The 90,095-nt window shown below is 43.5% G+C and carries 85 protein-coding genes and 3 pseudogenes (1 of these 88 only partly in view); 57 read left to right on the top strand and 31 right to left on the bottom strand.

What is annotated here, in order from left to right; all coding sequences use genetic code 11:
* The 3 genes and pseudogenes from ACED28_RS06120 to ACED28_RS06110 form a co-directional block, all read right to left on the bottom strand.
* On the bottom strand, positions 1-386 hold a 386-nt coding region (locus ACED28_RS06120), incomplete at its 3' end, for a LysR family transcriptional regulator (RefSeq protein ID WP_371709494.1).
* Positions 387-723: 337 nt separating this feature from the next.
* Entirely contained in the window at positions 724-2,412 is a 1,689-nt protein-coding gene (locus tag ACED28_RS06115) for an AMP-binding protein (RefSeq protein ID WP_009847504.1), read from the bottom strand.
* A 90-nt stretch (positions 2,413-2,502) separates the two neighbouring features.
* Positions 2,503-3,252, bottom strand: a pseudogene (locus ACED28_RS06110) (helix-turn-helix domain-containing protein).
* A 193-nt stretch (positions 3,253-3,445) separates the two neighbouring features.
* On the opposite strand from ACED28_RS06110, the gene ACED28_RS06105 reads away from it, so the two are divergent.
* The 17 genes and pseudogenes from ACED28_RS06105 to ACED28_RS06025 all read left to right on the top strand — a co-directional run bounded on the left by ACED28_RS06105 (position 3,446) and on the right by ACED28_RS06025 (position 19,493).
* Positions 3,446-3,616, top strand: a complete 171-nt coding sequence (locus ACED28_RS06105) for a Flp family type IVb pilin (protein WP_012604678.1) — start codon at positions 3,446-3,448, stop codon at positions 3,614-3,616.
* 173 nt (positions 3,617-3,789) lie between these two features.
* Positions 3,790-4,320, top strand: coding sequence for a prepilin peptidase (locus ACED28_RS06100; RefSeq protein WP_017096676.1), 531 nt, complete (start codon positions 3,790-3,792; stop codon positions 4,318-4,320).
* A 37-nt stretch (positions 4,321-4,357) separates the two neighbouring features.
* On the top strand, positions 4,358-5,707 hold the full coding sequence (locus ACED28_RS06095; protein ID WP_017103878.1) for an ATPase AAA: 1,350 nt from the start codon (positions 4,358-4,360) through the stop codon (positions 5,705-5,707).
* On the top strand, positions 5,700-6,449 hold the full coding sequence (gene cpaB / locus ACED28_RS06090) for a Flp pilus assembly protein CpaB (protein WP_017099533.1): 750 nt from the start codon (positions 5,700-5,702) through the stop codon (positions 6,447-6,449). The genes ACED28_RS06095 and cpaB overlap by 8 nt, the downstream gene beginning before the upstream one ends.
* An 8-nt stretch (positions 6,450-6,457) precedes the next feature.
* Complete coding sequence (locus ACED28_RS06085) at positions 6,458-7,912, top strand: type II and III secretion system protein family protein (protein ID WP_012604674.1); 1,455 nt, start codon at positions 6,458-6,460, stop codon at positions 7,910-7,912.
* Positions 7,902-8,171 (top strand): hypothetical protein, encoded by a 270-nt coding sequence (locus ACED28_RS06080; RefSeq protein WP_029223092.1) that lies wholly within the window; start codon positions 7,902-7,904, stop codon positions 8,169-8,171. The genes ACED28_RS06085 and ACED28_RS06080 overlap by 11 nt, the downstream gene beginning before the upstream one ends.
* 16 nt (positions 8,172-8,187) lie before the next feature.
* Entirely contained in the window at positions 8,188-9,456 is a 1,269-nt protein-coding gene (locus tag ACED28_RS06075) for a TadE/TadG family type IV pilus assembly protein (RefSeq protein WP_017103879.1), read from the top strand.
* A 2-nt stretch (positions 9,457-9,458) separates the two neighbouring features.
* Positions 9,459-9,882: pseudogene (locus ACED28_RS06070) on the top strand (TadE/TadG family type IV pilus assembly protein).
* Positions 9,882-10,373 (top strand): TadE/TadG family type IV pilus assembly protein, encoded by a 492-nt coding sequence (locus ACED28_RS06065; protein ID WP_029223094.1) that lies wholly within the window; start codon positions 9,882-9,884, stop codon positions 10,371-10,373. The pseudogene ACED28_RS06070 and the gene ACED28_RS06065 overlap by 1 nt, the downstream one beginning before the upstream one ends.
* Before the next feature lie 24 nt (positions 10,374-10,397).
* Complete coding sequence (locus ACED28_RS06060) at positions 10,398-11,612, top strand: AAA family ATPase (protein ID WP_017103880.1); 1,215 nt, start codon at positions 10,398-10,400, stop codon at positions 11,610-11,612.
* A gap of 33 nt (positions 11,613-11,645) precedes the next feature.
* Positions 11,646-13,097 carry a CpaF family protein gene (locus ACED28_RS06055; RefSeq protein WP_029223095.1) on the top strand — a complete coding sequence of 484 codons (1,452 nt, stop codon included), beginning with the start codon at positions 11,646-11,648 and terminating at the stop codon, positions 13,095-13,097.
* 9 nt (positions 13,098-13,106) lie between these two features.
* Positions 13,107-14,072: a type II secretion system F family protein gene (locus ACED28_RS06050; protein WP_371709493.1), complete on the top strand. Its 966-nt coding sequence runs from the start codon at positions 13,107-13,109 to the stop codon at positions 14,070-14,072.
* Positions 14,073-14,075: 3 nt separating this feature from the next.
* Positions 14,076-15,047 carry a type II secretion system F family protein gene (locus tag ACED28_RS06045; RefSeq protein ID WP_012604666.1) on the top strand — a complete coding sequence of 324 codons (972 nt, stop codon included), beginning with the start codon at positions 14,076-14,078 and terminating at the stop codon, positions 15,045-15,047.
* The gene (locus ACED28_RS06040; RefSeq protein WP_371709492.1) at positions 15,044-16,048 is read left to right on the top strand and encodes a tetratricopeptide repeat protein; all 1,005 of its coding nucleotides are present in this window, start codon (positions 15,044-15,046) and stop codon (positions 16,046-16,048) included. The genes ACED28_RS06045 and ACED28_RS06040 overlap by 4 nt, the downstream gene beginning before the upstream one ends.
* Before the next feature lie 26 nt (positions 16,049-16,074).
* Positions 16,075-17,847, top strand: a pseudogene (locus ACED28_RS06035) (hypothetical protein).
* Complete coding sequence (locus ACED28_RS06030; RefSeq protein WP_017096776.1) at positions 17,844-18,773, top strand: glycosyltransferase family 2 protein; 930 nt, start codon at positions 17,844-17,846, stop codon at positions 18,771-18,773. Before ACED28_RS06035 ends, ACED28_RS06030 begins: the two are co-directional and overlap by 4 nt.
* Positions 18,774-18,782: 9 nt before the next feature.
* On the top strand, positions 18,783-19,493 hold the full coding sequence (locus ACED28_RS06025; RefSeq protein WP_371709491.1) for a class I SAM-dependent methyltransferase: 711 nt from the start codon (positions 18,783-18,785) through the stop codon (positions 19,491-19,493).
* Positions 19,494-19,593: 100 nt separating this feature from the next.
* On the opposite strand, the gene chrA is transcribed toward ACED28_RS06025, so the two are convergent.
* Positions 19,594-20,742 (bottom strand): chromate efflux transporter, encoded by a 1,149-nt coding sequence (chrA, locus tag ACED28_RS06020; RefSeq protein ID WP_371709490.1) that lies wholly within the window; start codon positions 20,740-20,742, stop codon positions 19,594-19,596.
* Positions 20,743-20,842: 100 nt separating this feature from the next.
* Between chrA and ACED28_RS06015 the strand changes: the two genes are divergently transcribed.
* The gene (locus ACED28_RS06015) at positions 20,843-21,769 is read left to right on the top strand and encodes a LysR family transcriptional regulator (protein ID WP_371709489.1); all 927 of its coding nucleotides are present in this window, start codon (positions 20,843-20,845) and stop codon (positions 21,767-21,769) included.
* A gap of 367 nt (positions 21,770-22,136) precedes the next feature.
* Here ACED28_RS06015 and ACED28_RS06010 read toward each other — a convergent pair whose 3' ends face one another.
* Entirely contained in the window at positions 22,137-22,691 is a 555-nt protein-coding gene (locus ACED28_RS06010; RefSeq protein ID WP_009847482.1) for a gamma-glutamylcyclotransferase family protein, read from the bottom strand.
* 307 nt (positions 22,692-22,998) lie between these two features.
* Between ACED28_RS06010 and ACED28_RS06005 the strand changes: the two genes are divergently transcribed.
* Both ACED28_RS06005 and ACED28_RS06000 read left to right on the top strand, forming a co-directional pair.
* Positions 22,999-24,183 (top strand): NnrS family protein, encoded by a 1,185-nt coding sequence (locus ACED28_RS06005; RefSeq protein ID WP_029223481.1) that lies wholly within the window; start codon positions 22,999-23,001, stop codon positions 24,181-24,183.
* Positions 24,184-24,530: 347 nt separating this feature from the next.
* Complete coding sequence (locus ACED28_RS06000; protein ID WP_009847480.1) at positions 24,531-24,848, top strand: DUF3622 domain-containing protein; 318 nt, start codon at positions 24,531-24,533, stop codon at positions 24,846-24,848.
* A gap of 169 nt (positions 24,849-25,017) precedes the next feature.
* Here ACED28_RS06000 and ACED28_RS05995 read toward each other — a convergent pair whose 3' ends face one another.
* Positions 25,018-26,064 (bottom strand): succinylglutamate desuccinylase/aspartoacylase family protein, encoded by a 1,047-nt coding sequence (locus ACED28_RS05995; protein ID WP_012604657.1) that lies wholly within the window; start codon positions 26,062-26,064, stop codon positions 25,018-25,020.
* Positions 26,065-26,324: 260 nt separating this feature from the next.
* Between ACED28_RS05995 and ACED28_RS05990 the strand changes: the two genes are divergently transcribed.
* Positions 26,325-26,864, top strand: a complete 540-nt coding sequence (locus ACED28_RS05990) for a DUF3332 domain-containing protein (protein ID WP_041472888.1) — start codon at positions 26,325-26,327, stop codon at positions 26,862-26,864.
* Between the two features lie 171 nt (positions 26,865-27,035).
* Here ACED28_RS05990 and ACED28_RS05985 read toward each other — a convergent pair whose 3' ends face one another.
* Positions 27,036-28,508, bottom strand: coding sequence for an aminoacyl-histidine dipeptidase (locus ACED28_RS05985; protein ID WP_012604655.1), 1,473 nt, complete (start codon positions 28,506-28,508; stop codon positions 27,036-27,038).
* A 1,063-nt stretch (positions 28,509-29,571) separates the two neighbouring features.
* Here ACED28_RS05985 and ACED28_RS05980 point away from each other — a divergent pair.
* The 14 genes from ACED28_RS05980 (at position 29,572) to pgpA (ending at position 42,337) form a co-directional block, all read left to right on the top strand.
* Positions 29,572-30,861 carry an NCS2 family permease gene (locus ACED28_RS05980; protein ID WP_009847476.1) on the top strand — a complete coding sequence of 430 codons (1,290 nt, stop codon included), beginning with the start codon at positions 29,572-29,574 and terminating at the stop codon, positions 30,859-30,861.
* A gap of 84 nt (positions 30,862-30,945) precedes the next feature.
* Positions 30,946-31,410, top strand: a complete 465-nt coding sequence (gene tet(34), locus ACED28_RS05975; protein ID WP_009847475.1) for an oxytetracycline resistance phosphoribosyltransferase domain-containing protein Tet(34) — start codon at positions 30,946-30,948, stop codon at positions 31,408-31,410.
* An 89-nt stretch (positions 31,411-31,499) separates the two neighbouring features.
* On the top strand, positions 31,500-32,753 hold the full coding sequence (frsA, locus tag ACED28_RS05970) for an esterase FrsA (RefSeq protein WP_009847474.1): 1,254 nt from the start codon (positions 31,500-31,502) through the stop codon (positions 32,751-32,753).
* Between the two features lie 143 nt (positions 32,754-32,896).
* On the top strand, positions 32,897-33,286 hold the full coding sequence (gene crl, locus ACED28_RS05965) for a sigma factor-binding protein Crl (protein WP_371709488.1): 390 nt from the start codon (positions 32,897-32,899) through the stop codon (positions 33,284-33,286).
* Positions 33,287-33,362: 76 nt separating this feature from the next.
* Positions 33,363-34,547, top strand: a complete 1,185-nt coding sequence (gene proB / locus ACED28_RS05960; protein ID WP_012604650.1) for a glutamate 5-kinase — start codon at positions 33,363-33,365, stop codon at positions 34,545-34,547.
* 66 nt (positions 34,548-34,613) lie between these two features.
* Positions 34,614-35,864 (top strand): glutamate-5-semialdehyde dehydrogenase, encoded by a 1,251-nt coding sequence (locus tag ACED28_RS05955; RefSeq protein WP_102257772.1) that lies wholly within the window; start codon positions 34,614-34,616, stop codon positions 35,862-35,864.
* Positions 35,865-36,020: 156 nt separating this feature from the next.
* Positions 36,021-36,470, top strand: coding sequence for a transcriptional regulator NrdR (nrdR, locus tag ACED28_RS05950; RefSeq protein ID WP_017106265.1), 450 nt, complete (start codon positions 36,021-36,023; stop codon positions 36,468-36,470).
* Positions 36,471-36,480: 10 nt separating this feature from the next.
* Positions 36,481-37,596, top strand: coding sequence for a bifunctional diaminohydroxyphosphoribosylaminopyrimidine deaminase/5-amino-6-(5-phosphoribosylamino)uracil reductase RibD (gene ribD, locus ACED28_RS05945; RefSeq protein ID WP_371709487.1), 1,116 nt, complete (start codon positions 36,481-36,483; stop codon positions 37,594-37,596).
* A gap of 52 nt (positions 37,597-37,648) precedes the next feature.
* Positions 37,649-38,305 (top strand): riboflavin synthase, encoded by a 657-nt coding sequence (locus tag ACED28_RS05940; protein ID WP_102291179.1) that lies wholly within the window; start codon positions 37,649-37,651, stop codon positions 38,303-38,305.
* A 108-nt stretch (positions 38,306-38,413) separates the two neighbouring features.
* Positions 38,414-39,523 carry a bifunctional 3,4-dihydroxy-2-butanone-4-phosphate synthase/GTP cyclohydrolase II gene (gene ribBA / locus ACED28_RS05935; protein WP_017096788.1) on the top strand — a complete coding sequence of 370 codons (1,110 nt, stop codon included), beginning with the start codon at positions 38,414-38,416 and terminating at the stop codon, positions 39,521-39,523.
* 280 nt (positions 39,524-39,803) lie between these two features.
* Positions 39,804-40,274: a 6,7-dimethyl-8-ribityllumazine synthase gene (gene ribE / locus ACED28_RS05930; protein ID WP_371709486.1), complete on the top strand. Its 471-nt coding sequence runs from the start codon at positions 39,804-39,806 to the stop codon at positions 40,272-40,274.
* A complete protein-coding gene (gene nusB, locus ACED28_RS05925; RefSeq protein ID WP_004734399.1) occupies positions 40,274-40,741 on the top strand; it encodes a transcription antitermination factor NusB in 468 nt (155 codons plus the stop codon). The genes ribE and nusB overlap by 1 nt, the downstream gene beginning before the upstream one ends.
* Positions 40,742-40,856: 115 nt before the next feature.
* Positions 40,857-41,831 carry a thiamine-phosphate kinase gene (thiL, locus tag ACED28_RS05920; protein ID WP_135382988.1) on the top strand — a complete coding sequence of 325 codons (975 nt, stop codon included), beginning with the start codon at positions 40,857-40,859 and terminating at the stop codon, positions 41,829-41,831.
* Positions 41,831-42,337 (top strand): phosphatidylglycerophosphatase A, encoded by a 507-nt coding sequence (gene pgpA, locus ACED28_RS05915; protein ID WP_009847467.1) that lies wholly within the window; start codon positions 41,831-41,833, stop codon positions 42,335-42,337. Before thiL ends, pgpA begins: the two co-directional genes overlap by 1 nt.
* Before the next feature lie 119 nt (positions 42,338-42,456).
* On the opposite strand, the gene dxs is transcribed toward pgpA, so the two are convergent.
* Genes dxs through xseB form a run of 3 tightly spaced genes read right to left on the bottom strand, consistent with a single transcriptional unit; the run spans position 42,457 to position 45,509 of the window.
* Entirely contained in the window at positions 42,457-44,340 is a 1,884-nt protein-coding gene (gene dxs, locus ACED28_RS05910; protein WP_017633413.1) for a 1-deoxy-D-xylulose-5-phosphate synthase, read from the bottom strand.
* Between the two features lie 21 nt (positions 44,341-44,361).
* Positions 44,362-45,246, bottom strand: coding sequence for a (2E,6E)-farnesyl diphosphate synthase (ispA, locus tag ACED28_RS05905; RefSeq protein ID WP_009847465.1), 885 nt, complete (start codon positions 45,244-45,246; stop codon positions 44,362-44,364).
* Between the two features lie 20 nt (positions 45,247-45,266).
* Positions 45,267-45,509 carry an exodeoxyribonuclease VII small subunit gene (gene xseB, locus ACED28_RS05900; RefSeq protein ID WP_004734405.1) on the bottom strand — a complete coding sequence of 81 codons (243 nt, stop codon included), beginning with the start codon at positions 45,507-45,509 and terminating at the stop codon, positions 45,267-45,269.
* 298 nt (positions 45,510-45,807) lie between these two features.
* On the opposite strand from xseB, the gene pomA reads away from it, so the two are divergent.
* From pomA to ACED28_RS05860, 8 genes are all read left to right on the top strand, one after another.
* A complete protein-coding gene (pomA, locus tag ACED28_RS05895; protein WP_009847464.1) occupies positions 45,808-46,572 on the top strand; it encodes a flagellar motor protein PomA in 765 nt (254 codons plus the stop codon).
* 11 nt (positions 46,573-46,583) lie between these two features.
* Entirely contained in the window at positions 46,584-47,531 is a 948-nt protein-coding gene (locus ACED28_RS05890) for a flagellar motor protein MotB (protein WP_009847463.1), read from the top strand.
* A 356-nt stretch (positions 47,532-47,887) separates the two neighbouring features.
* A complete protein-coding gene (gene thiI / locus ACED28_RS05885; protein WP_009847462.1) occupies positions 47,888-49,336 on the top strand; it encodes a tRNA uracil 4-sulfurtransferase ThiI in 1,449 nt (482 codons plus the stop codon).
* A gap of 670 nt (positions 49,337-50,006) precedes the next feature.
* Entirely contained in the window at positions 50,007-50,915 is a 909-nt protein-coding gene (locus ACED28_RS05880; RefSeq protein WP_017063339.1) for a transcriptional regulator GcvA, read from the top strand.
* Positions 50,908-51,531 carry an alpha/beta fold hydrolase gene (locus tag ACED28_RS05875; protein ID WP_017069501.1) on the top strand — a complete coding sequence of 208 codons (624 nt, stop codon included), beginning with the start codon at positions 50,908-50,910 and terminating at the stop codon, positions 51,529-51,531. Before ACED28_RS05880 ends, ACED28_RS05875 begins: the two co-directional genes overlap by 8 nt.
* Entirely contained in the window at positions 51,521-51,919 is a 399-nt protein-coding gene (locus ACED28_RS05870) for a DUF423 domain-containing protein (RefSeq protein WP_017069500.1), read from the top strand. The genes ACED28_RS05875 and ACED28_RS05870 overlap by 11 nt, the downstream gene beginning before the upstream one ends.
* Positions 51,916-53,007, top strand: a complete 1,092-nt coding sequence (rlmM, locus tag ACED28_RS05865) for a 23S rRNA (cytidine(2498)-2'-O)-methyltransferase RlmM (RefSeq protein ID WP_371709485.1) — start codon at positions 51,916-51,918, stop codon at positions 53,005-53,007. The genes ACED28_RS05870 and rlmM overlap by 4 nt, the downstream gene beginning before the upstream one ends.
* A gap of 451 nt (positions 53,008-53,458) precedes the next feature.
* Positions 53,459-55,489, top strand: coding sequence for a TonB-dependent receptor (locus ACED28_RS05860; protein ID WP_009847459.1), 2,031 nt, complete (start codon positions 53,459-53,461; stop codon positions 55,487-55,489).
* Positions 55,490-55,688: 199 nt separating this feature from the next.
* On the opposite strand, the gene xni is transcribed toward ACED28_RS05860, so the two are convergent.
* The 5 genes from xni to queF form a co-directional block, all read right to left on the bottom strand.
* The gene (gene xni, locus ACED28_RS05855; RefSeq protein WP_371709484.1) at positions 55,689-56,462 is read right to left on the bottom strand and encodes a flap endonuclease Xni; all 774 of its coding nucleotides are present in this window, start codon (positions 56,460-56,462) and stop codon (positions 55,689-55,691) included.
* Between the two features lie 141 nt (positions 56,463-56,603).
* The gene (gene ppnN / locus ACED28_RS05850) at positions 56,604-57,971 is read right to left on the bottom strand and encodes a nucleotide 5'-monophosphate nucleosidase PpnN (RefSeq protein ID WP_009847457.1); all 1,368 of its coding nucleotides are present in this window, start codon (positions 57,969-57,971) and stop codon (positions 56,604-56,606) included.
* A 242-nt stretch (positions 57,972-58,213) separates the two neighbouring features.
* Positions 58,214-59,779 carry a GGDEF domain-containing protein gene (locus tag ACED28_RS05845; RefSeq protein ID WP_012604633.1) on the bottom strand — a complete coding sequence of 522 codons (1,566 nt, stop codon included), beginning with the start codon at positions 59,777-59,779 and terminating at the stop codon, positions 58,214-58,216.
* Between the two features lie 118 nt (positions 59,780-59,897).
* Positions 59,898-62,156: a lipopolysaccharide assembly protein LapB gene (locus ACED28_RS05840; RefSeq protein ID WP_269335677.1), complete on the bottom strand. Its 2,259-nt coding sequence runs from the start codon at positions 62,154-62,156 to the stop codon at positions 59,898-59,900.
* Between the two features lie 57 nt (positions 62,157-62,213).
* The gene (queF, locus tag ACED28_RS05835) at positions 62,214-63,059 is read right to left on the bottom strand and encodes an NADPH-dependent 7-cyano-7-deazaguanine reductase QueF (RefSeq protein ID WP_009847454.1); all 846 of its coding nucleotides are present in this window, start codon (positions 63,057-63,059) and stop codon (positions 62,214-62,216) included.
* Between the two features lie 131 nt (positions 63,060-63,190).
* Between queF and syd the strand changes: the two genes are divergently transcribed.
* Complete coding sequence (syd, locus tag ACED28_RS05830; protein ID WP_009847453.1) at positions 63,191-63,736, top strand: SecY-interacting protein; 546 nt, start codon at positions 63,191-63,193, stop codon at positions 63,734-63,736.
* 4 nt (positions 63,737-63,740) lie between these two features.
* Positions 63,741-64,517: a Zn-ribbon-containing protein gene (locus ACED28_RS05825; RefSeq protein ID WP_012604630.1), complete on the top strand. Its 777-nt coding sequence runs from the start codon at positions 63,741-63,743 to the stop codon at positions 64,515-64,517.
* A 117-nt stretch (positions 64,518-64,634) separates the two neighbouring features.
* On the opposite strand, the gene ACED28_RS05820 is transcribed toward ACED28_RS05825, so the two are convergent.
* The 3 genes from ACED28_RS05820 to metN all read right to left on the bottom strand — a co-directional run bounded on the left by ACED28_RS05820 (position 64,635) and on the right by metN (position 67,218).
* Positions 64,635-65,444: a MetQ/NlpA family lipoprotein gene (locus tag ACED28_RS05820; RefSeq protein WP_069591676.1), complete on the bottom strand. Its 810-nt coding sequence runs from the start codon at positions 65,442-65,444 to the stop codon at positions 64,635-64,637.
* Between the two features lie 66 nt (positions 65,445-65,510).
* Positions 65,511-66,194 carry a methionine ABC transporter permease gene (locus ACED28_RS05815; RefSeq protein ID WP_009847449.1) on the bottom strand — a complete coding sequence of 228 codons (684 nt, stop codon included), beginning with the start codon at positions 66,192-66,194 and terminating at the stop codon, positions 65,511-65,513.
* Positions 66,184-67,218: a methionine ABC transporter ATP-binding protein MetN gene (metN, locus tag ACED28_RS05810; protein WP_012604625.1), complete on the bottom strand. Its 1,035-nt coding sequence runs from the start codon at positions 67,216-67,218 to the stop codon at positions 66,184-66,186. Before metN ends, ACED28_RS05815 begins: the two co-directional genes overlap by 11 nt.
* Before the next feature lie 240 nt (positions 67,219-67,458).
* Here metN and gmhB point away from each other — a divergent pair, with 240 nt between their 5' ends.
* The 5 genes from gmhB (at position 67,459) to treC (ending at position 72,832) form a co-directional block, all read left to right on the top strand.
* Complete coding sequence (gmhB, locus tag ACED28_RS05805; protein ID WP_371709483.1) at positions 67,459-68,010, top strand: D-glycero-beta-D-manno-heptose 1,7-bisphosphate 7-phosphatase; 552 nt, start codon at positions 67,459-67,461, stop codon at positions 68,008-68,010.
* Between the two features lie 63 nt (positions 68,011-68,073).
* Complete coding sequence (locus ACED28_RS05800; RefSeq protein ID WP_012604623.1) at positions 68,074-68,415, top strand: MliC family protein; 342 nt, start codon at positions 68,074-68,076, stop codon at positions 68,413-68,415.
* Positions 68,416-68,505: 90 nt separating this feature from the next.
* Complete coding sequence (gene treR / locus ACED28_RS05795; protein ID WP_012604622.1) at positions 68,506-69,450, top strand: trehalose operon repressor TreR; 945 nt, start codon at positions 68,506-68,508, stop codon at positions 69,448-69,450.
* A gap of 149 nt (positions 69,451-69,599) precedes the next feature.
* The gene (gene treB, locus ACED28_RS05790; protein WP_371709482.1) at positions 69,600-71,024 is read left to right on the top strand and encodes a PTS trehalose transporter subunit IIBC; all 1,425 of its coding nucleotides are present in this window, start codon (positions 69,600-69,602) and stop codon (positions 71,022-71,024) included.
* Positions 71,025-71,146: 122 nt separating this feature from the next.
* Positions 71,147-72,832 carry an alpha,alpha-phosphotrehalase gene (treC, locus tag ACED28_RS05785; RefSeq protein WP_371709481.1) on the top strand — a complete coding sequence of 562 codons (1,686 nt, stop codon included), beginning with the start codon at positions 71,147-71,149 and terminating at the stop codon, positions 72,830-72,832.
* 180 nt (positions 72,833-73,012) lie between these two features.
* On the opposite strand, the gene ACED28_RS05780 is transcribed toward treC, so the two are convergent.
* Positions 73,013-73,615: a YitT family protein gene (locus tag ACED28_RS05780; RefSeq protein WP_017096802.1), complete on the bottom strand. Its 603-nt coding sequence runs from the start codon at positions 73,613-73,615 to the stop codon at positions 73,013-73,015.
* Between the two features lie 347 nt (positions 73,616-73,962).
* On the opposite strand from ACED28_RS05780, the gene glyA reads away from it, so the two are divergent.
* The gene (gene glyA, locus ACED28_RS05775) at positions 73,963-75,213 is read left to right on the top strand and encodes a serine hydroxymethyltransferase (RefSeq protein WP_017084166.1); all 1,251 of its coding nucleotides are present in this window, start codon (positions 73,963-73,965) and stop codon (positions 75,211-75,213) included.
* A 394-nt stretch (positions 75,214-75,607) separates the two neighbouring features.
* Here glyA and ACED28_RS05770 read toward each other — a convergent pair whose 3' ends face one another.
* The 6 genes from ACED28_RS05770 to tsaA all read right to left on the bottom strand — a co-directional run bounded on the left by ACED28_RS05770 (position 75,608) and on the right by tsaA (position 80,152).
* Positions 75,608-75,934 (bottom strand): hypothetical protein, encoded by a 327-nt coding sequence (locus ACED28_RS05770; RefSeq protein WP_009847438.1) that lies wholly within the window; start codon positions 75,932-75,934, stop codon positions 75,608-75,610.
* A gap of 237 nt (positions 75,935-76,171) precedes the next feature.
* Complete coding sequence (locus tag ACED28_RS05765; protein ID WP_009847437.1) at positions 76,172-76,363, bottom strand: DUF4250 domain-containing protein; 192 nt, start codon at positions 76,361-76,363, stop codon at positions 76,172-76,174.
* 1 nt (position 76,364) lies between these two features.
* Complete coding sequence (locus ACED28_RS05760) at positions 76,365-76,568, bottom strand: YaeP family protein (RefSeq protein ID WP_009847436.1); 204 nt, start codon at positions 76,566-76,568, stop codon at positions 76,365-76,367.
* Positions 76,569-76,760: 192 nt separating this feature from the next.
* The gene (locus ACED28_RS05755) at positions 76,761-77,450 is read right to left on the bottom strand and encodes a tellurite resistance TerB family protein (RefSeq protein WP_371709480.1); all 690 of its coding nucleotides are present in this window, start codon (positions 77,448-77,450) and stop codon (positions 76,761-76,763) included.
* Between the two features lie 189 nt (positions 77,451-77,639).
* On the bottom strand, positions 77,640-79,355 hold the full coding sequence (locus ACED28_RS05750) for a proline--tRNA ligase (RefSeq protein ID WP_371695422.1): 1,716 nt from the start codon (positions 79,353-79,355) through the stop codon (positions 77,640-77,642).
* Positions 79,356-79,456: 101 nt separating this feature from the next.
* Positions 79,457-80,152 (bottom strand): tRNA (N6-threonylcarbamoyladenosine(37)-N6)-methyltransferase TrmO, encoded by a 696-nt coding sequence (gene tsaA / locus ACED28_RS05745; RefSeq protein WP_371709479.1) that lies wholly within the window; start codon positions 80,150-80,152, stop codon positions 79,457-79,459.
* Between the two features lie 124 nt (positions 80,153-80,276).
* Here tsaA and ACED28_RS05740 point away from each other — a divergent pair, with 124 nt between their 5' ends.
* From ACED28_RS05740 to ACED28_RS05730, 3 genes are all read left to right on the top strand, one after another.
* On the top strand, positions 80,277-80,537 hold the full coding sequence (locus ACED28_RS05740) for a type B 50S ribosomal protein L31 (RefSeq protein WP_371709478.1): 261 nt from the start codon (positions 80,277-80,279) through the stop codon (positions 80,535-80,537).
* Between the two features lies 1 nt (position 80,538).
* On the top strand, positions 80,539-80,664 hold the full coding sequence (gene ykgO, locus ACED28_RS05735; protein ID WP_009847431.1) for a type B 50S ribosomal protein L36: 126 nt from the start codon (positions 80,539-80,541) through the stop codon (positions 80,662-80,664).
* A gap of 387 nt (positions 80,665-81,051) precedes the next feature.
* Positions 81,052-82,617, top strand: coding sequence for an AbgT family transporter (locus ACED28_RS05730; protein ID WP_371709477.1), 1,566 nt, complete (start codon positions 81,052-81,054; stop codon positions 82,615-82,617).
* A gap of 277 nt (positions 82,618-82,894) precedes the next feature.
* On the opposite strand, the gene ACED28_RS05725 is transcribed toward ACED28_RS05730, so the two are convergent.
* Positions 82,895-83,338: a YaiI/YqxD family protein gene (locus ACED28_RS05725; protein WP_009847429.1), complete on the bottom strand. Its 444-nt coding sequence runs from the start codon at positions 83,336-83,338 to the stop codon at positions 82,895-82,897.
* 38 nt (positions 83,339-83,376) lie between these two features.
* Positions 83,377-83,664, bottom strand: coding sequence for a hypothetical protein (locus ACED28_RS05720; RefSeq protein ID WP_009847428.1), 288 nt, complete (start codon positions 83,662-83,664; stop codon positions 83,377-83,379).
* Between the two features lie 768 nt (positions 83,665-84,432).
* On the opposite strand from ACED28_RS05720, the gene ACED28_RS05715 reads away from it, so the two are divergent.
* Entirely contained in the window at positions 84,433-84,951 is a 519-nt protein-coding gene (locus ACED28_RS05715) for a GNAT family N-acetyltransferase (RefSeq protein ID WP_009847427.1), read from the top strand.
* On the opposite strand, the gene ACED28_RS05710 is transcribed toward ACED28_RS05715, so the two are convergent.
* On the bottom strand, positions 84,917-85,225 hold the full coding sequence (locus tag ACED28_RS05710) for a DUF3301 domain-containing protein (RefSeq protein WP_009847426.1): 309 nt from the start codon (positions 85,223-85,225) through the stop codon (positions 84,917-84,919). The genes ACED28_RS05715 and ACED28_RS05710 overlap by 35 nt on opposite strands.
* A gap of 84 nt (positions 85,226-85,309) precedes the next feature.
* Positions 85,310-86,350, bottom strand: a complete 1,041-nt coding sequence (locus ACED28_RS05705; RefSeq protein ID WP_371709476.1) for a DUF3549 family protein — start codon at positions 86,348-86,350, stop codon at positions 85,310-85,312.
* Between the two features lie 87 nt (positions 86,351-86,437).
* On the opposite strand from ACED28_RS05705, the gene ACED28_RS05700 reads away from it, so the two are divergent.
* Together ACED28_RS05700 and truC are read left to right on the top strand one after the other, a co-directional pair.
* A complete protein-coding gene (locus ACED28_RS05700) occupies positions 86,438-86,752 on the top strand; it encodes a YqcC family protein (RefSeq protein WP_012604609.1) in 315 nt (104 codons plus the stop codon).
* On the top strand, positions 86,752-87,501 hold the full coding sequence (truC, locus tag ACED28_RS05695; protein WP_041472881.1) for a tRNA pseudouridine(65) synthase TruC: 750 nt from the start codon (positions 86,752-86,754) through the stop codon (positions 87,499-87,501). The genes ACED28_RS05700 and truC overlap by 1 nt, the downstream gene beginning before the upstream one ends.
* 144 nt (positions 87,502-87,645) lie before the next feature.
* On the opposite strand, the gene ACED28_RS05690 is transcribed toward truC, so the two are convergent.
* Positions 87,646-88,029, bottom strand: a complete 384-nt coding sequence (locus tag ACED28_RS05690; protein ID WP_012604607.1) for a DUF3461 family protein — start codon at positions 88,027-88,029, stop codon at positions 87,646-87,648.
* 218 nt (positions 88,030-88,247) lie between these two features.
* Positions 88,248-90,095, bottom strand: partial view of a bifunctional uridylyltransferase/uridylyl-removing protein GlnD gene (gene glnD / locus ACED28_RS05685; RefSeq protein ID WP_371709475.1) — the 3' portion only. Its footprint extends 774 nt past the window's final position; the window shows 1,848 of its 2,622 coding nt (coding positions 775-2,622); the start codon falls outside the window, past its right edge — the gene reads right to left on this strand; it ends in the stop codon at positions 88,248-88,250.

Genomic DNA, 90,095 nt, shown 5'->3' with positions numbered 1-90,095 from the left:
CTTTGAAAAGCGAAATGTCGCTTAGCTAAGTGTCCAGTCTGACTGGAGCAGATCAGTAGTAACCAACGTGAAGCAAATGAAGGAGGGCTTCTAACAACAAGCAGACCTTGAATGGGTTCAGACTGGATCTTGTTTAAACCTAGCAATACCTCTTGAAACCCATCAGAAACATGTTTGAAAAGTGTGCGCCCTTCATGTGTTAAGGCCATAACACGCCCCTTACGAATGAAAAGCTTACATCCAACCTGTTCTTCTAGTTGGCGAATCTTTTGGCTGACGGCTGCTTGGCTAACAAACAGTTCCTCAGCTGCCTTACTGTAGCTATGCAAGCGTGCCGCAACTTCAAAGTAACGGAGGCCTGAAAGGTGACGCAGTCTATTATCCATAACCTCAGCTTATAGTCCTTGTTAATAATGGTTGTTCGCTTATCGAACTGCTTATTTCCATAATAACGACAAATTAATAGGAAAAACAAGAGAGATAAAATGAAAGCAATGACCTGTTGGATTGGCAGATTAGTTACTTATATTTTTCAAGTTAATGATAAAAAAAGAATAGTAAGGCGGCTAAATCAAGACAAGTTATTAGCTCGGAATCTTTGAGCGATCGGATGAGAAAGGATATCGGTTTGGACTATGAACGTAATGATGCGGCTGATTACACTAAATACTTGTAACTTGAGCTTATGAAAAAGGAGCCGTAATGGCTCCCTCTCAGTTTTGATTACTCTTCCCAAACCACCAATTTATCTTTCGGCCAGTTATGACCGATTTCATGGTATTTCTGCTCAAGGATATGTCGCTTTATCTTGAGAGTAGGGGTAAGTACACCGTTGTCGATGCTCCACGGTTCCTTAATCATCAGTACCCCTTTGATCTTCTCATGCGAGGCTAACTGTTCGTTCATTTTTTCAATGACACGTTTACTTGTTCTTTCATAACGAGCCCGATCAAAATTAGGGAAGTCATGCGGTACCACGAGTAGGATAGGACCAGGTAAGCCTAAGCCGATCAAACACATCATTTCTACACGGCTGTATTCAAACAGTTTGTTTTCGATTGGCACTGGAGCCACAAACTTACCTTTCGCAGTTTTAAAGGTGTCTTTTTTACGTCCCCGGATCGTTAGGTAGCCCTCGCTGTCGATATCACCAATATCGCCAGTATGAAGCCATCCCTCAGAGTTAAAAGACTCTTGGGTGGCTATGTCATTTTTGTAATAACCAGAGAACATACCTTTGCTTCGAACCAAAATTTCTTCATCTTCTGCAATTTTGAGTTCGATGCCCGGACCAGCATTACCCACAGTACCAATTTTGTCGGCTCTAAACGGGTGATTAATCGTGCTGTAGGCGAAAGACTCAGTCATTCCCCAAGCCTCGGTAATGTGTAGGCCAACACTCTCATACCATGCGAGTAGAGCCGGTGATACCGGAGCTGAACCACATCCCAAAACGCGGGCTTGATCTAACCCTAGGCCATCAGCCAGTTTCTTCTTAATGATGTTGTTGATAAACGGAATCTTAAGTAAGAAATTCAGTTTCTTCTGCGGAAGCTTATCTTGGATTCGTTGCTGGAACAGAGTCCATAAGCGAGGAACTGAAATAAATAGAGTAGGGCGATGCATTTTCACATCATCAATAAAGGTATCTAAAGACTCCGGGAAAGCAGTGACTATACCGCCCATTACCGATGAGCCAAAGATGTAAACGCGTTCTGTAATATGGGCAAGCGGTAGATAAGAGAACAAGCGATCGCCGGGTTGGATACCAATATGATCGATCAACCGTTGAACTGACCACGTAAAGGCGCCGTATGTGAGCATCGCGCCTTTTGGTAGCCCTGATGTACCCGAAGTATAAACAAGCGACATTACTTTATCATCGTGATGCTGAGGACGCTTGGTTGAGGGTTCATGGGTATCGATGAGTTGTTCGAAAGTATGTTGGCACTTCGCTGCGCTATCGTAGGGAAGTGAGATACTCACCAAGTTTGGATTATCATCCAGTACTATTTGAGTGGCCTTAGGATCGTCGAGTTTACCCGCAATCACAATTTTACTTTCACTGTGTTCAATACAGTACTGTATGGTATCGGCACCCGCTGTTGGAAAGATTGGGACGCTGACAAAATCTCCTAACATCATGGCAAGATCGCAGATAAACCACTCTGCACAGTTTTTCGATACGAGAGCGACTCGATCGCCAGGTTGGGCTCCGAGTCCTTCTAATGCTGACGCCAGTTTCAGTGCTTTGTCGGCCACTTCTTTATAAGTAAACTCAACAAATTGGCGGTTAATAATTTGCTTTAAGTAGACTTCATCTGGGCGTTCTTCTGCCCATTTTAAAATCATGTCATTGGGTGTAGGGAGAGCTGTTGCTTGTTCTTGGCTAAACTCGTTAGGCTGAATCATTGTCTAACTCCATGTTTTTCGCTAAGTTATTTTTGTTAAAATCATGTTAAATGTACCATGATTTTTTCTTTTAGGGAGTAAAATTAGCGTTTATGTTCTTTGTTTTCCGTTATCTGTGCAGGCTCGCCTGTAACTTGCAGGCGTTACTCCAGTCCGTTTCTTAAAAATTCTCGAGAAATATGACACATCCTTGTATCCACATTGATAGGCAATGACAGCAATTTTTGATTCTGTATCTGCCTCGATTAACTTTTTGGCAAGTAGAATCCGTTTATCGCACACGAAGTCTCTAAAGCTTACTCCAAAGTGTAGATGAAACTTTTTAGAAAAATAGGTGGTTGAACAGTGACATTTCTCGGCGATCTCTGTTTCTCTGATTTCTTTGTTGATGTTGTCCATCACAAAGTTAACGACTTCGGATGTGAAGGCTTTTACAGGAAGCTGGTTGTTATTGTTTGTGTCTCTGTCGATATCGAAATGGGACTCGAACATATGCTGTGTCTTAGCCTTAAGCTCTTCGAATTGACTGGTCAGATGATTACTGTTTGTTTCTATGATGAAAAATATATTCTTATGATTTCGAACGATATTAGGTAACGGGTCAGAGCAAATAATAACAATTCTTTTGTTCAAATTTTCGCAAATAGATAAAGCCATGGTAAGTAGTTGGATTTTATCAGGGGTATTAAAAATGAAAAATACCAGTCTGACGTCTAAGTTACTGATTATAGATATGTCTTATTTGAAGTTGGCAATAGAGAAATAGTGACTTATTTTATTGATAATAACGGAGTTGAAATCACTCTCTTTATCCGATAATAACGGGGTTACTATTTTCATACAGATACCCAATGCATTTCATATTCTCTTTTATTCTAAAAGTGGCTAATTAATGAAGCTTTATATTTAGATTAGAAGTACCACAAAAAAGTGCAAGTAAATGGCAAAAAAATCCTAACCAAATATATCTCTCACCTCTAGATTTACTTTACAGGCAAACAAAGCCTGATACGTAAATCAAGGAGAGGTTCTCATGGATAAGTTTTTGAATAATTGTAAAGAATTCATGAAAGATGAAGAAGGGTTGACTGTTATCGAGTATGTAATTGGTGCAGCGTTACTGGTATTAGGCTTGACCACTATATTTACTGGTTTTGGGGCCGCCCTATCCGCTAAGCTTAATAACATCATTAACAGTATTTAATGATTACTGCCATGGTTGCTCGGAGAGTGAGACAGCAAAAGGGGTTAACGACTATTGAGTATGTCATTGGTGCTGCCTCGCTCATAATTTTTGTCGGGCTAATTTTCTCTGGAATGGCTACGACATTAGTGAGTAAATTTCAAAGTATTATATCGAGCGTATGAATTGAAATTATGATTAATGAGCCTTCTGTTTTTTGGGCATTGCTAATTGCTGTATCGGTATACGATGTTGAGAAACATCGTATACCAAACAAAATATTGATTCTTTTTTTGTTTTTCTATTTTTTATCAATGTTCAACAGCAATTACACCTTTGATAGTTTCTTAATGTCTTTATTTGGGTCGGTCGTATTCTTTTGTTTTGGATTGCTATTCTATTTTTTAAGAGCAATGTCTGCAGGGGATGTGAAGTTATTAGGTGTTGTAGGAATGTATTTGGGGTGGGGACAATTACTCGATGCATCGTACTTTATCTTGGTTTCTTCTGGAGTTGTTGGGGTTTTCTACCTGCTATACAACCTGTCCAACTCGAGCTGTTTTAGTATTAAAAGCTATTTTGAAAATAAGATAATTGTGCTTGGTGGAGCTGCACCAGTCATTGATAAAACAGCTAATTTACATACTCGGTATTCAAATAAAGTAACGATGCCTTTTGCTCCTTCTGTTGTTATAGGGTTAGCGATGTATAGCTACTTTACTTAAATCTGTTGTTGGTTAGCTTTGTGGGGAGACATAATATATGGATATTATAGGGCGTACTGCTCCAACAACCTTGAAGCCACAAATTTCAGCCCCAATCGTCCCTACATCTCTTGATATGTTGGGTGTTCCTGAAGTCGTTATTGAAAATCTCGTACTTAAGCATTTGTCAGCTTACCCAAAATCGGATGTTTTAGAGCTTTCTAATTATTTATGTGTTGTGACTCATATCGTGGAAAGTGCTTTAGCCGTTTTAAGAAAGAAGTCATTAATCGAGGTATTTCAGCCTACTTCTGATATTTCCCTCTCATCTGTGTCACATAGTCATGTTCGTTATTCACTATCAGAAAAAGGGCTTGAAGAAGCGGATCTTGCTTTCAAGCGTGATGCCTATTTAGGTCCCGCACCGGTTTCGCTTACTCAATATAGTGAGGTGGTAAAACAACAAGACTTGAGAGCTGAGTTAGTAACTCGGCCACATGTCGAGGCGGCACTGAATGATGTATATGGTGTCGACAAAATGATTTCAGTACTTGGGCCTGCAATCAATTCGGGACGTGCTTTGTTGCTGTATGGACATGCAGGAACGGGTAAAACATTTGTTGCGAGCCGTATTGTGAATGCTTTACATACCTCTGTATTTATCCCTTATGCTGTCTATGCTCTGGGTAACATTATCAAGGTGTTCTCGGCGCAACATCATAAGCCGTTGGATAGTAACGGCAGCGATCAAAGTATTTCCCTCAAAGATCAGTACGACAAGCGTTGGCTTAATTGTGAAAGACCCAATATCCAGGTTGGGGGAGAACTGACGATGGATATGCTTGAAGTCAATCACTCAGAGAATAGTCGAGTCTGGTTAGCTCCAGTTCAAATGATGGCAAACAATGGTATTTTTATCATTGATGACCTTGGTCGTCAGCCCATGCCTGTGGATGCGCTTCTTAACCGTTGGATAGTACCGATGGAGTACTCATTCGATTATTTGTCGCTGCCTAATGGTCAGCAGATAACGATGCCATTTGTATTAACGCTTGCCTTCTCTACCAATCTAAATCCCAAGAAAATAAGCGACCCTGCCTTTTTGCGTCGTTTAGGTTACAAGATTGAATTCAAGCCACTTAACCAACGAGACTATGAAGCTTTATGGATGAGCGTCGTTGCTGATAGAGAGGTAGAGCTTCAAGATGGATTCTTTGAGCGTTTGTCTCAAATGCACACGCTTCTTAAGGTGCCACTTTTCCCATGTTTACCGAAAGATCTCGTTGGTATAAGCAAAGATATTCTTTCGTTTGAACAACTCCCGCCTGTTATTACCTTCGATATTCTTTCCATGGCATGGGAAGTCTATTTTACCTCTGATGGACACGAGGAAGAAAATAATGAATAAGAGTCAAGTTTTCCTACTGTTTTTACTGTCCGTAGTATTTGGCTTAGCGGCTGTATTTTTTGCTAAGCAGTGGATGGAAGATCAAGTTCAACCAACCGTTGAAGTTGAAACTGTGGAGCGTCATCCAGTCGTGGTGGCATCGCAAGAAATTGAAGCTGGAACCATTATTGAGGAGCAGTTCTTAGCGACAAAGTTAATGGAAGTTGATTGGATTAATGAAAATAATTTTTCCGATGCTTCTGAATTGGTTGGCAAAGTGGTGGCCAATACTATTTATGCTGGAGAAGTGCTTCATAAAATGCGTTTTACTATTCCAGGAGAAGGCTCAACGCTTGCTGCATTAATACCTGAGAATAAACGTGCGGTAACAATACGAGTGGATGACGTTATTGGTGTGGCTGGTTTTCTATTACCAGGTAATAAAGTTGACATACTTAGCACCGTTTCTTACAGCAAAAACTCAGCAGCAACTCGTACCGTGTTGAAAGATATCAAGGTATTGGCAGTAGACCAAACGGCAAAAACGAATGAAAACAGTCCTATTATCGTACGAGCTGTGACATTAGAGGTTTCACCTAAAGATGCTGAAAAACTTTTAACAGCGAAGAGTAAAGGCAGTATTCAACTGACACTGAGAAACCCTCATGAAGTTGAGAAAAAGGTTGTTCGTCGATACGTACCTAAGCCGAGTGTGACGATCATTAAAGGTACTCAAGCATCTAGTGTTCGCGTCAAGGATTGAGGTGAGTTATGAAAATAATAATAACGTGTATTTTGAGCTTCGTTTGTTTCTCTACACTGAGCTTTGCTGCTCTACAAACGGGTAAAACGGTAACGGTTCCTCATCACAAATCAACACATGTGGTGTTGTCAGGGAAAGCGAGCAAAGTGTCGCTTGGTGATCCTGATGTACTTGATATTGTGATGTTGAAATCGAGCGAGCTGTTTTTAATCGGAAAAAAATTAGGTGCTACTAACCTAATGGCGTGGGACTCCCGTGGCCAGCTGATTGAATCGATCAACATCGAAGTCACTCATGATCTTAATAGCTTGAAAGCGAAGTTATATGAGTTTCTTCCTGATGAAACTATAGAGGTCCACAGTGCTCAGAATCGCTTGCTGCTGAGTGGGCAGGTGAGTAATCAGCAACAAATGAATGTAGCGATGCGAATAGCAGAAACCTACTCTTCGGGTGAAACAGCTGATGAATCGAAGGAAAGTGGTAGCGAGCAAGCTGCAGCGACAGGTGTTATCAACTTGATGTCTATTGGCGGTGCTCAACAAGTTATGTTGGAAGTGACGGTTGCCGAGGTTCAAAGAAGCTTGGTGAGAAAATTTGATGCAAACTTTCACTTCTTCCAAACGAGCGGATCGAATATTTCTTGGGGGGCGTCGTCAGTTCCTGCTGGTGTTCTAGGGGCTACGCCAATCTTTGATATTCCAACCTCTACTGATTACGGCATTTTAGGCTCGTTTATTGATAGTAATACCCTGTTTACATTCGCCCTGGATGTAGCCAAACAGAATGGTGTGGCGAAAGTATTAGCTGAGCCTAACTTAACGGCATTAAGTGGCTCCAAAGCTGAGTTTTTAGCGGGTGGTGAATTCCCTATCCCTGTGCCAGATGAAGATGGCATTACGATTGAATATAAAGAGTATGGAGTTGGATTGAAATTTATCCCAACGGTTCTGAGTGATAAAAAGATCAATCTAAACTTGGCTGTTGATGTGAGTGAAATTGCCAATAGCAGCTCGTTAACGATTGACCCAGGAACAACCAATGCGACCTACTTTATCCCACCAATTACTCGTCGAAGCGCGTCATCGACGCTTGAGCTAGCCGACGGACAAACTATTGGTATTGCTGGATTGCTCAGCGAGAATGTTAGGGATGTGAGCAACAAAATGCCGGGTATTGGTGATGTTCCCATCTTAGGGCAACTCTTTAATAGTCAAGAGTATGTATCTGGTGAAACAGAACTTGTCATTCTTGTCACCCCTCGACTTGCGAGTCCTATTGACCGAAGTAAAGTAACGTTACCAACAGACGCCTTTGTTGACCCGAATGATTTGGAATATTACTTATTAGGTCGAAGCGCTTATATCGCTGAACCGTCTGAATCGGATTCAGAGCAATCTCAAGCTTCACAGGGAATATCACCAACAGATGGTGGTAGCGAAGGCTCATTTGGACATGATTTATAAGGAGATAGATATGATTAGAATAATGATGGTCTTTCTCGTAATGGTGTTAGTTGGCTGTGCTAATGATGCTCGTTTAGGGCATTCGGTAGCACTCGTAAAAACAGAACAAACGTATAACCCTAATGCGACCCAAGAGAATTTACTCGTGGTACCGGATGGTACAGGGGAGCGGATGCAGACTGGTTACGATAGATATGTAGGCAGAGGTGAAAACGAACTGTCTGGAAGTAGTAGCCAGATCTTAGAAGAATTTAACTAAATCTGGAGGTACTCATATGTTGTATCGAGTATCAAAAAGTCCCAGAAAACAGCAAGGCTTAGTTGTCGTATTAGTTACCGCTGCGTTGCTTGTTTTCTTAGCTGTGTCAGCGTTGGCTGTAGATGTTAACCATATGTTGGTTAATAAAACACGCTTACAAAATGCTGTAGATTCAGCGGCGTTAGCTGCGGCAACCATACTGGACAATAGTAAAGACAAAGATGCGGTGGATGCTGAAATAGGCACTGCGTTAAATGCAATGGCAGCGTCAACAGGAAATCATGAGATTGATTTTACCACGGCTTCCATAAACATTGATTACTCTAACGATCCTCAGGATTTTACTGGAACAGCCACCTTCGGTGATGACGATGATGTATATGTACGCGTTAGAGTAGATTCGTTGGATATGGATGAGTTCTTTATTCAAATGTTTGGACTAGTAAAAGAGGTTTCAGCAAGTGCCGTCGCTGGGCCAAGCTCCGGGCAAGAGGTCGTCAATAACGTTGTGCCTATTGGGGTTTGCATTGGTGACGGAACTTCGGACAACGACGTCGATCCTGAAGATGGATATCATGACGAAACTGGTGAAGTTATAACCAATGTTTTTGGTTATGAGGTGGGTACAGTTCATGCTTTGAAGGTTGGGGATAACAAATTATCTGAAATGGGTAACGGTAATTATCATCTTTTAGACTTCGGGTCTGGTGGTAAGGCAGTCAAAGAGGGGTTAGGTGGTAGTTATGACCAACCCGTTAAAATTGGTGAAGATATCACGACCAAACCTGGTGGTACGGTTGGCCCAACAGGCGATGGCTTGAATACTCGTTTTGGCGATTATGGTGGTGGCTTAACGGCATCAGATTACCCTTCTGACTACGTAACTACAGAGCCTAGCGATGAGATTACGATTGACGCAAGTACAGGGGATATCGATTTTGATGGTACTTATACCTATGCGCAATATGAAGCTGATACCAACGCATGTATAGCAAGTAATGGTTCAGGGTGCGCAGCAAATGGTGTCGCTTGGCGTCGTATTTTACCGATACCTATGGTGGATTGCACAGGTAAAAGTGGTGGTGCCACTGACTTTACTGTGAATAAAATTGGTTGTTTTTTCTTGTTGCAAAAAGCACCAACTAATAACTCAGGTACACCAGCCGTCTTTGGTGAGTTCATTCACTCCTGTAGTGTGGTTGGTGGTTCAGGTAGTACAGAATCAACAACGGAAGGAACTTATAAGATTGTTTTGTATAAGGATCCTGATAGTGGGGAGTCTTGATTATGAAACCTTTAATTAAATCTAATCGTGGCTTTGCTGCTATCGAGATGGTAATCGCGACTCCTGTATTGCTGTTCTTCCTTATATTAGTGCTTGAACTGGGCAATATGATGATTCACTACAATGTGATATCTAAATCCGTTCAAAATGGCGCCCGCTATGCGGTTAGTGAAGTCTATGGAACCAAAGGTGGAACGCTGGCTCCGTCGTCAGAAATACAGAATGTGGTGGTTTATGGTCAAAACACAGCTGGAACGGCGATATTGTCGAATTTAGTTGTTTCTGACGTGACAATTAGCCCACCGAATACAGATAGCTATGTACGTGTGAGTGTGACCTACAATTATATTCCTCACTTTGATCCCGTTTTCTTCGGCGAGCTTTTCTATTCCGATTAGTGTCTCTTCGATAATGAGGGTGTTGTGATGAAACGGTACAAAGGGCGTATTAAAGGCATCGCTATTATCGAATTTACCATAGTGTCTTGGCTAGTCTTTCTCTTGGTTTTCCTTATTTTAGCGCTGGGTGCTTACATATTTTCGCTTCAAATGGTCAGTGAAGCGACCAGAAAGGCAGCAAGGTTAGCCACGGTTTGCTACGTTGCTGATAGGGACAATATCGCGGGAATGGTTGTTGCTGATCTCCCTCTTGTTGGTTTTACCGCGGCGAATTTGGAAGTTGCATATTTAGATGTGAGTGGGAATGAAATTACATCTGGTTATGATACGGATCCTGTCTTTAGTAGCATTAAATTTGTAAGGGCACGAGCGACAGGGTACGGAATTCAATTAATTGATAATTTGAGTTTTTTAGGTACGAGTGGTTACTTGGCTGCTCCCTCATTTGAAACCATCTTACCTGCAGAAAGTTTAGGTGTGGTAAGGGCGGACTCCGAAACTCGGAATCGGTGTCCATAAGTTATTTTATACAGGAGTAGCGGTATGGGGGAAGCGATCAAAATCACGCCTAATGAGAACGATATTACGCGTTTGAGAACAAACCTAAAAGTCTGGTTGATCTACAGTACTGAGGGTTTTCTCTCACATATGAGTCAAGAGCTGAAGAAATGTCGAAATGTGCATGTGACATCATTTTCTCTCGGAGCAATGAGTGAGGAGTACTTAAAAAGTGCCGATGTTCCAGAACTTATTTTTGTTGAAGCACATGGCAACTGGGCTCAAAAAATGGTCGAGCTACAGGGTTATGATCTATCACTAGAAGAACAAGATTTATCTTTAGTTGTACTCGGTGATGAAAGTGACAATGGCTCATTAAAAATCGCGCTGCGTCTAGGGGCTTCTGATTTCTTATCTCACAACGTGACGCTTTCTGATTTGCTCCCACTGCTCAAGAAAACGGCGGCCGAAAAGCTTGAGAACTCAAGCTACGGTGAGTTTATTCTGTTTTTAAACACCAAGGGGGGAATGGGGGCGACCACCTTGGCGTTGAATACCGCTATTGAGATGGCCAGTCAGCACCCCAGTGAGGTTTTGTTACTTGATATCGACCTTCAATTTGGTGTGATTCCTGATTATTTAAATATTGTTCCTACTTATAGTGTTTCGGATGCGATCAATAGTTCGAATGACCTAGATGAAATATCGTTGGGAACTTTGGTAAATAAGCACGAATCTGGCTTACATGTTCTAAGCTTTAAGCATGAGAACAATGCTGATGACTTTGAACAGGCACAGAAAATAGGCCGATTGCTTCCTATATTACGCCGTTTTTACCCTTATGTGATCATTGACCTCTCTAGAGGATTAGACCATGTGTTTGCATCCGCAATATCACCAGCAACAAAGGTGCTTCTTGTTTTGCAACAGAGCCTAGTGTCGGTCAAAAACACAAGTCGACTCATTAAGTCTCTGAAATTTGAGTATGGCTTACAAAGTGATTCTATTGAGGTCATTCTGAACCGTTATGAAAAGCGACACTCAATTAAATTAAAAGATATTGAACAGGCGGTAGGTAAGCATGACATACACCTTATGCCTAATGATTTCAAAGTTGCATTAGAGAGTGCCAACTTGGGGCAACCGCTAGTTCAGTCGAGAAAGAAAAGTTCTATTACTCGCTCTATTATCGATTTGTCACACATTCTTTCACCACCAGAGCAGGAAGAGAAAGGGTGGCTGAAAAAGCTGTTTTCATAATGGGTTGATAAAAAGTAAACGCGAGGGATTGTGATGTTCTTTAAACGAAAAAATGTAAATCCAGAGTTTGAAAAAAGAGTAGAACAGATTTCGCATGATTCAGAAGATGCCAATCCTGTTGAACGTTTATCAAGCGTTGAGGTGTCTAGCCACTCTCGCAGTGCAGAAGCTCATGTAGAAAAAGAAAAGGCGATTGATGAGGCTCGGAAAGTTCTCGAACAAGAGCTATCAATTAAACACTTTTTTCATAAGCAGCTCCTTGAAACGTTAGACTTAGGGTTGCTTTCAAGCTTGGAAAAAGAGCGAGCTAAGCTAGACCTACATGAAGCCATCGTACAATTGATGGCTGACGATGGGAGCCATGCACTCAGTGCCGAAGGGCGTAAGCGGGTGATCAAGCAGATAGAAGATGAGGTTTTTGGCCTTGGGCCGCTTGAGCCTTTATTAGCCGATCAAACGGTCTCCGATATATTAGTCAACGGCCCTAAAAGTGTTTACGTTGAGCGAAGGGGTAAACTCGAAAAAACGCCATACACTTTTCTGGATGACCGTCATCTGAGAAACATTATTGATCGCATAGTAAGTCAGGTAGGGCGTCGAATAGATGAAGCATCACCTATGGTAGATGCGCGCTTAGTTGATGGGTCACGTGTTAACGCCATTATTCCTCCTTTGGCTCTTGATGGTCCTTCCGTTTCAATCCGTCGTTTTGCCGTTGATCGTTTGACGATGGATAACTTGATTAGCTACGACTCCGTCTCGCCTCAAATGGCTAAGTTTGTCGAAGCTGCCGTGAAAGGAGAACTTAATATCTTGATTTCAGGAGGGACGGGGTCAGGGAAAACAACCACACTGAATATCTTTTCTGGTTTCATCCCTCGAGACCAACGAATCATTACTATAGAAGACTCTGCAGAGTTACAACTTCAACAGCCCCATGTTATTCGCCTAGAAACCCGCCCTGCTAACTTAGAAGGGAAAGGGGAGATTAGTCAGAGAGAGTTGGTCAAAAACACCTTACGTATGCGACCAGACCGAATTGTGGTTGGTGAGGTGCGTGGTAGCGAAGCCGTTGATATGTTGGCGGCAATGAATACTGGTCACGATGGGTCTCTTGCAACTATTCACGCCAATACCCCCCGAGATGCCTTAAGCCGTGTTGAAAACATGTTCTCTATGGCTGGTTGGAACATTTCAACCAAAAACTTAAGAGCCCAAATTGCTTCGGCTATCCACCTTGTTGTTCAAATGGAGCGACAAGAAGATGGTAAGCGCCGTATGGTGAGCATTCAAGAGATCAACGGCATGGAGGGGGAGGTGATTACCATGTCGGAAATTTTCCGTTTTCAACGTAAAGGTATTGATGAAGATGGCAATATTATCGGCTATTTCACTGCGACGGGGGTCGTACCTCAATATCATGACCAGTTAGTTAAACGTGGACTCGATCTGCCTTTCGAGCTCTTCACTGAGACTCATGGTTAAGGAGAGATTATGGATAATGTAAGTGTTTCACTCGGCCTATTATTCATCGCGGTGCTTTTTATCTCCCAAGCTTTGTTATTGCCTGCTGCGGGGAAAAAAGCTAAGCATCAAGAGCTTTCTCGACGTTTGAAAGAGACCCAACGTAATATCGATGAAGAGAGCTTATCGCTACTCAAAGAGCATTATAATAAAGACTTATCCCCATTAGATCGCAAGCTCATCGTTATCCCTTATTTTGCTGGCTTAAAACGGATGTTGGAGTTAGCCGGTATTAGAGTTTCGCTAAGTCGCTTTTTACTCATTGTTGCTCTATGCGGTGTGTCGCTCACTCTGATATCAATAATGACTCAACAAGAGTGGTTCATTAGCCTAACTGCATTCATTGCTGTCTGGGTTGTTGCTTACCTGTATGTGCAAAATCGAGTGAGTTATCGAATGGCTCGATTTGAAGAGCAGCTCCCTGAAGCGTTGGATATTATTCGACGAGCATTACAAGCTGGGCAGCCGCTAATTCAATCATTCAATGAGGTTGGTGAAGAACTCCCTGACCCTATCGGTGCCGAGTTTAAAAATACCTATAACCTACTTAACTATGGTTACGATTTACGTTTGGCTATTTTACAGATGGCTGAGCGTGTCCCCACCGTATCAATGTTAGCTTTTTCTAGTGCGGTAATGTTGCAAAAAGAAACAGGGGGTAACCTCTCCGAAAATCTTCAAAAAGTATCCGAAGTTCTCAGATCTCGCTTTAAGTTAGAAAGGAAAATAAAAACGCTTTCTGCTGAAAGTCGGCTATCAGCATGGATATTAACCTTATCCCCATTTGGTTTGTTTTTTGCTTTGAAAGTGGCGAATCCAGATTATATTGAGCCGCTTTATAATGACCCTCGCGGCGTTTCAATGGTCAGTGTTGGTATCGTACTTTTAGCGATTGGAGCCCTATGGATTAAGCGAATCATCAGCATAGAGATTTAACCTATGGAATTATTAAACATTGAAGTTTGGAAGCAAATGTTAGCGGACTTTGGAGTCAGCTCTCAGATGGTTATCTACGTAATGATTTTGCTTACCACCATTTTGTTAACATTGACTCTAGGGTTGTTTATTTTGGGAACCCGATCCCCTTTAGATAAAAAGCTCAAACAGATATCAGAAACGGGTTCACCCAATAATAGAAAGCCTTATGATTTCTCTAATACGTTGGAATCACTAAGTCCTTTTATTAGTAAAGGTAATAAAAAGGATAATGAAACCTACTCACAAAAGTTGATGCATGCAGGCTTTCATGAAAAAAATGCGTTATCGGTTTTTTATGCATTGAAAGTGTTATCGAGTTTGGTCGGTATCATCGCGGGCTTTATGGTTTATTACATCTCATTCGGTGGTAGCTACAATAATTTATTGATCATGACCTGCGTCTTTCTTGGGACTTTCACTCCCAATATTATCTTGAGCAAGTTGCAAAAAGAGCGACAGAAGAAAATTAGAAATGGTGTACCAGATGCTCTTGATCTTCTTGTAGTTTGTACGGAATCTGGTCTAGGCTTTAATGCAGCACTTGGACGAGTTGCTTCTGAGCTTTATGTTTCTCAGCCAGAGTTAGCCGATGAATTGGAGACTGTTTTTGCCAAGATACAAGCAGGTGTCACCATGCCAGATGCGCTAAGGCAGTTCATTGACCGGACGGGGCTAGTCGAATTAGAGGGGTTGGTTTCTTTGCTTTCTCATGCGTCTAGAATGGGGGGAAGCTTAGCGCAGACTCTTCGTGATTATACGGTAGATTTTCGAGATAAGCGTCAGCAAGCTGCTGAAGAAATCGCGGCCAAGATACCGACTAAAATGTTGTTCCCTATGTTGTTGTTTATTTGGCCTTGCTTTTTTATTGTCGCGTTAGGGCCTGGGATCATTATTGTTATTGATGCACTTGGTGCACCAGGAGTAAGTTTATGATACGAGTGAGTAGATATTTTCTAGCTTTATTAGTGTTCGTTATTCTTGGTTGTGCATCCTCGGATGAGCCGACAAACCAATTTGATGCAGAGTTGTATTCAGGTAAACCAATCGATACCTTAAGCAGTGATGACCCTCCACTGAGTGAGAAAGAAGCCATTATGCGTGGTGATGTAGCATTGAGGGATAACAATATCGATTTGGCCCTTTATGAATATATTCGCTCTCTATCCTTTCCTGAGAAAGAGTTTCACGATAAAACGCTTTTTACGATAGGCCAAATTCATTCATCTCGTGGTAACTATGCACTATCCGAGAAAGCTTATTTAGCAGCATTAGATTTTAACCCTGCACATACCGAAGTCCTAGAGCAATTAGGTGTTTTGTATACAAAGCAGCGTCGCAAAGAGGAAGGGCGGAGTTATTTCTTTAAAGCGATTAATGCAGATCAAGTTCGTTTAAAAAGTAGTGAAACAATTAAAAATTACCAAGCCTTAAGTCAAAGTGAAGTGGCTGGTTTGAAGGTTGATAGCATGTCTCCCGAATTAGCTTTCATGGGGATAGGTGTGCTGGAAGATGTCGATGGAAAACACCAGATAGCGCAAGAGTACTTTAAAAAATCACTGACAATAGACAAAAGTTCAGTTAAAGCTTTGTTGAATATGGGGTACTCCCACTACATGTATGGCAATTACAAGGAAGCGTATCAATACACTCGTTCGGATTTAGAGATAGAACCTAATAATGAAAAGGCTCAAAACAACCTTGCGCTTATTTACTTGGCTGCCGGGGATATCAAAAAGGCAACCAACGTTTTTATGAGACACATGGAAGCTCCTGAAGCTTTGAATAATGTCGGTTATTTTTTAATTTTGCAGGGTAAGCCTGACGAAGCCATTCCCTATCTACAACAAGCTATCGATAAAAAAGCATCTTATTATAAAGTGGCGAATGACAACTTAAATAGAGCGTTATCTGAGGTAAGAGAGATGGAGCAGTAACGACTTAAATTATTATCTTTGGGTTAATGAAAAGGATATTCATCTTGCCTAAGAGTGAAAGTTTTAATAAAGATATCATCATTATTTCTGTTGTTTGGCTGCTGTGTGCGACTGCGATATTTTTCTATAAATGGGAGAGTATCTCAACACTGGTTTTAAATGATAATGACGATTACATGCGCTTTGTTCAATTTCAAGATTAGATGAATAGTGGGCGTTGGTATCTAAAACCAATGGATAATTTCAATGCCGCTGATGGTATTGTTATCCATTGGTCCCGATTCCCCGATCTGATACTTTCTGTTATTGCGTATCCTTTATTGTTTGTTGTGGATGAAAGTACCGCTTATTCACTGTCTATTTCTATTGTACCTTTGCTTTATCTACTCCTCTATTCACTGTCATGCTTCTATTTATGTAACCACTACTTCGGAGAGCGCTATCGGTTTTTGAGCATGATGTTTGCTCTGTTTTCCCCATCGGTTATGCATTTTATTCCTGGCTCCATAGATCACCATAATATTCAGCTTATTTTGGCTATCTTGTTCCTATCTCTAACACCTATAACTGTAAGTCAAATTAATCAATTATGGCGAGTGTATGCTCAATCTATTCTATTGGCATTGTCGTTATGGACTGGGTTAGACAATATCCTTTTGTTTGCGAGTTTTTTTATCGTCTACACTGTGTATTGTTTTTTTGTTAGCAAGAGTTGGTTTGTTTATGTATCAAGGCTATATCTGTTCTGCTGTGTTTCAGTTGTTATCTCCGTTTTATTAAACAGACCTTATAATGAGTTCTTTTATTTTAAGTACGATGAAGTGTCATTTGTTATTGTGGTTTTGTTTTTTGTCGGTTGGGCTTTTATTAATAATTACAATTGGTTTAAATTTGATAGTTGGCCTTTTGGGTTGCGTTCGTTTGTGTTTGTTATATTGGGTGTTGGATATGTGACTCCAGTAGCTTTGTTATATCCAAATATTACCAGTGCTTTGTTTGTCGATTATCCACCTATACTTCAGACTTATTGGCTTGACCATGTTTCTGAAGCTAAATCAATTTTTCAGTATATAAGTGAGAATGGATTATTATCTATTGATAATTATGTGTTACTGGTCATCCCTGCTTTATTGTATCCTTTTTTTAGAGTTAATAATCATCATTGTACAATCTTGTATATTATTTTCGTATTGAATTTATTCCTTGCCATATTCTGGCAGGTTAGGGTGATAAGATTATGTTTTATTTTATCAAGCCCTTTTCAGGCTTATGTAGTTATAAGGTTGTCTGAGTTTGTAAAATATTCAATATTTAAAGTGTTGATTATATTATTAGGAGCTCCATTAGTAATGGCATTTCTAGTGATAGCGGTTGGTAATGATGACTTCGAAAGAAATGCGGTTGAAAATGACAAGAAAACTCTATTTAGAGTATTGGAAGAAAAGGGCATCGAATCAAAGGTTATTCTTACTGGGATTGAGACGGGAGCACCTGTGTTGGCACACACTAATAACCGCATAATTGCAGCCCCTTATCATAGAAATATTGTTGGTAATCAATTTCTTATAGAGGTTATGTTAGAGGGGGATATGAGTTTAGCCAAGGACGAAATCCAAGCTAAGAACATTGATTATATTGTTATAGGAAATGACGCCCACTTAATGGTTTTGAAAAAATCAGCAAGTGAAGAGGCTCTTATAAACAAATTATACAGCTCAAATGTTCCCAGCTGGTTGGAGACCATATATGACGATGTTCCTGATGGCTACCGAATCTTTAGGGTTAGGGAGAGTTTATGAATAGTATAAAAGTTGCAGTATTACTCCCATGTTTCAATGAAGCGGGTGCTATCGGAAAGACAGTTATGTCTTTTAAGCAGGCTTTACCTGATGCGTCTATTTATGTGTATGACAACAACTCAACCGACAACACGGTAAACGAGGCCTTGCAAGCTGGGGCTATTGTTCGACATGAGCCTCGCCAAGGTAAAGGGGAGGTTGTCAGGAGAATGTTCTCTGATATTGATGCTGATATCTATGTGATGGCTGATGGTGATGACACTTACGATGCGTCAATATGTCCTGCGCTGATCGAACAATTGGATAATGAAAAACTCGATATGATTATTGGAAGTCGAGAGCGAGCTTCAATGGCTTATCCCAAAGGGCATATCCTAGGAAATAAGCTGTTTTCATCGCTGATTAATTTAGCATTCAATGCTCAATTGAGTGATGTGTTTTCTGGTTATCGAATTATGAGCCATCGATTTGTCAAAACCGTACCCATTTTCAGTGATGGCTTCCAAATAGAAACAGAGCTTACCGTTCATGCGCTACATCATAATATGCCAATCAAAGAAGTTTCGACGCAATATCAATCAAGGCCTGAAGGCACAGCCAGCAAATTGAATACCTTTAGTGATGGGCTCAAAATTCTCAATTTCATTTTGTTCTTATTGAGAGATGTAAAGCCAATGTTTTTCTTTGGCGTGTTGTCTATGTTGCTTTGCTTCATTTCATTGGTTTTAGGAATCCCCGTTATCATCGACTTCATCGATACTGGGCTTGTCGAAAGGGTGCCTACTGCGATTTTGTCTAGCTCAATTGCGTTGATAGCGGTGATGTCTTTTTTCTGTGGGTTGATACTCGACAACGTATCACGAGGTAGGCGAGAGATGAGGATTCTTTCTATATTAAGAACGAGTGATAAAACGCTATCTGAATAGGAATCAAGCATGAGAACAAGCAAGGATGAAGACAAAGAGTGGATCGATTATTTGTCCCGTTTCAGTGACGAATATGATGAGCGAGTTTATAACGGCAATACAACGGGTTATGTGATGAGAGCTGGCCACATAGCATGTGAAAAGCCATTTGGTGAAAGTGAACACTTTTCGAGAGTGTTAGAAGTGGGCTCAGGAACGGGCGAACACTTATTGCATGTTAAGCACACCTTCGACGAATACATTGTTAGTGATGGCGATGCATCAGCACTCGAAGTAGCAGATAAGCAACTCAGTCGTATCAATTCTTATGACAAACTCACTTTTAACGTAACTAATGCTTGTGAGTTAGATTTTGAAAGCAATAGTTTTGATCGCGTGATCGCAACTCATATATTGGAGCACTTATACGAGCCTCACTTGGTGATCAAAGAGTGGTTGCGAGTGTTAAAACCTGGAGGCACTCTGTCTATTTTGATTCCTACCGATCCTGGGGTCGCTTGGAAAATAGGCCGTTATATGACGACAAGAAAACACGCCTTACAGAAGGGGTGGCATTACGATTACATTATGGCGAGAGAGCATGTCAATCCATGTAATAACTTAATCGCTTTCTTAAGGTATTACCTTCCTGAACACCAAAAATCATTTTGGCCGCTGAACTTTGTACCGCTTATTGATTGCAATTTGTTCTTTAACTTCCACGGGGTTAAACCACTATAGGAAGTAAAAGATGCTTTTAGTTTTTGAAAGAAGAGCGGGAAAACAAGAAGTAAGCGATCAAACCTCTCACTTCTTATTTGTCTGTCTATTAATTGATAGCTTAGATCGCCAAACCTGTAATTGCGCCAAACAACATAAACACACCCACTAACCCTACAATCGGGACCTTTACGGTTTTTAATAACCACACACCAACAATGATCAGAGCGAAGTCTATGCCGCTGCTCACTGCGCTTGTGAAGATGGGTTGATACAGGGCCGCAAGCAATAGACCAACAACTGCTGCATTCACACCGGTAAGCGCACCTGCCACCAAAGGCTTGCTTGCAATCGCCTGCCAATTCTTCAGTACAGCCAGTAGCAATAAGAAACCCGGTAAGAACACCGCAACTGTTGCGAGCAGTGCACCTGTAATCGGTGCCGATGGCATCAACACATAGCCTAGATAAGTGGCTAATGTAAACATTGGGCCCGGTACAGCTTGCGCAGCGGCATAGCCTGTTAGGAAGGTATCTTGGGACAGTTGATCACCAATACCATTTTGTAGCAGAGGAAGAACCACGTGCCCGCCACCGAATACCAAACTACCTGCTTGGTAAAATAAACCAAATACTTCAATGCCTTGAGAGTATGCACTGAACAGCGGTAGACCAATCAGTAGTGCTACAAAAATCACTAGCGGTGTTATGGATATCTTATGTGTCGAAGGCGTTGTTTTTAAGTCTTGCGAGGTTAAGAACTTACTGCCAACCATCGCTGCAAATAGGAGCACTAAGACTTGAGGCCAGATCCCAGGAATCAAAAGTAGAACAATCGCGGTGATCACACACAGTGCTGTTGCTATCTTTGATTGGCAAAAGTTTTTGTACATGCCGAAAGTGGCGTCAGCTACAACCACGACCGCGAGTAGCTTAAGTCCGTGGATGATTGAAATGAAAAGCGGTGCTTCCAACAACTGATTGCTCACTAAGGCCAATATCAACATTAGGATGACAGAAGGGGAGGTGAAGCCTACAAATGCGGCAATCGCACCGGTTAAGCCACCTTTTTTGTAACCAACCGCGAAGCCAACCTGACTTGAGCCTGGACCCGGCAGAAATTGACTGAGGGCGACAATTTGCCCGTACTCTTCGTCGGATAACCAATTCAGTTTCTCAACAAAGGCTTTACGGAAGTAGCCAATGTGTGCCGCTGGTCCACCGAAGCTAATCCAGCCAAGCCAGAAAAAGGTTTTAAAAATTGAAAGCATGATCGATTCCAGATAAATGTTTAGCGTAATTTAGGTGGAGTTGAACTATGATTCAAATTAATTGTTTTAATTATAACTATGAATAATATGGGATTGATTTGTGGCTGATTTTAACTGGAAAGGAATTGACCTTAACTTATTGATTGCACTGCAAGCTCTGTATAAAACCAACAGTGTGAGTAAGGCGGCAGAACGTTGTTATGTCAGCCAATCTGCGATGAGTCATAGCTTACAAAGACTGAGAAAGCTGTTTGATGACCCTCTGTTTGAGCGTGTCGGTAGCAAGATGGAGGCGACCGATCGAGCCATTGAACTGTCCAGTACGGTAGAAGCTCTGCTCAATACCATCCAGTTAGAGGTGTTATTGTCTAAATCGTTTGATGCCGCGACTTATAAAGGGACTTGGAAGATTGGTCTTACCGATTATGCTGAGCAGATGTTCGCGCCAGCATTGTTTGACCTCATCAAGCAATCCTCTCCTAATTCGCAAGTCGTGCTGTTCAATGTAAACCGGAGTAACTATCAGCAAGTATTTGAAGACGCCAAGCTTGATATGGCGATAGGCAGTTTTGGTGAGGTCTCAAAGCAATATCGAACCACGCATTTGTACACAGAGCAACATGTCTGTTTATTCGACAAGTCGGTTGTATCTATTGAGGGGCCGATATCGTTAGAACAGTTTGTTGCTGTCGAGCATGCTCTTGTTTCTCCTGCTGGGTCTTTAAAGACTGGCGTCGATAAACGTTTGGCTGAATTAGGCTTCAGCCGAAAAGTGGCTATATCTTCAAGCAATTTTTTAACAGTAAAACGTTTGATAAAAGGTAGGGAGTTATTGTGTATCGTCCCCAAACTGGTGGCACGCAATGATACTCAAGACCAAGATACCGTGGTAGCAGTGGAGCCACCTATCGATGTGCCTGATTTTGATATACAGCTCATCTATCGCAAGACTAAGCATTTAGATGATAAAAATAAGCTACTTAGGAAGCTTTTTACACAAGCCGTTTCATCTGTGGTTGCTGCATAGTTGCAGCAGTTGTTCGGTCATCAATTTTATGCGAATTATTTTTAGAAAAATCCGGCTTATTATAAGAACCAGACTATACTTAATTTACGGCTCAAAGTAGTCGTAAAGAATAGGCTTTTTGATTTACCTAAGTAAAAAAATTGTTTATATCTTAATGATATAGATTAAAAAACTACCAGGCTAAACGGACTTAGTTGGTCTTAAAAGCGCTAGCTCCCCCTAGCGCTTTTTCTTTTGTTCGAAGTTAGCTCTAACCCCTTAGGTGTTTACAGGTTTGAGTTGTTTAATCTCGATTTAGAACAGTTAACGGTCGAGCTCACTGACTAAGTGCAACAAGCTATGTAGACCGACAAATTATGAGTATCAACTAGCTACGAACGGTCAGTATCAAGCCATCAATCACACTGTGGTGGTGATCAGAAACCCCAGCAAGGTTGCCGTATTTCGGCTGGTGGCGATCATTTTCTAATGGATGGTGCCAACCTTGTGTATGTTCCACAAAGTGCGCCGCAAAGCTTTCAGACACCTCTAAACATCCTGCCATGACAGTATCAACATAGGTTTGAACGATAGGGCTGTTTTCGCAAGGCGCTTCGATTTCGTCTTTGATGTAAACCCAGATCGATTGATCCGCTTTAAACTCGGTTTGGCTCTCTATCTGATCGTTTCTTAACTCAATTCGGTGATAACCACGCTCACGACGATCAAATTCAGCCAACGCAACATCATCAACCTCAAGCAAAACACCATTCACTTGTCCCTCACCAAGATTGACGATCAACGGTGACAAAACATAGCTGTCGTCGATTTTACTCCAGTGACGCACTAGGCCGTGCACTATCGCAGGAATAGCTTGTCCTGTTTGACCTGTGAGTTGACGAGAAGAGGAGTTGATCAAGCTACCATAACCAAAAATATACATCGCGTTCCCTGTCTGTTCTTTTGTATTTGAGACTAGTCTTACTATATGTTTGGCTTCATCAAATGTCAGTAGTTTTTTATTTTACACACTTTCGAGTCTAAACGACTTTTTGTGGTGTGTTTAATTGACACTTTTTTGATCTCTAAATACACCTTGTTGCTTGTTTTTATTAGTTTTATATCTTTGGCGCGTTTCATGCATTGTGTTAGGTAATATTGCGGTGATGATTACTGCACCTTGAATTTGGCTATTGGTAGCAATTCAATATAAGCCACACTTGGCTTGTTATCTGAAATGAGGAATGAGTTTGTTAAATATCACAGATAAAAGTGTAGAAGATGCGATTCCAGCTTATCTTCGTTTAGGTTTTAGACCTTTCTTCTTTCTTGGCAGCCTCTATGCCGTGATTGCTATCGTCGCTTGGGTTGTCATGTTCCAAAATGGTCAGCCTGAAGTGTTAAAAGTACCCGCGCTTTGGTGGCATGTACATGAAATGCTGTTTGGTTTTTCTATGGCGATTGTGGTTGGTTTTGTTCTGACTGCGGTGCAAACGTGGACGGGAGTCAACGGAACTAAACATTATCGATTAGCAGCGCTCGTTGGTTTGTGGCTCGCACCTCGTATTCTATTTTGGACACCGGCGCCATTGTGGTTAATCTCATCGGTTGAAGCGTTGTTCTTGATCTTTGCCGCTTACGAGATTGGTTTCCGTGTCGTGAAATCGAAAGGCTGGAAGAACCTGTTTTTTGTGCCGCTGTTTATATTGGCTATCGTCGCTAACTTTGCTAGTTACGCGACGATTAAAGGCATGCCTCCATTCCCATCGTCTGCAGTATGGCACGCAATGTTATGGTGGTTTACCTTGCTATTATCCGTGATGGGTGGACGAGTTATCCCGTTCTTCACGGCCCGTCGTTTTGACTTTGAAAAAGCGCAACCACTGGTTTGGTTGGAATGGCTAGCGAACCTGCCTTTGGTTGGATTGTTTGTGCTGAGCTTCTTCCCGTTGACCTTTGCTCAAGTGGGCAATGAGTTGATGGTGTTTGCAGGTGTGACTCAGTTGGTGCGCTTTGTTCGTTGGAAGCCTTGGACAACGTTGTCTGAGCCTTTGGTGTGGTCACTGCATGCGGCTTATCTGTGTATTCCTTTGAGCTTGTTGCTAAGAGGCTTGTTAGATAATCCATTTGCAAGCCATAACATGCTGCACCTGTTTGCGATTGGCGGTTTGAGTGGACTCATTCTTGCGATGATCACACGTGTCACCATGGGACACACAGGCCGTGCTATCTATAAAGGGCCAAGTATGGCACTGGCGTTCTCGGCTATCTTTATCGCGGCATTAGTTCGTAGCTTAGGTGTCACTTTCTTCCCTGCTTACTTATTTGAGATGGTCAACATCAGCGCGGGTTTATGGACGTTGGCGTTTGGTCTGTTTATCTGGAAGTTTGGCATGATGCTGTTAACACCAAGAGTGGATGGTCATCCGGGGTAAGCGTATTGATTTTCTAACACATTTTTAAAGGGAAGCAATGAGCTTCTCTTTTTGATCGCAGCTAGTTATCGCTTTAATTTGTCTCTGTTTGAGAACCGTTCATTTCATTGTTGTCGATAAAATAGCATAGAAGTTGATGGTGAATCGGAGAATTACGAACCCATTGAAATCCGGCACACACGATTTACAGCACTGGAGTGTGATCCGCTGCAAATATTTGCAGCAATATTCATTGATTTGTGCTCTAATACCGCGCTTACCAAGGGATGGTGTTAAAAGATGCTCACTTAGATGGAGTTATCAAAGTTGACCGATCCCTTAATGATCTCCCTTAGGAAAAATAGAACATGTCTAAGAACAAAAAATTTGATATCCGCCTTACAGAAAAACGCAACGGTTGGTGTGCAGAGATTACTCGTCAAGTAACTTCTCGCAGTACAACAGTATCTAAGCGTGAGTCTGGTTTTGAAACTGAAGCTCTAGCACAAGAGTGGGCAGAGAAAGAGCTAGCATCTTTCATCGCAAACCAAGCTGAACGTAACGAGCGTAAATCAGAGCAGCGTAAAGAGCGTGACGAACTACGTCATACTAAAGAGCTTAAAGCTGAGCAAGCACGTGAAGCACGCGCAAAAGCTCGTGAAGAAGAGCAAGAAGACGCTGAGTAATTTAGCGCTTAATTAATTTACAGGTTCCTTAATTTTAAGATAAGGGACAAGTAAAAAAAGCCCCAATATAACTTTTTCTTTCTAGTCAAAAGTGTATTGGGGCTTTTTAGTTTGTGGAGTTTATTTTCGAAAATGTAGCCACTTCTTGCTAGTGACTACATGTCATTTATTAGTTGTTAAGCGCCGTTAGCCAGTCATCTTCCGCTACTTCTTCAATATAGCTCTCAACTGATTGTCCCACTTCATCGTCATCTTGTTTGAAGTAAGCAATGTGGAATACTGCGTCACCTTCGTTTACCAACGGTAGAGTTTGTTGGCCAATCACGATACCGCCTTTGGTTGTGATCACTTGGCCTTCTTGGTGACCTAACGGAGAGCTTATGTAAGCGAGAGTTTGTCCTGCTTCAACTTGTTCGCCAAGTCTCACCATGTTACGCAAAATACCGTCTGACTCAGCGCGGATCCAGCTGGTGGATTTGCTCAACACTGGCTCTGGCAACTTTTTACGGTTTGGGCGCAGCATGCCGATTTCTTTCATCACTTGATGCACGCCAAGGTAACCCGCACGAATCGCTAGGTGATCAAAACGCAACGCTTCACCACCTTCGTAAGTTAATACAGGGATACCCAATTTTTCCGCTTCGCTACGAAGTGATCCGTCACGCAGTGGTGAGTCAATGATCACTGGTGTTGCGAACGCTTTTGCGATGCGCAATGTTTCTGGGTTCGACAGGTTTGCACGGATCTGTGGCAAGTTAGTACGGTGAATCGCACCTGTGTGTAGATCCAAAATAAAATCACAGTGCTTCGCCACATTCTCAAAGAAAGTGTAAGCGATGCGTGATGTTAGCGATCCTTTCTCACTGCCAGGGAAGCAACGGTTTAGGTCACGACGGTCTGGTAGGTAACGAGATTTATGGATGAAGCCAAACACGTTAACTATAGGCACAACAATCAAGGTACCTTTCAGTTTCTTTGGATCAATCGCATTGGTCAGTTGTCGTGCAATCTCAACACCGTTTAGCTCATCGCCGTGGATAGCCGCATTTACCATCAGTGTTGGGCCTGCTTGGCGACCGTGAATAATTTCAATCGGGATCGAAAGTGGAGAGTGCGTGTAAAGCTGAGCCGCTTGCAGTTCAATCTCCATTCGCTGTCCTGGCTGAACAGTATAACCAAGTAATTCGAATGGTTGATTAGGTTTTAGTCTTGCCATTTAGGTTGTTCTCAACATGGTGATAATTCGTTAACACGGAATGTACCAATCGTTGATTTTTAGTACGAATCAATCGGTTTACGGTGACGACAAAATTTTTCTATGGAGTTGTCTATAAATAAGTTTCCAGTTTTAATTTGACTCATTATAGGGTGTTTCAAATTGTGGCTTTTCTGACAGTACACTGATATTTGTCATTTGGTTGGTTGCTATTATCCACCGCCATTTTTTGGCGGCCAAATTCAAATATCGAGATGAAAATGAAAAAAACAATTTCAAAAGTTGTAGCACTAGCGGTGGTATCTGTTGCTTTATCTGGCTGTGTTGGTAGCAATGCAGTAACGGGTTACCTAATGAAGTTCAACCTTAAAGCCGTTGATAACCGTTACGCTCGTGGTGGTTTGAACATATTGCTTGCACCGGCTTACGGTCTAACAGTTGCAGCTGATTACTTGGTATTCAACTCACTAGAGTTCTGGACGGGCAGCAACCCACTAACAGGTGCACCGCATATATTTGATACTAAGATTGATACTTACCTTGATATCAACCATCAGCTTGATAAGTCACTTACTGAAGCACCAGTAGGTCCTATTACGAGTGCTGATATGATTGAGAAAGGTCAAATGCAGCAGATCGACGAAAACACGATCCAAATGGACATCACTTACCAGTCTGGTGAGCGTGCGACATTGATCGGAGTTCGTGATGGTGAGATGGTGACATACTTCATCGACGGCGAAGTAGTGGCACAAACTTCAATTGATGAGTTAGAAAGCTACGCGGCTTCACGCGCTTAATTGTTTATTTAGTCACAAGTACATAGCTACAAAGATTGGATACAAAAACAGGTACTCATTGAGTACCTGTTTTATTTTGTGTCTATAAACGGTGTTTACTGAAAAGTGCTATTTAGTGAAGAGCCCTATTTATTGGAAACACCATTTATTGAACATACATAGCTTATCGAATTATGCTTTTTCTGGGATAGCTGCAAGCAGTGCAACCATTTGATTCCAGAATAGCTCAACCGTATCGATCTTCACTTTCTCATCAGGAGAGTGAGGGAACTTGATGGTTGGGCCGAAAGAAACCATATCCATGTTCGGGTAAGGTTCTTTGAATAGACCACATTCAAGACCAGCGTGGATAACCATGATGTTTGGTTTGTGACCGTAGATACCTTCGTACATGTCGCGGAAGATGTGCATGATTTCTGAATCTGCATCTGGCTTCCAACCTGGGTAAGCACCAGAGAACGCGATGTTAGCGCCTGCTAGTTCAGCAACAGAGTGAAGCATGCTTTCTACTTGGCTACGACCTGAATCGATAAGAGAACGGATCAGGCAAAGCACTGTGATTGAGTTCTCTTCTGTTGTGATAACACCTACGTTTAGAGATGTTTCAACAACACCTTCAATCTCGTCACTCATACGAATCACGCCGTTTGGACATGCGTTAAGTGCCGCGATAAAGCGAGCTTGGTCTGCTGACGCAAGTGCGCCCATTTCTACAGAAGCTTCTTCGTTGAAAGTCACGATGCTGTCTTCTACTTTACCTAGCTCTGTTGAAAGCAGCTCTGTGTAGTAGTTGTATAGCGAAGCCAGTTTCTCTTGGTTTTCAGCAGGAACAGCAACCGTTACGAAACCTTCACGAGGAATAGCGTTACGAAGGCTACCACCTTTGAATTCGACGATGCGAAGGTCTAGCTCTTTTGCGTGACCCGCTAGGAAACGAGCAAGCAGTTTGTTTGCGTTTGCACGACCTGTGTGGATGTCGCAACCAGAGTGACCGCCTTTTAGGCCTTTTAGCGTTAGCTTACGTGTTACGAAGTCAGCTGGAATCGCGTTACGTGCAATTTCAAATGTCATTGCGCCGTCGATACCGCCAGCACAACCCATGTACACTTCGCCTTCTTGCTCTGAATCGGTGTTAAGAAGGATATCGCCTTCTAACCAACCCGCTTCAAGACCGAAAGCACCAGTCATGCCTGCTTCTTCATCTACGGTAAGTAGAACTTCGATAGGGCCGTGTTGGATTTCGTTCGAAGCCAGAACCGCTAGGCAAGAAGCCATGCCCATGCCGTTATCAGCGCCAAGCGTTGTGCCTTTCGCTGTAACCCACTCACCATCAATGTATGGTTGGATTGGATCTTTAGCGAAGTCATGAACTGTGTCTTCGTTCTTTTGTGGAACCATATCGATGTGAGCTTGCAGCACGACACCTTTTTTGTTTTCCATACCCGCCGTTGCAGGCTTTTTGATGAATACGTTACCCGTTGGGTCACGACGTACATCTAGGCCTTGCTCTGTTGCCCAAGCAATAATGTATTGAGCAAGTTCTTCTTCATGTTTCGAAGGGTGCGGGATTGAACAAATTTTATCGAAAAACTGCCAAATAGGGGCAGGGGACAATTTACTGATCTCAGAATGGAATTCAGACACGGATGACTCCTTTTTTATTTGTAACCATATATTTAGGTTTTGTAATGGCAAAAAACTAGAACAAAAATCTAAAATATGGGTCTGTTTTGATGGCAACAGCATACCACTTGAGCGTTTTGACGAGTAGCGGTTCTAAACCTCAAATAGCTCAAATTTTGAAAGCGATCTTGTCTATCTGATCATAAATAAGCGCGTTGATGCTTATAAACGGCACAGGCAAACGTTTGTTTAATTCTATTTTGTAATTTAATTACAAAAATGAGTTTGTAAAATAACCGTAAATAGCCAAAAGTGTGACGAATAGCAAAAAATGCTTGTAATCTTTTTTCTTTAGGGTATATTAATAACCAACTTCTGAAGTGAAGAGTAAATGCTCAAAGGATGAGTCCGTTTTATCGCCTCCAAGGAACCGAGAAATCAAATTCGTTTTTTATTGATTTATTAAGGTGATAGTTATGAAAGGTTTACCATCTGCAATGTTCTGGATTAACAGCTCTGTTTACACTAGCAACTTTGCATACCCTACAAGCTTTGGTTACTAATACCACAAGCATGTAACTCGAACAGTTTTGTTCACCCCTATATATTGGAATTATTTTACAGCCCTTTTGGTTGACAGATTCTACCGCCACTCAGTTTTGAGTGGCGTTTTTTTTGCCTGCTACTTTTCCAAACCGCTTTCGCTTATCACTTTTCCTGCTGTTCTGCGTGGTTGTTTTTTAAACGCCGAAATATCAATTTGCGCCTTATTACTGATCCTGTTGAAAAATACATAACTATTGTGGGTTTGAATTCGGAATTTATTAGCTAGATTCTCAATGAAAATAACTGATGGTTTAAAAAATGGCCAAGTACTTTCATCGTATTTATCTTACTTATCTTATTGTTTTTAATCGTTACTTTATCTTTCAGTCTTCATTTTTAATCGCTCTGTTTCATACTGCATTCTGATAAAGATCGATTAGAGCCTTAATTCTATCTGGAATTTGTTATTTGATAACTTTATAATCCACAGCCAATCGATTACGCAACCGTTTACTTTTTACCCTTATAGGATTCGATAATGTTCGAAAAGCTATTCAAACTCAGTGAAAATGGCACCAATGTGCGCACTGAAATCATCGCAGGTCTAACAACCTTCCTAACAATGGCTTACATCATTTTTGTAAACCCAATGATTCTAGCTGATGCTGGTATGGACCATGGCGCTGTATTTGTAGCAACCTGTTTAGCGGCTGCTATTGGCTGTTTCATCATGGGCTTTGTTGCTAACTACCCAATTGCTCAAGCTCCAGGCATGGGTTTGAATGCATTCTTTACCTACGCTGTTGTAATGGGGATGGGTTATACGTGGCAAGTTGCTCTGGCAGCGGTTTTCGTATCAGGCGTGATCTTCATCTTCTTAAGCATCTTTAAGATCCGTGAATGGATTATCAACTCGATCCCAATGTCTCTGCGTGTTGGTATCTCTGCAGGTATCGGTCTTTTCCTAGCGTTTATTGCTCTTAGCAATGCTGGCATCGTTGTTTCTAACCCTGCAACGAAAGTTTCACTGGGTGACATTACCGCGATTGCTCCTATCCTAGGTGCGCTTGGTTTCTTCCTTACGATTGCTCTTGTTCACCGTGGCGTGAAAGGCGCAGTAATGATTGCGATTCTAGCTATCACAGCTGTTGGTATTGTTATTGGTGACGTTCAATACGGCGGCATCATGTCGACACCACCAAGTCTTGCACCTACATTCATGCAGCTTGATTTCTCTGCTGTATTTGAAATCGGTATGATTTCAGTAGTATTCGCTTTCTTGTTCGTCGATTTATTCGATACAGCGGGCACTCTGGTTGGTGTTGCAACGAAAGCAAACCTAATCAAAGAAGACGGTAAACTGCCTCGTCTGAACAAGGCACTGCTTGCTGACTCAACAGCAACATCAATTGGTGCACTGCTAGGTACATCAAATACAACCTCTTACGTTGAGAGTGTTGCGGGTGTCGCTGAAGGCGGCCGTACCGGTCTAACAGCGGTTGTTGTTGGTATCTTGTTCCTACTGGCTCTTTTCTTCTCACCGCTTGCCGGTATGATTCCAGCCTACGCAACATCAGGTGCGTTGTTCTATGTAGCAATTTTGATGATGTCTGGCCTAGTTGGTATTGATTGGCGTGATCTTACGGAAGCAGCCCCAGTCGTGGTAACATGTCTGCTTATGCCGTTGACATACTCTATCGCTGAGGGTATCTCACTAGGCTTCATCGCTTACGCTGCAATTAAGCTGCTAAGTGGTAAAGGTCGCGATGTTTCACCTGCTGTGTGGGTAATGTCGGCTATCTTTATTCTTAAATATACTTTCGCTTAATCGTCTAGATTTCTGCTTAATCGCTGAAGAGGCTATGTTTGAAATAGCCTCTAATAACATGACAAAATTATTAGGTTTTATACTATGAGCAACAAATTCGTTATCACTTGGGACAACATGCAGACTTACTGCCGTCAACTTGCTGAAAAGCAAATGCCAGCAGAGCAGTGGAAAGGCATCTGGGCAGTGAGCCGTGGTGGTTTGGTTCCTGGTGCAATCTTGGCTCGTGAGCTAGGTATTCGTCACGTAGATACGATTTGTATTTCTAGCTACGACCACGATCACCAACGTGATATGACCGTCGTTAAAGCACCTGAAGGTGACGGCGAAGGCTTCCTAATCGTTGAAGATCTTGTTGATAGTGGTGACACTGCACGCAAGCTTCGCGAAATGTACCCGAAAGCGAAACTGATCGCTGTGTGTGCAAAGCCATCTGGTGCTGACTTGCTAGACGAGTACATCGTTGATATCGCTCAAGACACATGGATTGAGCAACCTTGGGATACTAGCCTAAGCTACGTTGAGCCGGTAAATCGCAAGTCAAAATAAGCGTAAACTTAGTTTTTTGAGAAATGACCCTTTATAGGGTCATTTTTTTTTATATGATTAGTAACAACCATTTCTTATTAAGTATCCCAATGTCTGAATCAGAAGAAACGAGCTCAAACCTTTCGGAAACCTTGTTTGTAAAGCACAAGCAGGCTAAAGAGACCTCAATGCTGACACAATACATGCCAAGCTCTGAAGCGTTATTGGATGAGAAGCGTGAACAGCAAAACTCATCATGGTACCGAAACCTAAGACGTCTTCAGTGGGTATGGCAAGGCGTTAACCCCATTGAGCAAGAAGCGGTATTGGCTCGCATCGCGTCATCAGATAACTCTCGTACAACCGATGAGTGGCTTGATACGGTCATGGGTTACCGAAGTGGTAACTGGGCATACGAATGGACCAAACTGGGTATGCAGCATCAAAATCGCTCGAACGAGAAGAAGGGTGAAGAAATGGCTGAAGAGCTGTTTTCAGCATCGTTGTGCTTCAGCATAGCGGGCTACCCACATCTCAAGAACGACAATTTGGCGGCTCAGGCTCAAGTGTTGGCCAACGCAGCTTATTCTGAAGCAATTAAGCATACGAAGTTGATCGTCAAACAGATTGATATTCCATACCAAAACAAGAAGATCAAAGCGAACTTGCATCTAACCAAAACAGACAAACCACAACCGGTTGTGATTGTCAGCGCGGGTCTAGATAGCTTGCAAACCGATATGTGGCGCTTGTTTAGGGATTACTTAGCACCAAAGAACATTGCTATGTTAACGGTAGACATGCCATCAATAGGACACAGTGCACATTGGCCGTTAACAGAAGACTCATCTTGTCTTCACCAAGCAGTCTTGAATGAACTGCCTAACATCCCGTGGGTCGATCACCACAAGGTTGGCTTGTTTGGCTTCCGCTTTGGTGGCAATGCGATGGTGAGATTATCTTTCCTTGAGCAGCATAAGCTTAAAGCGTGTATCTCTTTAGGCGCACCAATTCACGATATCTTTGTTCATGCCGACAAATTGAAACAGATGCCTAAAATGCATTTAGATGTGTTGGCTTCGCGTCTTGGTAAAGGGGCCGTTGATATCAATAGTCTTTCTGGGCAATTGATGGCGTGGTCACTCAAGGTGCAAGGTTTGCTGTCAAACAGTAAAACCAGTGTGCCTATCTTGGCATTAGCGTTAGAGGGCGACCCAGTATCACCTCCAATGGATAATCAACTGGTTGCTATTTACAGTGATTACGGTAAAGCGAAGAAAATCAAAGCTAAATCAATTACACAAGGTTATGAGCAATCCCTCGAATTGGCGATAAAGTGGCTTGAGGATGAATTATTTAGATGACATTTCTCCTAAATTAGTTAAGCATGAAAAGTGTACAAAGTAAGTACTTGATACTCAGAAATAATTTATAAAATCCAACTGCGTAGTTTCTACGTATAACATTCTGAGTAACGTCATTCTTAACATTGAAATGGAGATTCAATATGTCAGAAGTGACACAACAACCTACGCATTATCGCTTGTTAAATGTTTTAAAGGCTATAGGCCCTTACTTAAGGGAGCCGCAATCAGAAGAAGGCCACTATATTTTTGATTGCTTGTCTGTGTGTGTGAACGATAAAAAATCACCAGAAGAACGTGAGTTTTGGGGCTGGTGGTTGGAGTTGGATAAGTCGGAAGAAGGATTTTCGACGAAGTACAACACGGGTAAATACAACATCGATGGTAACTGGGATCCTTTGCCATTACCTAAAAAGGCGATCGCTGAGGTCTCTCGAACTCAAGAAGCCTTTCACCAAAAGCTGGTTGATGAACTTCAAAAGAAATTTGAAATCGGCGTTCAGTTAGACGAAGAGTCTGTCGAATTCGTCTGATTTTAAAGGTTACTCTTCTATATAAAGCAAAAAGGTGCGATTTCGCACCTTTTCTGCTTGTGAATTCCCCTTTTGATTGCTAAAACATCACCTCTTATTTGTTTTATCCATAAAAGACTTCATGACAACAAATCATCAAAGCGGGACAACAACACAGCGTAAAACTGTCGTTGTTAAACTGGGTACCAGTGTCTTAACTGGTGGAACATTGGCATTAGACCGCGCTCATATGGTTGAGCTGGTTCGTCAATGTGCTGAATTAAAAAAACAAGGCCACTCTGTGGTTATGGTTTCGTCTGGCGCAATTGCAGCCGGACGGGAGCACCTTGGTTACCCCGCACTTCCCAACTCTATGGCAAGCAAACAATTGCTTGCGGCAGTTGGGCAAAGTCAGTTGATTCAAGTTTGGGAGTCTTTGTTTGCTATCTATGGCCTTAAGATTGGCCAGATGCTACTGACTCGTGCTGATCTCGATGATCGGGAGCGTTTTCTTAATGCACGTGACACGATCAATGCGCTTGTTGAGCACGATATTATTCCGGTAGTAAACGAAAACGATGCAGTAGCAACCAACGAAATTAAAGTGGGCGACAATGATAACTTGTCGGCCTTAGTGGGTATTTTGTGCGGTGCTGATAAGCTTTTGCTATTAACGGACCAAAAAGGCCTGTTTACGGCTGACCCTCGTAAAGATCCAAATGCTGAGCTCATCAAAGAAGTGAAAACTATTGATGACACACTGCGCAAGATCGCAGGCGGCAGTGGTACTACGTTAGGTACTGGCGGCATGGCGACAAAACTGCAGGCGGCTGATATTGCTCGTCGCGCTGGCATCGAAGTAATTATTGCTGCGGGCAGTGCTGAAAATGTGGTGTTTGACTCACTGAGTGACAACCCACAAGGCACACGTTTCTTACCTTTAGCGGAAGCGCTTGAAAACCGTAAACGCTGGATTCTAGCGGGCCCTGCTTCAGCTGGTGACATTGTGGTCGACGACGGCGCAGTAAACGCAGTCAACACTAAAGGCAGCAGCTTGTTGGCGAAAGGGGTTGTTCGAGTTAAAGGCGAGTTCTCTCGTGGTGAAGTTACCCAAGTCACAGACAGCAAAGGCAAAGTAATTGCGCGTGGTATCGCCAGTTATTCAAGCCAAGACCTAGCAAAAATTGCAGGCAAGCACAGTAAAGATATTGGCGATATTCTTGGATACGATTACGGGTCAGAAGTCATTCACCGTGACGACCTTGTTGTAATCCAAGAATAGCTCGTGATGATAAGGCGAATCGCCTTTTTGCATCCAAAGACAGACAGAATTTAGGGAGAGTTAAACATGGATTTAACTAACATGGGTATCGCAGCAAAAGACGCTGCTTTCCACCTAGCGACCGCATCTACGGCGCAAAAGAATAAAGCATTGGCGATTATCGCTGATGAGCTAGAAGCCAACGCAGCAACGATTTTAGAAGCGAACGCGAAAGATATCGAACTTGGCCGTGAAGCGGGTCTGACTGATGCACTGCTTGATCGTCTACTTCTTAACGAAGAGCGCTTAACCGGTATCGCTAACGATGTGCGTAACGTGATTAGCCTGAATGACCCAGTTGGCAGCGAAATTGACAGTAAGGTACTTGAAAACGGTATGTCACTCTCTCGCCGCCGCGTACCACTTGGTGTGGTGGGTGTTATCTACGAAGCGCGTCCAAACGTAACTATCGATATTGCAGCACTGTGTCTCAAAACTGGTAACGCAAGCATCCTACGTGGCGGCAAAGAGACATTCTTCTCAAACATGGAGCTGGTTAAAGTAATCCAGTCTGCATTAGAAAAAGCGGAACTTCCTGCGGCTTCTGTTCAGTATATCGAGAAACCCGATCGTGAGCTTGTCTCTCAACTGCTTAAACTGGATGACTACGTGGATATGATCATTCCTCGTGGTGGTGCTGGTCTGCACAAGATGTGTAAAGAGAATAGTACTATTCCAGTTATCATCGGTGGTTTCGGTATCAGCCATATCTTTGTTGATGAGAGCGCTGATCTTGAGAAGTCTGTTGATGTGGTTGAAAACTCGAAAGTTCAACGTCCATCAGCGTGTAATTCATTGGATACGCTGCTAGTGCATGAAGCGGTTGCTGAGGCTTTCCTTGCTAAGCTAACACAGCGTTTAGCAGGCAAAGTAACCTTGGTTGCTGACGCGAGTGCTAAATTATTGCTTACTGGTTTTGAAGACCAACGTGATGCGGTTGAAGGCGACTTTGACACAGAATGGCTAAGCTACACGCTAGGCGTAAAAGTAGTTGCGGATGTGGCAGAAGCGATTGACCACATGCGCGTACACAACGCGAGTCACTCAGATGCGATTATGACTAACAGTCTAGAGAGCTCAGAGCGCTTTATTAATTCAGTCGGTTCAGCTGCAGTCTATGTGAATGCATCAACACGATTCACCGATGGCGCACAGTTTGGTTTAGGCGCTGAAGTCGCAGTATCTACCCAGAAACTACATGCTCGCGGTCCAATGGGCTTAGAAGAGCTGACAAGCTACAAGTGGGTAGGTAAAGCGAACTATTTAGTTCGCGGTTAACGCTGGTCGTTAATTTTACTCCTCAGCTCATTTTTTAAATGGCGATCGAGTAGCAATAATCAATGAATTACCACACAAAAGGGCCTTAATTGGCCCTTTTTCTTTCCTAACGTTTGGCAATTCCGTTACACTGATATTTAATTATTTGGAGGTGATATGCATTGTCCTTTTTGTTCAGAGAACGACACTAAAGTAATCGATTCAAGACTGGTAGCCGATGGCCATCAGGTTCGTCGTCGCCGTCAATGCCTTGCATGTAGTGAACGTTTTACGACTTTCGAATCGGCAGAACTTGTGATGCCTAAAGTCATAAAGTCGAATGGAAACCGCGAACCATTTAATGAAGATAAAATGGTCGGTGGTGTACAGCGCGCCCTAGAAAAACGCCCAGTGAGTGCTGATGCCATTGAACTTGCGATCAGTACGATTAAGTCACAACTCCGTGCAACTGGTGAGCGTGAAGTACCAAGCGAGATGATTGGTAATCTTGTTATGGGTCAATTGAAAGTATTGGATAAAGTGGCGTACATCCGTTTTGCCTCTGTTTACCGCAGCTTTGAAGACATCCGAGAGTTTGGCGAAGAAATCGCTAAATTAGAGGACTAATTCCTCAATCATGTCTAATTTTACTCCCCTAGATTTTCAAATGATGTCGCGTGCTATTCAGTTAGCAAAACGCGGCATTTACACCACTGCACCCAACCCGAATGTGGGTTGTGTCATTGTACAAACCCACGGTCAGATCGTTGGCGAAGGTTTTCATGCCAAAGCTGGCGAAGCTCATGCCGAAGTACACGCTATGAGAATGGCGGGTGACAAGGCAAAAGGTGCGACCGCTTATGTCACGCTAGAACCTTGTTCGCACTATGGTCGAACCCCACCTTGTGCTGAAGGTTTGATTAAGGCTCAAGTTTCAAAAGTGATTTGTGCCATGCAGGACCCAAACCCTAAAGTCGCAGGCCGTGGTATCAAGATGCTACGCGACGCAGGTATTGAGGTTGAAGTCGGCTTGTTAGAGCAAGATGCTCTCGATTTAAATCCTGCATTTATCAAGCGTATGCAAACGGGCATGCCATTCGTTCAGTTAAAGATGGCCGCGAGCCTTGATGGCCAAACGGCATTGGAAAATGGTCAAAGCCAATGGATCACATCGCCAGAAGCGCGTCGTGATGTTCAGAACTATCGAGCAAAATCAGGCGCGGTGCTATCAACCAGCCAAACGGTGATTGAAGACAACGCGTCGCTGAATGTTCGCTGGGCCGAATTGCCAAGCAGTACCAAAACAAATTACGTTGAAGACGAGCTGCGTCAGCCGATTCGCGTGATTCTTGATCGCCAAAATCAGCTGTATCCTGAGCTCAAGTTATTCCAGACTCCAACTTCGGTATTGAGAGTTGCGGAAACCTCTGCTGATATTGAGGTCGAAACCACAGATGCAGGTCAGCTCGATTTACACGATCTAATGCGTCAATTGCCAGCGAACCATATTGATCATATTTGGGTCGAAGCGGGCGCTACCTTGGCAAAAAGCTTGATTGAAGCGCAGCTAGTGGATGAGCTAATCCTTTATTTAGCACCTAAACTAATGGGCAGTGATGGACGAGGTTTGATGGGCGCATTAGGGCTCACTTCAATGTCTGATGTGATTGACCTAGAAATTAAAGATGTTCGACAGGTTGGTGTGGATATTCGCATCGTCGCGAAACCTATTATCGCGACGAAACCACAGTAGAAATAGTCATTCCAACAGCATACGTGTCGTTGACAACAAAAAGAGTTTTAAAATGTTTACAGGAATTGTAGAAGCCGTAGGTACATTGAGTGCAATCACTCCCCGCGGAGAAGACATCACCGTAACGGTTAATGTTGGTAATCTTGATATGGCTGACGTTAAGTTAGGCGACAGTATCGCGACCAATGGTGTGTGTTTGACGGTGGTTGAGTTTAACGACCACAGCTACAGTGCAGATCTTTCGCTTGAGACCCTGAAAAAAACGGGTTTTGTCGATTACCAAGCGGGCGATAAAGTTAACCTTGAGAAAGCAATGTTACCGACCACTCGTTTCGGTGGTCATATCGTATCGGGTCACGTTGATGGCGTGGGTGAGATTGTTGAGCGTAACCAAGTTGGTCGTGCGATTGAATTTTGGGTAGAAATGCCAGCAGAGATCTCAAAGTACGTAGCTCAAAAAGGTTCAGTCACCGTTGATGGTATTAGCCTGACGGTGAATGATTTACGCAAGAATGCCTTTAAGCTGACTATCGTTCCTCATACCTCTTCAGAAACGACCATAGATCAATTCAATGTTGGTCGAAAAGTGAATCTAGAAGTCGATGTATTAGCGCGCTATATGGAGCGTTTACTGCAAGGCCAGCAGCAAGAGTCTGAGCCTGAATCTCGATTAACAATGGAATTCTTACAGCAGAATGGTTTTGCCTAACCGTTGGTATAAAGTGCACTAAACATCACTTTGTAAAAGCGAGCAATATCATCAGGTTTAAATAGTGTCGGTTCTAGGAAGCAGAACCATTTCAAAGGATATAGAACAATGCCAATTAGTACTCCTCAAGAAATTATTGAAGACATTCGCCTAGGGAAAATGGTTATCCTGATGGATGATGAAGATCGCGAAAATGAAGGCGATCTGATCATGGCAGCAGAACATGTGACGCCAGAAGCGATTAACTTCATGGCGATGTATGGCCGTGGCTTAATCTGTTTAACACTGACCAAAGAGCGTTCAAACCGCATGGGTTTAGCGCCTATGGTCCAAGACAACAACGCTCAATACACTACTAACTTTACGGTTTCGATTGAAGCGGCAGAGGGCGTAACAACCGGTATTTCTGCATCAGACCGCGCTGTTACCGTTCAAGCTGCTGTGGCAAAAGACGCAAAAGCGGCTGACTTAGTTCAACCTGGCCATATCTTCCCTCTGACTGCTCAAGAAGGTGGTGTTCTAACTCGCGCAGGCCATACTGAAGCAGGTTGTGACTTAGCTCGGTTAGCAGGCTGTGAGCCAGCGTCTGTTATCGTTGAGATCCTAAATGACGATGGCACCATGGCACGTCGCCCTGATCTTGAAGTGTTCGCAGAAAAGCATGACATCAAGCTAGGCACCATAGCTGACTTGATCGAATACCGTAACAACACAGAAACAACGATTGAGCGCGTTGCACAATGTCATTTGCCAACAGAGTTTGGTGATTTCGAGCTTGTGACTTACCGTGACACGATTGATAACCAGATCCACTATGCAATGCAAAAAGGCAGCTTAACCGAAGGTGCTCCTTTGGTGCGTGTTCACCTGCATGACACGTTTACCGATCTGCTTCATTCAGACCGTGGTACCGAGCGCAGCTGGTCGCTAGATAAAGCGATGAAGCGCATTGGCGATGAAGGCGGTGTGCTGGTTATTCTTGGCAACGAAGAGTCGTCTGATTCTTTGATTCATAAAGTGAAGACGTTCGAAGCTCAAGATAAGAATGAGCAACCAACCATGGCTAAGAAACAAGGTACTTCTCGTCGTGTTGGTGTGGGTTCTCAGATTCTACAAGACCTAGGTGTTCATGATATGCGTTTGTTGTCTTCAAGCACTAAGCGTTACCACGCATTGGGTGGTTTTGGCCTTAATGTTGTTGAATACGTTTGCGAGTAAGATGACGTATGTCCGTTTATAGCGACATAATTTACCGATGATTTCAGTGGCTCTTTTAGAGGTTAATTACGATAAAAGAGTAAAGTAGCCAAGCCCGATTCAAAACGTGTTGAATACACAAGTTTGGCTACTTGCTGCTCCAATATGGTTGGCAGCAGCGCTGCGTTATCATCTTTACATCTCCGGTGTCTGTTCTTCTAAATTAGCATTAGATATTGCTCACAGTTTTGTGCTAGAATCCGGCGATTCTCACTTGATGAAAATAGTTAAAGGAAGGCTTATGAAAGTGATCGAGGGTGGCTTCCCAGCGCCAAATGCAAAAATTGCTATCGTTATTGCTCGTTTCAACAGTTTTATTAACGAAAGTTTACTTTCTGGTGCAATCGATACTTTAAAGCGTCATGGACAAGTAAGCGAAGACAACATCACTGTTGTTCGTTGCCCTGGTGCAGTAGAACTTCCACTTGTAGCGCAACGCGTTGCAAAAACGGGTAAGTTCGATGCGATTGTATCTCTCGGTACAGTAATCCGTGGCGGTACACCTCACTTTGACTATGTTTGTAGTGAATGTAATAAAGGTTTGGCACAAGTGTCTCTGGAATTTTCTCTTCCAGTAGCGTTTGGTGTTCTTACTGTTGATACGATCGATCAAGCTATTGAACGCGCAGGAGCCAAGGCTGGTAATAAGGGTGCAGAAGCCGCACTTAGCGCACTTGAGATGATCAACGTTCTTTCTGAAATCGATTCCTAATGGGGGCCAGTGTGAAACCAGCCGCACGTCGTAACGCACGTCAATTTGCTCTACAAGCAATTTATTCTTGGCAAATTACTAAAGAAAATATTGCTACCGTTGAAGAACAGTTCTTATCTGGTGGTAAGTATGATGAAGAAGAGCATCATGCCGCAGAACCTGCTCTAGCTATGCCAGAAACAGACGTTGCATACTTCCGCGACTTACTAACTGGTGTTGCTCTTAGCCACATGGAACTTGATAGCAAGCTTCGTCCATTCGTATCTCGCCCTATGCAAGATTTGGATTTGATGGAACTAGCGCTTCTACGTTTAGCTATGTACGAGATGACTCGTCGCGAAGATGTACCATACAAAGTGGTTATCAACGAAGCTATCGAGCTTGCGAAAGTATTCGCAGCAGAAGACAGCCATAAGTTTGTTAACGGTGTGCTTGATAAAGCTGCACCGCACGTTCGTAAGAAATAAGACGTTCGTATATTGAATCTAAAGGTCAGCTTTTATGCTGGCCTTTTTTGTAACTAAATTATCGTAATACCAATAATTACGGTGATTTGTATGAAGACTAAAGATAGGGCATGTGATGTCTGGCGAATTTAACCTGATTGAAAAATATTTTGTAAATCGACAACCACAACGTAAAGACGTTCTTCTAGCTGCTGGCGATGACTGTGCTTTGGTCAAAGCGCCAAGTAATGTTCAGATTGCGATCAGTACGGACACCTTAGTGGCGGGCACTCACTTCTTAGCGGAAGCAAACCCAGCTTGGGTGGCACACAAAGCCTTGGCTTCGAACATCAGTGATCTTGCGGCTATGGGCGCGACACCTGCTTGGGTTTCGTTTGCGTTGACCATGCCAGAAGTTGATGAAGCGTGGCTTGCTCCATTTTGTGATTCTTTTTTCAAACTTGCAGACTACTTTGGTATTCAACTAATCGGTGGCGACACGACCAAAGGACCGTTGAGTTTAACGCTGACTGTACAGGGCTTTGTGCCAGAAGGCCGAGCACTACGCAGAGATGGCGCGAAAGTGGGGGACTGGATTTACGTAACGGGCAACTTAGGCGACAGCAAAGCAGGTCTAGAGGTGATATTAGACCCAGAACAGAACAAAGCTAAGCCTTATGCACTTGAGCTAGAAGAGAGGCACTACTTGAGCTCTCCACGAGTATTGGCGGGTCAGGCGCTCGTGAACCTAGCTTCATCGGCTATTGATATCTCTGATGGCGTTATTGCCGATTTAAAACACATCCTTAAGCGTTCTCAGGTCGGCGCAAGCATTGATGTGAGTGCGTTACCAATCTCCGCTGAATTACTTCAATTCTCTTCTGATACCGGTTCTGCACAGCAGTATGCATTGACCAGTGGTGAAGAGTACGAACTCTGCTTTACCGTGCCGGAAGAGAATAAAGGTTCATTGGAAAGTGCTTTGTCGCACACAGGTACAAAAGTCACCTGCATTGGCCAGATAAGACCTGTAGAATATTTTAAATTACACAATAATGGTGAACCACTAAGCTGGAACTTAACTGGTTACGATCACTTTAAGGTTAATTGATGACAAATCCACTTTCTCTTATTTCTCTTAAAAATCCTTGGCACTTATTGGCTACGGGTTTTGGCAGTGGCTTATCGCCGATTATTCCAGGCACAATGGGCACGCTTGCGTCGATTCCATTTTATCTATTGCTGGTTCAGTTACCTTTTCCTGCTTATGTCGCAGTAGTGGTTGTTAGTTGTATTATTGGTATCAAGATCTGCCAGGTGACATCTGATGATATGGGTGTGCACGACCATGGATCTATTGTATGGGATGAGTTTGCGGGCTTTTGGATCACCATGGGCCTAGTGCCTTTATTGAATATCCCTACGGATGACTGGAAATGGTTATTCACTGGCTTTGTCCTATTTCGCTTTTTCGATATGGTGAAGCCTTGGCCTATTGGCTGGCTAGATAAACGAGTACACGGCGGCTTAGGTATCATGATTGATGATATTGTGGCAGGTATTATGGCGGCTGTTGCCTTGTACGCAGTGGCACATTTCGCGGGCTGGTTAGTTTAAGTTCGCTGAAGGATTAAGATTTAGTTGCAAGCACATTAAGCTAAGTCTCTGATACTAAAAAGGTTGACCCTAGGGCCAACCTTTTTTGTTTTGTTGCTTATGCCGTTTGCTTGTGGAAGCTATTTAGCAAGGTAATCAGAGATAGACTTCTCTATGCCTTTAGCATCTAAGCCAAGCTCTTCATGCAGTTCGCCTTGAGTACCTTGAGCAATAAACTTGTCTGGTAGACCAAGGTTCAATACTGGCATCAGTAGCTTTTCTTTCATCAAGAATTCAATCACACCCGCGCCGGCACCACCTGCAATCGCGTTTTCTTCGATTGTAACCAATACATCGTGGTCAGCAGCAAGTTGTTTGATCAGAGCTTCATCGAGTGGCTTCACAAAGCGCATATCAGCAACTGTCGCATCAATAGCGTCAGCCGTTTGAAGTGCACTCTCAAGGAAAGTACCAAAGCTAAGAATAGCGACTTTCGAGCCATCCTTTGCTTTTTCGCTTTCGCGAACGATACGACCTTTACCAATCTCTAGCGCAGTAAACTCACTTTGAATCTCTGTACCCATACCATTACCACGAGGGTAACGAACGGCACTTGGACCTGTGTGCTGGTGGCCAGTGTATAGCATTTGGCGACATTCGTTTTCGTCGCTTGGTGCCATAATCACCATGTTTGGAATGCAGCGCATAAAGCTTAAGTCGAACGCACCTTGGTGTGTTTGACCATCCGCGCCGACAAGACCTGCACGGTCAATTGCGAACATAACCGGTAGATCCATGATAGCTACATCGTGGATCAGTTGATCGTAGCCACGTTGTAAGAACGTCGAGTAGATAGCCACAATTGGCTTATCACCCGCAATCGCCATACCAGTTGCTAGTGTCACTGCGTGCTGCTCAGCAATCGCTACATCGAAGTACTGTTCTGGGTATTCTTTCGAGAAACGCACCATGCCAGAACCTTCACGCATTGCTGGCGTAATTGCCATCAGCTTAGGATCTTGCGCAGCCATATCACACAGGAAGTCGCCAAAAATCTTAGAGAAAGTTGGTTTAGAGCTGGTGCTCTTAGGCAGACTTGAGTGTGCGGGATCGAATTTCGGAACGCCGTGGTAACCGATTGGATCTTTCTCTGCTGGCTCGTAGCCTTTGCCTTTCTTGGTCATGATATGCAGGAACTGAGGACCTTTTAGGTCTCTCATGTTCTTAAGCGTTTTAATCAGCTCATTCACATCGTGACCGTCAACCGGACCAATGTAGTTAAAGCCTAACTCTTCAAACATGGTGCCAGGGACAACCATGCCTTTTAGATGTTCTTCTGTACGACGAACGAGCTCTTTAATCGGCGGAACGCCCGATAGCACTTTCTTGCCACCCTCACGAATTGACGTGTAAAGACTGCCAGAAAGAACTTGAGCTAGATGGTTGTTCAGAGCACCGACGTTTTCAGAGATCGACATCTCGTTATCGTTAAGGATAACCAGCATGTCATTATGAATATCGCCCGCGTGGTTCATCGCTTCGAAGGCCATACCAGCGGTGATCGCACCATCGCCAATGACACTGACGACTTTACGATTCTTGCCTTCTTTCTTCGCACTGATCGCCATACCAAGCCCGGCGCTGATCGATGTTGAAGAGTGACCAACAGAAAGCGTGTCGTATTCGCTCTCTTGACGCCATGGGAATGGATGCAGTCCATCTTTTTGACGGATAGTCGATAAGCGGTCACGACGACCTGTAAGGATCTTGTGCGGGTAGGCTTGGTGACCAACATCCCAAACCAACTGGTCAAAAGGCGTGTTGTACACGTAGTGCAGAGCAACGGTTAGCTCTACCGTACCTAAGCCCGATGCTAAGTGGCCACTTGACTGGCTCACTGAGTTTAGAAGATAGGTGCGTAATTCATCACAAAGCTGTGTAAGCGTCTCTTTTGGAAGTAGACGCAAATCCTCTGGCTTATCAGCCAAAGCAAGAGTTGGGTACTTGGATATATCAAGAGTCATAGGTAATGCGCGCTTATTGTCTTAGTTCTTGCGCTCGATGACGTATCGGGCGAACTCTTCGAGTAACTGGGTATTGTATGGGATTGCAGCCAAAGCTTGAAGCGCTTCCTGTAGCAGAGTTTGCGCTTTTTCTTGAGCGCCCTCTAAACCTAACAAAGAAGGGTAGGTGCTTTTGTTCAATTCTTGATCAGAGCCCTGTGGTTTACCCAAAGTTTCGGTATCGCTAATGATATCTAAAATATCATCCTGAACTTGGAAGGCTAACCCGATTGCATCGGCGTACTTATCTAATTGAGGCATCACTTCGAACGCTTTTTCGCCAGCAGCTAGAGCACCTAAACGAATCGCACTCTTCATTAGAGCACCAGTCTTGTTACGGTGAACTTCTTCTAACTCCTCTAGCGTGACAGAGCGGTTTTCAGCTTCAATATCAAGTGCTTGTCCAATACACATACCTTGTGCACCAGATGCTTCTGCTAGGCGTTGAATCATTCGAACGCGATTGCTTTCCCCGTCAGCACTTAATGTGCCTTCCGCAAGTATAGTAAACGCGAGAGTTTGTAGTGCATCGCCAGTTAAAATTGCCGTTGCTTCATCGTATTTAATGTGACAAGTCTGATGGCCACGACGCAATTCGTCGTCGTCCATTGCTGGAAGGTCGTCGTGAATCAGAGAATAGGCATGAATACATTCGATTGCTGAAGCTGGAGTGTCGAGTTCTTCCGCAGTGCAACCGAGCATTTCCCCTGTAATGTAGACAAGAAACGGACGTGCGCGTTTGCCGCCTAAAAGTAACCCATAACGCATCGCGTTAATGAGATTCTGATTTTGGTGTGGCAGGCGATCAAGCCAAAGGTTAAGTTGCTCGTTATTACGTGCTTGATAAGACAATAACGTCTCGATCATAGGGGATCTCATACAATTTGTTATTCAGGTTGTGGGTTAAAGTCACTCAGTTCTGCATTTTCATCATTTTGCAGCAGGATGCTAACACGCTGTTCAGCGTCGTTTAGTTTACTTTGACCAGCACGAGCGAGGGAGATGCCTCGTTCGAACTTTTTCAGCGCATCATCTAAAGCTAGATCACCATTTTCTAGTTGATCAACCAAGCCATCAAGCTCTTCGATAGCCGCTTCAAAGCTCATATTTTCAGGTTTCTTAGTAGCCATAATAAATCTGCGTTTGGAAAGATGAACGAACGTTACCCTAGGCCGCTGAGATGGTCAAATGTAACCAAGAATTTTTGCTAGAAAGTTCGTTTTTAAGGCGCTTGAATTTACTTTGATTGAATAACCGTGGCTTTATCGAGTTTATACGCTTTGGATAAGTCCAAAGTAAGCCAATAGTTGTGATTCAAAAACGAAAAGTGTGATACTTAGACGAAGAATTAACTAAAAGATCTTATAGTCTTGCCGATAAGAATATTATCGTCGACGTAGAACTGTAAAAAAGCATGAGGAGTGCTCAGTGGATTTAGCAACCCTAATAGGTTTGATTGGTGGATTTGCCTTCGTAATTATGGCAATGATCCTAGGTGGAAGCCTCGGGATGTTCTATGACACGACATCCGTTTTGATCGTGATTGGTGGTTCAACGTTTGTTGTTCTAATGAAATTCACCATGGGACAGTTCTTTGGTGCGGCAAAAATTGCCGGTAAAGCATTTATGTTTAAAGCCGATGAGCCAGAAGATCTTATTGCTAAAGTCGTAGAGATGGCGGATGCCGCGCGTAAAGGCGGTTTCTTAGCACTTGAAGAGATGGAAATCAGCAACAGTTTCATGCAAAAGGGTATCGACCTATTGGTTGATGGCCATGATGGTGATGTAGTGCGTGCAGCACTGCAAAAAGACATCGCGTTAACCACAGAACGTCACGAACAGGGCGCTAAAGTATTTACAGCTTTTGGTGATGTTGCACCCGCAATGGGTATGATTGGTACCTTGGTTGGTTTGGTTGCCATGCTTTCGAACATGGATGATCCAAAAGCGATCGGGCCGGCGATGGCGGTTGCACTTTTAACCACTCTATATGGTGCAATTCTTTCGAACATGGTGTTCTTCCCTATCGCGGACAAACTTGCTCTACGTCGTGACCAAGAGACACTGAATCGTCGTTTGGTGATGGATGGCGTACTCGCGATTCAAGATGGTCAAAACCCACGAGTTATTGACGGTTACCTGAAGAGTTACCTTAACGAAGGTAAACGTACGATTGATGGTGAAATGGCTTAAGGGGAATAAAAATGGATGAAGAAAATCCATGTAAATGTCCCCCTCCGGGTTTGCCACAATGGATGGGAACATTTGCTGACTTGATGTCATTGTTGATGTGCTTCTTTGTACTGCTCCTCTCATTCTCTGAGATGGACGTACTGAAATTTAAACAGATCGCAGGCTCAATGAAATTCGCGTTTGGTGTACAAAACCGCTTGGAAGTAAAAGACATTCCTAAAGGTACCAGCATTATTGCGCAGGAGTTTCGTCCTGGTCGCCCAGAACCGACGCCTATTGATGTAATCATGCAGCAAACCATTGATATTACGCAGCAAACTCTAGAGTTTCATGAAGGGGAATCTGAGCGTGCTGGCGGTACGATGCGTGATCAGGGCAAGATGACGGGGGGTAAATCAGCAGAGGTTTCTGCGCACAACAACCAAAACTCAGAATCAGATCAGCAGCAACAGCAAGCTCAAGAACAGTCTCAAGAGATGGAAACCTTGATGGAGAGCATCAAGAAGGCGTTGGAGCGAGAGATCGACCAAGGCGCGATTGAGGTGGAAAACCTTGGCCAGCAAATTGTGATTCGAATTCGCGAGAAGGGTGCATTCCCATCAGGATCCGCTTTCCTACAGCCTAAGTTCCGACCTTTGGTGAGACAGGTTGCCGAGTTAGTGAAAGATGTTCCGGGCATTGTCCGAATCTCTGGGCATACTGATAATCAACGTCTTGATTCTGAGCTTTACCGTTCTAATTGGGACTTATCATCGCAGCGTGCGGTGTCTGTGGCTCAAGAGATGGAAAAGGTCCGTGGTTTCTCTCATCAACGCTTAAGAGTGCGTGGTATGGCTGATACTGAGCCAGTAGAGCCGAACGATACTGAATGGCAACGTAGCTTAAACCGTCGTGTTGAAATCAGTATTATGCAGGGCGAACCGCTTTACAGTGAAGAAGTCCCAGTAATCACTGAATAGTATTTACCAAGAATATGCATCCCAAAGCTCAATCTGTCGTAGATTGGGCTTTTTCTTTGTCTGATACACAAAAGGGTTTGTACCAAGCTAGTAAGAGAAGAGAAGAGAAGAGAAGAGAAGAGAAGAGAAGATATGGATAAATGAGCTTGGATGAAATCGAGACGATAGTTTGTCACTAAGGTGAGTTTATTAATGGCACCAAAGCACGCACTCTTTTCCTTGTTTGATTTTCTCATGTATAATTCGCGCCCTTAGATTTAATATTGATCTATTATTGCTTCAATAACTATGTGAAATGACCTTTTACGTGGTGATGAACCTATTAAAATTGTGAACCTTATTGGCGTGAAAGTACTATGAAATTTATTGTTAAGCCCCACCCGGAAATTTTTGTAAAAAGTGAATCGGTGCGTAAGCGCTTCACAAAGATTCTAGAACGTAATATTCGTACTATTCTTCAGCGTCGTACTGAGTCTGTGGCTGTCTTCAACCGCCGTGACCATATCGAAGTGACGTCTGAGAGCGACAAATACTTTAAAGAAACACTTGAAGTATTGACGCAAACTCCGGGTATTCATCACTCCCTTGAAGTTCAGCAATCAGAATTTAAAGACCTGCACAATATTTACGAGCAAGTTCTCGAGCGTAGCGGTGCTCTTATTGAAGGTAAGACTTTCTCTGTACGTGCTAAGCGTCGTGGTAAGCATGATTTTACTTCTATCGAGCTAGAACGCTACGTAGGCGGCGGTCTAAATCAAGCGGTTGAATCAGCAAAAGTAAAACTGAAAAATCCAGATATTACCGTTAAAGTTGAAGTCGAGAACGATAAGCTAAACCAAGTTATTGAACGTCATAAAGGCCTAGGTGGTTTCCCTCTTGGTACTCAAGAAGATCTGCTTAGCTTGATCTCTGGTGGCTTTGATTCTGGTGTTTCAAGCTACTTACACATCAAACGTGGTTCTAAAGTGCATTACTGCTTCTTCAATCTTGGTGGCCCTGCTCACGAGATTGGTGTTAAGCAGGTTTCTCATTATCTATGGGATAAATACGGTTCATCTGCAAAGGTGAAGTTTATCTCTATCGATTTTGAACCTGTAGTTGCAGAGATCCTTGAGAACGTTGAAGATGGCCAAATGGGCGTTGTTCTTAAGCGTATGTTCATGCGTGCTGGTGGTATGGTTGCAGAGCGTTTCGGTATCGAAGCACTAGTAACGGGTGAAGCTCTTGGTCAGGTTTCTAGCCAAACGCTAACTAACCTGCGTCATATCGACAACGTGACGGACACTTTGATCCTTCGTCCACTGATCAACTGGGACAAAGAAGATATCATCGACCTGTCTCGCAAGATTGGTACTGAAGACTTCGCTAAAGTAATGCCTGAGTATTGTGGTGTTATCTCTAAGAAGCCAACCGTGAAAGCGAAGAAAGGCAAACTAGAAGCGGAAGAAGCTAAGTTTAACTTCGAAGTGCTAGAGCAAGTGATCGAGAATGCTCGTATTATGGATATCCGTGATATCGAGAAAGAGAGCCAAGAACAGGCACCAGAAGTGGAGCAAGTTCAAGCCGTTGCTGAGCACGCTGTCGTTCTTGATATCCGTAGCCCAGACGAAGAAGATGAAAGCCCGCTAGAGATCGATGGTGTTGAAATCAAACACATCCCGTTCTTCAAGCTTTCCACTCAGTTTGGTGACCTAGACCAATCGAAAGAGTACTTGTTGTACTGTGACCGTGGTGTCATGAGTCGTCTGCAAGCGCTTTACTTGCAAGAGCAAGGCTTCCACAACGTTAAGGTTTACCGCCCATAGTGGTGTGTTGACCAAGCGTTAATAATTTTGCAAAGCCGCATACTGAAAAGTAAGCGGCTTTTTTATTGTCTATGATGAAGGATTGACAGTAGACAGAGGCATGCGTTTGGACGTGCTATCGTCATGCTCTGTTTTGAACTGTCGATTTAATGTATCAAGACGATGGAGTCTAAACACTTTGGATTGTCGAGGAAGTGTAAGTATCTTGAAGGACTCTGTTATTTTTTAGTGGTAGTCAATGGTGCTATTTGTATGTGTTCAGTTGTTTATTTGAGTGGGTGTCTGATTCTGTGATTAGCGATGAAAAATAATAAAGATTAATTAGCACAGCTATTGATAAACTTATTGTTACTTTTCTTTGCACATAAAAAAACACCGCCCATAAGGCGGTGTAAACAAATTTGACAGACAGGTCAAAATAAATACAGGAAGTACATGCCTCGTTTCAGTATAGAACTGCAACAAAACATTTGGTAGAACTCTACCCAACTCGAAAAGAACGAGTTTGCAAACACAACATCGCAGGAGCTAAACCAATTGATTCTAGAGAGAATCAAGCCGTTCAGGCTAGCTGCTGCGGGATGAAATATAGAATTTCTCTGGCCGCTAGGCAATGGACAAATTATAATGTTTCAGATAAAAAAAACTAATGCTTATTTAGAGAGTAACTATGTCTCGTCGATTACCCCCATTAAACTCGCTAAGAGTGTTTGAAGCCGCGGCTCGACACTTGAGTTTTACGCGTGCCGCAGAAGAGTTGTTTGTTACTCAAGCCGCGGTCAGTCATCAGATCAAAGCGCTTGAAGAATTCTTATCTTTGAAGCTGTTTCGTCGAAGAAACCGCTCTTTGCTGCTGACTGAAGAAGGTCAAAGCTACTTCTTGGATATCAAAGATATTTTCACATCACTGGCAGAAGCGACAGACAAAGTGCTTGAGCGAAGTGAGAAGGGCGCATTGACCATCAGTTTGCCGCCGAGTTTTGCTATTCAATGGTTGGTACCAAGGCTCGCTGACTTTAATCAGCAAGAACCTGATATTGATGTAAGAATCAAAGCCGTTGATATGGATGAAGGCTCGTTGACCGATGATGTAGACGTGGCTATTTACTATGGCCGAGGGAATTGGTCGGGGCTCAGAGCCGATAAACTTTACCAAGAATACTTAATTCCTCTTTGCTCACCTTCCGTGCTGCTAGGAGCTAAACCTTTAGAATCTCTCAGTGATTTGGCATGTCATACGCTACTGCATGATACATCTCGAAAGGATTGGAAACAGTTTGCTAAGCAAAATGGTATTGATGGGGTAAACGTTAATCATGGCCCTATCTTCAGTCACTCAACCATGGTATTGCAGGCGGCCGCTCACGGGCAAGGTATTGCTTTGGGTAATAATGTGTTGGCGCAACCTGAAATCGAAGCAGGTCGTTTGATTGCCCCTTTTGATGAAGTGTTGGTAAGTAAGAACGCCTTCTATGTAGTGTGTCATGAGAAACAAGCTGACATGGGGCGTATTGCGACTTTCCGTGATTGGATGTTGGCGAAAGCGCAAAGTGAACAAGAGGACTTACTTGATGAATAACCTCATCATTGATGGTGAAGACAACCCAATAACCTTTATCTTTGCACATGGTGCTGGCGCAGGTATGGATCATGAGTTCATGCAGTCGGTAGCAAAAGGGTTGGCGTTTAAAGGGATACGAGTGATTCGTTTTAATTTCCCTTACATGATCAAACGTGCTGAAGATGGTAAGCGTCGTCCACCTGATCGAGCCCCTAAACTGCTCGAAGCTTACCAAGATATTATCGGACAGGTAGATGCCGATAAGCTTGTGATTGGCGGTAAGTCGATGGGAGGACGTATGGCGAGCCATTTGTCTGAAGTTGATAAGGTGGCTGCAATGGCCTGTTTAGGCTTTCCTTTCCATCCGCCAGGCAAACCAGAGAAATACAAAGGTGAGCACTTGGCTGAGTTAGCAAAGCCGTGTCTTATTCTGCAGGGTGAACGTGATACCTTTGGTAAGCGAGAAGAGTTTGCTGATTTCGACCTGTCGGATTCGATTCGTGTTGAGTTTATTCCTGATGGCGATCACAGCTTTAAGCCTCGTAAGAGCTCTGGCTACACCGAACAGCAGAACATAGCGTTAACCGTTGAGAAACTATCGGCGTTTATCAAAGAGGTGCTTAATGAGAAGTAAGTATTTACTCACTTTTGCAGGTATCTCTGGCGCAATAGCCGTAATGCTAGGTGCCTTCGCCGCTCACGGGTTAAAAGCTGTCTTGCCAGAGTATCTGCTAGGCGTGTTTGAGACAGGTGTTCAGTACCAGTTTATCCATACACTAGCAATATTGGCGTGTGGTGCACTGCTGCAGATGAAACTTGGCGCTAAATCACAAAAATATTTTTTCATTGCGGCAATTTGCTTTATCATCGGCATCCTTTGTTTTAGTGGCAGCCTTTATGGCTTAGCACTGACAGGAATAAAATGGTTTGGCCCTATAACACCGTTTGGTGGTCTACTATTTATCATTGGTTGGGGAGTCTTCTCCTTCGCTGCTTTGAATATAAAAGAGGTAACTCAGTGAAACACGTACTACTTTATTGTCGCTCTGGTTTTGAAAAAGAATGTGCTGGCGAAATTCAAGACAAGGCAACACAACTGGAAGTGTTTGGTTTTCCTCGCTTAAAGAACAATACAGGCTTTGTATTGTTTGAATGTTATCAAGCAGGCGAAGCCGATAAACTGGTAAAAGAGATCGACTTCCAATCGTTGATCTTTGCTCGTCAAATGATCGCGGTAGCGGTTGAAATCAAAGATCTGCCGACTGATGATCGTATTTCTCCAATTCTTGAGGCGCTTTCTGAGAAAGAAGGTTTCCCACGTTGTGGCGATATCCGTATTGAAACACCAGACACCAATGAAGCGAAAGAGCTTTTGAAGTTCTGCCGTAAGTTTACTGTGCCAATGCGTCAAGCAATGCGCGGTAAAGGGCTGATGACAGCGAAAGACAATGTTAAGAAGCCTGTGCTTCACTTATGTTTTATCGCTCCGGGTCACTGTTTTGTTGGTTACTCTTACCCAACCAACAACTCGCAGTTCTTCATGGGTATTCCTCGTTTGAAGTTCCCATCAGATGCACCAAGTCGTTCTACATTGAAGCTAGAAGAAGCATTCCACGTATTCATCCCTCGTAATGAGTGGGACGAACGTCTGGCTCCGGGTATGTGGGGCGTAGATTTAGGCGCGTGTCCAGGTGGTTGGACTTACCAATTGGTTAAGCGCTCTATGTTTGTTCACTGTGTTGATAACGGCATGATGGCAGATAGCCTAATGGAAACGGGTCAAATTAAGCACCACATGGTGGATGGTTTTAAATTCGAACCTGACCGTAAGAACGTCACTTGGATTATCTGTGACATGGTTGAGAAGCCAGCTCGTGTTGCACACCTTATGGGTGAGTGGATCATCAAAGGCTGGGCGAAAGAAGCACTGTTCAACCTTAAACTGCCAATGAAAGGCCGTTACGATGAAGTTCTGCAGGATATCGAAAACCTAAAGCAGTTCCTGATTGATAACAAAGTGAAGTTCAAGATGCAGGCGAAGCACCTTTACCACGATCGCGAAGAGATCACGGTTCATATTCAGTCGCTTTCGAATATCTCACCGTACTAATATTTACGTTAGTGTGTCAGTGATAAAGAAAATGCTCCTTTAAGGGGCATTTTTTATATCTGAAGTTTGTTTATGAGTTTGATTATCGCTTCGTATGGGTAGTTTAGAAAGGTTGGTCTATATGCGTTTTTTAGTCATATTTAAGTGTAAATGTGACTAATTCAACTTGGTTGATAGTCGTCGAATTGTCGACTATTAGTGTCGATATGAGACAAAAAAGCCGTAAGCTATCGATACTTACGGCTACCTAGTTCAGCGATGAAACGAAGAAGGGTTTATTTAAAATTCAGCAGTAAATTACAGCAAGAACATCCTAATCAAATTGTATTTTATTATAAGTAAGTAAATGTAAGTAAAGAATGTAAATGATAACTATTACTATTAACATTGTTATTAGTGTCGTGTACCATTCGTGCACTTTTACTTAAATCTATAAAATATAAGTCGCATTATGAAACTTAAAGCATTATCAGTAGCCGTTACGGTTGCCTTAACCTCATTTACAGCATTTGCTGCCGACGAACCAGAAACCGTAGTCGTTATCGGTTCTGCCCTTGACCAATTGATTCAGACTGAAATCAACTCTGACACACTGGAAAAGAAGCAAGCATCAGACATCAAAGATGTTTTGAATACTATGCCTAGCGTTACGGTTGACGGGAACGCACGTTACTCACGCAAAGTATTTGTACGTGGTATGGAAGACAAATTTGCCGTAGTGACTATTGATGGTGCGCGACAAGAAGGTCAGCTTTTCCACCACTCTGGTGACCAAGCGATTGATCCTGCAATGCTAAAAAGAGCTGAAATTGAATTAGGTGGTAACTCTGCACTGTCAGGTTCTGGTGCTATCAATGGTTCATTTAGCTACGAAACGAAAGACCCAAGCGATCTTCTTAAGCCGGGTGAAAGCGTTGGTGCTCGAGTAAAAACAAGCTATCAAACAGCTTATGAGCGTTTTGCAACCAACGTTGCTGTGTATGCAAAAGTGAACGACAAGCTACAGTTCATGGGTATTGCGAACTATTCAGAAGATGGCGATCTGCACATTCCTGATCAAGAAGCGGTAACCTCTAAGCAGGGTGAGCTTAAGTCGGGTTTGGCTAAAGTTGTTTTCATTCCTAATGATGCCAATGAATTTAAACTGACTTTCAACCGATACAGTGATGGTGGTACGCGTCAGCTTTCTGGCGAAAAGGCGGGTGCTCTGTATGCTGACGATAAACACGACTATCATTCGCTTAATCGCGATACAGTGACGCTACAGCACGAATACGATGCGGGTAGTGATCTAGTTCATCTGAAAAGTAATGTTTACTACAACCGTCAATACATGGATCGTGATGCTCTTGAAGGTACCGCTTGGGGCAAAACACCGGCAGGTAAATGGTTCAAAGATGGCAAAATGTCTTACCCTAAGCGTGAATACAATGTAACAACCATTGGTGGTGACATTCGTAACGTTTCTTGGGTTGGTGAGCATGAGCTTACTTATGGTCTTGAGGGCTACAAAGCCAAGCAATGGATTGATGCTGGTGAAGGCGTATATCTAAGCGGTACTAAGCAAGGCCAAACTGAGAAGTACAGCATGGATGGTGGTACGGTGACGGCTTACGGTCTGTATCTGCAAGATATGTACGAATTCAGCGATTTCCGTCTGACAACAGGTCTTCGTTACGACGTTCATAAACTGGGTGGTGTGTATAAGGGCGAGTTTGACCAACTATCTCCAAAGTTCAAAGGTGAATACCAAACAACGGAAAACCTAAAACTTCGTGTAGGTTACGGTCGTCTGTTTAAAGGCGCGTCACTACCAGAAACGCTAACGATGAAAGCACCAAGCAAAGTTAAGCAGTCTGATACTAAGGCGATGACGGGTAATAACTACGAAGCTGGCTTTGATTACGAGCTAACACGTTTGCTTGCGGCTGATTACGCGATTCTAGGTTTCACGGCTTATACCTATGACCTTGATAACCAAATGCACCCAACTAAGAACAACGCAACATTATCTAATAAGTATGATGTTGAAGTTTGGGGTGTAGAGACAGTATTGAGCTATCAGTTAGATGCATTAAGTGTTTACGCTAACCACTCTTACTCTGATGGTGAGCAAAAGAGCCTGAAAAACGGCAAGACAAGTCACATGAATAAAACCGGTATTCATAACTTTAAGGCCGGTTTTAACTACAGCCTAAACAATGAATTTGTGTTTGGTTGGGATTCACGCTTTGTTCCGGGGAACGATTACGAGAACGAAAAAGGCAAAGAGATCAAACGCTCAGGCTTCGCAACGCACAACATTTGGGCGGCTTACACACCGACGTTTGCTAAAGACCTAGAGATGAACCTTGGTATCGATAACCTGCTTGATAAGAAGTACGCTGAGCATACTGGTTTTGGTATCTCTTGGGGTTCAGAAAAGTACACCAGCTATGAAGCGGGTCGTAACTTTAAAGCTTCTATCGCTTATAGCTTCTAATCTGCTCTTAGCTGAAAGTTATTCTAGAAATAGAGAGTTATCAGTATAAGTGCAATGTTTCGTCTTAAAATGAAACAACAAAAAAGCCTTAGTTCAGACTAAGGCTTTCTGCTTTCTAATGATTTATTTTCTATTTGTTGATTTATAAGCGGATTTATTTCTAACGGTTAGCTTTAATGACTGAATTTGTGACGTCAGATTAAGACACAGCTTCGTAGCGAATATCTTGCAGATTAAAACCTAAATCGATGTCTGTTTTGAGTGCAGAAACGAGCTTACATACGCGAGCCGACTCGATATGCTCATCGAATTTCTTACGATACTTTTTCGGTAAGTCTTCAGCTAGGAATGCTGTTTCGATATCAGGGTATATCGTTAATATCTCTTTGGCTGCTTTTGGCCCTATACCTGGAATTCCGGGGACTTGGCTTGAGCTGACGCCCGTTAATCCCCAGTAATCTGCCAGTTGCTCTGGCTTTACGCCAAATTCCGCTTCGATAAAGGGCTTATCTAACCAACGGTGTTGGAAATAATCACGGATTTGTAGCGTTGGAGACAACAGTTGGCAGTAGCCCTTATCTGTCGAAATGATAGTGACAGTTTCTCCGTGGTCAGCGACTTTCTTTGCCAATGTTGCAACTAGATCATCCGCTTCATCGCCGTCAGAGAGCAGTGAATCAATCCCTAATTCCCACCAAGCTTGTTGAATCGCATCGAGACCTTTCATCAATGGTTCTGGCATCGGCTTACGGTTTTGCTTATAAGCGGGAAGGACTTCCGCGCGCCAACCTCGATCTTGTAAATGATGATCAAATACCGCAATGATATGAGTGGGTTTTGATTCGTTTAGGATGCGATTAAGAGTACGAGCAGTCGTGGTGATGGTTCTTGCAATATCGGTTGGGTCCGGCTGAACAGAGTGCACGCGTCGGATGAGGTTCAAGGCATCGATAATAACAAGATGGATAGACATAAGTTTCCACTAAATAGGCAATAAATAAGGGGCTGCTAGCCCCTTATAGTAACGTATCACTTGGTGAGTTGAAACTTTGGTGACGTAAACGTCATGACTTGTTTAACTTTATACTTGTGGCTTGTTATCAGTTACTTGCCGTTATTCGCTGCTAGGCATAATTTTATAGCAAGGAACATAGTCAGTGCCGCCCGGCAGTTTCATTCGATGCTGTTCAACAAAGTCATTCAGCAGCTGGTCCATTTTTGTCATCAGCTCTTTGTCGCCATCAATCAGGAAGGGGCCATGTTTCTCTATCTCCAAAATACCTTCAGCTTTGACGTTACCTGCCACAATTCCAGAGAAGGCTTTACGTAGATTCGCCGCAAGGCTTTCTGTTTTCTGATCCATATGCAGATCAAGCGCCGCCATAGATTCATGTGTAGGGTCGAATGGCAGTTGGAACTCAGGTTCAATATGCAGTGACCAGTTGTAGCTGTAGGCATCGCCAGTCTCTTTACGGTGAGAGCGTACATCTGGCATTGCCTGTTTCATGATTTTCGCAGCGCGTGCTGGGTCATCAATCACGATCTCATAGTGTTTTTGCGCATCAGGCCCTAAGGTTTCGCCGATGAACTTGTCGATAGAACGGAAGTAAGCTTCACTCTCTTTTGAACCTGTTAAAACAATCGGCATTGGTTGGTCGACGTTATTTGGGTGCATCATGATCCCTAAGATATACAGCAGCTCCTCAGCCGTACCTGGACCACCGGGGAAAATAATGATGCCATGCGCCATACGAACGAATGCCTCAAGACGCTTCTCGATATCTGGCATGATCACCAGTTCGTTCACTATCGGGTTTGGTGGCTCAGCCGCAATGATTGATGGTTCAGTTAGCCCTAAGTAACGGTGGTCTGTATAGCGCTGTTTCGCGTGACCAATTGCAGCTCCTTTCATTGGCCCTTCCATTGCCCCCGGTCCACAACCGGTACAGATGTTTAGTTCACGTAGGCCAAGTTCATTACCCACTTCACGAGTGTATTGGTATTCAGTGGCATTAATTGAATGACCACCCCAGCACACGATCAGGTTAGGTTCGATACCTGGCGTAAGTGCACCTGCATTTCTCAAGATACCAAACACAAGGTTGGTAATATGAGTGGCATTAGTCAGGTTGAGTCTTTGGTTGTCTGCAAGATGCATGTTGACGTAGACAATGTCACGCAGCACCGAGAATAGGTGTTCTTGGATACCCTTGATGATTTCACCATCCACAAAGGCATGTTCTGGAGGGTTGCTTAGTTCGAGTTTGATCCCGCGCTCACGACGGACGACCTCAACATCAAACGATTGATATTTATCGAGCAGCTCTTTGGAGTTGTCGGTGTGGCTACCCGAGTTGAGTACCGCTAACGTACAGTTACGATAAAGCTGGTACAGATCACTAGATGCGGTTTTCTTAAGACGCTCAACTTCAAGTTGAGAGAGTAAATCCATGCTACCGGCAGGGCTGATATGAGTGATCATAGTGCCTCCTTGTTGAAAAGAACTAGGGGAGGTTGGAAGTGGCCCTTTAGTTCGAGATGAGAAGCTAACGTTGAAAGTGTTTGGTTAAAGGCGAGAGAATTAACCAGACGAAACGATTACGACAGCGTTGCTTGCCAAGAATGCTTGTTAAGCGAATGTTAATCATTAGCTTAGCAAACATTGAGGGATATGGTATGTGATAAGTATTTGAAAAAATGAAATAAATTAAATCTAGGGCTGTCTTAGTCCCAAACAAGTTGGTTGTTACCGCGCTGTTTGGCTTTGTTTAGTGTTTTATTGAGTCGCTCTAATACTTCTTCAGGTGTGTCTGACTCTTTAAACGGAGTACTTGCCGCGCACAAGGTAATTGTGATCTGTTGGTCACGGAATTTGAAAGGTAAGCGGCTGACTTGATTCTGGATGCTTTGAGTCACTTGATGGCAATATTCATCGCTTTGCTCGGGAAGTAGCAAGATGAACTCTTCACCAGAAAAGCGAGCGACAGTATCGGTAGTACCAATTTCTTTGGTGATGGCTCTTGCGATGATCTTGAGTGCTTTGTCACCAGCGGTATAGCCAAAGCTATCGTTAATTGCTTTGAAGTTATCGATATCTAGTAGCACGACTCTTAGTGAGTGTTGTGCGCGAATCCAGCGACGATATTCTAACTCTAAACGATCGGTGAAGGCGGTACGGTTGTAGATCTTAGTCAGAGGGTCAAGCAGCATACGCTGAGCCTGATCTTCTAGACGCTTGCGGTAATCTTGGGTGACTTCATAGAGCGAATCTAATTGGTTTTTTCCGTAGCTCATTCTTTCTATTAGAGCTTGTTCTTTCTGTTCTGCGTGATTCAGTCTTTCTGAAAGAGAGGCAATTTCACTGAGCAGCGGGTTTATCGAAAGTTTTAAGTTATCAATATCCGTTGCTTTATCAACAGAGCTTTGGCTCTTAGTAACAAGTTCATTCAACTCAGAATTAAGACCTTGGCGATGTTCAAAATAGCTTTGGCTCTGGTCGGAGTTTTGATCTGCTGTTTTGATACTAGAAGCGAGCGAGGAATTGAGTTGTTCGATAAATTGTTCAGACTGCTTACGCTCTAGGCTCGTGCCATCAATCACCAGTTTGAGGATCTGAAGTGCTAGCTCAAGTAGGTTTTGTGTTGAAACACCAAGTAGTAGCTTCGCTCGAATATCGGTCAGTAGATCCCCCGATTCACCCTCGAAGTCGAGTTCAGTGATCAGGTGTTGTAATTCGTTTGATAGTTCGGAAAGGAGTTCTTGTTCAGTTGATTGATCTACGTCGGCAAAATGAGTGCGTGAGTTGTTTGCCATAATCTTAATGGCACGCTCATAAATGCTGAGAAGCTTCATGGCATGGTCGACTTTTTGACTGCCATGACACTCGGAGAAGCTAAGTAAGTTTCTTAGATCGCGCTTTAGCTGTGCCGGAAGGCCAGTTATACGCTGCAGCGTTTCCCCACTGTGCTTAATACTATCATCCAGATATCCGTTCTGTTTATCCATAGCCAACGTTTTTTGCTTGAGCATCCTTTCTAATACTGCCAACTTGGGGATCATTGAGCTAATGTCTTTTTGCTTTTCGAGCTCTTCCCTAAGGGCAATGAGATTTTCATCTAAATGAGTGTTGCTGCCAACACATGCATCACTTAAAGACGTAACGATACGCTTGAGAACTTTTTGTTCTCGAATAAATTTGAACGAGGTATCTCTTTGCGTCAAGCGGACTTGATCCAACTGATATTTCAGCTGGTGGAGTTGCGCCTGAATGTCTTTTTCAAGAATGCCCATAGATGTATTAATTAGCGCCGCGTAGATCGTACTCGATCGTATAGATGAAATTCCGTGACCTTGATAATAACAAAACTAAAAATAAGGTCACGACCTACGACGTTTAACCGCTCGCAAATCAGTCATCTTTTAGCATTTTTTTGATATTGTCCTCATTCTGGTGTGAGGATTGTATCTTTATTAACCCTTGATTAATCGCATGTTTACAAGCCTCTCTTATGTTACCCGTTGCAAGGCTCGCTGCGGGGGCATTGTCGATGGCTTTAAGGTAAACCCATTGGCTACTGCGTTCTTTGAGGCTGATTTCACGTGCCAGGTTGGTCGACATTAATAGTACATCGAGGAGTTCTTGGTCGTTAATCGCGGTATAAGCGCGTGGTAAGAACGGGTAGTCAGCGATGCCCATGCGGACGGTTCGATTAATGTTTCGCTCTGGTTCGAAGTGATTAATCCAAGATTGAATCTTTCTGAACATAGCCTCAGGCGATGTATCACGGTCAGCATTTGGTTCGATGTAAAGCAAGTTCGCATCCGAGAAGTGGTAGACGCGCGCAGGACCTTCAAGCTTAGATTTAAGGAACTCGCCGAAAGCATCTTCGAGCTCTAAACCTGCTTTATAACCGTTCTGAGTGTACATATTGCGTAGGAACGGTAAATCTATCATCACAAAGCGTAAACGGTCGTTGAGTGGTTCATGAATCAACTCACCAAGTTGCCATTGTTCGAAGTTTTGGCTGGTTTGTTCTAGAGAATTTGATAGCTTCGCGTTCAGCATTCTTAGATTTGGAAGCTTTGAGCGTGAGTGTGTAAATAGGTCGGTACGCAGTGAATCCATTTCCGTGACTAAGGTTTGAATGATGTAGCCTCGGCGTAGCACAAAGAAGAACAAGACAATGCTGAACAAAAATAAGGCGAACGATATTTTCTGGAACTTATGGTGCTCAAGTTTGTATTTCTCTAATTCTTGTTCTTGACCTGCATAGTGGAGCGTTTGCTCGGCAAACTCTTTTTGTTGGCGGAATGCGTCTTCACCAACACGGTTGAGTTTTTGTTGTTCCAAAGAGACAAGGATATTGTATTGTTTGAGATTTGCTAGCGCTTGTTGTGGACGCCCTGCTTGCTCATAACCTAAAGAGAGCAAGTGGTAGGAGTGTTGCGACAGGCGCATGTTTTCTACCTGACGCGAAATCTTGAGCGCACGTGTCGCATGCTTAATTACATCTTCGCTTTCTTGTAGGTGGTATGCCAAACCTGCGGATAAGAGTGCAGCGCGGCCTTCCAATTTAGGAATGTCGGAATACTCCAGCAGTTCAAGAGCTCGTGCTAGGTATTGCTCGGCTAGAGGGTAGTTATAAAGTCGTAAGTAAGTCGCAGATAAACTTAGACGAATGTCAATGACTTGGTAGATGTCTCGGTCTGTACTCTCATGATCAAGGACATTGAAAAAGTGCACGAGGGCAAGGTTATATTTGCCTTGATTGAAGTACACATCACCCATCTTTTTTAGTACTTGCGCTAATATGGGAGAGCTTTCAAAATTATCATAAAAGTCAGCAGCTTGAGACAGGTGCTCTAGAGCTTTATCTAATACTTGACGTTCAAAGAAAAGCTGTGCCAGTAGGCGGTTTACTTTAGCCAGGCGCGAACTCAGGTTACCTTCTACTGATTTCCAGTAGCCGTACAATAACTCAGATAGTGCATGGTTGTACTCTTTATGGGTAAGATAAAACTCGCCGACGGTGATGTGATAATCAATGACGACTTTTTCCGAGTGACGCTGTTCTAGGTAAGTTTTTGCTTCTTGATAGAGCTTTTCTGCTTCCCCTACGTTGTTGTTATAAGAGGAAATGTCGGCTTTCAACATGATTAAGCGATAGGTAATCCCTTCCGTCAGGCGTAAGGCCTTATTAACCGACTCTAAGCTTGTTTCTATTTTTTTTAGCTCTGATTCTGCTTGGGCAGATTTTCTGTCCGTAAGCCAAAGTAACCTAACTTTAAGTATTTCCAGATCTAACTTTAGATACTCAAGCTTATAGGTTTTTGCTAGCTCAGAGGCTTTGTCGATGTGCTGAATCGCAATACGAATGTTGCCTAGATTAAACTCTGCTTTCGCTAAGATCTTATACGCATCGATACTGCTGTTCGGGGTTCTAATCGAAGAGTCGGCCTCTTCACGAGAAATAGCTGACGGGCTCTTTTCGCGTTGATCTGAAAGGATACGTAGCGTTAGGTAGCTGTTGGCCATTCGCTTTGCTTGACTCGGTTCTATCTCAACCAAGTTATTGGCTTCATTGAGGAGCGCCGACGAATAGACCGACGCATTAACCGATGTGCTTAAGCTTAAAATGAATAGACTAACAACGTATAACCAACGCATTTCAATGTCCCTTTAAAGATTTTGTAGGTTCAAATAAGTGTGGGCGGTTCACGCCGATTATTGGCGAGCCATACGCTTATTGTGGCTTGGTCTATCTTGCTCAGTTGAACGGTATGGATTGATATCCAGACCGCCACGACGCGTGTAACGTGCAAATACGGTTAGCTTCGATGGTGCACAGTATTTCATGATGTCAGTGAAGATACGCTCAACACATTGTTCGTGGAATTCGTTATGCTCGCGGAAAGAAACTAAATAGCGTAGCAGAGCTTCACGGTCAATTTGCTTACCGGAATATGCGATCTCTACGCTGCCCCAATCCGGTTGATTGGTGATTAAGCAGTTCGACTTCAATAAGTGACTATGTAGAGTTTCTTCTACTTCTTGCTCGCCAGCAGCGCCTTCAAGCAGTGACGCTTCAAAATCATAGCTGGTGATTTGGATGTCTTGATTGTCGATACAGTCACCTTCCATCGTCACGATAGGTTGGTTGGTGTAATCGGTTACTGAGTTTACATTCACAATCACAGACTCGCCTGCACATGCCGACAAATCTTGAGTTAGACGCTCAGTGACTTGATCCCAGTTTTCAAACTGAGTTTGGTTGTAGCTGTTTAGGTACAGCTTGAAAGATTTTGACTCAATCAAATTTTGGCTGGTTGCCGGAATGAACACTTCACCAACAGCCACTTGTGGTAAGCCATTGGTGTTTAGCCACGAAAGCTCGTACATCGTCCAAATATCATGACCAACAAAAGGCAGTTCGCCGTTTAACGCAAGATCATTACGATTAAGGCTACGAGGTACTGGTTGCAATAAACTTGCATCGTATTGGTTAGAGTACTCAGTTTTTTGGCCCAGGGTTAACCCCGCTAGCTCTTTTGCGTCAGAATATTTGCTCATACTTTCGTTTCAAATTCGATTAGAATGGGGTCGATTTTACTGAATCCCCATTACCCTGTCATTAAGTCATCGCTTAATCGGCACGGAAAGGTCCCCGATTCTATTTATTATTTTGTGTTTAGGAGATTTTCATGACTCAACGCGCTCAAGACGCACTACTTTCTTTCAGTCAGCGATACGTTGACGCGTGGCAGCAGCAACACCAAAGCTTACCTCGCAATGAGGAGTTAGTGGACATCGTATCGCCATGCGTAGAAGAAAAGAGTGGTGATGCCGTGTTGTGGAAACACTATCCACGTGAGCAATTCGCAGATTTCACCAATGTTGAAACGGGTATTGAGTTGACTCTGCATGAAGACGTCAAGACTTTCTACGGCGCACAATTTAGTGCGGATATGAACGCGACTTTTGATGGTAACGAACTGACTCTGTTACAGATTTGGAGTGATGAAGATTTCGAATGCCTACAAGAAAACATCTTAGGTCACCTAGTGACTCAGCGTCGTTTGAAGCTAAAACCAACGGTTTTCATTGCCGCGACTGATGCTGAACTGGATGTTATCTCTATCTGTAACCTAACGGGGAACGTGATCCTAGAGCGCTTAGGCACCAAAAATCGTGATGTACTAGCCGAGACATTGGCAGAATTTTTAGAAAAGCTACAACCAGCGGTATAAATAGATGTACGTACTAGAACTTCAATTTGAGTGTTTTGATAACACAACGGTAAGCGCTGTCGATAAGGCGGTTAATGGCTTAATGGATGCTCTTCGTTATAACGGACAAGTGTTAGGTCGTGAGTTTCCAATCGTGATGGGTGACGGTGAATTCTATGTTCGCGTTGTGTGTCCGGAGCAAGATAGCTTACACCCACGTAATCATTCAGACTTCGTCAAAGTCTGTTTCGAGCGCTTATCTGCGGCGAGTTTATTAGCGCCTAAGATGCGTCTGCTTGGCCGAGATCTTAACTCCGAAGAAGTAGCCGAAGATGAAACGCCGAGCTGGCAAGTGTTGTACACGACGTTCGTGCATACCTGTTCACCGCTGCGCAGTGGCGACAGCTTGTTGCCTATTCCACTATATCGTAACCCGCCGACATTTAATGGCGATCATAAAGCCGTACTGAAATGGCAGACCGAATGGCAAGCCTGTGATGAAGTGCAAATGGGTGGTGGTTGCCGTGCTGAACATGCAACGCTAACCGAGATCAGTGATACTAAGAGTGTGTTGTTTAAACGCGGTTGGGGTCTAAGAGGGCGCATTGAATTTCTGACTAAGATTCCAACTTACTACTACTTATATCGTGTCGGTGGGATCAGCCTGAAAGATGAAAAAGAGCGCAAATGCCCACAATGTGGTGGTGAATGGCTGTTAGATGCGCCAATCCACGATATTTTCTATTTCAAGTGTGATGATTGCCGTCTGGTATCCAACATTTCTTGGGATCACCTCAAGTAATCGACTTCGTTTGATTCACCCTGAGAAGCTTTACTTTCTAACAAACTTTCATCATTTAAAAAGGGGCTGACATTGAGTCAGCCCCTTTCGGTATCTATAAGTGTCTATTTAAGCTGATTACCAACCTTTAACTACGCCACCTTGGAAGATGTCAGAAGCTGCGTTGTACACCTCTTCTGTTTGATATGCTTTAACGAAGTTTTGTACGTTTTCTGCATTTAGGTTGTCTTCACGAGAAACGATTAGGTTCACGTATGGAGAATCTTTGTCTTCAACGAATACGCCATCTTTTTGTGGAGTCAGGTTGATAGAGCTCGCGTAAGTAGTGTTGATGATAGATAAAGTTACATCATCAAGAGAACGTGGCAGTTGAGCTGCGTCTAGTTCAACAATCGTTAGGTTCTTAGGGTTACCAACGATGTCACGAACGGTAGCTAGAAGACCTGCACCTTCACGAAGTTCAAGTAAACCTTGCTGCTCAAGAAGCAGTAGAGAACGACCTAGGTTTGTTGGGTCGTTTGGTACAGCGATACGAGCACCATCTTGGATTTCGTCTACCGATTTAACTTCTTTAGAGTAACCTGCAATAGGGTAAACAAAAGTGTTACCTGCGACCGTTAGCTTGTAACCACGGTCAGCAACTTGCTGATCTAGGTACGGCGTGTGTTGGAATGCATTGATGTCGATAGAACCATCATCTAGCGCTGCGTTAGGTGTTACATAATCCGTAAAAGTGACCAGTTCAACATCCAGGCCGTATTGCTCTTTCGCGACTTTAGCTGCTACTTCAGCAACTTGTGCTTCTGCACCTGCCATTACGCCAACTTTGATCTTAGAAGTATCGACTTCTTTATCACCACAACCTGCTAGTACTAGCGCTGAAGCTACTGCTGCAATAGTAAGTAAACCTTTAAGGTTAAATTTCATAATAATCTCCTTTTAATAAATCTATTTAATTTGGTTCAGACGACTTTGATTTTGGTCTGTAAGTCGTTATCTGTGGTCAACGCGGCGAACTAATGAATCACCGATTGATTGAATAATTTGTACTAGCACAATCAACATGACGACTGTTACTGCCATAATGGTCACATCGTAGCGGTGAAATCCGTAACGAATCGCGACATCACCTAGGCCACCACCACCCACAGTTCCAGCCATTGCCGAGTAACTCACAAGAGTCACTAGCGTAATCGTCACTGAGTTGATGATAGTCGGCAGTGCTTCAGGAAGCAGAACCTTATTGATGATTTGTGTGGGTGTTGCGCCCATTGACTGAGCTGCTTCCACTAGACCTGTTGGTACTTCAAGTAGTGCACTCTCGATAAGTCGAGCTACGAATGGGATAGCACCAATCGTCAGCGGAACAATCGCTGCAGTTGTACCGATGAAGGTACCAATCAGCATCTTAGTGAGAGGGATGATCGCTACCATCAGTACTAAGAAAGGCACAGAACGGCCCACGTTCACAACCGCACCAAGAATTTTGTTTAGCTTGGTGTTCTCTAACAGGCCACCTTTTTTAGTCGTGTGTAGAATAACGCCTAATGGAATACCGACAGCGAAACCAACGATGCCAGCAACAGCAACCATGTAAAGTGTCTCGCCTGTTGCTTCCAATAGAAGGTTGCCGTTAAGGCTGATCCAGTCAGCAATCTCGTTGAAACTAAAGGACATAACCAAGCACCTCTACTTTTACATTGTTGTCGCGTAGGAATTGGATAGCAGCATTATCATCGGCTTCGTTACCGAACAGCTCAGCGACCATCATGCCGAACTTCACGCCGCCGGCGTAATCGAGGTCAGAGCTTAAGATGCTGACATCGATATTGAATTTACGAGCAATTTGCGTCATCAGCGGAGCATCAACCGTTGCACCAGTAAACTCAAGACGTACTAATGGGTAGCTACTGTTAACACGAGTTTCTTGCAAACGCGCTTGATAATCTTCAGGGATAGATAGGTCTAGCGTTGAGCGAATAAACTGATGTGCTAGCTCTGTCTTAGGGTGTGCGAATATGTCGCCAACTGTACCTTTCTCTACTAGCTCGCCACCGCCAATGATCGCGACTTCGTGACAAATGCTCTTAACTACGTCCATCTCGTGCGTAATAAGTAGGATCGTGATGTGTAGCTTGCGGTTGATTTCACGTAGCAGCTCAAGAATAGATTGAGTCGTTGCTGGATCCAGAGCACTGGTCGCTTCATCACACAGTAGTACTTTCGGGTCTGAAGCTAGCGCACGAGCAATCGCGACACGCTGCTTTTGACCACCACTTAAGTTCGCAGGGTAGGTATCACGCTTATCCGATAGGCCGACAAGCTCAAGTAGTTCACTCACTTTCGCTTCAATCGCAGCTTTATCTTTACCAGCAAGCTCTAAAGGTAGTGCTACATTGTTAAATACAGTACGAGAAGACAGCAGATTGAAGTGTTGGAATATCATGCCGATGTTACGGCGTGCTTCGCTAAGTTCTGATTTGCTGAGTTTTGTCAGGTCGATACCGTCAACAATCACTTCACCTGATGTTGGAGCTTCCAACATGTTTACACAACGGATAAGGGTACTTTTGCCTGCACCTGAAGAGCCGATGACTCCAAAGATTTGACCTTGAGGTATGTGGAGGTTGATATCAATTAAGGCATTGATTTCTTTAGTGCCTTGATAAAAAACCTTATTGACTTGATTCACTTTAATCATAGAGAAACCCGTGCAGGTAGAACAGAATAATATATTGATGACTCACTCGATTTACAGATGATGCTATGGTGTTCTATGATCTAAGTCAATAGATATTTTTACGTCTAGACGGCTAAACGCGAATTGCGAAGTTAAACTAGAAACAAATCGTTAACGAACGCAAAACTAAATAGATAGTGATGAAGCAAATAAAGCGTGTAATAATTAATGATTAATAGAGAGCTGATAGAGAACTGAATTTTGTCTAAACCTGCTGTTTTTTTAGATCGTGATGGTGTGATTAACGTTGATCACGGCTACGTACATGATGAACATGACTTTGAATACATCGATGGTGTGTTTGAAGCGGCGAAAGCGTTTAAAGATATGGGTTATTTATTGGTGTTAGTGACCAACCAATCTGGTATTGCTCGCGGCATGTTTAGTGAAGACCGTTTTCTTTCTCTAACGCAGTGGATGGATTGGAACTTTGTTGATAACGGCGTTGAGCTAGATGGTATTTATTACTGCCCGCACCACGCTGAGCAAGGTGTTGGTGACTACAAACAAGATTGTGAATGTCGTAAACCAAAGCCAGGCATGTTCATTTCTGCGCGTGACTTTCTGAAGATTGATATGGCTAACTCGGTCATGATCGGCGATAAAGCTGAAGACATGATGGCTGCAGAAGCGGCGGGTGTTGGCACTAAAGTACTGGTAAGAACCGGTAAGCCAATCACTGAAAAAGGTGAAGCGCTTGCAAGTGTCGTGCTTGACAGTATTAAAGATGTACCAGCATTCTTAAAAGGTTAAGAGACTAAGTCTCTTTCACTTAGATATAAGTGTTATTCACTATATAAAGATGAGGAACGCAGTATGAAAGCATTGTTGATAGCATCTCTATGTACGGTAGCGTTATTCGGATGCTCTAAATCAGCAGCTCCTGAGACTGAGAGCGCAGTATCGGACGATCAATTCGTGATTTATCAATGTGAGTCTGACGCTTCATTTAAGGTCGCTTACCTTGGTGATGAAAAAGCGGTATTACGTTTACCCGAGAATGAATATCGCCTCACTCAAATAGCGGCAGGCTCGGGAACGAAGTACATCTTAGATGATGGAACCTCTGAACTGATCAATAGCGTAACTTTAAGAACTAAAGGTGACAATGCACGTCTGGAACTTGGTCGTGTTATCTATAAAAACTGCCGAAAGTAGGTCATAGTTATCTACTAGGATTTACAAACAGTTAAGTGAGGGAGTTCGCCCTCACTTTTTCTTTCTCTTCCCTTTAACGTCAGACTTTTTATGAGCAAAAAACTCACTATTCTCGATATTGCTAAGCTGTCCGGTGTTGGTAAGTCTACCGTATCTCGTGTTCTGACCAATGATCCCAAAGTAAAACCTGAAACCCGTGAAAGGGTGGAAAGAGTCATTCAAGAATCTGGGTACACGCCTTCGAAGTCTGCGCAGTCGATGCGTGGTGGCAGTCAAAAAGTCATCGGTGTCATCATCTCTCGTCTGGATTCCCCCTCTGAAAACAAAGCGGTAAGTACGATGCTGGCCGAATTGTATCGAGCGGATTACGATGTCGTGATCATGGAAAGTCAGCTTGATAGAGAAAAAGCCAATGAGCATCTGCAGGTTCTCAAGCGTCGCAATGTAGATGGCATCATTGTGTTTGGCTTTACTGACTGTGATATTCCTGCCATTGAAGCTTGGGAACACAAAGCGGTGGTGATTGCTCTGGATACCGAGAACGTGACGTCGATTAACTATGATAACCAACAGGTGATCAATAGTGCGTTAACGCATCTAGCAGAGCAGGGAATCTCTGAGGTTGGTTTCATTGGCGTCGATCCTAGCGATAAATCAACAGGTGAACTGCGTCTTAAGGCCTATCTCGAGTGGTGTGAAAGCGCTGGAGTGATTGCCAATTATCGTACTGGCCAACTTCATCATGAAAGTGCGTATCAGCTGGTGGATGAGGTACTGACTCCTACCACTCAAGCACTTGTTTGTGCTAGCGACACATTGGCTCTTGGTGTAATCAAACGTCTGCAAGAACTACAACGTGAAGATGTGGTGGTGACCGGTGTTGGTGGCAATGATCTTCTCTCTTTCTTGTTTCCGCGAGTATTTAGTATTGACCCTGGGTATCAATCTGCGGGTAAATTGGCCGCTAATCTATTGATCTCTCAGCTTTTAGGCAATGCAGAGATCTCTCATCACACTCAATCACCTATTCTATAATCCACTCAATCAAGCGAAATTGAACCGCTTAGATTAAAATTAGAGTGTGATCTCTTTCAATCAATGGGACTGTTCCCATTTATCTGAATCCGAGTGGCTATCGCTGCATGGTTTAGGTGAGTAATTGAATGAAACCAGGGTGGGGTAGTATGAGTAAGATAGCGAAGCAAGACGTTGCGCGTCTTATCGAGTTAGTCGGTGGCAAAGAGAATATTGCGAGTGTCAGCCATTGTCTGACTCGACTGCGTTTTGTATTGAATGATACAGAAAAAGCGAACAAAGCAGAATTAGAGAAGCTTAAGCTGGTAAAAGGTTGCTTTACTAACGCAGGTCAATTCCAAGTGGTTATTGGCACCGAGGTTGATGAGGTGTACGCACTTTTGATTGAGCAAACTGGCAAAGATGTATCATCAAAAGATGAGGCGAAGTTGGCTGCTCGCCAGAACATGAACTTCCTTGAGCGTGGTATCTCCCATTTAGCCGAAATTTTCGTACCACTGCTGCCTGCCATTATTACTGGTGGTTTGATTCTTGGTTTCCGTAATGTGATTGGCGACATTCGCATGTTCGACGGCAAAACCTTGGTTGAGATCAGCCAATTTTGGGCAACCGTTCACTCTTTCTTATGGTTGATTGGCGAAGCGATTTTCTTCTTCCTACCGGTTGGTGTGTGTTGGGCGACGGTTAAGAAACTCGGCGGAACCCCTATTTTGGGTATCACGCTCGGTGTGACCTTGGTTTCCCCACAATTGATGAACGCTTACATGATAGGTAAATCGGTACCTGAGGTGTGGGACTTTGGTTTGTTCGTGATTGAGAAAGTCGGTTATCAAGCTCAGGTGATCCCTGCGATGTTAGCGGGTGTGGCTCTGGCCTTCATTGAGACCAACCTTAAACGCATTGTACCTTCTTATCTGTACCTAGTTGTCGTGCCATTTGTCTCGATCATCTTGTCTGTGATTCTGGCTCACGCCTTTATTGGTCCATTCGGTCGCATGTTGGGTGATGGTGTGGCATTCGCTGCCAAAGTGGCAATGACAGGTGACTTCGCGATTCTTGGTTCAGTGGTCTTTGGCTTCCTATACGCGCCTTTGGTTATCACGGGTATTCACCACACAACCAACGCTGTGGACTTACAACTGATGCAAGACTTAGGTGGCACACCAATCTGGCCTTTGATTGCGCTATCAAACATTGCACAAGCTTCAGCGGTTGTCGGCATCATCATTTTGAGTAAGCGCGAAGGCGAACGAGACATTTCGGTACCAGCGGCAATCTCTGCGTACTTAGGTGTGACGGAACCAGCGATGTACGGCATCAACCTTAAATACAAATTCCCAATGCTGAGCGCAATGATCGGCAGTGCCGCAGCGGCTGCAATCTGTGGTAGTGCAGGTGTGATGGCGAATGGTATCGGTGTTGGTGGCTTGCCGGGCATCTTATCGATTCAACCTCAATATTGGTCGATTTACTTAGTCGCGATGCTAGTGGCGATAGTATTGCCTATCACGCTAACCCTGTTCTTCTACAAGCGAGCCCAATCCAAGGGTGAGTTAGAAACCGCGAACGCGTAATGCATTTAATAAGCGATGACTCCAATGTGAGTTATCGCTTTTTATCTTAGTCATAACGGCTATTCGACCATGATTTGCATGGTGATTTTTATTTTATATTTTCTGGTAAGTGAGTGTTAGAGATGGCGATGACTGAACATGATGAAAGCTGGTGGAAAACCGCAACCATCTATCAAATCTACCCAAAGAGCTTTTGTGACAGTGGCAGTAAAGGTACTGGCGATATCAAAGGGATCATTTCGAAACTGGATTACCTCAAAAACTTGAGCGTGGATGCGATTTGGCTAACCCCTGTTTACGCATCTCCTATGATCGATAATGGCTACGATATTTCAGACTACTACGCGATTAACCCTCAATTCGGCACCATGGAAGACTTCGACTTGTTACTGTCTGAAGCGCATCAACGTGGCATCCGTATCGTGATGGATATCGTGGTAAACCATACTTCAACAGAGCATGCATGGTTTCAGTCTGCACTGGGTGACAAAAACAGCCCATACCGCGATTATTACATCTGGAAAGATCCAGTAGGTGGCCAAGCACCAACCAACTGGCAGTCTAAGTTCGGTGGGAATGCATGGGAATTAGATGAGGCGACTGGACAATATTTCCTACACTTATTCGCCAAAGAACAGGCTGACCTTAATTGGGAGAACCCGGTTGTACGTGAAGAAGTGAAAGACGTTATCAGCTTCTGGGCTGAGAAGGGCGTCGATGGTTTTCGCTTGGACGTAATCAACCTGATTTCAAAGCAGCAAGATTTCCCAAATGATGATATCGGTGATGGTCGCCGTTTCTATACCGATGGCCCACGAGTGCACGAATACCTGAAAGAGATCAGCGAAGCGGTATTCCAAAAATACGGTAGCGTAACCGTAGGTGAGATGTCTTCAACCACGTTGGAACATTGTCAGCAATACTCAAACGTTGATAACAGCGAGCTATCAATGGTGTTTAACTTCCACCACCTTAAGGTTGATTACACTAATGGTGAAAAGTGGACCAATGCGCCGTTTGATTTCTTACAGCTCAAATCGATCTTCAATCATTGGCAAACTGGCTTAAACGGAAAAGGGTGGGGCGCACTATTCTGGTGTAACCATGACCAACCACGAGTGGTGAGCCGCTTAGGTAACGATCAACAATATCGCGTTGAATCAGCCAAGATGCTTGCCGCCTCGGTTCACATGATGCAAGGCACACCTTATATCTATCAAGGTGAAGAGATTGGCATGACCAACCCGGGTTACACCGAGATCAGCCAGTATCGTGATGTAGAGAGCACCAACATGTACGATATCATGGTGAACCGTGATGGTGTGGCTCATCAAGATATGATGGCGATCTTAGCGCAGAAATCTCGTGATAACTCTCGTACGCCAATGCAGTGGAACAGTGAGCCTTACGCCGGATTCTCACAAGCTCAACCATGGCTTGATGTGGCGAATAACTACACTGAAATCAACGCCGAGCAAGCGTTGGAAGATAAAGACTCTGTATTTTACTTTTACAAGGCTTTGATTGAGTTACGTAAACAGCTACCGGTGATTACGGATGGCAGCTATCAAGATCTATTGCCTGAGCATTCATCTGTATTTGCGTATGTTCGTGAGAGTGAAGGGCAAACTCTGCTGTGTATTAATAACTATTATGGCGAAGAAACAGAGTGCGTTTTACCTGAGCGTTTTGAGATGATGAAGGCTAAGAGCCTGTTATCCAATTATCAGGTGAACGAGAGTTTAGTTACGTCTCATCATCAAGTGCTACGACCTTACGAGACTCGTATTCTCTTGATTGAAGATTAACCTTGTTTCTGTTTCTATAAGCCTAATTCTATTCCCCTTAAGAATTAGGCATCTACAAAGGCTTTGGAGTGCTTCCCAAAGCCTTTTTGTTTTACTGATGTATGGATTTATCGTGCCTCGAGTTTGCTTGCGAAAAGCTTGCGTATCGAGTACCAGTAACGACAGAGCAGGTAATGAACGCTAAGACGCGTAATTCACCGAGTAGCGAGTTGGTTTGTGGTTCATTGCCAATACGATGTTCAATACTGCGGTGCCTAATACAGATACGGCAATCACCCAAGGTGATACAAAGAAGAAGGATGCAAACAGAATACAAGCATCAATGCACATCTGAGTTTTTCCTACTGATATGCCGTAGCGGTCTTGGATAAACAAACACAATACGTTGAAGCCACCCAAGCTCGAGCGATGACGGAATAGGATAAGCATACCTAAGCCCATTAACAGGCCACCGGCAACAGCACAGTAGATCTCGTTATGAACTTCTAGCGAGATCACTAAGTATAAATGATCAGCAAATACCGAGACTAAAGCGCCAGCAATTGCACTGCTAATGGCAAAGCTACGACCAAATCGTTTCCAAGCTAATAAATAGAATGGACAGTTGGCAACAAAGTACAAAATACCAAAGGTTACAGGTAAGAATTGACTCAAAAGCAGAGCCAAGCCAGTAGTACCACCGGTAAGCAGATTTGCTGACTGTAAAAAGAAGACGCCTAACGCCACTAAAAACGTGCCAGTGAGAATAGCTACCCAATCTTCTTTACGTGAGTGTTTTTCCATCGTTTTAATAATTACCTAACCAATAAAGGCGTGCATAGTAGAGAAAAACCTTAGCTTTCGGTAGCTTGAGGGGCAAAATTAAGGTAAACCTATGTAATCTGCGTTTTACAGGGTGTAAAGCGTAAAATTGACAGTAAGCGTCATCTTTGGTTGGATAAGCTTAATAACCATGATGAATCTTATATGTGATTATGAAAAAACTGCATGATAAAATTGCAATTAGCTCTTTATGACCTAGATCAAATTATGTAGAATGCGTCACATCAAAACGGTGACGGAAACGTTTGCTTTCGGTCGTTGTGTGGTTTTTTTGAAACTTTCAGTACAATCTGAGTCAGGAGATACAGATGCTTAAGCGTGACATGAACATTGCTGATTACGATGCGGACCTATTCGCAGCTATCCAAGAAGAAACTCTTCGTCAGGAAGAGCACATCGAACTTATCGCTTCAGAAAACTACACAAGCCCACGTGTAATGGAAGCTCAAGGTTCTCAACTTACAAACAAATACGCTGAAGGCTACCCTGGTAAGCGTTACTACGGTGGTTGTGAGTTCGTAGATAAAGTTGAAACTCTAGCAATCGAACGTGCATGTGAACTGTTTGGCGCTCAATACGCGAACGTACAACCTCACTCAGGTTCTCAAGCAAACAACGCTGTATACATGGCACTACTGAATGCTGGCGATACTGTTCTAGGTATGAGCCTAGCGCACGGTGGTCACCTAACTCACGGTTCTCCGGTAAACTTCTCTGGTAAGCTTTACAACATTATCCCTTACGGTATCGATGAAGCAGGTCAAATCGATTACGAAGAGATGGAAGCGCTAGCTATCGAGCACAAACCTAAGATGATCATCGGTGGTTTCTCTGCTTACTCTCAAGTTTGTGACTGGGCGCGCATGCGTGAAATCGCTGACAAAGTAGGTGCTTATTTCTTCGTAGATATGGCGCACGTTGCTGGCCTTATCGCTGCAGGTGTTTACCCTAACCCAGTTCCACACGCTCACGTTGTTACAACAACAACGCACAAAACGCTTGCTGGTCCTCGTGGTGGTCTTATCCTTTCTAACGAAGGCGAAGATCTTTACAAGAAGCTGAACTCAGCAGTATTCCCAGGCGGTCAAGGTGGCCCTCTAATGCACGTTATCGCTGGTAAAGCAGTAGCGTTCAAAGAAGCTCTAGAACCAGAGTTCAAAGAATACCAAGCTCGCGTAGTGGCTAACGCAAAAGCAATGGTTGCTGAATTCTTAGCACGCGGTTACAACATCGTTTCAGGTTCTACAGAGAACCACCTGTTCCTAGTTGATCTAATCGACAAAGACATCACAGGTAAAGAAGCAGATGCAGCACTAGGTTCAGCTAACATCACAGTTAACAAGAACTCAGTACCAAACGATCCACGTAGCCCGTTCGTTACTTCTGGTATCCGTATCGGTTCTCCTTCTATCACTCGTCGCGGTTTCTCAGAAGCAGACGCGAAAGAGCTAGCAGGTTGGATGTGTGACATCCTAGATAACATGGGTGATGAGTCTGTTATCGAAGCAACTAAAGCGAAAGTACTAGAAATCTGTAAGCGTCTACCTGTTTACGCATAATTTTTCTGGCTCAAATAGCTTAATTTCGGTGTCAAAGGTGCTCATTTACATTCGTAAACTCCGCGCCTTTTCCTTGAACTAAAGCTATTTGATTGAAAAATACGATTTGAAAGGCTCCTGTTGGGAGCCTTTTTTGTATTCGTAAGTAATAAAGTCGTTGTCGAGCATGCTCACTTACATCCGTAAGCTCCGCGTGCTCTCCTAGAATTTCAAACGACTACTTTGAAAATTGATTTAAGAGGTCCCTTTTGGGGCCTTTTTTGTATCTGTAGGTATGAGATTTAGGTTATCTGAGAATACAGAAAGGCAGGTACTAAAAAGGGTTAATGCTTTCACATCAACCCTTTATTGCTTTATTGCTTTCTTGTTTTATCGCTTTCTTGTTGTGTCGCTTCTACTTTTTAATGCTAAGTAGGGTGCCTGACTTACACTTGAAAGAGTAGTAGTGACGGCTTTCGTTGAATTTACCTAAGCCTTCGCCATCACAATAGTCGATGTTGATATCGCGCATAATTTCTAGCGTATCTTCACTGTTTAAGGCAAATTTAGAGCCGTCAGAGCAGACGATACGTACTCTTTCATCATGGCTTACAGAGTAGATATCGACTTCAGTATTACACAGCTCAAAAGAGGCTTCACGGAAATTGTCTTGTTGAGTATTTGAAGCACAACCTGCAGTAAATACGGCTGCGATAACGGCTAAAAGTCCGAGTCTTTTCATTGTTAGTCCTTCGATATCATCGAATTTGGTGATGAGTTTTATATGCTGTTTGGAGTAGCCTATACAACAACACGCTTTGATTCAAGGCGCGTTAGCTGACTCTAGGATATAAAAGTATAGGCGCAAACAGATAATTTCTAATAAGTTTATTCGTCTTTAGCTTATTATGTACCCGGCCCAAAAATAAAAAAAACCAACACGGAGGTTGGTATTTAAAATTAAGTTTGTTCTAAATGACTACCGAAACTGTTTGGCTTCCGGAAGAAACTCAAAACCAGCAGACGCAAGTTTTGCGGTCAATGCAGCTTTGTCGATTTCATAGAAGTTGACTACTCGATCCAAGTCACCGCCGAAATCGTCACGCAGTTTCATGTTGACGATGCTCATCAACATCACAGGATCCATCTTTTCAAAGTTAGCGAGGTTCATATTAGTCCTCGAAATCTGAGATCAGTAGATTCGCTGCGGCAAATGCAGCACGATCTCTTGCTTCTTTAGGAAGAGATTCATCTGCAGCAAGGTCGTTCAATGTTTTTACCGCGCAGGTGATCGCTTTAGGGATATAGCCTTGGTCGCCACTGCCAATTTGAGAATACAGTTCACGCACCAAATCACAACAATCGTATACTTTCATTTTTATACCTAACCAAATGATAACTGATCTCAATATACACATAGAGATAGGCAAAAACAAAGTGGATCTGACTAAGTTCAGAGTTAGTTTGTTCTTGCTCAATATCTCATTCTGTTGATGCTCAATGTATCACTTTGCTAACTTGTTACTTAGCGTGATACTTGCGGTTTAGCGTGATATTTACTGATGCGCTTAACTAGAGATCTGCTGTTCAAGCTGATGAGTGACTTCATCAGCTAAGTTGAGCTGCTTTGCTAACTCTTTGAGGTAAGCCTTCTCCATAAAGTTCTGCTCATCCGCTACAATCAAAGAGGCTAAGTAGATCTCACTCGCTTGTTGAGGTGACGTTGCTAATTGAGCAATTTCACTTGGATCGAGTGGTTTGTGCAGCTCTTCAGAGACCAATTTAGTCAGTTGATAATCGGCGCCCATATTTTCGACCGCTTGCTCGATCTTTGCCATCTCCTCTTCATCGACATGACCATCGGCTTTGGACGCAGCAATCATCGATCTTAGAATCAGCACACTATGGTTTGAGTCGTTCTCATCAAATTGAGCTTGTTCGAAATTCGGTGCTTGGCCTTGTTTAGACTGATAGTCGTTATAGACCTTGTAAGCGAGTGCGCCAAGTGCCGCTGCGCCACCAATACCAGCGGCTTTCTTACCCATTTCCTTGGTTTTCTTAGAGCCCATTAACGCACCTAAGAGTCCGCCGCCTACTGCGCCTGCGCCGAAGGCTCCGAGCGTGCTTTTGTTGATATTCTTACCACTGCCGCCTTGAGTTAGGCCATTTAAACTTGAAGAGCCTTGGGAAAGCTTCTGAGTACCTTGTTTAACGAGATCTGACTTAAGTGCTTGGTTAAGTAAGCTTTTGATATCCATCGATACCTCCAATGTAATCGTGTCTAAAGAGTTAATGAACCCAATATACGGATTTAAAGATGAACAGGGGATTAACTTACGTTATTTACTCTGGTGATAAATAGAAGGGAGTTTGAAGAGAAACGACAGGCACAAAAAAGGCCACCTAATGGTAGCCTTTCAATGTATATCTAGCGAGTAATCGGATTACTAAGCTAGTTGAGCTGTAAGGTGCTCGATAACCGTGTCCATAGCGATTGCTTCTTTATCACCAGTACGACGGTTTTTGTATTCGAAGTTACCTTCGTCCATGCTGCGATCACCGATAACGATAGTGTGAGGGATACCCACTAGCTCGATATCTTTAAACATAACACCTGGGCGCTCTTTACGGTCATCAAATAGTACTTCGATTCCCATAGCCGTTAATTCAGCGTATAGCTTCTCAGCTGCTTCTTTAACGCGCTCAGATTTGTGCATGTTCATTGGTACGATAGCAACTTGGAATGGTGCTAGTGCGTCTGGCCAAGTAATACCGAACTTATCGTGGTTTTGTTCGATAGCAGAAGCAACAACACGTGAAACACCGATACCGTAACAACCCATCTCTAGGATTACGCTCTTACCATCAGGACCAAGCACGTTACAGTTCATTGCTTTAGAGTAAGTATTACCTAGTTGGAAGATGTGACCAACTTCGATACCGCGCTTAAGTTGGATGGTACCTTGACCACATGGGCTAAGGTCGCCTTCAACTACGTTACGTAGGTCTTCAACTTGAGCAAGCTCTACGTCACGACCCCAGTTGATGCCAAAGTAGTGTTTACCGTCTACGTTTGCGCCAGCGCCGAAGTCACTCATTACAGCAACAGAGCGGTCAACGATGAATGGTAGCTCTAGACCAACAGGGCCAAGTGAACCAGGACCTGCACCAACAAGTGCACGGATTTCTTCTTCAGAAGCCATCTCTAGTGGAGAAGCAATCTGTGGAAGGTTCTCTGCTTTCACTTCGTTAAGCTCGTGGTCGCCACGGATGATTAGCGCGATGATATCAGCGTCTACTTCATCAGAAGCTTTAACGAATAGAGTCTTTACTGTCTTCTCGATTGCTAGACCGTGTTGCTCTACAAGTTCTGCGATTGTTTTTGCGTTTGGCGTATCAACCAGTTCCATCTCTTGAGTTGGCGCTGCCGCTTCAGTCGTTGGAGCAAGTGCTTCTGCTTTCTCGATGTTCGCTGCGTAATCAGATTCTGAAGAGAATGCGATTAGGTCTTCGCCGCTTTCAGCAAGAACGTGGAACTCTTGAGAGCCGCTGCCACCGATTGCGCCAGAGTCTGCTAATACTGGACGGTACTCAAGGCCCATGCGGTCAAATGCTTTACAGTAAGCATCGTGCATCGCTTGGTAAGACTTTTCTAAGCCTTCTTTATCGATATCAAAGCTGTACGCATCCATCATCGAGAATTCACGAGCACGCATTACGCCAAAACGAGGGCGGCGTTCATCACGGAATTTAGTCTGGATTTGGTACAGGTTTAGAGGTAGCTGTTTGTAAGAGCTGATCTCGTTACGTACTAGGCTCGTTACCACTTCTTCTGCTGTTGGGCTAAGAACAAATGGACGAGAATGACGGTCTGTGAAACGAAGTAGCTCAGGACCCATCTTTTCAGAACGGCCAGTCTCTTCCCAAAGCTCAAACGGTTGAACTACGGGCATCAAGATTTCAACGGCACCTGCATTATCGATCTCTTGGCGAACGATATTTTCGACTTTACGCAGTACACGTAGACCAGTAGGTAGCCAAGTATATAAACCTGAAGCTAGCTTACGGATCATACCTGCACGTAGCATCAGCTGGTGGCTGATAACTTCTGCGTCGTTTGGAGTCTCTTTCAGAGTAGAAAGAAGGTAGTTACTGGTACGCATTCTATGGTATCCGTTTCATCATTGATAAAAGAAAACTTGCTGTCGTTCGTAACCACAGCAAATCTGATATAGCCGCATATAATATCAGCCTATTTGGGATCTCAAAAGCGTTCAATGTCAGTTACATTGATGAAAAGCGTTTCAACCATGAATTTCACGTTAAGATCGAACAAATTTACCGCATATTCCTTGTTGTCAGGCTTACCTTTCTTATAGGCAGGGCGAGGATCTTGGCCTAATACTTCTTTGATCACCTGAATGATATGGTGTGCTTGTGGGTGGTTTGCGAGCTTACTTTGCGCTTGTTGCGAGAAGTTAACGTCGAGCACTGCTGGTTCATCGGCGGCAAACCCTCCTAGTGCATCGGGAATTGAATCCGAGTAGGGGATATAAGGTTTGATGTCGATGATCGGTGTGCCGTCAACGAGATCAATACTGCCCAAGTCCAACCAAGTTTGTCCCCTTTCTTGAGATACCCCTTTGAGTTCAACCGCGGACATACCCACTCCATTCGGTCTGAATGTGGCACGAGACGCGAATACACCAATACGTTCGTTCCCGCCAAGGCGAGGTGGCCTCACGGTTGGTTTCCATCCTGCTTCAAGGTTCTTATCGAACAAAAACAACAACCACACATGGCTAAATTGTTCAATATCACGAACAGACTCAAGGCAGTTCGCTGCTTCAACTAGCCTGACTCTTGAGGTAGAAGTGGGTACTAACCTAGGCTGTCTTGGCACAGCGAACTTCTCTTTATAAGGAGACTCAATAAAGCCAACAGGTTCAATGGTGTACATAGCAAGGTGTTCTCTGGTTTCAGTTAAGACGGAAAAATATCATAAAATCACTTGTTTTTCTTTTGATAATAATTATCATTTAATATGTTATAACATATCAAATTAGTTATTTAAGGGAAATACAATGAAACAGAATATCCACCCTGATTACCGCCCCGTGGTTTTTCATGACACCAGTGTCGATGAGTACTTCTTAATCGGATCAACATTGAAAACAGATCGCACTATCGAATGGGAAGACGGAAATACTTATCCTTACTTCACGATTGAGGTGTCGTCAAAGTCGCATCCTTTCTATACGGGTAAACAGCGAGTGCTACATAAAGAGGGACGCGTTGCGAACTTCACTCGTCGTTTTGGTCAATTAGGTAAGGGAGCGAAATAGAATGAAAGTTGTGAAATCACTGAAAAGTGCGAAAAGCCGTCACCCAGATTGCCAAATAGTAAAGCGTAGAGGCCGTCTCTATGTCATCTGTAAATCCAACCCGAGATTCAAAGCGGTTCAAAAATAGTCAGTCAATTTGATGTGACATGAGTGTAAAAACGAGGGGAAAGTCAAACTTCATTCATTTGTCTGTTTTTCTTTTCCTTCGAGAGGAACTTTGCAGGAGAGTATGTGCTCACTTAGCGTACGTTGTTTCTTATTTGTCACTTTATCAATAGCTTACACGAGCAAGTATAAATCGAATGAATGCATCCGCACCAATTATAAACCTAACTTTAATGTTTTAATTAGAGTTATTTGCTAATTTTTTGTTTTTATTAAGTTAAAAAGAATGGTTTGTTACACACTTTGTAACATTTACGATTTCTAATTGACCCTTTTGTCGATTAATCTGCGCGGGCAATTTAAACATCTTTGTCACAATTGCACAGGAATCACTACAAGGAGGGAACTGATGAGTTCATCAGCTTCAATAAAAAACAATTCGCCTAAAAAACCTATTTTTACTCGCTTTTTAGATGGCGTTGAATATTTGGGGAACCTATTACCCCACCCAATCACTCTTTTCGCAATCTTCTGCTTAGCAATCCTCGTTACTTCAGGTATTGCTGGTTACTTCGAAGTGTCTGTTATGGACCCTCGACCAGAAGGTGCTAAAGGTCGTGCTGCTGACGGCATGATCCACGTTGTAAGTCTGCTTAACGCAGAAGGTCTACAACTTATTGTGACTAACTTAGTTAAGAACTTTGTTGGTTTTGCTCCACTAGGTACTGTACTTGTTGCTATGCTTGGTGTAGCGATTGCTGAACACTCAGGTCTACTATCTGCTGCAATGCGTGGCATGGTAATGGGTGCTTCTAAGCGCATGGTTACAGTAACGGTTGTGTTTGCAGGTATTATCTCTAACACAGCATCAGAGCTTGGCTATGTGGTACTTATTCCACTAGCAGCAATGCTTTTCCATTCTTTAGGTCGTCACCCTCTTGCTGGTCTTGCTGCGGCATTCGCTGGTGTGTCAGGTGGTTACTCTGCAAACCTACTTATCGGTACGGTTGACCCACTGCTTTCTGGTATTACAGAAACAGCGGCACAGATGATTGACCCGTCTTACACGGTTGGTCCTGAGTCAAACTGGTACTTCATGTTTGTTTCTACTTTCTTCATCGCGATTACAGGTGCATTTGTAACTGAGAAGATTGTTGAACCTAAGTTGGGTAAATACAACGACGAAGAAGCTTCTGAAGATTTATCAAATGATTCGATGGGCAGACTGACGGATGTTGAGAAGAAAGGTCTAAAACTAGCAGGTATTGCTGTATTGGCTGTTTCTGCACTTCTAGCGTGGACTATCGTTCCAGCTGACGGTGTTCTACGTTCAGCGTCTGGTACGGTTTCGGGTTCTCCATTCCTGAAGAGTATTGTTGCGTTTATCTTTGTATTCTTCGCTATTCCTGGTTTTGTTTACGGTAAAGTTACCGGTTCAATGAAGAACGATCGTGACGTGATCAATGCGATGGCAACGTCTATGTCTTCAATGGGCATGTACATTGTTCTTGTATTCTTTGCTGCACAGTTTGTTGCTTTCTTTAAGTGGACTAACTTTGGTCAAGTAATCGCTGTTGGTGGCGCTAGCTTCTTACAAGATATCGGTCTTACTGGCCCAATGTTGTTCTTTGCATTTATCCTAATGATCGGTTCGGCTTCTGCTCAGTGGGCAGTAACAGCACCTATCTTTGTACCTATGCTAATGCTTGTTGGTTACGCACCAGAAACGATTCAAGCAGCTTACCGTATCGGTGATTCAACGACGAACATCATTACACCAATGATGAGCTACTTCGGTCTTATTCTTGCTGTAGCGACGCGTTACATGAAGAACCTTGGTATCGGTACTCTGATTGCTACAATGCTTCCATACTCAATCTGCTTTATGTTCGGTTGGAGTATCTTGTTCTACCTATGGGTGTTCGTATTTGGTCTTCCAGTAGGCCCAGGTGCAGCAACGTTCTACACGCCGTAGTAACGTTAGTACAAGTCATATTGTTAGATTTTAAAGCCTGCCTCGTGCAGGTTTTTTTTGATCGAAAGTATGGTGTACCAATCACGGAAAGTGATCTGAAAGAGTGTAGAAAATTGGGATGATTTAAAAAGAAGAGATGGTGACAAGATGGATCATCAATACTCCGTTAAAGTAGCACTTAGTATCAAGTGTTAAGTAACAAGAACGGAGTATGTCGACAAACATATCTACAGGTTCACGGTTATGGCTATGAACGAATATCAATGTTTCTTAATGATTAGCGCTTGGCTAGCAGGCGATCAAGGTGATTCGCGAACTCACGACGATCGGTCTGTGAGAGGGCGCTTGGTCCACCCGTTTGGATGCCGCTTGAACGCATGGTATCCATAAAGTCACGAATGTTCAGGCGCGCTTTGATGGTTTCTTTGGTGTAGAGCTCGCCACGAGAGCTAAGTGCTTGACCACCTTTGGTGATCACTTCATCGGCGAGAGGGATATCGGATGTAATCACGAGATCACCGGGTTCAGTGCGTTTTACGATTTCATCATCTGCAATATCAAATCCGCTTGGGACTTGAATTGAGTGGATGTTATTGCGTTTAGGGACAGGAACCAGATGGTTTGCCACGAAGGTACATTCAACCCCAGTGCGCTCAGCTGCGCGTACGATTGTTTCTCGGATAACCTTAGGACAAGCGTCCGCATCAACCCATATTTTCATAGTGTTCTATTTCTCTGTTAGCTTATTGCTCAGTTAACTTATTGTTCCGTTAACTTGGCTTCTAGCGTGGCAACGCGGGTGGTAAGTTCAAGGATTTGCTTTTCCAGTTGGCTAACACGATCGAGTGCTGGCTCTTCTTGTGTCGCGACTTCAACTTTAGGAACGCGATTCGCGCTTTTCCAGCTCTTGATGGTTGTGATTAAAGCGGGCATCGGAACCGATGTACTCATACGAGCTTTAACTAAAGCAACTGTAGGCTCTTTCCCTTGTGCTTGCAGTCCTTCAAGCACTGATTTCAACTCTTCAGACACATCTTTTGTCAGCATGTTGACCTCCATTTTTAGTCTTCAGCCATTTTACTCGCTCTGGTGAGTGATAGCGAATCATAAAACCGCCCATAGCTTGTGAGAGATCTCTTACAAAGGTTGTGAGATAACACGAATACATCGCTAGAGAGATTGAGGTGCATATGATTAAGTGGTTGATTTTTTGTTGTTTTATATAATTAACAACTTTTATGAATTCAAAGTGTGATGCAAATCTATTGTCCCAAATCGTAAATCGCGTAAATTAAACCTTGTCGGAAGGATTCTGACACGGAACAGGAAAGCACCAAGGATTTGGTTATCTTCAGGATGAAGATTTGGTTACTTAGGATTGAGTAGTCAAGCATGGAGCGTAAGGACATTGTAGGGATACAGTCAGTTAACAGGAAGTTAGCTGCAACGGAATGACAATGGACACCTTTAGGATTTAAAGGGTTGGATTAGCATCAGGACGATGTAAAGGACACCGCTCACGGAACAAGTGATGTGCGCTAACTAGGATTGTTAGCTTTCAGGATGATTGGACACCGCTAGGACGGCGAAGTAAAGGAAAGAGCTGAAGGATTACAGCCACTATTATGGATGATGCATGGAGCATTTATTAGTAGCCGGACTGCTGCGAGTAAGACCCTAGCCCTGACACTTCGGTGTCGGGGCTTTTCTTTATCTGAGGCTTTTCTTCTCTCTAGTGGGCTCTTTAATTCAGGAGCTTTTATCTAAGATCGCGACATCTGCTTTTCTGCTAATGGTCAACACAAGGAGTGTTTTATGACGATAGCAACCTCAAGAACGCTGTTGGTACCTTATACCGAACAGCTACAACACGACTTTATCAAGTTGAATTGCTGCCCCGTTAATCGTTCTGAAATGAATGGGCCGCACTCTATTGCCTCTGCGAAGTTCTTATTTCAAGAGATACTGCAAGACAACGTCGGCTTCTGCCGCGCTATCATCCACAACCAAACCCGTGAATATCTTGGGCATGTCTTTATTTCATCAGAAGAGGGTAGGCATGAGCTTGGCTTTATTTTGGATAAAGAGTATTGGAATCGCGGCTTTGCTAGTGAGGTGCTAAAACCATTTTTAAGTTTGGTGTGTTTTGAAGAGCGCCTAACGAATGTTGTTGCGACTGTGAATGTCGGCCACAACCCATCGATTAAGTTATTAGAAAAACTAGGATTTGAATTTAAGGAAACCAAACAAGATTCGTTTGGCCCTTATCATGAATATAGCTATAACGCGCACTGCGACGTTACATTCTATGAGGCTGTAGCTCAAACCGCATAGAGCGGAAGCCGACCATGGTCAGTTTTCCTTGGTATAGGTCATCACCTAATGCCGAAAATTCAAAATGGTACACAGTATGCCAGCGCCAAATGGTCGTGAGTTCATGGCGCATCTTAAGTTTATGACCGTTGAAGGCAACGCTTAATAGCTGCAAGTCGAGCTCTTTACACTTTCTCGCAATGGCAGCTTTCGCAAGCTCGGATTGCCTGCGCTGCTGCCAAAACAGAAAGCAAAAGAAGCACAGCATCAAAATAGCCACTAAGTTATCTATCATTTAGTCCATACTTCCTTTTATCTTTCTATTCCAATTGTGTTTTGAGCTCGTTGTTACGAGCTACTGAGCTGTTCTGTCTAGTTTTTATTGCGACTTAGCCGCTTGTTGTAACTCAATCAATGCGTTTGCGAGTTCTGGTGATGGGTTCGAATTCAACAACGGCAAAAATACCATTCTTAGTGTCGGAATCATCACTAAATCTGCAAATAACTGATTGAACAGGTTTTGGTTGCCTGTTTGTGCGAGGCGCAACAAGAATTGCTCGGCAATCGCTGGATCTTGTAGCGCATGCCAGCTGCGACCCGCTAAACCAATCAACACTTCTTGGTGGCTCAAGCGTGGACTCGCGAGAACTTGGTTAATGATGTTATTCGCGATCCCTTGTTCTGCACCGGAAAGGGCACGAACCAAAGCTGACAGTAAGAACAGATCCAGCTCTTGACTGTTAATCTCATTGTTTGCCATCTCTTGTAAGCGTTGCGCGAGTTTGTCATTGATTTGCGTGTGCTCAAGCGCCCCTAGTGTTGCGTATAGCGGCTCTGATGGCAGTTTATTCAATGCTTTGCGAATCGCGACACCGTTTTGTTGGCTGCCTAAACGCGCGCACATATCGGTGATGCCTTGAAGACCAACGGTTTTCCAGTTATCCCAACCAAGCTCACCTGTGAAGTAATGCTGAGCGTGCTCGTAATATTGGCTCGTCGCGAGGTCTAACCCTGCTCTTACTTGGCTATGGAATACGGCCATTTTGTCTTCAGAAGGCTTGAAGGTATAAGGGTTGTTTGACAGCTTTTGTTGTTGCTCTTCGCTGATCTCACCGTTCAAACGTGTGCCCATCGCTTCGATAACAAACTTAAGAAAATTACCCACATCCCCTTGATGCAGTAAGCCTCTTTCATCGAGTTTGAATTTTAGGAACCAGATCCAAGGTTGCTTGTGTTCGTTCCAGTAGCTGATCGCTAAGTGAGCTTGTTTTTGAAGTGGAAACGGGTATGGCTGTTTCCCCTGCTCAACATCAGAGAATAGGGTGTTGTCGATCTTCTGGATACGACGACCTAGGTCGTAGATGTCGTATTGGCAACCGCTATTCTTTAGTAACTGAGTGAGCGTGTGAATCGTTTCCATAGTAATAAAGCTCCTAACTTTCTTTCCTAAATAGATGGTACTCTATGCCCCAATTTCAAGGTCACTAGATAAATAACTTGGTGAAAAATGACAGCAGCCACAAAGTTACCTCTTTTACTTCAACAATTAGAACAACAAATGCGCCAATGTTCTCTATGGAGCGATGTTTCGCCTTCGGATGAAGCTCTGGCGAGCGTTGAGCCTTTTGCGATTGACTCGCTACAACCAGAAGAGTGGTTGCAGTGGATCTTTATCGTAAAGATCAACGCAATGATGGATGCCCAAATGAGCCTACCGAAAGGCTTTGCGATTCATCCTTATTTTGGTGAAGTGTGGAAAAATGAGGCAGACAAAGCTGAACTGCTAGTGACGATTCAGAGCATTGATGAGGTATGCGCGTAATGTTAGAGATCATTTATCAAGATGAGTATTTTGTCGCGGTGAATAAGCCTGCGGGTATGCTAGTGCATCGCTCATGGTTGGATAAACACGAGACTCAGTTTGTGATGCAGACTCTGCGCGACCAAATTGGTCAGCACGTATTTCCTCTGCATCGCTTAGACCGTCCAACGTCTGGCGTATTGGTGTTTGCTCTGTCGAGTGAAGTTGCCTCTGAGGTGATGCCGATGTTCGCCAACCACGAGATGCAAAAAACCTATCATGCGATTGTGCGTGGTTGGATAGAAGAGGGCGATACGCTCGATTATGCGCTTAAGGTTGAGCTGGATAAGATCGCCGATAAGTTCGCGAAAGAAGATAAAGAACCACAAGAAGCCGTCACTGTTTACGAGCCGTTAGCGAAAGTCGAAGTGCCGTATTCAACAGGCCGTTTTCCTACCAGTCGTTATTGCTTAGTTGAGATGATGCCAAAGACAGGACGTAAACATCAGCTGCGTCGTCACATGGCTCATCTAAGACACCCAATCGTGGGCGATACTTCACATGGTGATGGTAAGCATAACCGACTGTTCCGTGATGATTTAGACTCACACCGTCTGTTGCTGCATGCTTCTGAATTGAGCTTCATTCATCCTTTCACTAAAGAAGAATTGGTGATGAAGGCGAACTTAGATGAAACGTGGTTAAGGTTGTTTGAAACTTTTGAGTGGGATGCCAACTTAATCGGTGCTAAGGCGTGTTCGTCTAAGTAAAATACAAACGTCTAATTAAGCGTAGAACGTAAAGTAAAACAAAGGGCTGATAGTGATATCAGCCCTTTTTGACGTCTGTGCGACCTAAACAACATAACTAATGTTGGTTAGTTGATAGTTAATCGCTAACAGTTAATCGCGGGATCATTTAAGTTTTTCTAGATCGACTTCGATCTCTGCGATCTTGCTTGATACCACTTTTTCTAGATGGCGTAAGTCAGTAAGGATCTTCTGCTTCAAATCCACCTCAGCCGTTGGCGTCGGTTTGGTGATCTTGTTGAGTTCATCAATCACAAGAGTGAGGTTGCGGTTAATCTCTGTCACTTCTTTGTATTGATTATTGCCGCCGCTAACAAGCACACTTTTTACTTGTCGTGGGTACTTAAACTTAACGCTTTTCGCGAACAGTTCACCTTTCTGCTTACGAAAGTAAATCTTCAGGATATCTTTGTGCGCTTCTTGGCGAAGGGAGTAACGTTCAATCTGTTTAGGTTCGTGGATACCTAAGCCAGTGAGGTTTGGATACATAAGCGACCTCTAGGTTATGAATGTAATACTTTTATGTAATTGACTTGATCAATGTAGCAGCCTAACGACGAGCTAGATAGTTGATATCTGTGAATTGATTGTAAGTTGTGGGCAAGATCGCTCTCTATCTTTGCCCACACTTATTTGGCTATTAAAGCAGCTCCAAGAGCTAAACTTGTTTCCTAGTCACAACTTACTTCTAGCTCTAAATTAGCTTTCTAAGGTGCGAGTTCTGAAACGTGTTCGGTTAATCTTTCTCTTAAGGCTTGTTCTTGTTCTTCAGACAACCTTCCTCCCGCGTCACTGGTCAGAATAAACAAATCTTCTGCACGTTCGCCGATGGTGGTAATTTTAGCGCCGTGCAAATTGATGTCTAACTCAGCAAAGGTTGCGCCGACTTGAGCCAACAACCCCGGTGTATCAAGAGCTCTCAACTCCATCAAGGTGCGCTTCTTGCTCTTAGTTGGTAGGAACTCAACCCGAGTTTTTACCTTGAAATGCTGCAAGTTTCGAGGCGTGCGACGTGTCTTAATCTTAGTTGGACGGCCATCAGCTAGAACATGAGTTAGATGTTTCGCAACGGCTTTGTGTCTTGCTTCATCAATCGCTTCACCATGCTGATCAAGTACGATAAAGGTATCCAAAACGTGACCATCTTTACTGACCATGACCTGTGCGTCGTGAACGTTAAAGTTACGTCTGTCGAGCTCGGCAACAACGGTTGCGAAAAGTGCCGCTTGGTCTTTACAGTATACGAATACCTCTGTACCACCTCGTGTTGCTTTTTTGCTGATAAGTACTAAAGGTTGGCTCGGATCTTCTAAGCGAAGTAGGTGCTCACAGTGCCAAGCAATTTGAGTGTGTGTATGACGCAAAAAATAGTCAGCTTTAAAACGCTGCCACAACACTTCAATTTCACGAGCGGAAAAACCTTCTTTACGCAGCAGTGCAGATGCCATTTGTTGATTGTGACGAATACGGTCTCTGACATCGACTGGGTTTTCCAAGCCGCGACGCAGTGCTCGCTGCGTAGAATGGAATAGCTCTGCGAGTAGGGTACGTTTCCAGCTGTTCCATAGTTCTGGATTGGTTGCACAGATATCAGCGACAGTTAAGCAAACCAGCAGCTCAAGTGACTCTTCATCGCGAACTTTTTTGGCGAATTCGGTAATCACATCCGGATCGTAGATATCACGGCGCTGAGCGGTCACTGACATTAACAGGTGGTTTTGTACTAGCCACGCAACTTGTTTGGCTTCAGGCTTCGATAGCCCATGCTCAATACAGAAAGAGTAAGCTTCAACAGCACCGATCTCGGAGTGGTCTCCACCACGGCCTTTTCCTATGTCGTGGAAGATAGCGGCCAGGATCAGGAGTTCTTTTTTCTGAACTCGAGGGTACACTTCACAACAAATTGGGTGTTTGTCGTGGTTCTCTACTTGGCTAAAGCGGTTGATGTGCTTGAGCAGGCGAATACTGTGTTCATCCACGGTGTAAACGTGGAACAGATCAAACTGCATTTGGCCGACAATTTGGCTCCATTGCGGTAAGTACGCCGATAGCACGCCCAGTTTATGCATCAAGCTAAAAGCTTTGTGCAGTGCGTTGGGGTGGCGAACTAAATCCATGAACTTGTCACGAGCTTCAGGAATGGTATGCAGGAAGCGGTTCAATCGGCGACGCGCCGTTCGCAGTTGTCGTAATGTTGGGGGGCTTACCCCTTCGATCGTCGAGTCATTCGCGATATGGATAAACATATCGAGAATCGTTTCTGGTCGTGCTTGGAATAGGGCTGGCTTACGCGCTTCGATTAATGAACCTCGACGTTGGAAGTCATTGTCGAGAATCTCGGCTTCTTGTGTTTGACCACCGTTAATGATTGCTTGGTCAAACAGCTTAAGCAGCATTTTGTTGAGCTCTGCTACACGACGAAGTGTTCGGTAGAACTCCTTCATCATCATTTCTACGCCGCGATTGCCCTCACCAGTGTAACCAAGGTGTTCGGCTACTTGAGCCTGATGCGCAAAGGTAAGACGATTGTCGTAGCGGCGCAGCTCTATGTGCAG

This window comes from Vibrio sp. 1F253 (genome assembly GCF_041439295.1).
Lineage (GTDB): Bacteria > Pseudomonadota > Gammaproteobacteria > Enterobacterales > Vibrionaceae > Vibrio > Vibrio tasmaniensis_A.
The sequence above is the reverse complement of the archived record's forward strand: the minus strand, read 5'-3'. Positions and strand labels throughout refer to the sequence as shown.

What these genes read in the sequence shown, in the direction of transcription:
- nusB (WP_004734399.1), top strand. Translation starts at nt 40,274, where the DNA reads ATGGGGGCCAGTGTGAAACCAGCCGCACGTCGTAACGCACGTCAATTT.
- ribBA (WP_017096788.1), top strand. Translation starts at nt 38,414, where the DNA reads ATGCCAATTAGTACTCCTCAAGAAATTATTGAAGACATTCGCCTAGGG.
- frsA (WP_009847474.1), top strand. Translation starts at nt 31,500, where the DNA reads ATGTCTGAATCAGAAGAAACGAGCTCAAACCTTTCGGAAACCTTGTTT.
- ACED28_RS05990 (WP_041472888.1), top strand. Translation starts at nt 26,325, where the DNA reads ATGAAAAAAACAATTTCAAAAGTTGTAGCACTAGCGGTGGTATCTGTT.
- ACED28_RS05860 (WP_009847459.1), top strand. Translation starts at nt 53,459, where the DNA reads ATGAAACTTAAAGCATTATCAGTAGCCGTTACGGTTGCCTTAACCTCA.
- ACED28_RS06030 (WP_017096776.1), top strand. Translation starts at nt 17,844, where the DNA reads ATGAATAGTATAAAAGTTGCAGTATTACTCCCATGTTTCAATGAAGCG.
- ACED28_RS06045 (WP_012604666.1), top strand. Translation starts at nt 14,076, where the DNA reads ATGGAATTATTAAACATTGAAGTTTGGAAGCAAATGTTAGCGGACTTT.
- ACED28_RS05880 (WP_017063339.1), top strand. Translation starts at nt 50,007, where the DNA reads ATGTCTCGTCGATTACCCCCATTAAACTCGCTAAGAGTGTTTGAAGCC.
- cpaB (WP_017099533.1), top strand. Translation starts at nt 5,700, where the DNA reads ATGAATAAGAGTCAAGTTTTCCTACTGTTTTTACTGTCCGTAGTATTT.
- ACED28_RS05740 (WP_371709478.1), top strand. Translation starts at nt 80,277, where the DNA reads ATGAAACAGAATATCCACCCTGATTACCGCCCCGTGGTTTTTCATGAC.
- ACED28_RS05825 (WP_012604630.1), top strand. Translation starts at nt 63,741, where the DNA reads ATGTACGTACTAGAACTTCAATTTGAGTGTTTTGATAACACAACGGTA.
- ACED28_RS05875 (WP_017069501.1), top strand. Translation starts at nt 50,908, where the DNA reads ATGAATAACCTCATCATTGATGGTGAAGACAACCCAATAACCTTTATC.
- ACED28_RS06040 (WP_371709492.1), top strand. Translation starts at nt 15,044, where the DNA reads ATGATACGAGTGAGTAGATATTTTCTAGCTTTATTAGTGTTCGTTATT.
- ACED28_RS06085 (WP_012604674.1), top strand. Translation starts at nt 6,458, where the DNA reads ATGAAAATAATAATAACGTGTATTTTGAGCTTCGTTTGTTTCTCTACA.
- ACED28_RS06095 (WP_017103878.1), top strand. Translation starts at nt 4,358, where the DNA reads ATGGATATTATAGGGCGTACTGCTCCAACAACCTTGAAGCCACAAATT.
- ACED28_RS05755 (WP_371709480.1), bottom strand. Translation starts at nt 77,450, where the DNA reads ATGGATATCAAAAGCTTACTTAACCAAGCACTTAAGTCAGATCTCGTT.
- ACED28_RS06075 (WP_017103879.1), top strand. Translation starts at nt 8,188, where the DNA reads ATGTTGTATCGAGTATCAAAAAGTCCCAGAAAACAGCAAGGCTTAGTT.
- queF (WP_009847454.1), bottom strand. Translation starts at nt 63,059, where the DNA reads ATGAGCAAATATTCTGACGCAAAAGAGCTAGCGGGGTTAACCCTGGGC.
- ACED28_RS05815 (WP_009847449.1), bottom strand. Translation starts at nt 66,194, where the DNA reads ATGTCCTTTAGTTTCAACGAGATTGCTGACTGGATCAGCCTTAACGGC.
- ACED28_RS05955 (WP_102257772.1), top strand. Translation starts at nt 34,614, where the DNA reads ATGGATTTAACTAACATGGGTATCGCAGCAAAAGACGCTGCTTTCCAC.
- ACED28_RS06000 (WP_009847480.1), top strand. Translation starts at nt 24,531, where the DNA reads ATGTCTAAGAACAAAAAATTTGATATCCGCCTTACAGAAAAACGCAAC.
- ACED28_RS05995 (WP_012604657.1), bottom strand. Translation starts at nt 26,064, where the DNA reads ATGGCAAGACTAAAACCTAATCAACCATTCGAATTACTTGGTTATACT.
- syd (WP_009847453.1), top strand. Translation starts at nt 63,191, where the DNA reads ATGACTCAACGCGCTCAAGACGCACTACTTTCTTTCAGTCAGCGATAC.
- ACED28_RS05725 (WP_009847429.1), bottom strand. Translation starts at nt 83,338, where the DNA reads ATGAAAATATGGGTTGATGCGGACGCTTGTCCTAAGGTTATCCGAGAA.
- ACED28_RS06105 (WP_012604678.1), top strand. Translation starts at nt 3,446, where the DNA reads ATGGATAAGTTTTTGAATAATTGTAAAGAATTCATGAAAGATGAAGAA.
- ACED28_RS05715 (WP_009847427.1), top strand. Translation starts at nt 84,433, where the DNA reads ATGACGATAGCAACCTCAAGAACGCTGTTGGTACCTTATACCGAACAG.
- ACED28_RS05730 (WP_371709477.1), top strand. Translation starts at nt 81,052, where the DNA reads ATGAGTTCATCAGCTTCAATAAAAAACAATTCGCCTAAAAAACCTATT.
- treR (WP_012604622.1), top strand. Translation starts at nt 68,506, where the DNA reads ATGAGCAAAAAACTCACTATTCTCGATATTGCTAAGCTGTCCGGTGTT.
- ACED28_RS06055 (WP_029223095.1), top strand. Translation starts at nt 11,646, where the DNA reads ATGTTCTTTAAACGAAAAAATGTAAATCCAGAGTTTGAAAAAAGAGTA.
- ACED28_RS05720 (WP_009847428.1), bottom strand. Translation starts at nt 83,664, where the DNA reads ATGCTGACAAAAGATGTGTCTGAAGAGTTGAAATCAGTGCTTGAAGGA.
- tsaA (WP_371709479.1), bottom strand. Translation starts at nt 80,152, where the DNA reads ATGTACACCATTGAACCTGTTGGCTTTATTGAGTCTCCTTATAAAGAG.
- ACED28_RS05940 (WP_102291179.1), top strand. Translation starts at nt 37,649, where the DNA reads ATGTTTACAGGAATTGTAGAAGCCGTAGGTACATTGAGTGCAATCACT.
- ACED28_RS06010 (WP_009847482.1), bottom strand. Translation starts at nt 22,691, where the DNA reads ATGTATATTTTTGGTTATGGTAGCTTGATCAACTCCTCTTCTCGTCAA.
- ACED28_RS05800 (WP_012604623.1), top strand. Translation starts at nt 68,074, where the DNA reads ATGAAAGCATTGTTGATAGCATCTCTATGTACGGTAGCGTTATTCGGA.
- ykgO (WP_009847431.1), top strand. Translation starts at nt 80,539, where the DNA reads ATGAAAGTTGTGAAATCACTGAAAAGTGCGAAAAGCCGTCACCCAGAT.
- xseB (WP_004734405.1), bottom strand. Translation starts at nt 45,509, where the DNA reads ATGGCTACTAAGAAACCTGAAAATATGAGCTTTGAAGCGGCTATCGAA.
- ribE (WP_371709486.1), top strand. Translation starts at nt 39,804, where the DNA reads ATGAAAGTGATCGAGGGTGGCTTCCCAGCGCCAAATGCAAAAATTGCT.
- thiL (WP_135382988.1), top strand. Translation starts at nt 40,857, where the DNA reads ATGTCTGGCGAATTTAACCTGATTGAAAAATATTTTGTAAATCGACAA.
- ACED28_RS05845 (WP_012604633.1), bottom strand. Translation starts at nt 59,779, where the DNA reads ATGGGCATTCTTGAAAAAGACATTCAGGCGCAACTCCACCAGCTGAAA.
- ACED28_RS05690 (WP_012604607.1), bottom strand. Translation starts at nt 88,029, where the DNA reads ATGTATCCAAACCTCACTGGCTTAGGTATCCACGAACCTAAACAGATT.
- ribD (WP_371709487.1), top strand. Translation starts at nt 36,481, where the DNA reads ATGTCTAATTTTACTCCCCTAGATTTTCAAATGATGTCGCGTGCTATT.
- ACED28_RS05980 (WP_009847476.1), top strand. Translation starts at nt 29,572, where the DNA reads ATGTTCGAAAAGCTATTCAAACTCAGTGAAAATGGCACCAATGTGCGC.
- crl (WP_371709488.1), top strand. Translation starts at nt 32,897, where the DNA reads ATGTCAGAAGTGACACAACAACCTACGCATTATCGCTTGTTAAATGTT.
- ACED28_RS05710 (WP_009847426.1), bottom strand. Translation starts at nt 85,225, where the DNA reads ATGATAGATAACTTAGTGGCTATTTTGATGCTGTGCTTCTTTTGCTTT.
- ACED28_RS05890 (WP_009847463.1), top strand. Translation starts at nt 46,584, where the DNA reads ATGGATGAAGAAAATCCATGTAAATGTCCCCCTCCGGGTTTGCCACAA.
- ACED28_RS05760 (WP_009847436.1), bottom strand. Translation starts at nt 76,568, where the DNA reads ATGAAAGTATACGATTGTTGTGATTTGGTGCGTGAACTGTATTCTCAA.
- ACED28_RS05820 (WP_069591676.1), bottom strand. Translation starts at nt 65,444, where the DNA reads ATGAAATTTAACCTTAAAGGTTTACTTACTATTGCAGCAGTAGCTTCA.
- ACED28_RS06060 (WP_017103880.1), top strand. Translation starts at nt 10,398, where the DNA reads ATGGGGGAAGCGATCAAAATCACGCCTAATGAGAACGATATTACGCGT.
- xni (WP_371709484.1), bottom strand. Translation starts at nt 56,462, where the DNA reads ATGTCTATCCATCTTGTTATTATCGATGCCTTGAACCTCATCCGACGC.
- treC (WP_371709481.1), top strand. Translation starts at nt 71,147, where the DNA reads ATGGCGATGACTGAACATGATGAAAGCTGGTGGAAAACCGCAACCATC.
- ACED28_RS06115 (WP_009847504.1), bottom strand. Translation starts at nt 2,412, where the DNA reads ATGATTCAGCCTAACGAGTTTAGCCAAGAACAAGCAACAGCTCTCCCT.
- glyA (WP_017084166.1), top strand. Translation starts at nt 73,963, where the DNA reads ATGCTTAAGCGTGACATGAACATTGCTGATTACGATGCGGACCTATTC.
- metN (WP_012604625.1), bottom strand. Translation starts at nt 67,218, where the DNA reads ATGATTAAAGTGAATCAAGTCAATAAGGTTTTTTATCAAGGCACTAAA.
- ppnN (WP_009847457.1), bottom strand. Translation starts at nt 57,971, where the DNA reads ATGATCACTCATATCAGCCCTGCCGGTAGCATGGATTTACTCTCTCAA.
- ACED28_RS05705 (WP_371709476.1), bottom strand. Translation starts at nt 86,350, where the DNA reads ATGGAAACGATTCACACGCTCACTCAGTTACTAAAGAATAGCGGTTGC.
- ACED28_RS05750 (WP_371695422.1), bottom strand. Translation starts at nt 79,355, where the DNA reads ATGCGTACCAGTAACTACCTTCTTTCTACTCTGAAAGAGACTCCAAAC.
- ACED28_RS05700 (WP_012604609.1), top strand. Translation starts at nt 86,438, where the DNA reads ATGACAGCAGCCACAAAGTTACCTCTTTTACTTCAACAATTAGAACAA.
- ACED28_RS05870 (WP_017069500.1), top strand. Translation starts at nt 51,521, where the DNA reads ATGAGAAGTAAGTATTTACTCACTTTTGCAGGTATCTCTGGCGCAATA.
- ACED28_RS05780 (WP_017096802.1), bottom strand. Translation starts at nt 73,615, where the DNA reads ATGGAAAAACACTCACGTAAAGAAGATTGGGTAGCTATTCTCACTGGC.
- ispA (WP_009847465.1), bottom strand. Translation starts at nt 45,246, where the DNA reads ATGATCGAGACGTTATTGTCTTATCAAGCACGTAATAACGAGCAACTT.
- ACED28_RS06080 (WP_029223092.1), top strand. Translation starts at nt 7,902, where the DNA reads ATGATTTATAAGGAGATAGATATGATTAGAATAATGATGGTCTTTCTC.
- chrA (WP_371709490.1), bottom strand. Translation starts at nt 20,742, where the DNA reads ATGCTTTCAATTTTTAAAACCTTTTTCTGGCTTGGCTGGATTAGCTTC.
- truC (WP_041472881.1), top strand. Translation starts at nt 86,752, where the DNA reads ATGTTAGAGATCATTTATCAAGATGAGTATTTTGTCGCGGTGAATAAG.
- ACED28_RS06050 (WP_371709493.1), top strand. Translation starts at nt 13,107, where the DNA reads ATGGATAATGTAAGTGTTTCACTCGGCCTATTATTCATCGCGGTGCTT.
- treB (WP_371709482.1), top strand. Translation starts at nt 69,600, where the DNA reads ATGAGTAAGATAGCGAAGCAAGACGTTGCGCGTCTTATCGAGTTAGTC.
- dxs (WP_017633413.1), bottom strand. Translation starts at nt 44,340, where the DNA reads ATGACTCTTGATATATCCAAGTACCCAACTCTTGCTTTGGCTGATAAG.
- nrdR (WP_017106265.1), top strand. Translation starts at nt 36,021, where the DNA reads ATGCATTGTCCTTTTTGTTCAGAGAACGACACTAAAGTAATCGATTCA.
- thiI (WP_009847462.1), top strand. Translation starts at nt 47,888, where the DNA reads ATGAAATTTATTGTTAAGCCCCACCCGGAAATTTTTGTAAAAAGTGAA.
- ACED28_RS05770 (WP_009847438.1), bottom strand. Translation starts at nt 75,934, where the DNA reads ATGAAAAGACTCGGACTTTTAGCCGTTATCGCAGCCGTATTTACTGCA.
- ACED28_RS05765 (WP_009847437.1), bottom strand. Translation starts at nt 76,363, where the DNA reads ATGAACCTCGCTAACTTTGAAAAGATGGATCCTGTGATGTTGATGAGC.
- ACED28_RS06065 (WP_029223094.1), top strand. Translation starts at nt 9,882, where the DNA reads ATGAAACGGTACAAAGGGCGTATTAAAGGCATCGCTATTATCGAATTT.
- ACED28_RS06100 (WP_017096676.1), top strand. Translation starts at nt 3,790, where the DNA reads ATGATTAATGAGCCTTCTGTTTTTTGGGCATTGCTAATTGCTGTATCG.
- pgpA (WP_009847467.1), top strand. Translation starts at nt 41,831, where the DNA reads ATGACAAATCCACTTTCTCTTATTTCTCTTAAAAATCCTTGGCACTTA.
- ACED28_RS06025 (WP_371709491.1), top strand. Translation starts at nt 18,783, where the DNA reads ATGAGAACAAGCAAGGATGAAGACAAAGAGTGGATCGATTATTTGTCC.
- ACED28_RS05840 (WP_269335677.1), bottom strand. Translation starts at nt 62,156, where the DNA reads ATGCGTTGGTTATACGTTGTTAGTCTATTCATTTTAAGCTTAAGCACA.